At 68.0% G+C, this 114,687-nt stretch carries 92 protein-coding genes and 2 CRISPR repeat arrays (2 of these 94 cut by a window edge); of the genes, 51 read left to right on the top strand and 41 right to left on the bottom strand.

Annotated elements, in window-relative coordinates:
- A CRISPR array of direct repeats spans positions 1–1,036; the repeat unit is 32 nt; unit sequence GTCGCGCCCCGTGCGGGCGCGTGGATTGAAAC; it reaches 1,250 nt to the left of the window's first position.
- Between the two features lie 250 nt (positions 1,037–1,286).
- Positions 1,287–2,087, bottom strand: a complete 801-nt coding sequence (locus ACRSCF_RS21900) for an IclR family transcriptional regulator (RefSeq protein ID WP_034368607.1) — start codon at positions 2,085–2,087, stop codon at positions 1,287–1,289.
- Between the two features lie 271 nt (positions 2,088–2,358).
- Here ACRSCF_RS21900 and ACRSCF_RS21895 point away from each other — a divergent pair, with 271 nt between their 5' ends.
- From ACRSCF_RS21895 to ACRSCF_RS21850, 10 genes are all read left to right on the top strand, one after another.
- Positions 2,359–3,381 carry a sugar ABC transporter substrate-binding protein gene (locus tag ACRSCF_RS21895; protein ID WP_374008455.1) on the top strand — a complete coding sequence of 341 codons (1,023 nt, stop codon included), beginning with the start codon at positions 2,359–2,361 and terminating at the stop codon, positions 3,379–3,381.
- 17 nt (positions 3,382–3,398) lie between these two features.
- Positions 3,399–4,928, top strand: coding sequence for a sugar ABC transporter ATP-binding protein (locus ACRSCF_RS21890; RefSeq protein WP_034368612.1), 1,530 nt, complete (start codon positions 3,399–3,401; stop codon positions 4,926–4,928).
- A complete protein-coding gene (locus ACRSCF_RS21885) occupies positions 4,918–5,934 on the top strand; it encodes an ABC transporter permease (RefSeq protein ID WP_244386602.1) in 1,017 nt (338 codons plus the stop codon). Before ACRSCF_RS21890 ends, ACRSCF_RS21885 begins: the two co-directional genes overlap by 11 nt.
- Positions 5,935–5,988: 54 nt before the next feature.
- Entirely contained in the window at positions 5,989–6,738 is a 750-nt protein-coding gene (locus ACRSCF_RS21880) for an SDR family oxidoreductase (RefSeq protein ID WP_244386600.1), read from the top strand.
- A gap of 18 nt (positions 6,739–6,756) precedes the next feature.
- Positions 6,757–7,647 (top strand): fumarylacetoacetate hydrolase family protein, encoded by an 891-nt coding sequence (locus ACRSCF_RS21875; protein ID WP_034368614.1) that lies wholly within the window; start codon positions 6,757–6,759, stop codon positions 7,645–7,647.
- Between the two features lie 7 nt (positions 7,648–7,654).
- Positions 7,655–8,932, top strand: a complete 1,278-nt coding sequence (locus ACRSCF_RS21870) for an L-fuconate dehydratase (RefSeq protein ID WP_034368618.1) — start codon at positions 7,655–7,657, stop codon at positions 8,930–8,932.
- Between the two features lie 3 nt (positions 8,933–8,935).
- Positions 8,936–9,853, top strand: coding sequence for an amidohydrolase family protein (locus ACRSCF_RS21865; RefSeq protein WP_244386597.1), 918 nt, complete (start codon positions 8,936–8,938; stop codon positions 9,851–9,853).
- Positions 9,854–9,869: 16 nt separating this feature from the next.
- Positions 9,870–10,646, top strand: coding sequence for an SDR family oxidoreductase (locus ACRSCF_RS21860; RefSeq protein ID WP_244386595.1), 777 nt, complete (start codon positions 9,870–9,872; stop codon positions 10,644–10,646).
- Positions 10,647–10,662: 16 nt separating this feature from the next.
- Entirely contained in the window at positions 10,663–11,010 is a 348-nt protein-coding gene (locus ACRSCF_RS21855; protein WP_034368624.1) for an L-rhamnose mutarotase, read from the top strand.
- 323 nt (positions 11,011–11,333) lie between these two features.
- A complete protein-coding gene (locus ACRSCF_RS21850) occupies positions 11,334–12,389 on the top strand; it encodes a porin (RefSeq protein WP_244386593.1) in 1,056 nt (351 codons plus the stop codon).
- 39 nt (positions 12,390–12,428) lie between these two features.
- Here ACRSCF_RS21850 and ACRSCF_RS21845 read toward each other — a convergent pair whose 3' ends face one another.
- From ACRSCF_RS21845 to ACRSCF_RS21830, 4 genes are all read right to left on the bottom strand, one after another.
- Positions 12,429–13,802, bottom strand: coding sequence for an efflux transporter outer membrane subunit (locus ACRSCF_RS21845; protein WP_034368627.1), 1,374 nt, complete (start codon positions 13,800–13,802; stop codon positions 12,429–12,431).
- Position 13,803: 1 nt separating this feature from the next.
- Positions 13,804–15,750 (bottom strand): MacB family efflux pump subunit, encoded by a 1,947-nt coding sequence (locus ACRSCF_RS21840; RefSeq protein WP_034368628.1) that lies wholly within the window; start codon positions 15,748–15,750, stop codon positions 13,804–13,806.
- A gap of 2 nt (positions 15,751–15,752) precedes the next feature.
- Positions 15,753–16,937, bottom strand: coding sequence for an efflux RND transporter periplasmic adaptor subunit (locus tag ACRSCF_RS21835; RefSeq protein WP_016449657.1), 1,185 nt, complete (start codon positions 16,935–16,937; stop codon positions 15,753–15,755).
- 190 nt (positions 16,938–17,127) lie between these two features.
- Positions 17,128–18,339: an ABC transporter substrate-binding protein gene (locus tag ACRSCF_RS21830; RefSeq protein ID WP_016449656.1), complete on the bottom strand. Its 1,212-nt coding sequence runs from the start codon at positions 18,337–18,339 to the stop codon at positions 17,128–17,130.
- 322 nt (positions 18,340–18,661) lie between these two features.
- Between ACRSCF_RS21830 and ACRSCF_RS21825 the strand changes: the two genes are divergently transcribed.
- Positions 18,662–19,348, top strand: a complete 687-nt coding sequence (locus ACRSCF_RS21825; RefSeq protein WP_034368631.1) for a helix-turn-helix transcriptional regulator — start codon at positions 18,662–18,664, stop codon at positions 19,346–19,348.
- A complete protein-coding gene (locus ACRSCF_RS21820; RefSeq protein ID WP_244386591.1) occupies positions 19,329–19,865 on the top strand; it encodes a DUF6036 family nucleotidyltransferase in 537 nt (178 codons plus the stop codon). The genes ACRSCF_RS21825 and ACRSCF_RS21820 overlap by 20 nt, the downstream gene beginning before the upstream one ends.
- 43 nt (positions 19,866–19,908) lie before the next feature.
- Here ACRSCF_RS21820 and mog read toward each other — a convergent pair whose 3' ends face one another.
- Positions 19,909–20,514: a molybdopterin adenylyltransferase gene (mog, locus tag ACRSCF_RS21815; protein WP_016449653.1), complete on the bottom strand. Its 606-nt coding sequence runs from the start codon at positions 20,512–20,514 to the stop codon at positions 19,909–19,911.
- On the bottom strand, positions 20,507–21,184 hold the full coding sequence (gene yjgA, locus ACRSCF_RS21810) for a ribosome biogenesis factor YjgA (RefSeq protein ID WP_016449652.1): 678 nt from the start codon (positions 21,182–21,184) through the stop codon (positions 20,507–20,509). Before yjgA ends, mog begins: the two co-directional genes overlap by 8 nt.
- A 66-nt stretch (positions 21,185–21,250) precedes the next feature.
- Between yjgA and pmbA the strand changes: the two genes are divergently transcribed.
- Both pmbA and ACRSCF_RS21800 read left to right on the top strand, forming a co-directional pair.
- Positions 21,251–22,660 (top strand): metalloprotease PmbA, encoded by a 1,410-nt coding sequence (gene pmbA / locus ACRSCF_RS21805; RefSeq protein WP_016453829.1) that lies wholly within the window; start codon positions 21,251–21,253, stop codon positions 22,658–22,660.
- Between the two features lie 284 nt (positions 22,661–22,944).
- Positions 22,945–25,157: direct repeats of the CRISPR family, unit length 32 nt; unit sequence GTCGCGCCCCGTGCGGGCGCGTGGATTGAAAC.
- A gap of 219 nt (positions 25,158–25,376) precedes the next feature.
- On the top strand, positions 25,377–27,104 hold the full coding sequence (locus ACRSCF_RS21800) for a methyl-accepting chemotaxis protein (protein ID WP_244386589.1): 1,728 nt from the start codon (positions 25,377–25,379) through the stop codon (positions 27,102–27,104).
- Positions 27,105–27,159: 55 nt separating this feature from the next.
- On the opposite strand, the gene ACRSCF_RS21795 is transcribed toward ACRSCF_RS21800, so the two are convergent.
- Positions 27,160–30,513, bottom strand: coding sequence for a mechanosensitive ion channel domain-containing protein (locus ACRSCF_RS21795; protein ID WP_017407592.1), 3,354 nt, complete (start codon positions 30,511–30,513; stop codon positions 27,160–27,162).
- A 372-nt stretch (positions 30,514–30,885) separates the two neighbouring features.
- Here ACRSCF_RS21795 and ACRSCF_RS21790 point away from each other — a divergent pair, with 372 nt between their 5' ends.
- From ACRSCF_RS21790 to ACRSCF_RS21780, 3 genes are read left to right on the top strand one after another with little or no spacing between them, the layout of a single operon-like run.
- The gene (locus tag ACRSCF_RS21790; protein WP_016449756.1) at positions 30,886–32,808 is read left to right on the top strand and encodes a PrkA family serine protein kinase; all 1,923 of its coding nucleotides are present in this window, start codon (positions 30,886–30,888) and stop codon (positions 32,806–32,808) included.
- Positions 32,809–32,854: 46 nt separating this feature from the next.
- Positions 32,855–34,123 carry a YeaH/YhbH family protein gene (locus ACRSCF_RS21785; protein WP_016449755.1) on the top strand — a complete coding sequence of 423 codons (1,269 nt, stop codon included), beginning with the start codon at positions 32,855–32,857 and terminating at the stop codon, positions 34,121–34,123.
- Positions 34,120–35,748, top strand: coding sequence for a SpoVR family protein (locus ACRSCF_RS21780; protein ID WP_160855149.1), 1,629 nt, complete (start codon positions 34,120–34,122; stop codon positions 35,746–35,748). Before ACRSCF_RS21785 ends, ACRSCF_RS21780 begins: the two co-directional genes overlap by 4 nt.
- 25 nt (positions 35,749–35,773) lie before the next feature.
- On the opposite strand, the gene ACRSCF_RS21775 is transcribed toward ACRSCF_RS21780, so the two are convergent.
- Both ACRSCF_RS21775 and ACRSCF_RS21770 read right to left on the bottom strand, forming a co-directional pair.
- Positions 35,774–36,082 carry a hypothetical protein gene (locus ACRSCF_RS21775; RefSeq protein ID WP_016449753.1) on the bottom strand — a complete coding sequence of 103 codons (309 nt, stop codon included), beginning with the start codon at positions 36,080–36,082 and terminating at the stop codon, positions 35,774–35,776.
- A gap of 61 nt (positions 36,083–36,143) precedes the next feature.
- Positions 36,144–37,484, bottom strand: a complete 1,341-nt coding sequence (locus tag ACRSCF_RS21770) for an ammonium transporter (RefSeq protein WP_244386587.1) — start codon at positions 37,482–37,484, stop codon at positions 36,144–36,146.
- 229 nt (positions 37,485–37,713) lie between these two features.
- On the opposite strand from ACRSCF_RS21770, the gene blaOXA reads away from it, so the two are divergent.
- A complete protein-coding gene (gene blaOXA / locus ACRSCF_RS21765; RefSeq protein ID WP_244386585.1) occupies positions 37,714–38,514 on the top strand; it encodes a class D beta-lactamase in 801 nt (266 codons plus the stop codon).
- A gap of 38 nt (positions 38,515–38,552) precedes the next feature.
- Here the strand turns inward: blaOXA and ACRSCF_RS21760 are convergent, their stop codons facing one another.
- The 3 genes from ACRSCF_RS21760 to ACRSCF_RS21750 form a co-directional block, all read right to left on the bottom strand.
- Complete coding sequence (locus tag ACRSCF_RS21760; protein ID WP_034368063.1) at positions 38,553–39,293, bottom strand: SOS response-associated peptidase; 741 nt, start codon at positions 39,291–39,293, stop codon at positions 38,553–38,555.
- A 38-nt stretch (positions 39,294–39,331) separates the two neighbouring features.
- Complete coding sequence (locus ACRSCF_RS21755) at positions 39,332–40,135, bottom strand: PhzF family phenazine biosynthesis protein (protein WP_244386583.1); 804 nt, start codon at positions 40,133–40,135, stop codon at positions 39,332–39,334.
- A gap of 201 nt (positions 40,136–40,336) precedes the next feature.
- Complete coding sequence (locus ACRSCF_RS21750; RefSeq protein ID WP_244386581.1) at positions 40,337–42,001, bottom strand: hypothetical protein; 1,665 nt, start codon at positions 41,999–42,001, stop codon at positions 40,337–40,339.
- A gap of 176 nt (positions 42,002–42,177) precedes the next feature.
- Between ACRSCF_RS21750 and ACRSCF_RS21745 the strand changes: the two genes are divergently transcribed.
- The 8 genes from ACRSCF_RS21745 (at position 42,178) to ACRSCF_RS21710 (ending at position 49,212) form a co-directional block, all read left to right on the top strand.
- Complete coding sequence (locus ACRSCF_RS21745; RefSeq protein ID WP_034368061.1) at positions 42,178–43,146, top strand: helix-turn-helix transcriptional regulator; 969 nt, start codon at positions 42,178–42,180, stop codon at positions 43,144–43,146.
- Positions 43,147–43,227: 81 nt separating this feature from the next.
- Positions 43,228–43,827 carry a TetR/AcrR family transcriptional regulator gene (locus tag ACRSCF_RS21740; RefSeq protein ID WP_012204257.1) on the top strand — a complete coding sequence of 200 codons (600 nt, stop codon included), beginning with the start codon at positions 43,228–43,230 and terminating at the stop codon, positions 43,825–43,827.
- Between the two features lie 78 nt (positions 43,828–43,905).
- Positions 43,906–45,096: an NAD(P)/FAD-dependent oxidoreductase gene (locus ACRSCF_RS21735; protein WP_034368058.1), complete on the top strand. Its 1,191-nt coding sequence runs from the start codon at positions 43,906–43,908 to the stop codon at positions 45,094–45,096.
- Positions 45,097–45,147: 51 nt separating this feature from the next.
- A complete protein-coding gene (locus ACRSCF_RS21730) occupies positions 45,148–45,576 on the top strand; it encodes a DUF1641 domain-containing protein (RefSeq protein WP_034368055.1) in 429 nt (142 codons plus the stop codon).
- 184 nt (positions 45,577–45,760) lie between these two features.
- Positions 45,761–46,672 carry an EamA family transporter gene (locus tag ACRSCF_RS21725; protein ID WP_034368052.1) on the top strand — a complete coding sequence of 304 codons (912 nt, stop codon included), beginning with the start codon at positions 45,761–45,763 and terminating at the stop codon, positions 46,670–46,672.
- Positions 46,673–46,916: 244 nt separating this feature from the next.
- Entirely contained in the window at positions 46,917–47,243 is a 327-nt protein-coding gene (locus ACRSCF_RS21720; protein ID WP_012204261.1) for a DUF3649 domain-containing protein, read from the top strand.
- Entirely contained in the window at positions 47,240–48,883 is a 1,644-nt protein-coding gene (locus ACRSCF_RS21715) for a PepSY-associated TM helix domain-containing protein (RefSeq protein ID WP_034368050.1), read from the top strand. The genes ACRSCF_RS21720 and ACRSCF_RS21715 overlap by 4 nt, the downstream gene beginning before the upstream one ends.
- Positions 48,880–49,212 (top strand): DUF3325 domain-containing protein, encoded by a 333-nt coding sequence (locus tag ACRSCF_RS21710; protein WP_016453816.1) that lies wholly within the window; start codon positions 48,880–48,882, stop codon positions 49,210–49,212. The genes ACRSCF_RS21715 and ACRSCF_RS21710 overlap by 4 nt, the downstream gene beginning before the upstream one ends.
- 1 nt (position 49,213) lies before the next feature.
- Here the strand turns inward: ACRSCF_RS21710 and ACRSCF_RS21705 are convergent, their stop codons facing one another.
- The 4 genes from ACRSCF_RS21705 to ACRSCF_RS21690 form a co-directional block, all read right to left on the bottom strand.
- Complete coding sequence (locus ACRSCF_RS21705) at positions 49,214–50,020, bottom strand: aldolase/citrate lyase family protein (RefSeq protein ID WP_034368047.1); 807 nt, start codon at positions 50,018–50,020, stop codon at positions 49,214–49,216.
- A gap of 30 nt (positions 50,021–50,050) precedes the next feature.
- A complete protein-coding gene (locus tag ACRSCF_RS21700) occupies positions 50,051–51,520 on the bottom strand; it encodes an NAD-dependent succinate-semialdehyde dehydrogenase (protein WP_133073263.1) in 1,470 nt (489 codons plus the stop codon).
- A gap of 34 nt (positions 51,521–51,554) precedes the next feature.
- Complete coding sequence (locus tag ACRSCF_RS21695) at positions 51,555–53,084, bottom strand: UxaA family hydrolase (RefSeq protein ID WP_034368044.1); 1,530 nt, start codon at positions 53,082–53,084, stop codon at positions 51,555–51,557.
- Positions 53,085–53,280: 196 nt separating this feature from the next.
- Positions 53,281–54,276, bottom strand: coding sequence for a Bug family tripartite tricarboxylate transporter substrate binding protein (locus ACRSCF_RS21690; RefSeq protein ID WP_034368040.1), 996 nt, complete (start codon positions 54,274–54,276; stop codon positions 53,281–53,283).
- Positions 54,277–54,413: 137 nt separating this feature from the next.
- On the opposite strand from ACRSCF_RS21690, the gene ACRSCF_RS21685 reads away from it, so the two are divergent.
- Positions 54,414–55,352 carry a LysR substrate-binding domain-containing protein gene (locus tag ACRSCF_RS21685; RefSeq protein WP_034368037.1) on the top strand — a complete coding sequence of 313 codons (939 nt, stop codon included), beginning with the start codon at positions 54,414–54,416 and terminating at the stop codon, positions 55,350–55,352.
- A 129-nt stretch (positions 55,353–55,481) separates the two neighbouring features.
- Here ACRSCF_RS21685 and ACRSCF_RS21680 read toward each other — a convergent pair whose 3' ends face one another.
- From ACRSCF_RS21680 to gorA, 4 genes are all read right to left on the bottom strand, one after another.
- Positions 55,482–56,717: an NAD(P)/FAD-dependent oxidoreductase gene (locus ACRSCF_RS21680; protein WP_034368031.1), complete on the bottom strand. Its 1,236-nt coding sequence runs from the start codon at positions 56,715–56,717 to the stop codon at positions 55,482–55,484.
- A complete protein-coding gene (locus ACRSCF_RS21675; protein ID WP_016449735.1) occupies positions 56,714–57,766 on the bottom strand; it encodes a hypothetical protein in 1,053 nt (350 codons plus the stop codon). Before ACRSCF_RS21675 ends, ACRSCF_RS21680 begins: the two co-directional genes overlap by 4 nt.
- 114 nt (positions 57,767–57,880) lie before the next feature.
- Positions 57,881–58,135 carry a hypothetical protein gene (locus tag ACRSCF_RS21670; protein WP_034368029.1) on the bottom strand — a complete coding sequence of 85 codons (255 nt, stop codon included), beginning with the start codon at positions 58,133–58,135 and terminating at the stop codon, positions 57,881–57,883.
- A gap of 607 nt (positions 58,136–58,742) precedes the next feature.
- Positions 58,743–60,092, bottom strand: a complete 1,350-nt coding sequence (gorA, locus tag ACRSCF_RS21665; protein WP_016449732.1) for a glutathione-disulfide reductase — start codon at positions 60,090–60,092, stop codon at positions 58,743–58,745.
- A 388-nt stretch (positions 60,093–60,480) separates the two neighbouring features.
- Between gorA and ACRSCF_RS21660 the strand changes: the two genes are divergently transcribed.
- Entirely contained in the window at positions 60,481–62,526 is a 2,046-nt protein-coding gene (locus ACRSCF_RS21660; RefSeq protein WP_244386579.1) for an Ig-like domain-containing protein, read from the top strand.
- 38 nt (positions 62,527–62,564) lie between these two features.
- Here the strand turns inward: ACRSCF_RS21660 and ACRSCF_RS21655 are convergent, their stop codons facing one another.
- The gene (locus ACRSCF_RS21655) at positions 62,565–63,653 is read right to left on the bottom strand and encodes a tartrate dehydrogenase (RefSeq protein WP_017406912.1); all 1,089 of its coding nucleotides are present in this window, start codon (positions 63,651–63,653) and stop codon (positions 62,565–62,567) included.
- A 130-nt stretch (positions 63,654–63,783) separates the two neighbouring features.
- Between ACRSCF_RS21655 and ACRSCF_RS21650 the strand changes: the two genes are divergently transcribed.
- On the top strand, positions 63,784–64,698 hold the full coding sequence (locus ACRSCF_RS21650; protein WP_017406911.1) for a LysR substrate-binding domain-containing protein: 915 nt from the start codon (positions 63,784–63,786) through the stop codon (positions 64,696–64,698).
- A gap of 33 nt (positions 64,699–64,731) precedes the next feature.
- Here the strand turns inward: ACRSCF_RS21650 and ACRSCF_RS21645 are convergent, their stop codons facing one another.
- From ACRSCF_RS21645 to ACRSCF_RS21635, 3 genes are all read right to left on the bottom strand, one after another.
- On the bottom strand, positions 64,732–65,178 hold the full coding sequence (locus ACRSCF_RS21645; protein ID WP_016449728.1) for a GatB/YqeY domain-containing protein: 447 nt from the start codon (positions 65,176–65,178) through the stop codon (positions 64,732–64,734).
- 116 nt (positions 65,179–65,294) lie between these two features.
- Positions 65,295–65,507, bottom strand: coding sequence for a 30S ribosomal protein S21 (rpsU, locus tag ACRSCF_RS21640; protein WP_003052999.1), 213 nt, complete (start codon positions 65,505–65,507; stop codon positions 65,295–65,297).
- Between the two features lie 165 nt (positions 65,508–65,672).
- Positions 65,673–66,974, bottom strand: a complete 1,302-nt coding sequence (locus ACRSCF_RS21635) for an NAD(P)/FAD-dependent oxidoreductase (RefSeq protein WP_047475250.1) — start codon at positions 66,972–66,974, stop codon at positions 65,673–65,675.
- A 69-nt stretch (positions 66,975–67,043) separates the two neighbouring features.
- Here ACRSCF_RS21635 and ACRSCF_RS21630 point away from each other — a divergent pair, with 69 nt between their 5' ends.
- Entirely contained in the window at positions 67,044–67,547 is a 504-nt protein-coding gene (locus tag ACRSCF_RS21630; protein ID WP_017406259.1) for an acyl-CoA thioesterase, read from the top strand.
- Here ACRSCF_RS21630 and ACRSCF_RS21625 read toward each other — a convergent pair.
- The 5 genes from ACRSCF_RS21625 to ACRSCF_RS21605 all read right to left on the bottom strand — a co-directional run bounded on the left by ACRSCF_RS21625 (position 67,534) and on the right by ACRSCF_RS21605 (position 76,761).
- Entirely contained in the window at positions 67,534–70,506 is a 2,973-nt protein-coding gene (locus ACRSCF_RS21625; RefSeq protein ID WP_244386574.1) for an ATP-binding protein, read from the bottom strand. The genes ACRSCF_RS21630 and ACRSCF_RS21625 overlap by 14 nt on opposite strands.
- 252 nt (positions 70,507–70,758) lie before the next feature.
- Positions 70,759–71,571, bottom strand: coding sequence for a uroporphyrinogen-III C-methyltransferase (gene cobA / locus ACRSCF_RS21620; RefSeq protein WP_016453800.1), 813 nt, complete (start codon positions 71,569–71,571; stop codon positions 70,759–70,761).
- A 26-nt stretch (positions 71,572–71,597) separates the two neighbouring features.
- On the bottom strand, positions 71,598–72,512 hold the full coding sequence (gene ybiB, locus ACRSCF_RS21615) for a DNA-binding protein YbiB (protein ID WP_034367674.1): 915 nt from the start codon (positions 72,510–72,512) through the stop codon (positions 71,598–71,600).
- Between the two features lie 98 nt (positions 72,513–72,610).
- A complete protein-coding gene (locus ACRSCF_RS21610; protein ID WP_244386570.1) occupies positions 72,611–75,448 on the bottom strand; it encodes a nitrate reductase in 2,838 nt (945 codons plus the stop codon).
- Positions 75,449–75,498: 50 nt separating this feature from the next.
- On the bottom strand, positions 75,499–76,761 hold the full coding sequence (locus ACRSCF_RS21605; RefSeq protein WP_082254194.1) for an NAD(P)/FAD-dependent oxidoreductase: 1,263 nt from the start codon (positions 76,759–76,761) through the stop codon (positions 75,499–75,501).
- A 414-nt stretch (positions 76,762–77,175) separates the two neighbouring features.
- Here ACRSCF_RS21605 and ACRSCF_RS21600 point away from each other — a divergent pair, with 414 nt between their 5' ends.
- From ACRSCF_RS21600 to ACRSCF_RS21590, 3 genes are all read left to right on the top strand, one after another.
- Positions 77,176–78,864, top strand: a complete 1,689-nt coding sequence (locus tag ACRSCF_RS21600) for a methyl-accepting chemotaxis protein (protein ID WP_016449720.1) — start codon at positions 77,176–77,178, stop codon at positions 78,862–78,864.
- A gap of 122 nt (positions 78,865–78,986) precedes the next feature.
- Positions 78,987–79,637, top strand: coding sequence for a DUF937 domain-containing protein (locus ACRSCF_RS21595; protein WP_016449719.1), 651 nt, complete (start codon positions 78,987–78,989; stop codon positions 79,635–79,637).
- 122 nt (positions 79,638–79,759) lie between these two features.
- The gene (locus ACRSCF_RS21590) at positions 79,760–80,200 is read left to right on the top strand and encodes a CBS domain-containing protein (RefSeq protein ID WP_016449718.1); all 441 of its coding nucleotides are present in this window, start codon (positions 79,760–79,762) and stop codon (positions 80,198–80,200) included.
- A 60-nt stretch (positions 80,201–80,260) separates the two neighbouring features.
- Here ACRSCF_RS21590 and ACRSCF_RS21585 read toward each other — a convergent pair whose 3' ends face one another.
- The 4 genes from ACRSCF_RS21585 to ACRSCF_RS21570 form a co-directional block, all read right to left on the bottom strand.
- Entirely contained in the window at positions 80,261–81,067 is an 807-nt protein-coding gene (locus ACRSCF_RS21585) for an ABC transporter ATP-binding protein (RefSeq protein WP_017407363.1), read from the bottom strand.
- Positions 81,064–81,999, bottom strand: coding sequence for a nitrate ABC transporter permease (ntrB, locus tag ACRSCF_RS21580; protein ID WP_034367678.1), 936 nt, complete (start codon positions 81,997–81,999; stop codon positions 81,064–81,066). Before ntrB ends, ACRSCF_RS21585 begins: the two co-directional genes overlap by 4 nt.
- A 40-nt stretch (positions 82,000–82,039) precedes the next feature.
- Positions 82,040–83,320 (bottom strand): CmpA/NrtA family ABC transporter substrate-binding protein, encoded by a 1,281-nt coding sequence (locus tag ACRSCF_RS21575; protein WP_034367671.1) that lies wholly within the window; start codon positions 83,318–83,320, stop codon positions 82,040–82,042.
- A 317-nt stretch (positions 83,321–83,637) separates the two neighbouring features.
- Positions 83,638–84,903 (bottom strand): nitrate regulatory protein, encoded by a 1,266-nt coding sequence (locus ACRSCF_RS21570; protein ID WP_034367668.1) that lies wholly within the window; start codon positions 84,901–84,903, stop codon positions 83,638–83,640.
- 295 nt (positions 84,904–85,198) lie between these two features.
- On the opposite strand from ACRSCF_RS21570, the gene ACRSCF_RS21565 reads away from it, so the two are divergent.
- Both ACRSCF_RS21565 and tsaD read left to right on the top strand, forming a co-directional pair.
- Positions 85,199–86,893 (top strand): putative bifunctional diguanylate cyclase/phosphodiesterase, encoded by a 1,695-nt coding sequence (locus ACRSCF_RS21565; protein WP_034367665.1) that lies wholly within the window; start codon positions 85,199–85,201, stop codon positions 86,891–86,893.
- Positions 86,894–86,983: 90 nt separating this feature from the next.
- Positions 86,984–88,024, top strand: a complete 1,041-nt coding sequence (tsaD, locus tag ACRSCF_RS21560) for a tRNA (adenosine(37)-N6)-threonylcarbamoyltransferase complex transferase subunit TsaD (protein ID WP_016449712.1) — start codon at positions 86,984–86,986, stop codon at positions 88,022–88,024.
- 151 nt (positions 88,025–88,175) lie between these two features.
- Here tsaD and ACRSCF_RS21555 read toward each other — a convergent pair whose 3' ends face one another.
- Complete coding sequence (locus tag ACRSCF_RS21555; RefSeq protein ID WP_016449711.1) at positions 88,176–88,556, bottom strand: Hsp20/alpha crystallin family protein; 381 nt, start codon at positions 88,554–88,556, stop codon at positions 88,176–88,178.
- Between the two features lie 97 nt (positions 88,557–88,653).
- Here ACRSCF_RS21555 and ACRSCF_RS21550 point away from each other — a divergent pair, with 97 nt between their 5' ends.
- Complete coding sequence (locus tag ACRSCF_RS21550; protein ID WP_244386568.1) at positions 88,654–89,964, top strand: branched-chain amino acid ABC transporter substrate-binding protein; 1,311 nt, start codon at positions 88,654–88,656, stop codon at positions 89,962–89,964.
- Positions 89,965–89,991: 27 nt separating this feature from the next.
- On the opposite strand, the gene mltB is transcribed toward ACRSCF_RS21550, so the two are convergent.
- Genes mltB through ACRSCF_RS21530 form a run of 4 tightly spaced genes read right to left on the bottom strand, consistent with a single transcriptional unit; the run spans position 89,992 to position 95,292 of the window.
- The gene (mltB, locus tag ACRSCF_RS21545) at positions 89,992–91,188 is read right to left on the bottom strand and encodes a lytic murein transglycosylase B (protein ID WP_244386566.1); all 1,197 of its coding nucleotides are present in this window, start codon (positions 91,186–91,188) and stop codon (positions 89,992–89,994) included.
- Entirely contained in the window at positions 91,185–93,341 is a 2,157-nt protein-coding gene (locus ACRSCF_RS21540; protein WP_244386564.1) for a transglutaminaseTgpA domain-containing protein, read from the bottom strand. Before ACRSCF_RS21540 ends, mltB begins: the two co-directional genes overlap by 4 nt.
- On the bottom strand, positions 93,338–94,372 hold the full coding sequence (locus ACRSCF_RS21535; protein ID WP_016453787.1) for a DUF58 domain-containing protein: 1,035 nt from the start codon (positions 94,370–94,372) through the stop codon (positions 93,338–93,340). Before ACRSCF_RS21535 ends, ACRSCF_RS21540 begins: the two co-directional genes overlap by 4 nt.
- Complete coding sequence (locus ACRSCF_RS21530; protein WP_016449706.1) at positions 94,372–95,292, bottom strand: AAA family ATPase; 921 nt, start codon at positions 95,290–95,292, stop codon at positions 94,372–94,374. The genes ACRSCF_RS21535 and ACRSCF_RS21530 overlap by 1 nt, the downstream gene beginning before the upstream one ends.
- A gap of 90 nt (positions 95,293–95,382) precedes the next feature.
- Between ACRSCF_RS21530 and ACRSCF_RS21525 the strand changes: the two genes are divergently transcribed.
- From ACRSCF_RS21525 to cydX, 13 genes are all read left to right on the top strand, one after another.
- Positions 95,383–96,288: a histone deacetylase family protein gene (locus tag ACRSCF_RS21525; RefSeq protein ID WP_017406772.1), complete on the top strand. Its 906-nt coding sequence runs from the start codon at positions 95,383–95,385 to the stop codon at positions 96,286–96,288.
- 17 nt (positions 96,289–96,305) lie between these two features.
- Positions 96,306–97,115: an enoyl-CoA hydratase gene (locus ACRSCF_RS21520; RefSeq protein ID WP_034367662.1), complete on the top strand. Its 810-nt coding sequence runs from the start codon at positions 96,306–96,308 to the stop codon at positions 97,113–97,115.
- A 92-nt stretch (positions 97,116–97,207) separates the two neighbouring features.
- The gene (locus ACRSCF_RS21515) at positions 97,208–98,497 is read left to right on the top strand and encodes a mechanosensitive ion channel family protein (protein WP_034367659.1); all 1,290 of its coding nucleotides are present in this window, start codon (positions 97,208–97,210) and stop codon (positions 98,495–98,497) included.
- Between the two features lie 209 nt (positions 98,498–98,706).
- Positions 98,707–99,456, top strand: coding sequence for an electron transfer flavoprotein subunit beta/FixA family protein (locus ACRSCF_RS21510; RefSeq protein WP_046239651.1), 750 nt, complete (start codon positions 98,707–98,709; stop codon positions 99,454–99,456).
- Positions 99,457–99,470: 14 nt separating this feature from the next.
- A complete protein-coding gene (locus tag ACRSCF_RS21505; protein ID WP_070080554.1) occupies positions 99,471–100,403 on the top strand; it encodes an electron transfer flavoprotein subunit alpha/FixB family protein in 933 nt (310 codons plus the stop codon).
- Positions 100,404–100,558: 155 nt separating this feature from the next.
- Entirely contained in the window at positions 100,559–101,701 is a 1,143-nt protein-coding gene (locus ACRSCF_RS21500; RefSeq protein WP_016450177.1) for an ABC transporter substrate-binding protein, read from the top strand.
- 97 nt (positions 101,702–101,798) lie between these two features.
- Entirely contained in the window at positions 101,799–103,589 is a 1,791-nt protein-coding gene (locus ACRSCF_RS21495) for an acyl-CoA dehydrogenase (protein WP_244386562.1), read from the top strand.
- Positions 103,590–103,649: 60 nt separating this feature from the next.
- Positions 103,650–104,609: an NAD(P)H-dependent flavin oxidoreductase gene (locus ACRSCF_RS21490; protein ID WP_012204314.1), complete on the top strand. Its 960-nt coding sequence runs from the start codon at positions 103,650–103,652 to the stop codon at positions 104,607–104,609.
- Positions 104,610–104,901: 292 nt separating this feature from the next.
- Positions 104,902–106,542, top strand: coding sequence for a thiol reductant ABC exporter subunit CydD (cydD, locus tag ACRSCF_RS21485; RefSeq protein WP_016450179.1), 1,641 nt, complete (start codon positions 104,902–104,904; stop codon positions 106,540–106,542).
- Positions 106,539–108,224 (top strand): amino acid ABC transporter ATP-binding/permease protein, encoded by a 1,686-nt coding sequence (locus ACRSCF_RS21480; protein WP_126311715.1) that lies wholly within the window; start codon positions 106,539–106,541, stop codon positions 108,222–108,224. The genes cydD and ACRSCF_RS21480 overlap by 4 nt, the downstream gene beginning before the upstream one ends.
- 42 nt (positions 108,225–108,266) lie before the next feature.
- Positions 108,267–109,853 carry a cytochrome ubiquinol oxidase subunit I gene (locus ACRSCF_RS21475; protein ID WP_016450181.1) on the top strand — a complete coding sequence of 529 codons (1,587 nt, stop codon included), beginning with the start codon at positions 108,267–108,269 and terminating at the stop codon, positions 109,851–109,853.
- Between the two features lie 18 nt (positions 109,854–109,871).
- Entirely contained in the window at positions 109,872–111,023 is a 1,152-nt protein-coding gene (gene cydB / locus ACRSCF_RS21470; RefSeq protein WP_016450182.1) for a cytochrome d ubiquinol oxidase subunit II, read from the top strand.
- 49 nt (positions 111,024–111,072) lie between these two features.
- Entirely contained in the window at positions 111,073–111,198 is a 126-nt protein-coding gene (cydX, locus tag ACRSCF_RS21465; RefSeq protein ID WP_012204319.1) for a cytochrome bd-I oxidase subunit CydX, read from the top strand.
- 203 nt (positions 111,199–111,401) lie between these two features.
- Here the strand turns inward: cydX and ACRSCF_RS21460 are convergent, their stop codons facing one another.
- Entirely contained in the window at positions 111,402–111,998 is a 597-nt protein-coding gene (locus ACRSCF_RS21460) for a GbsR/MarR family transcriptional regulator (RefSeq protein ID WP_026062606.1), read from the bottom strand.
- Positions 111,999–112,166: 168 nt separating this feature from the next.
- Here ACRSCF_RS21460 and ACRSCF_RS21455 point away from each other — a divergent pair, with 168 nt between their 5' ends.
- Positions 112,167–113,324, top strand: a complete 1,158-nt coding sequence (locus ACRSCF_RS21455; RefSeq protein ID WP_034367587.1) for an acyltransferase family protein — start codon at positions 112,167–112,169, stop codon at positions 113,322–113,324.
- A gap of 73 nt (positions 113,325–113,397) precedes the next feature.
- On the opposite strand, the gene rnk is transcribed toward ACRSCF_RS21455, so the two are convergent.
- Positions 113,398–113,802, bottom strand: a complete 405-nt coding sequence (gene rnk, locus ACRSCF_RS21450) for a nucleoside diphosphate kinase regulator (protein ID WP_026062607.1) — start codon at positions 113,800–113,802, stop codon at positions 113,398–113,400.
- A 294-nt stretch (positions 113,803–114,096) separates the two neighbouring features.
- Between rnk and ACRSCF_RS21445 the strand changes: the two genes are divergently transcribed.
- Positions 114,097–114,687, top strand: partial view of a PA0069 family radical SAM protein gene (locus ACRSCF_RS21445; RefSeq protein WP_244386560.1) — the 5' portion only. 552 nt of this gene lie beyond the right edge of the window; only the first 591 of its 1,143 coding nucleotides appear in the window; it begins with the start codon at positions 114,097–114,099; its stop codon lies off the right edge, out of view.

Genomic DNA, 114,687 nt, shown 5'->3' with positions numbered 1-114,687 from the left:
AAGTGCTTTGTCGCGCCCCGTGCGGGCGCGTGGATTGAAACTCCTGTGGCTTGTTGACTACAGATTGCAGTCATGTCGCGCCCCGTGCGGGCGCGTGGATTGAAACCTGCCGATGGGCGGCGCCTACGCCATCGTTTCGGGTCGCGCCCCGTGCGGGCGCGTGGATTGAAACTCCACCATCGTCCAGACGCGCGCCAGCTCCTTCTCGTCGCGCCCCGTGCGGGCGCGTGGATTGAAACTGCGTGCTCAAGATGCGCGAGGCCCTGCAGCAGGTCGCGCCCCGTGCGGGCGCGTGGATTGAAACCAGTCTCCCCTGCGAAATCCTCTCGCTCCCGCAAGTCGCGCCCCGTGCGGGCGCGTGGATTGAAACGATGTGCGAGGGGGGCATGCCGGCTCCTGTGTAAGTCGCGCCCCGTGCGGGCGCGTGGATTGAAACGTGGACGGCGTGAGCTATCGCGGCGAAGTCCCCGGTCGCGCCCCGTGCGGGCGCGTGGATTGAAACAGCGCCAGCAAACCGATGAAGTGGCGTTGGTCCTCGTCGCGCCCCGTGCGGGCGCGTGGATTGAAACATGTCGGTGCTCACGCGAGTGATCGCAGGCATGAGGTCGCGCCCCGTGCGGGCGCGTGGATTGAAACGGGTCCGGCTTGTGCATGCGGCTCATCAGCGGGTGTCGCGCCCCGTGCGGGCGCGTGGATTGAAACTGGAGCCCCGATGCAATACCAACTGGAGCACGGCGTCGCGCCCCGTGCGGGCGCGTGGATTGAAACTGTGCTGGCGTTAGATTGCGTTCCTTGATGCCCAGTCGCGCCCCGTGCGGGCGCATGGATTGAAACTTTGCCGCGCCGCGCCGCGCTCGTCGCCATCGTCTTTCGTCGTGCCCCGTGCGGGCGCGTGGATTGAAACCGGCTCTATGAGCTGTCTTCGCGCATCCGCGTGGGTCGCGCCCCGTGCGGGCGCGTGGATTGAAACAGACGACGATGAATTCATGGGTGTCGCTGCCGTGGTCGCGCCCCGTGCGGGCGCGTGGATTGAAACGTGCGCCGCGCCGTGGCGGCGATCCGCAACTGGCGGCGCGCCCGTGCGGGCGCGTGGATTGAAACGATAAGGAGGCCTGTGCCTTCGGGCTGGAGCGCCTGGTCGCGCCCCGTACGGGCGCGTGGATTGAAACCGCGCCAGCCAGGGCATCACCAAGGCCCTGACGCTCGTCGCGCCCCTTGCGACCGCGTGGATTGAAACCCCTGCCACCACAGCAAGCACCACATGCATTTGGAAAAAATCGCCTGACTCATTCCTCGCCGCGCAGACCGCCATTGAGAGAGAGCCCAGCCACTGCCTGCAGCAGGTACCCGCGCGCCTCATCCAGCGAGGGACCCGCATGCCCATCGATCCGCCGGATATAGGGTGATGTGAGCACAGCCATGGCCTGACCATCGGGCCCGAGGATGGGGCAGGAGATGTCCACCACGCCATAGGACTGCAGGCTTTCGCTCTGCTTGTGACCCGTGCGGCGTATCTGTTCCAGCATGTCGTGCAGTTGTGCCTCGGGCAGATGTACCTCGCCTTCCAAAGGCGTGTGCTCGGCCAGCATCTGCGAGCGGCGTTCGGGTGTCTGGCAGGCCAGCAGCACATGGCCTGACCCGGTGTCCAGCAGCCCGACGCGTGCGCCCAGCCTGATTGACAGGCCCCAGTTCCCGGGGCCGGGGACCTGGGCCACGATCAGGACATTGCCACGGTCGTAGAGGCCCAGGTGGCAGGACTGCTCGGCCTGCCGCGCATAGGCATCCATGACGGGCAGCGCCTGAGTCACGAGGCGGTTGACGGGTGGGTGGCGGTGCGCCAGCGCGAACATCTTGAGGCTGAGCGCATGGCGGTCACCGCCGGCCGAGCGCATCACATATTGCCGGGCCACCAGCCGCTCGAGCATGCGGTAGATCTCACTGGGGCCCCGGCCCAGTTCCTTGACGATCTCGGCCCGCGTCAGGCCATCGGGGTGCTCGGCCAGCAGCTCCAGGATGTCCAACCCCTTGTCCAGTGCCGGCGCGCGGTAGCGCTCGCTGTCTTCTGCGTTGTCCAGTGCTTTGCTCATGCGTGCAGATCTTACGTTCGGGATAGGACAAGTCCTGTTTTTGCTGCCGACCTGCGCAAGCGGTGCGTGGGCTGGGTAAACCATAGCTGCCGAAGTGAGGTTTATTTATAAATAATTAATTCATGGATGAATGAATTGCCCCGGCGATGTGCCACGCGCCATCGGCAAAAAGGCGATCCAGCGGCACCGCCGGAGTCCCGGCACACATGAGGAGGCACTTTCCATGGCTGCACTGCACGGCGTTTTCCAGGTTCCGGCCGGATGTTCCGCAATGCTTTGCCGGCTCATGTCCGCTGTAGCCGCGCTGGCTTCAGTGGCGGCGCTGGCCGGCGCGGGGCCGGCGCTGGCGGCGGAACCTGGCCCGGCGCAGGGCAGGATCGGGGTCAACCTGCCACTGCTGACCTCGCCGTTCTGGCAGGCCTACAACGGCTACCTCCCGCAAATGGCCAAGGCCCTTGGGGTCGACATCCTGGCGCCGGTGAACTCCAACCAGGACCCGGCCCAGCAGATCACCGACGTGGCCAATCTGATCAACCTCGGCGCCAAGGGGTTGGTGGTGGCGCCATTGGATTCGGCGGCCATTGGTCGCGCGCTCGCCTTGGCCGAGCAGGGGAAGATTCCTGTGGTGGCGGTGGACGTGGCGCCTACCCGGGGCAAGGTGGCGATGGTGGTGCGTGCCGACAACCGCGCCTATGGCGCGCGGTCCTGCCAGTACCTGGGCGCTCAGGTGAAGGCGGGCAAGGTGGTGCAGATCATGGGGGACCTGGCATCGGTCAACGGCCGTGATCGGGCCGAGGCTTTTCGCAGCTGCATGAAGGATTTCCCGGCGCTGCAGGTGCTGGAGATTCCCGCGGCCTGGAAGTCCGATGCCGCCGCCGCCGCGCTCGACGGCCTGCTGTCCGCGCATCCGGACCTGAAGGGCATCTACATGCACGCAGGCGGCGTCTATCTGGCGCCCACGCTGCAGACGCTGCGGCGCAGGGGGCTGCTGCGTCCGGCCGGCGATCCGAGGCACATCGTGGTGATCAGCAACGACGGCATCGCGCAGGAGCTGGATGCCATCCGCAGGGGCGAGATCGACGCCACCATCTCGCAGCCCGCCGATCTTTACGCAAAGTACGGCCTGTACTACATCAAGGCAGCGCTGGCAGGGCAGTCGTTCAAGCCCGGGCCCACCCCGCATGGCAGCCGCATCGTGGAGGTGGCTCCGGGCATTCTGGAGGACCAGTTGCCCGCACCCGTGGTGACCCGCGAGAACGTGGACGACAAGTCGCTGTGGGCCAACCAGCCATGACGATACTCCCCGGATTCATGGCTGACAGACCGGGCACGCCGGTGATGGAGGCGCGTGGGCTCGGCTTGCGTTTCGGCTCCACGACGGCCTTGCACGATGTGAGCCTGGCGGTCATGCCGGGCGAGTCGCATGCACTGGCTGGCCGCAACGGCGCAGGCAAGTCCACCTTGGTCGCCTTGCTGACCGGCCTGCACCAGCCCGGCACGGGAAGCATCCTCTTCAACGGCCAGCCCGCGCCTGCGGTGGCCGACCGCATGGCCTGGCGCCAGCATGTGGCCTGTGTCTACCAGCATTCGACCATCATCGGCGAGCTGTCTGTCGCCGAGAACCTGTTCATCAACCGGCAGCCGCTGCGCCATGGCTGGATTTCCTGGCGCGTGCTGCGGCGCGAGGCAAGGGCCTTGCTGGATGCCTGGCAGATCGATGTGCACGAGGATGCGCTGGCCCGGGATCTGACGGTGGAAGCCCGCCAACTAGTGGAGATCGCACGGGCGCTGTCGCTGGGCGCGCGCTTCATCATCCTGGACGAACCCACGGCGCAGCTTGACCACGACGAGACGCGGCGGCTGCTCAGGCGCGTGCACGATCTGCAGCAAGGCGGCGTCACGTTTCTCTTCATCTCGCACCACTTGCAGGAGATCTATGAGATTTGCCAGACGGTCACCGTGCTGCGCGATGCGCGCCATGTGGTGACGGCGCCGGTGGCGCAGTTGCCCCGGCAGGCGCTGATCGAGGCCATGACCGGCGAGCGGGACAGCCTGGCCGGCGCGTCTTGCGCCGCCCACGCACCCCCGGCAGGCGGGGGCACGGGCGTTGCCCCCGTGGTGCTGGCGCTGCAGCAGGTGTGCGGCAAGGGTTTCGGGGCTGTCAGCCTGCAGGTGCGGCGTGGCGAGATCGTGGGGCTGACAGGCTCCACCAGCAGCGGGCGCACGGCCGTGGGTGAGGCGGTGGCGGGCCTGCGGCGCACCACGGCGGGCCGGATCCTGGTGTCGGGCCGCGTGCTGCCGCCCGGCGATGTAGGCGCCGCGCTGGCGCACGGCGTGGGTTGCGTGCCGCAGGACAGGCACCGCCAGGGCCTGGTGCCGGGGCAGTCCATCGCCGAGAACGCGACCATGACCATCATGGACAGGCTGGGCCGGTTCGGGTTCATCGCGCCATCGCGCAGGCAGGCCGCGGCGTTGTCGGCCATGCGTGCACTCGATGTGGCGGCCAGCGGGCCGCAGCAGGCCGTGTCCGGCCTGTCGGGCGGCAATCAGCAGAAGGTGGTGATGGCGCGCGCCCTGGCCAGCGAGCCCGATGTGCTGGTGCTCATCGATCCCACTGCGGGTGTGGATGTGAAGTCCCGGCAGGCATTGCTGGCCGTGGTGGAGGAGGAGCGACGGCAGGGCCGGGCCGTGCTGCTGGCGAGCAGCGAGCTGGACGACCTGCGCATCTGCGACCGCGTGCTGGTGATGTCCCATGGCCATGTGGTGGCCGAACTCGCCAGAGGCTGGGACGACGGTGAACTGATTGCCTCCATGGAAGGAGTGAGCCTGCATGCGCACTGAAACCTTCGTCTCGCCGAACACGGCTGTGCCCGTGCCGGCCGCCCGGCGGCTCGCCCTGCACCGGCTGCGCGACTATGCGCTGGTCCCTGCGCTGGCCCTGCTGTTCTTGCTGGGAGCCTTGACCAGCCCCAGCTTTCTGACACCGGCCAACCTGGTCAGCATCCTGGGGGCCTCGGCAGCCCTGGCGCTGGTGGTGTTGGCGGAGTCGCTGATCATCATCACGGGCAAGTTCGATCTGTCGGTGGAGTCCACGGTGGGCATTGCGCCGGCGGTGGGCGCCATGCTGGTGATTCCTGCAGCCTCGGGAGGCTTTGGCACGGAATGGCCGGTGGCGGCGGGGCTGCTGGCCATCGCGGCCGTAGGCGCATGCACGGGTTTTATCAATGGCCTGTTGGTCGTCAGGCTGCGGCTCAATGCCTTCATCGTCACGCTGGCGATGCTGATCGTGCTGCGCGGCCTGCTCGTGGGCGCGACCAGGGGCGGCACCCTGTTCGACATGCCGCAGCCTTTCTTCGCCCTGGCCACGGCCACGCTGCTGGGGCTGCCGCTGTCGGTCTGGCTGGCTGCGCTGGCGTTCGGCACGGCCGCTGTGATGCTGCGCCACCACCGGCTGGGCCGCGCGCTGTATGCGATTGGCGGCAACCCCCATGCGGCGCGCGCGGCGGGCATCAATGTGGACCGTATTACCTGGGGCGTCTTCGTGCTGGCCGGTGTGCTGGCCGCAATGGGCGGGCTGGTGGTCACGGGCTATGTGGGCGCGATCAATGCCAACCAGGGCAGCTCGATGATTTTCACGGTGTTCGCGGCGGCCGTCATCGGCGGCATTTCGCTCGACGGCGGCAAGGGCTCCATGTCGGGCGCGCTGTGCGGCGTGCTGCTGTTGGGCGTGGTGCAGAACCTGCTGACGCTGGCCCAGGTGCCATCGTTCTGGATACAGGCCATCTACGGCGCCATCATCCTCGGCGCCCTGATGCTGGCCCGGCTCGCAGGTGAGCAGCAGCAATAGGCGCGGTCCGCGAATCGCCCATGCAGAACCCTTTTCAAGGGAAGGAATGGCTCCATGAGACTCGCCGGAAAACACATTCTCGTCACCGCAGCCGGGCAGGGCATAGGGCGTGCCTGCGCGCTGATGTTTGCCCGCGAGGGGGCCAGCGTGCTGGCCACCGACATCGACATGCAGGCGCTGGCAGAACTGGAGGGACGGGACGGCCTGCGTACGCGGCGGCTGGATGTGACCGATGCGCAAGACATCCTGGCACTGGCCGGGCAGGAGAGGGCCTTTGACGCACTGCTCAACTGCGCGGGCTTCGTGCACCACGGCAGCATCCTGGACTGCAGTGACGAGGACTGGGCCTTTGCGTGGCAGCTCAACGTCACCTCCATGCACCGCATCATCCGCGCCCTGCTGCCCGCCATGCTGGCCCAGGGCGGCGGCTCGATCATCAACATGTCGTCCGCGGCCTCCAGCGTGAAGGGCGTGCCCCTTCGCCATGCCTATGGCGCCACCAAGGCTGCCGTGGTCGGGCTGACCAAGGCCGTGGCGGCCGATTTCGTCACGCAGGGCATACGCTGCAACGCCATCTGCCCTGGCACGGTGGAGTCCCCGTCGCTGCAGGCGCGCATCGCCGGCCAGGCCCGGCAGCAGGGCGTGCCGCTGGAGCTGGTGCGCGCGGCCTTCGTGGCGCGCCAGCCCATGGGGCGGGTGGGTCGGCCCGAGGAAATCGCCGCGCTGGCCACCTATCTCGCCAGCGATGAATCCCGCTTCGTCACCGGCACGCTGAGCGTGATCGACGGCGGCTGGTCCAACTGAACTGCACAGGAGCGCACCATGAAATTGCTGCGATACGGCCCCAGGGGCCATGAAAGACCGGGCCTGCTCGATGCGCAAGGGCGTGTGCGCGACCTCTCGGGCGTGGTGGACGACATTGCCGGCCCTGTGCTGCTGCCGTACAGCCTGGCGCAACTGGGCGCCCTGGACCCCTTGCAGCTGCCCCTGGTGGAAGGCGTGCCGCAGCACACGCTGCGTCTGGGCCCCTGCGTGGGGCGGGTGGGCAAGTTCGTGTGCATAGGCCTCAACTACTCGGACCATGCGGCCGAGACCGGCATGCAGGTGCCGCCCGAGCCCGTGGTGTTTGGCAAGTGGACCAGTGCCATCTGCGGCCCGGACGATGCCATCGAGATTCCGCCCGGCTCCGTGAAGACGGATTGGGAGGTGGAGCTTGGCGTGGTCATAGGCCAGGGCGGGCGCCATATCGACGAGGCCCGGGCCATGCGGCACGTGGCGGGCTATTGCGTGGTCAACGACATCTCCGAGCGCGAGTACCAGCTCGAGCGCGGCGGCACCTGGGACAAGGGCAAGGGCTGCGACGGCTTCGGCCCGCTGGGGCCCTGGCTGGTCACGGCCGACGAGGTGCCCGATCCGCAGGCGCTGCGCATGTGGCTGGATGTGGACGGCCGGCGCATGCAGGACGGCAGCACGGCCACCATGGTGTTCGGCGTGGCCTTTCTCGTCAGCTATCTGAGCCGCTTCATGAGCCTGCAACCGGGCGATGTGATCTCCACCGGCACGCCGCCGGGCGTGGGCATGGGCCAGAAGCCGCCCATGTACTTGCGTGCCGGGCAGGCCATGCGGCTGGGCATCGCCGGCCTGGGCGAGCAGCGCCAGACCATGGTGGCGGCTCGCGTGCAACCGAATCCCTCGACAACCGGCAAGGCCTGAGAAGACCATGACGCGAATCCTGTCCCTGCGCGTGCTCGATGTGCGCTTTCCGACCTCCAGTCACCTGGATGGGTCTGACGCCATGAACCCGGACCCGGACTACTCCGCCGCCTATGTGATCCTGGAGACGGATACGCCCGGCCTTGAGGGGCACGGGCTGACCTTCACCATCGGTCGCGGCAACGAGGTCTGCTGCGCCGCCATCGCGGCCATGCGGCACCTGGTGGAGGGCGTGGAGCTTGACTGGGTCCGCCAGGACATGGGACGCTTTTGGCGCCACATCACCTCCGACAGCCAGTTGCGCTGGATCGGCCCGGACAAGGGGGCAATGCATCTGGCCACCGGCGCCGTGGTCAATGCCGTGTGGGACCTGTGGGCCAAGGCCGAGGGCAAGCCGCTGTGGCGTCTTGTGGCCGATTTCACGCCCGAGGAGTTCGTCCGCGCGCTGGACTTCCGCTACATGACGGATGCCCTGACCGAAGCCCAGGCGCTGGAGCTGCTGCATCGCCAGTCGCCGCGCAAGGCCGAGTGCATCGGCGTGCTGGAGCGCGAGGGCTATCCCTGCTACACGACTTCGGCCGGCTGGCTGGGCTATGACGACGACAAGCTGCGCCGCCTGTGCCGCGAGGCGGTGGCCGGCGGCTTCAACCACGTCAAGCTCAAGGTGGGGCGCAGCCTGCAGGACGATATCCGGCGCGTGTCCATCGCGCGCGAGGTGCTGGGGCCGGACCGCCAGCTGATGATCGACGCCAACCAGGCCTGGGAGGTGGGGCAGGCCATCGGCTGGGTGCGGGAGTTGGCCTTTGCCAGGCCCTGGTTCATCGAGGAGCCGACCAGCCCTGACGATGTGGAGGGCCACCGCGCAGTGCGCGAAGCCGTTGCCCCGGTCCAGGTCGCCTCTGGAGAGATGTGCCAGAACCGCATTCTCTTCAAGCAGTTCATCCTGCGTGGCGCCATCGACGTGGTGCAGATCGACGCCTGCCGGCTGGGAGGGGTCAACGAGGTGCTGCTGGTACTCCTGCTGGCCGCAAAGTACGGTCTGCCCGTGTGTCCGCATGCCGGGGGCGTGGGCCTTTGCGAGTATGTGCAGCATCTGTCCATGATCGACTTCGTCTGCGTGTCCGGCACGCGTGAGGGGCGCGTGATCGAGTACGTGGACCATCTGCACGAGCACTTCGTGGATCCCTGCGTGGTGCGCAATGCGGCCTATATGCCTCCCGGTGCGCCCGGCTTTTCCATCACGATGAAGCCGGAATCTCTCCACAGATACCGCTTCCCGGCCTGAGCCATGGACGAAGCACCTACCCTTCAGCGCATAGACGCGCATCTGCACTTCTGGCATTACAGCGCCCGGGACTATCCCTGGATAGGCGAGGGCATGCAGGCGCTGGCGGTGGATTGCACGCCGGAGCAGGTATTGCCGCAGCTGAAAGCCTGCGGCCTGACCGGCGCCATTGCCGTGCAGGCCAGGGGCAGTGTCGATGAAACGCGATACCTGCTGGATCTGGCGCGGCGGCACGGCGGGATTTGCGGCGTCGTGGGATGGGATGATCTGGCCTGCGACGGCATTGGCGAGCGCCTGCAGTCCTGGCGTGCCGAGCCGGCGCTGTGCGGGTGGCGCCATCAGGTGCAGGATGAGCCTGATGCCTCGGCCTTTCTGTGCTCTGCGGCATTCGCACGCGGTCTGTCCGTGCTGCAGCGCCAGGGCTGGGCCTACGACGTGCTGGTGTTCGACCACCAGATGGATGCGGCCGCCGCCTTGTGTGCACGGCATGACGCGCACTGGATGGTGCTGGATCACCTGGGCAAGCCGCCACTGGCCGGGCTGGCCCGGGACCAGCACAAGGGCCAGGCCCAGGCCGCGTTCGGCCGCTGGCAGGCATCGCTGCAGCGCTTCGCCCCGCTGTCGCATGTCGCGTGCAAGCTCTCGGGCCTGGTGACCGAGGCCGACTGGCGATCCGGCCTGCGCGAGCCTGACCGGGCCTGCCTGCTCCAATGCCTGGACACGGCCTTGCAGGTGTTCGGTCCGCAGCGGCTGATGTTTGGCTCCGACTGGCCGGTCTGCCTGCTGGCCGCGCCATACGCCACGGTCTTTGAGCTGGTGGATGGCTGGGCGTCGTCGCGGCTGTCGGTGTCCGAGCGCGAGGCGCTGTGGGGCGGCACCGCCGCGCGCTGCTACGGCCTGCAGCCGCAAGGCATGACCTGACCACATGGGAGGCAGCATGGACCTGAACCTGAAAGACAAGACCTTCATCGTCACGGGCGGTGCCAGCGGCATCGGGGCGGCCATCTCGCTGCGGCTGGCCGGTGAAGGTGCGGTTCCGCTGATCTGCGGCAAGGACACCATGTCCGCGCGGTTCGAGGCGCAGCTCATGGAGCTGCAGCCCCGGGCCCGCCACTTCCGCTTCGACCTGGTCGATGAACAGGCATGCGGTGAGATGGTGGCCCGCGCTGCGGCGGACTGCGGCCACATCGACGGCCTGGTGAACAACGCGGGCATCAATGACGGCGTGGGCCTGGAGGCAGGGCGCGACGCCTTCGTGCGCTCGCTGCAGGCCAACCTGGTGCACTACTACGTCATGGCCCACCATTGCCTGCCACACCTCAAGGCCAGCCGTGGCTCCATCGTCAACATCTCGTCCAAGACCGCGCTGACCGGGCAGGGCCAGGCCAGCGGCTACTGCGCGGCCAAGGGGGCCCAGCTCTCGCTGACGCGCGAGTGGGCTGCCGCGCTGGCAGCCGATGGCGTGCGCGTCAATGCCGTGGTGCCCGCCGAGGTGATGACGCCGATGTACCTGCACTGGCTGGGCCGCTTCGACGACCCCGGGCGCCAGCTGGAACAGATCAGCGCCCGGATTCCGCTGGGCCGGCGCATGACGGCGGCCGAGGAGATTGCGGACACGGTCGTCTTTCTTCTGTCCGAGCGGGCATCGCACACCACGGGGCAATGGCTGTTCGTCGATGGCGGCTACACCCACCTGGACCGCGCGCTGACCTGACCACCATGGAGACACCATGCGCCAATGCCTTGCACTCGACCTCAGGGATGACCCGGCGCTGATCGCCCGCTATGAAGCCCTGCATCGCAGGATCTGGCCCGAGGTGGAAGCGCATCTGCGCGGCCATGGCGTGGTCGGCATGGAAATCCACCGCCTTGGCACGCGCATGGTGATGGTCATGGAAACCGATGACGCGGTGCATGACGCCCGGGCCATGGCCCTTGCCTCCGCCACCGATCCGAAGTTGTGCGAATGGGAAGACCTGATGTGGGCCTTTCAGGCCCCCACGCCGTGGACACCACCTGGAGACAAGTGGACGCCCATGGCCTGCATTTTTCGGCTGGAGGATTCTGCGCAGGAGTGAGCGACTGAGCATCCGTCGGCCATGCCCCATCCCCGAACGTCGCTCAACCCCCTTCCAGGGGAAAACACCGGGGCGCCCGCGCCGCAAATGCATAGGTCTGCGCATGAATCGCTCAGGCCTGGCGCCATCCCTGCGGAGAATTCATGAAAGCAGCCTGCAGGGCATCGCAACCACGGGGCTGCATGCACCCGCAATAGCAAGAAGCACAAGAACAAGAAGCACAAGAAAAGGGGCTGGCGACCGATTTCAAGCTGCTCCCCATGGCAGCCGTGCTGCGGCCATGGGGATTTTCGCCAATCGGCAATGTCAAGGAGGAGAGGGAAATGAATAAACGCATGATCCGCAGCGCTGGCTTGGCCGCGCTTGCATTGGGCACGGCCCTGGCGGCCCAGGCCCAGAGTTCGGTCACGCTCTACGGGCGTGTGGTCGCGGGGGTGGACTACCAGAACAATGTGTACGACCCGGCCACGGGCGGCTCCGGCAGCCTGTGGCGGGCCGTGGGCAACCAGTGGGGCACGAGCATGCTGGGTTTCAAGGGGGAGGAGGACCTGGGCGGAGGGCTGCATGCGCTGTTCACGCTGGAGTCGGGCTTCAGCATCGACGATGCCAGGTTCAACGGCGCAGGTTTCTTCAACCGCCGCACCTTCGTGGGCCTGCGCAGCGGCTGGGGCACGCTGAAGCTGGGCAAGGACCTGTCGATCTCGGATGCGCACTGGGCGCTGGACCCCACGGGCCAGCAGTTCATCGGCTCGGCCACGCTGGTGCGGGGGCGCAACTGGGGCGGGCATGACAACATGGTCTCGTACGAAACGCCCAGCTGGGGCGGCCTGCGCGTGCTGGCGCTGACCGGCCTGGGCGAGCAGCCGCAGGGCACATCGCGGCTGCGCAAGGATGCGCTGTCGGTGTCCTATACCGCGCCCACGTTCGAGTTGCGCGCCATCTACGATGTGGCCCGCGATGCCAATGGCCGTTTCAGCGATCTCTACACCACCTCCCGCAACCTGACGCTGGGCGGCACGGTGACGCTGTCCGCGCTCAAGCTGTTCGCGGGCTATGAGCAGCTGTCCGCGCCCGACAGCGCGGCTGGCGTGCCCAACAAGGCGCGGCAGTACTGGATGGGCGCGCGCTACAAGGTGTCAGGCCCGCTGACGCTGATCGGGGCGGGCTACCGCACCACGGTCAACAACGGCGGCGGCAGCGCCAACCTGTTCATGGCGGGCGCCGACTACGCGCTGTCCAGGCGCACGCTGCTGTACGCCAGCGTGGGCAATGTGCGCAATGGCGGCAATGCGAACTTCTCGGTGGAGACCACCAACAACAACCCGGCGCCGGGCGGCAGCCAGACCGGCCTGTACCTGGGCATGGCGCATTCGTTCTGATCGGGGCGGGGCACTTTGGCGGAGGTTGCCGGTCCTTGCTCAAGGGGCTTGCCATCCGCCGCCCAGCACCTTGTTGATCGTCACCTGGTTTTGCAGTTGCGCCAGGTGCAGGGCCGACAGGGCCAGCTGTGCGTTGCGGCTGCGCTCCTGCGCATCCAGCCAGGTGCGCAGGGGTACCTGGCCTGCGCGGTAGCGTGCCTCGTACAGGCGGGTGATTTCTGCCGATTCCTGCATGACGCGCTGCTGTGCCTGCTCCTGGCTGGCCAGCTCGGTGCGGGCGGACAGGGCTTTTTCCGTTTCCGCCAGCGCGGCGTACAGCGACTTGCGGAAGTTGACCACGGCCTCTTCATGCTGGTTGCGCGCAATGGCGGTGTTCAGCCGCATCTCGCCCACGTTCAGAAAAGGCAGGGTCATGCTGGCGCCCAGGGCCGCCACGGGGTTGGCCAGCAGGTCGAGCAGCGAGTTGCTGGAGCCCCCCAGGCTGCCGGTCAGCGACAGCGTGGGGTAGTAGCGCGCGGTGGCCGCATCGCTGCTGGCCAGGGAGGCGCGCAGCCGCAGTTCGGCGGCGCGCAGGTCGGGGCGGCGGCCCAGCAGTTCGGCGGGCAGTCCTGCGGCAATGGCAGGCAGCGCGCCCGTGGGCAGGGCCTGCGGCTCGCCACCGGGTGCCTCGGCGCCCAGGAGCAGCTCGTTGAGCGCCTGCCGCAGTTCGGCGCGGGCCTGCGTGTACTGGCTGAGCAGCGCCTGCTGCTCGGCCAGCGCCTGCCGGGCCTCGCGCCGTTCCAGGCTGGATACGGCGCCGCTGCGGTACTGCGCCTCCACCAGCTCGCCGGTGCGGCGTGTGTACTCCAGGCTTTGCCGCGCAAATTCCAGGCGCTCGTTGGCCAGGGCCAGTTGCCAGTACAGGCTGGCGGTGGTGGCCGCCAGGGACAGGGCCACGGCCTGCCTGTCCTGCTCGCTGGCCTGGGCCTCGAAGACGGCCGCATCGCGCTGGGCACCCAGGCGGTCGAACAGGTCCAGCTCCCAGCCCACGCTCAGCGTGGCGCTGGACGTCTCCAGCGTGCTGCGCGGGCTGCCGGACAGCGGCCGGCTGGCCCCGGTGCTGAGCGTGCCGCCGGGTTGCGGCAGCAGGGCGCGGCCCGCCAGCTGCGCCTGCAGCGCGGCGCGGCGCACGCGGATGCCTGCCGTTGCCAGGTCGGGGTTGCGCGCAAGGGCCATGTCGATCCATGCATCCAGGCGCGGATCGCCGAAGGCGCGCCACCATGCCTCGGGCGCAGGCGCGGCCGCCGAGGGCTGCGCATGCTCGAACTGTGCGGGCAGCGCCACCTGCGGCGCCTCGTAGGTTGTGCGCGTGATGGCGCCGCAGCCGGCCAGGGCCACTGCGCATGCCAGCACGCCGGTCTTCAGCATATGCATGTCAATCTCTCGATAGAGCCTGTACGGGGTCGAGGCGCGCAGCACTGCGCGCCGGCAGGAAGCCGAAACCGATCCCGATGAGGGAGGAGCAGGCCACGGCCAGCACGATGGAGGCGGCCGAGAACGACAGCTGGAAGCTGGAGCCCGACAGGCTCACTGCCAGGCCCAGGCTCAGCGCCAGAGAGACACCCAGGATGCCGCCCACGATGCAGACCAGCACGGCCTCGATCAGGAACTGCTGAAGGATGTCCGACTGGCGCGCGCCGATGGCCATGCGCACGCCGATCTCGCGCGTGCGCTCGGTCACCGACACCAGCATGATGTTCATCACGCCGATGCCGCCCACCAGCAGCGCGATCATGGCGATGGCCGAGACCAGCAGCGTCAGCGTGGTGCTGGTGCGCGTGATGGCCTGGCGGATCTGGTCGGAGTTCCAGATGAAGAAGTCCTTGGTGCCATGGCGCTCGGTCAGCAGGCTGGTGGCGGCCTTTTGCGCGATCTCGGCCGGCACCGCGTCCTTGATGCGCAGCGTGATGCTGTCCAGGTGGTACTTGCCGACCAGGCGCGTGGCGGCTGCGGTGTAGGGCACGAAGAAGGTGGGCGTGGAGCCGCCGAAGCTGTTTTGCGCAGGCCGGAGCACGCCGACGATTTCCACGGGCATCTGGCCCAGCAGCACGACCTCGCCCAGCGGGCTGGGGTTGGTGGGGAACAGGGCGGTGGCGGTCTTCTGGTCGATCACCGCCACCTGGGCGTGCAGGTCCACGTCGCGCTGGTCGAAGAAGCGGCCCGATGCCAGGCGCAGGCCGCGCACGCGAAAGTGCTCGAAGCCCACGCCCGTCACCTGGGCCGTGGCCGCGTTCTCGCGGTACAGCGCCGTGACGCCGACCGACACATTGGGCGTGGCGCTGTCCACGTAGGGCTGCTCGGCCAGGGCCTGGGCGTCGGCGGCGACCAGGGTCTCGATGGCGGCCGCGCGCGTGTCGCCGAAGTCCTTGCCGGGGAAGATGTCCAGCGTGTTCGTGCCCAGCTCGCTGATCTGGTTCATCACCTGCTGCTGCGCACCGCGCCCCAGCGCCACCACCGAGACCACGGCCGAGATGCCGATGATGATGCCCAGCATGGTCAGGAAGGTGCGCAGGCGGTGGGCGTTCATGGCGCGCAGGGCCATGCGCAGGGCCTCGCCAAAGCGGTCCGACAGTCCGCGCCAGGAGGCCCGGCGCGCGCCGGATGCCGGCTCCACGGGCGGCCTGGCTTCGTGCGGGGTGCTGCGCCGGTCGGCAATGATGGCGCCGTCGCTGATCTCGATCACGCGCGTGGCGTGGGCGGCGACGGCCATGTCGTGCGTGACCAGGATGATGGTGTGGCCGTCGGCATGCAGCTCCTGCAGGATGCGCATGACCTGCTCGCCGCTGGCCTTGTCCAGCGCGCCCGTGGGCTCGTCGGCCAGGATGACGGCGCCGCCGTTCATCAGCGCACGCGCAATGGACACGCGCTGCTGCTGCCCGCCCGACAGCTGGCTTGGCCGGTGCTGCATGCGGTCGGCCAGGCCCAGGCGTTCGAGCAGGGCGGCCGAGCGCGCATGCCGCTCGCCGGCCGGTGTGGCCGCGTAGACGGCGGGCAGCTCCACATTGCCCTGGGCCGTGAGGTCGGGCAGCAGGTGGTAGCGCTGGAAGATGAAGCCGAAGTGCTCGCGCCGCAGCGCGGCCAGCGCGTCGGGCCCCAGCTCGCCGGTCTCGCGGCCGGCGATGCGGTAGCTGCCCGAGGTCGGATGATCCAGGCAGCCGAGGATGTTCATCAGCGTGGACTTGCCCGAGCCCGAGGCACCGACGATGGCCACCATCTCGCCCGCTTCTATGCGCAGGTCTATGTCCTTGAGTACCGCCACCGTGGTGTCGCCCGCAGGAAACTCCCGGCGCAGGCCCTGCATCTGCAGCAATGCATGGTCCATGCTTACATTCCCATCGGGTCGCTGCCGGCCGGCTTGCCGCCGGGGCTGGCCTCGCCGATCACCACCTGCTCGCCGGGCTCCAGCCCCGACAGCACCTGGGCCTGGGCGTTGGTGCGCAGGCCCACGCGCACCTTGCGCTCGGTGACCTGGCCCTGGGCATCGCGCACGCGCACGCTGTAGTTGTCGTCGGCATCGCGGCTGCCCAGCGCGGCGGCCGGCATGAGCACGGCCTTGTCGGCCTGGGCCACGCGCACGGTGACCTGGGCGGTCATGGAGGGGCGCAGCTTGCCTTCCGGGTTGGGCACGTCGAACTGGGCGTTGTAGTAGATGGCCTTGGCGGCCTGGGCGCCGGTGGCGGTCGCTGCGCCAGCGGTGGCGTCCGTGGCGATGGAGGCGGGCGCAGGCTCTATGCGCTCGATCGTGGCGGTGTGGCGCTGGCGGCCGCTGCCCAGCGTGGTGAACCAGACCGTCTGGCCCAGCTGGATCTTGTCCACGTCGGCCTCGGCAATCTCGGCGCGCACGGTCATCACGTCGAGTTTGGCCAGCATGACGATGGTGGGCGTGGTCTGGAAGGAGTTCAGGGTCTGGCCCTGCTTGGTGACCACGGCCACGATCACGCCGTCCATGGGCGCGACGATGCGGGTGTAGCCCAGGTTGATGCGCTCGGTCTCCACCTGGGTGCGTGCCTGCTCGATCTGTGCCTGAAGGGCGCCGACATCGGCCAGCGCGGTGTCCAGCGCAGCCTTGGCGGCTTCATGGTCGGCGCGCGAGGTGGCGTCGGCCTGCAGCAGCTCCTGCTGGCGCTGGAAGGTCAGCCGGGCCTGCACCAGCGCCGCGCGCCGCGCGGCCAGCTGGGCCTGCAAGGCGGTGACGGATGCCTCGGCATTGCGCAGCTTGATGCGCTGCGGCTGGGCATCGACTTCGGCGATCAGCTCGCCGGCCTTGACCTTCTGGCCCAGCTCCACGTGCAGGCGCCGGACCTGGCCCGAGACCTGGGCGCCCACGGCCACCAGTTCCTTGGGGTGCAGCCGGCCCACGGCCAGCACGGTCTGCTCCAGGTCGCCGACGGTGACGGGTGCGGTTGCGAATTGGGTGGAGGGCTTGGCACTGGCCTTCCACCACACCAGGCCTGCGACCATGCATGCGCCTGCGACGGCGACCATGGCCCATTTGCGATTGAACTTCATTCTTCCCCTGCCGCGCGGTCGGCCGCAGGGGAGACAGTCCCTGCCCGGCGCCGCGCCAGATGCTCGAACTTACCAGTCTGGCGCGGTTCGATGTCCCGGCATTGACCAAGGCATGGAGATTCAGTGGAGAAAAGCGAGGAGAGGGAGCGGCCGGGCTGCCCCCTCGGCTCACCGCAAGTTCAGCGCAAGTTCAGCGCCAATATTGGCACTTGCTCTCGGCCTTGGTGGTCCAGACCTGCTCGGCCGGCAGCTTCTTGACCAGCTTGTAGTAGTCCCAGGTGCCCTTGGATTCGGCCGGGGATTTCACTTCCATCAGGTACATGTCGTGCACGTAGCGGCCGTCCTCGCGCAGGTAGCCGCTGCCGAAGAAGTCGTCCATCTTCATGCCGCGCCAGGTGGCCATGACCTTGTCGGCATCCAGCGTGCCGGCCTTTTCCACGGCCTTGAGCCAGTTCATGGTGGCCGAGTAGTCGGCCGCATGGATTTCGCTGGGGCGGCGCTGGGTCTTGGCCATGAAGGCGTCGGCGAACTTGCGCGAGGCATCGTTCATGTCCCAGTACCAACTGGTGGTGAACTGCATGCCCTGCGTGTTCTTCAGGCCCAGGCTGTGCACGTCGGTGAAGAACACCAGCAGGCCGGCCAGCTTCATGTCCTTGGTCACGCCGAACTCGCGCGCGGCCTTGATGGAGTTGATGGTGTCGCCACCCGCGTTGGCCAGGCCCAGGATCTGGGCCTTGGAGTTCTGCGCCTGCAGCATGAAGCTGGAGAAGTCGCTGGCGTTCAGCGGCGTCTTGACCGAGCCCAGCACCTTGCCGCCGCGCGCCTCGATGATCTTGGTGGTATCGGCCTCCAGCGCATGGCCGAAGGCATAGTCGGCGGTCACGAAGTACCAGCTCTTGCCTCCGGCCTCCACTACGGCCGCGCCCGTGCCCTTGGCCAGGGCCACGGTGTCGAAGGCGTAGTGCACGGTGTAGGGACTGCACTGCTCGTTGGTCAGCGCCGAGCTGCCTGCGCCGTTGTCGATGAAGACCCGCTTTTTCTCCTGCGCCACCTTGGCCATGGACAGGGCCGTGGCCGAGTTCGTGCCGCCAAACACCAGGCTGATGCCCTGCGTGTCTATCCACTCGCGCGCCTTGCTGGCGGCAATGTCGGCCTTGTTCTGGTGGTCGGCCGTCAGCAGCTCGATGGGTTTGCCCAGCAGCTTGCCGCCGTAGTCGTCAATGGCCATCTGTATCGCCACGGCGCCGTTCTTGCCCTCGACATCGGCATAGAGACTGGACATGTCGGTGATGAAGCCGATCCGAACCTTGTCCTGCTGCGCCAGGGCCGGCGTTGCCAGTGCGGCGGCGCACAGTGCCAGGGCCAGCGGTGTCATCAGCGATGTCTTGGGGCGTTGCTGCATGAAGTCTCCTTGCTTTGGATGGAAAAAGCCCGCTGCTGTTGCGCAGGGGCCGGGGTGATTCCATGCTGGCAGGGACAGGGGCCTGCCGCATTGGGGCAAGCACGGGCTTGGTGGCCCCGGTGCGACAGTACAGCCGCTCATCCTTGCAACGTGGCCGGCCCGTTGATTGATCGCCGTGCGCTGCGCATCCCGGCCGTGGCTTGTGCGCGCGTCAGGACCTGCTTCTCCGTTCCTTGACCTGGGAATGCGAAAGCACTGGACTTGAATTAATTTGTCTAGAAAAACAATCAAAAATTCAGGTTTTGCTTAGAATAATGGACAAATGAAAACGCCAGAAAAGTCCACCCTTCTTCAGCGCCAACTGCTTTTGCAGTTCGGTGACCGGCTCAAGCGTCTGCGCAAGGAGCAGGGGCTGGGCACGGTCGAGATGGCCTCGCGCGTAGGTATATCCCGCAGCACGCTCGCTGCAGTCGAGTCCGGCGATCCCGGGCCATCCATGGGCACGTACCTGCGAGTCATGTTGGAACTGGGCATAGGGGGAGAATTGGCATTGCTGGCGGGCGACGCCCTGCAGCCCGCGCCCGCAGGAACTGCCGCAGCCCGTTCGCGCCATGCCAGGCCCGTCGTACAGGTTCTGGTGCGTGCGCAGGATGCGCGCCATGAAGTGCAGGATCTGCAAAGCCTCGCATTGCATGAAGAAGCCGTGCGCCTTGTGCGATCTGACCCGGCATTGCTGCAGCAGGCACAGGACACGTTGGAGAGGTGGTTGAGCCAGGGGGATTCGCATTCCGCCAGCCTGTGGAGGCAGTGGCAGGATGTCTTGCAAAATGGCCGCTGGCGCACCATCCTGGTCCGCACGCGAAGGGCCCAGGAACTGCGCCAGGCCTCGCCCCTGACATCGGTGCTGCCCGAACAGGTGCGCCAGCAGGTACTGGCGCAGGTGGGGGATCTCAAGCGGGGCGTTGCATTGGGAGATACAGGGCGGGCCTATGAACCGAGAGGATCTTGAGCACATCATTCGTGCGAGCGGGGATGTGACGAATGAGTATGAATTCGTCATCGTGGGAAGTCAGGCAATCCTGGGCTCCATCCCGTATCCCGAGCCGGTTTTCAAGATGTCCGCAGAGGCGGACATCTATCCGCTCAACGCTCCGGATCTGGCGGACCGGATCGACGGATCCATTGGCGAAGGCTCTCGCTTCCACGAGTCCAATGGCTACTACGCGCAGGGCGTGGGCCCGGACACGGCAGTGCTTGCCTCAGGCTGGCAAAACCGGCTGCACCGTATCCAGAACGGCAATACCAACGATCGCGTCGGCTATTGCCTTGATGTGCTGGATCTCTTTCTCTCCAAGGCCCAGGCGGGGCGCGACAAGGACCGGGTGTTTTGCATGGCACTGATGGAGCATGGCCATATACAGGTCGATGCGGCACTGAAACTGGCAAGCAGCATGCCGTTGGGTGATGACGGCAAACGGCAATTGCGGGCCCGGATTCAGCGCTGGTTCAAGGGGCTGAAAAAATAAAAAGCAGCCCGCAGGCTGCTTGTCGATTGCCGTGTCCGCGCGATCAGGCCGCAGGTCGCGCGGTGCGCACTGCGCTCTTGGGGCGGAACGCCTTGCAGACGCTGTCGTCCGTTTCCAGATAGGGCCCGCCGATCAGGTCAACGCAATAGGGCACGGCCGCAAAGATGCCGTTGACCTTTTGCGTGCCATCGGGGTTCTTCAGGCCTTCCAGGGTTTCGGCAATGGCCTTGGGCTGGCCCGGCAGGTTGATGATCAGGCTCTTGCCACGGATCACCGCCACCTGGCGCGACAGGATCGCCGTGGGCACAAAGGCCAGGCTGATCTGGCGCATCTGCTCGCCAAAGCCCGGCATTTCCTTGTCGGCCACGGCCAGCGTGGCTTCGGGCGTGACATCGCGCGGGGCGGGGCCGGTGCCGCCCGTGGTCAGCACCAGGCAGCAGCCTGCATCGACCAGCTCGATCAGCGTGGCGCTGATGCCGGCCTGCTCGTCGGGGATCAGGCGCGGCTCGAACGTGATGGGGTTCCTGAGCGCGCGGGTGAGCCAGTCCTGCAGGGCCGGCAGGCCCTTGTCCTCATAGACGCCGCTGCTGGCACGGTCGCTGATCGAGACGATGCCGATGCGCACGGCGTCATGGACGGGCTCACTCATCGTCGGCTTCCTCGCCAGCGCCGTCACCGTCCTCGGCTGTCTCGCGGCCCGTGCCGCCCAACTGCTGGCGCACCAGCTGGAACAGATCGCGGTAGGCGCGGCCCTTGCGCTGGGCCAGGCCGGTGGATTCCTGCACATTGGCCTCATGGGCGCCCGGCATGTCCTTGCGGGCCTGGCGGATCAGGGCGCGCAGCTGCTGGGTGTCGGTGTCGGGGAAATGGTCCAGCCAGATGGACAGGGCCGATTCCTCGGCAATCAGGCGGTCGCGCCATTGCTCGGCGGCGTGCAGGGCCATCTTCTCGGCGGCCGAGCCGTTGTGCTGCTCGTCCAGTGCCGCGCGCACGGCGGCGATCTCGGTCTCGTCCAGCTTGCGCATGAGCTTGCCGACGTACTGCATCTGGCGGCGCTTGCCTTCGAAATTGGTGATGCGCTTGGCCTCGGCCAGGGCATCGGCCAGTTGGTCGGGCAATTGCAGGCGCTTGAACAGGTCGGAGCGCAGCGTCAGCAAATCCTTGCCGAGGTCCTGCAAGGCGTCGGACTCGCGCTTGAGATCCGTCTTGCTGGAGTCGGGGGTGCCTTTGAGTTCGGCCTTGAGCTGCAGGTCGAGTTCGCTGCCTTCGGCAACGAAGTGACCTTTGACGTAGTAGCCTTTTTTGGGTTTGCGTGACATGGGGTAGGGGACAAATACAGTGGCGGCGCGGAGGGCGCTGCAGTGGCGGCTATCATAGCCGCCGCTATGAAAAAACCCCGTCCCCGCGCGGCAAGCACCGCCAAACCGCAGGCTGATTCCGGCTTCAGCTACAGCCAACCGTTTTTTGAAGACCTGGTGGACCGTGCCCTGGTCCATGCCAAGAAGCTCGGCGCCACCGACGCCGGAGCCGAGGCTTCCGAGGGCTGCGGCCTGAGCGTGAGTGTGCGCAAGGGGGCGCTGGAGACCGTGGAGCGCAACCGCGACAAGTCGCTGGGCGTGACCGTCTACCTGGGCAACCGCCGTGGCAACGCCAGCACCTCCGACTTCTCGGATGCCGCCATCCAGCAGACCGTGCAGGCCGCCTACGACATCGCGCGCTTCACCGCCGAGGACCCCATGGCCGGCCTGCCCGATGCGGCCGACATCGCCCCGCCCGGCACCCACCGCGACCTGCAACTGTTCCACCCCTGGGAGCTGACCAGCGAGGCTGCGGCGCAGCTGGCGCTGCAGTGCGAAGAAGCTGCCCTGGGCACGCACAAGCGCATCACCAACAGCGAAGGCGCTGGCGTCTCGGCCCAGCAAAGCCATTTCTTCAGCGCCCATACCAATGGTTTCCGTGGCGGCTACGCCAGCTCGCGCCACAGCCTGTCGGTGGCGCCCATCGCATCGCTGCCCGGCCGCAATGGCGAGATGCAGCGCGATGCCTGGTACAGCTCCATGCGCAACGCGGCCGACCTGGCCTCGCCCGAAGCCGTGGGCCGCTACGCCGCCCAGCGCGCCCTGAGCCGCCTGGGCAGCCGCAAGATCCCGACCACCGAGTGCCCGGTGCTGTTCGAGTCCACGCTGGCCGCCGGCCTGCTGGGCAGCTTCGTGCAGGCCGTCAGCGGCGGCGCGCTGTACCGCCGCAGCACCTTCCTGCTCGACTCGCTGGGCAAGCCCGTCTTCCCCAAGCACATCGACATCACGGAAGATCCCTTCATCCTCGGCGGCAAGGGCAGCTCGCCCTTCGACGAGGAAGGCGTGCGCGTGCAGGCCCGCAAGGTGGTGGATGCCGGCCGCGTCGAGGGCTACTTCCTGTCCAGCTACTCGGCACGCAAGCTGGGCATGAAGACCACCGGCAATGCCGGCGGATCGCACAACCTGGTCATGACCTCGCGCCGCACCAAGGCCGGCGACGACCTGCCCGCCATGCTCAAGAAGCTGGGCACTGGCCTGTTCGTGATCGAACTCATGGGCCAGGGCGTGAACTACGTGACCGGCGACTACTCGCGCGGCGTCAGCGGCTTCTGGGTGGAAAACGGCGAAATCGCCTTCCCCGTGCATGAGATCACCATCGCCGGCAACCTCAAGGACATGCTCAAGGGCATCGAGGCCGTGGGCGCGGATGCCTACAACTACGGCGCCAAGACCGTGGGCTCTATCCTGATCAACCGCATGAAGGTGGCTGGTAGCTGATTGGCTTGCGGCTGCGCATGCTGAGGAAAAGCGGCCTGAAAGGCCGCTTTTTTGTGGGCACCCAGTCACCGCGTGCCCCGGACGCAGTTGGCCGCACCAGCTCGCGTCCCGCGAACCCCAAGTGACCTTTGTCCTCCCCTGAGGTTCGCATTTCTGCAAGCCGTTGTTTTTGTTGAGGCATCACTGCGTCTGTCGTGGTCCTTGCCGTTTTTCCGTGACAGAGCGCGCAGGTTCGCGATGGTGAAGCTTTTTTTGCAGTGGTACGGCTGGGTTATAAGCATGCCGTCGCGCCCCGTGCGGGCGCGTGGATTGAAACAAGGACTTCGTGGGCGGCCAGCTGTACATGGAGGTCGCGCCCCGTGCGGGCGCGTGGATTGAAACCCCATCCAGTTCGGAAAAACCGAAGTGGAGGTCAAGTCGCGCCCCGTGCGGGCGCGTGGATTGAAACTATTTCGCGGGCCTCGTCTCCGAGACCTACGACCCGGTCGCGCCCCGTGCGGGCGCGTGGATTGAAACCTTGACAGACTGCGAATGAAATCCCGCGCAGATGTCGCGCCCCGTGCGGGCGCGTGGATTGAAACTCAAATCCAAGCTGCAAATCACAGACGACGATGTCGCGCCCCGTGCGGGCGCGTGGATTGAAACGCGCAGCCGCCAGAGGCGGGCACAAGGGTGGCGTCAGGTCGCGCCCCGTGCGGGCGCGTGGATTGAAACCTTGTAATCGCCGTTGCCCTTGCCCTCCTTGTGGGTCGCGCCCCGTGCGGGCGCGTGGATTGAAACAAAAGCTCAGCCAGCAGGAGCAGCCGGGCCATCAAGTCGCGCCCCGTGCGGGCGCGTGGATTGAAACGTTCCTGAAGTCCATCAGCGTCCTGCCCGTCACGGTCGCGCCCCGTGCGGGCGCGTGGATTGAAACTTCAGCAGTGCGCGCGCCGAACAGCCAGCGGTAGGTCGCGCCCCGTGCGGGCGCGTGGATTGAAACTCGGCCCGATGGTCAACCCGGCTGTGCAGAACGTGTCGCGCCCCGTGCGGGCGCGTGGATTGAAACCTGGGCCTCGCCGCCCTGGTCGTGCTGCTCGCCGCCGTCGCGCCCCGTGCGGGCGCGTGGATTGAAACTGTGTGCCTGATCCTGACAAACCCAAAGAGCCCGGTCGCGCCCCGTGCGGGCGCGTGGATTGAAACAGTTGATGCGCTCTGCATGGGTGGTTGTGTAGTGTCGCGCCCCGTGCGGGCGCGTGGATTGAAACATGGCCCATCGCGCGATTGCTCGATGGGTTTTCGTCGCGCCCCGTGCGGGCGCGTGGATTGAAACGCCCGCCTTGAAATCACGGAAGCCGGCGTCCTTGGTCGCGCCCCGTGCGGGCGCGTGGATTGAAACGGCACGACCGTGACCGTGTAGCCCGCTTGCCTGAGTCGCGCCCCGTGCGGGCGCGTGGATTGAAACCGACCCGCGCGAGCTGCTGGCCAAGGGCCTGCCGTCGCGCCCCGTGCGGGCGCGTGGATTGAAACGCCCTTGCTGGGGTCGACGCCGTCATACCAGGTGGGTCGCGCCCCGTGCGGGCGCGTGGATTGAAACATCGTCGCTGCTCCTCGCGTTGCTTGTCCCTGCTGTCGCGCCCCGTGCGGGCGCGTGGATTGAAACCAAACCACCCCAGTGCCCGCTGCTGCAGCGCGCGTCGCGCCCCGTGCGGGCGCGTGGATTGAAACAGCACCTCGGTGCTGAGCGAGGCGGGGCTATCGGTCGCGCCCCGTGCGGGCGCGTGGATTGAAACAACGACCTGCACGCGCTGCGCGGCCTCGATGCCGTGTCGCGCCCCGTGCGGGCGCGTGGATTGAAACACCAACGTGCTCGGCCAGACCATGAAGGTTTCGCGTCGCGCCCCGTGCGGGCGCGTGGATTGAAACCCGACAGGCCAGCAATGCCCACCGAGGCCCTGGCGTCGCGCCCCGTGCGGGCGCGTGGATTGAAACCAGCCATCCCACTCCAGTGTCTTCGCGGCAATCTGGTCGCGCCCCGTGCGGGCGCGTGGATTGAAACCTCACTGCACTCACCGAATGTGGGAGGGCGCCATGTCGCGCCCCGTGCGGGAGCGTGGATTGAAACATCTGGACGCGCGCAATGATCATCGACTACCTCAGTCGCGCCCCGTGCGGGCGCGTGGATTGAAACGCCGCATCCGATGAGCAGGGTCGAGACCTCATCAGGTCGCGCCCCGTGCGGGCGCGTGGATTGAAACTTGAAGCCGCTGATATGGGTCTCGGGTATGCCCAGTCGCGCCCCGTGCGGGCGCGTGGATTGAAACAAACAGGCGCATCTGCTGCAGGTACGGACCAAGGTCGCGCCCCGTGCGGGCGCGTGGATTGAAACACATCGCTTAACGCCTCATCCATAGCGCAGCCTGCGTCGCGCCCCTTGCGGGCGCGTGGATTGAAACCTGGGCCAGATGATCGAAGTCCTGGAGGGCGAAGTCGCGCCCCGTGCTGGCGCGTGGATTGAAGCATGGCCATCAAGCGCGAAATGAGGGGTTCTGGCAATCGCTGGCAGCCCGATGCCTGCATGCCGGCAAGGCGCTGTCCTACTGGATGTGCAGGGTTTGGGAAGGCGACACGACTGATTCAAATTGTCAAATTTGTTCCTTAATGTGTTTCCTCCGTGCCAGCAGTCTGGCCGGTTTGCGTAGGTGGTTCGAGGGAGAGCGACGTGGGTTTTCTGAGGCGTATGAAGTTGGGAACCATGCTGGGCATGGGTTTCCTTGCGGTGATCGTGGTCTGCGTGTGCGTGGCCGGCTTCGGCTGGATGAAGCTGCACGATCAGGGGGAGCAGTTGCGTGTTTTGGCCGAGGACCGCATGGGCAATCTGGCCCGGCTGCAATCGCTCAAGGACAACGCCAATGTGTCGGCGCGGGTGGTGCGCAATCTGGCGCTGATCACCGATCCGGCGCAGATGGCCGAGGAGAGCCGCCGGCTGGATGAGGTGGTTGCCAGGAACGGCCTGGTCATGAAGGAGTTGGACCAGCGCCTGCAGACCGAGCAGGCGCGCCGGCTCTTTGCCGACATACGGCAGGCGCGCCAGCCTTTCGTGGAGACCATGCGCCAGGCCGGTGACCTGGGCCTGGCCAACCAGGGCGATGCCGCCAGGGATCTGATCATGGGGCGCCTGCGCTCCTTGCAGACGACCTATTTCGATGCGGTCGAGGCACTGGTCGATTACCAGAAGGCACAGACGCAGGCCACGGTGGACGGCTCCCTGCGCAGCGTGGCCGAAGACGGCGTGGCCATGCTGGTGCTGACGCTGCTGGCCGCCGCGCTGGGCTCTCTGGTGGCCTGGATGATCACCAGGACGGTCAAGCAGCAGCTGGGCGGAGAGCCCTCCTATGCCGCCGGGGTGGCGCGCCAGATCGCGCAGGGCGATTTGTCCGTGCGGGTGCAACTGGCGCCCGGAGACACCTCCAGCCTGCTGCACGCCATGGAGGACATGCGTGCCGGCCTGGCGCGCGTGGTCGCCGATGTGCGGCAAAGCAGCGAATCCATCGCGACCGGCGCCAGCCAGATCGCATCGGGCAATGCCGACCTGAGCCAGCGCACGGAGGAGCAGGCCAGCAATCTGGAGCAGACCGCCGCCTCCATGGAGGAGATGAACGCCACCGTCAAGCTCAATGCCGATACGGTGCGTACCGCCACCCAGCTGGCCGCATCGTCGAGCCAGGCCGCCACCGGCGGCGGCAAGATCGTGGACCGCGTTGTAGCCACCATGGAGCAGATCACCGCGAGTTCCCGGAAGATCGAGGACATCATCGGCGTGATCGACTCCATTGCCTTCCAGACCAACATCCTGGCGCTCAATGCCGCCGTGGAGGCGGCGCGGGCCGGCGAGCAGGGGCGTGGCTTTGCCGTGGTGGCATCCGAAGTGCGCAGCCTGGCCCAACGCAGCGCGGGGGCAGCCAAGGAGATCAAGGCCCTGATAGGTGAGAGCGTGTCCAAGGTGGACGAGGGCTCGGGCCTGGTGAGCGAGACGGGCTCCGCGATGAAGGACATCGTCCAGCAGGCGCAACGCGTTGCCGACCTGATCGGCGAAATAGGCGCGGCCACGGCCGAGCAGGCCGACGGTGTGGCGCAGGTGGGCGATGCCGTCGTTCAGCTCGACCAGGTCACGCAGCAGAATGCGGCCCTGGTCGAGGAATCGGCGGCGGCTGCCGCAAGCTTGAACGCGCAGGCTGCCAGGCTGGTCGATCTGGTCAGCCTGTTCAAGCTGGATGGGGTGTCCTCGTCCGTGTCCCTGCCCGCGTCCTCACCGACCCAGGCGCCAGCGCCAGCCGCCGCAGGCAGCCAGGGCGGCCAGCGGACGAAGGCGTCCCCAGCGGCACCCAGGGTTGCTAAAGCGCCTGCCAAGGTCACCCCGCTGCGCAATGCGGGCGAGCGTGTGGACGAGAACTGGGAAGTGTTCTGACCGCGAGCGCGGCAATGCCGCGCTGTGCGCGTGGAACCGGGGGGGCTTGTCGGCCTCATGCCGTCGGATGGGGTGGGGTCTGCCCAGATGCCTGCCCCGGTGCATGGGCCGGCATGTTGCGCACATGCAGGTCCAGCTGCGGGAAGGCCACGGCAATGCCAGCGTCCTTGAGCCGGTCGTTGACGCGGCGGTTGAGGTCGTGGCGCACGGGCAGGCGGTCTTCGACCTTGCCCACGTAGGCGCGCAGCTCGAAGCGCTGGCCGTTGCCTTCCAGCGCCATGAACCAGCAGTTGGGCTCGGGCTCGCGCAGCACCTGGGGGTGCTCCCTGGCAATGTCCAGCAGCATGTCGCGCACCTGCTCGGGGTCGTTGCCGTGGGCCACGGGCACGTCGATCACCAGGCGGGTCACGTCGTCGCTCAAGGTCCAGTTCGTCACCTGGCCGGTGATGAAGGTCTTGTTGGGGATGACGATTTCCTTGTTGTCGAAGTCCAGCACCGTGGTGGCCCGCGTGCGGATGCGCGTGACGGTGCCGGTGAGGGTGTCGATGGTGATGACATCGCCCACGCGGAAGGGCCGCTCCACCAGCAGTATCAGGCCCGAGACGAAGTTGGCGAAGATCTCCTGCAGGCCGAAGCCCAGGCCCACGGTGAGCGCCGCCACCATCCACTGCAGCTGGCCCCAGCGCAGGCCCAGCAGCGTGAAGGCGCTGACCGTGCCCGCGATGGTGATGGCGTAGCGCGCCAGCGTGGCCAGGGTGTAGCGCGCGGAGCTGCTGATGCGGTTGGAGGCCGACAACGTCACTTCCAGCAGGCCCGGCAGGTTGCGTGCAAAGCTGAAGGTGAGCAGCAGGATCATCACGCCCAGCAGCGCATCCATCAGGCTCACGGGGGCGGCATGCGCGATGCCGTCGGCGCCGGTGTTGGTGGTGTACCAGAGCACCACGCCTTCCGAGCGCAGCAGCGCAGGCAGCACGGGCAGCCAGGCGTAGACCAGGGTCAGCACGACCAGCACCTGCTGCAGCAGGCCCAGCAGCCGGTGCGCCTGGGCGCCCACGGTGACCAGGGCCATCTGGGTGGCTTCGTCGGTGGGGGCCTTGCCGGTGTCCACGCCCGAGCCGCTCTGGGCCAGCCTGGCGGCTTCGCGCAGCCGGTTCAGCGCCAGGCGCCGCTCGCCCAGCAGCAGCCAGCGCCGCAGCAGGTTGACCACGACCTCGACCGCGCCCAGGAACACGAAGCTGGCCATCAGGGCCTGGATGACTTCGGTGGCCGTGTAGACATAGCCGAGCACGATGCCCACGGCCAGCGCGCTGAGCATGAGCATCAGCACCACGCTGACGATCTGGCCCCAGTGGATGCCGGGCCGCTTTTGCTGCATGACACGGCGAAAGTACAGCCAGGCCATCCAGGCCAGGCCCAGCGACAGCATGAGGATGGAGATGCGCCCCCAGGTGCTGATGGCGTGGTTGTCATGGCTGTAGAAGGCCAAGCCGCCCAGCAGTTCGGCAGGCACGATCAGCCAGGCGGCGCGGCGCACCATCTGGCGCAGCATCTGCACGCGAGCAGCCGGCCAGCCGAAGTGGGCCAGTGCCAGCCCGCCCGGGCAGAACAGGGCGTTGAGCAAGGTGGCCACGAAGATGAAATCGCTGAGCTGGACCAGGGTGGCGCCCAGCGGCTCCAGCGCCGTGCCCACGGTTTCGGGGCCTTGCAGCAGGCTGCCCAGCGCCGCGGCCGCAAAGCTCCACGGCAAGGTGTAGAGCAGGCTCCAGCCCAGCGCCAGCAGGCTCAGCCCGAAGTGGTCGCGCATGAAGTCGCCCACGCGCACGGCGATGGACTGCAGCTGGCGCAGCGCGTAGCGGCGCAGGCCCAGCAGCAGGGCCACGATCAGGCCGACGGCGCCAAAGGCCCAGGGATCGTTCCAGATGCTGGCGGCCAGCGCCCGCGCGGTTTTCCAGGGCGAGCTGCTGCCTTCGATGTCCTGCTCCAGCGCCTGCCACTCGCTGAGCCAGGTACGGTCCATGGGGCGGTGGCTGGGGAACCACAGCAGCTCCTTGTCCAGCACCTGGCGCAACTCATTGCCGCTGCGCAGGGCCGCGCGCAGCGCGTCGTCGGTCTGCTCCAGCACGGCGATGCGGCGCAGCAACACCGGTTGCAGCTGATCGGTGAGCGCCACCTGCCGGGCCAGCAAAGCGGTCTGCTGGGCCGATACCGTGGCGTTGGCGGCCGGCTCCGGTGCCGCCACGCCGCCTGCATCCGCAGCGTCGGCCGGGGCCTGCGCCGCCGTGTCCGCGCCGGGGTTCTGGCGCCATTTGCTGGAGTTGAACAGTGTCAGGCGCAGCTCGGCCAGCTGGCGCTGCACGGCCCGGTGCCTGGCCTGCAGGGTGCTGCCGGAGGACAGCTCCACGCGCTGCTGCCACAGCCACTGGCCCACGGCCGCGCTGCCACCGCCCAGCCGCAGGCGTGCCTGGGTGTCGCGCAGCGTGGCGCTCAACTGGTCACGCACATATTCGTCATTGGCCAGGGTCTTGCGCTCCTGCGCCAGTTCATTGGAGTTCTTGAGGATCTGCGCGGCCAGCGCAGCATTGCGCTGGGCCAGGTCGCGTATGGCGGGATCGGCGGCGGAAGCGTGCTGGGCGGCCAGCTCCATCTCCTGCACCTGCTGCTCCAGTTGCTGGCGGCTGCGCTCGGCAATGCGCTGGGTCAGCCAGGCGGCGCGCGGCATACGCTCCAGCAGCTCGCGGCGCTGGGCCTGCAGCTGGGCGGCCAGCAGGCGCTGGCGGGCTTCGATGGTGGACTGCTCTTCCTGGCGCAGCGCCAGCTCCAGCAGGGCGCGGCGGTGCTCGGCGCTGCGGCGCGCCTGGCGGGCCTGGGTGAGATCGGGGGCCTCGCCGGGCTCGGCCGTCACGGGCTCGGCGTTTTCCTGGGCGCGCTGCTGCAGGATGGACAGATCGATGCGCCCCGGGCCGGGCTGCGAGACCAGGTTGGCCTGGTCGGCCGCGGATTTCTCGATGCCGGCCTTGAGGGCGGCAATGGCATCGCGCTCATCGGCCAGCAGGCGTTCCAGCACTTCCTGGCTGGCGTTGGCGGGAACGCGTTCCTTCCAGCGATCGAACAGGCTGCCCAGCTGCTCGTCGCTCAGCGGCGCGGGCAGGGGCGGCACGGGCGTGCGTGCCCTGGCGCGCATGCGGTCCAGTTCCTGGGCCAGCGCATCGGCTTCCTTTGTCGCCGATGCGGCGGCATCGAGCTGGGTCTGAATGGCGTTGCTTCGTTCCTTGTCGGACGCGGAGCCACCGCCCAGGGTGCCCTGCAAGGCACCCAAAGGGCCTGCTGCCGGTGCGGCCTTGGCCAGGCCCGGTGCCAGCAGGGCGAGCAGCAGGCCGAGCACCAGGCACATGGCCCACAGCAGGTGCATCGGCGTGACGGCAGCCAGTTTGCGCGATGGGCGACCGGCGGCAAGTAGGGGGTTGTCGGCAGGAGACATCGGTTCTGAATTCGGGCCTGTGCCGCTGTGTGAGTGCGGACTATCATTTGTCAAAAGTGGGAGCGTGAGGCGCTGTATTCGCGGGCCTTGCTGCAGGCCCGGCTGGCTCAAGCCCCTGTCCCGGCGCCGCAAAAAGCGGGGTAGTCCAGGAACCTGACATTGTGACCTCGCGCGCAATGCAGACATGTGGGACGTATGAGCTATTCAAAGCGGATGCAAGGTGCTACAACAGTTCCACACGGTAGCGAATGCCTTGCAACTTCGCGGCACTGTTCGCCCTCGGGTGCCGCCGGGAGAGGTCGTATGGATGTCATCAGCAACTCGGCTGCACGTTACGTTCGCCTTCGCGAAGAAGAGATGTCGCTGGACGAATTTCTCGCCCTGTGCCAGCGCGATCCCATGGCCTACGAGGGCGCCGCCCAGCGCATGCTGGCGGCCATAGGCGAACCCGAAATGGTGGACACGCGCAATGATCCGCGCCTGTCGCGGCTGTTTGCCAACAAGGTCATCCGGCGCTATCCGGCCTTCGCCGAGTTCTACGGCATGGAAGACTCCATCGAGCAGGTGGTGAGCTTCTTCCGCCATGCGGCCCAGGGCCTGGAAGAGCGCAAGCAGATCCTCTATCTGCTGGGCCCCGTGGGCGGTGGCAAGAGCTCCATCGCCGAGCGCCTCAAATACCTGATGCAGAAGGTGCCGTTCTACGCGCTCAAGGGCTCGCCCGTGAACGAGTCGCCGCTGGGCCTGTTCGACCCCGTGGAGGACGGGCCGCTGCTGGAGGAGCAGTTCGGCATTCCCCGGCGCTGCCTCAACCATGTGCTGTCGCCCTGGGCCGTCAAGCGCCTGGAGGAGTTGGGCGGCGACATCCGCCAGTTCCGCGTGGTCAAGCGCTATCCCAGCATCTCCAGGCAGGTGGGCATTGCCAAGACCGAGCCCGGCGACGAGAACAACCAGGACATCTCCAGCCTGGTGGGCAAGGTGGACATCCGCAAGCTGGAGAACTTTGCCCAGGACGATACCGATGCCTACAGCTACTCGGGCGGCCTGTGCCTGGCCAACCAGGGCCTGCTGGAGTTCGTGGAGATGTTCAAGGCGCCCATCAAGGTGCTGCACCCGCTGCTGACGGCCACGCAGGAGAGCAACTACAAGGGAACGGAGGGCTTTGGCGCCATTCCCTTCGACGGCATGGTGCTGGCCCACAGCAACGAGAGCGAGTGGAAGGCCTTCCGCAACAACCGCAACAACGAGGCCTTCCTGGACCGGGTCTACATCGTCAAGGTGCCTTACTGCCTGCGCGTGTCGGAGGAGGTGCGCATCTACGAGAAGCTGATCCGCGAGTCCTCGCTGGCCAGCGCCGTGTGCGCGCCCGGCACGCTCAAGATGATGGCCCAGTTCGCCGTGCTCACGCGGCTGAAGGAGCCCGAGAACTCCAGCATCTTCAGCAAGATGCAGGTCTATGACGGCGAGAGCCTCAAGGACACGGACCCGCGCGCCAAGAGCTTCCAGGAGTATCGCGACTATGCGGGCGTGGACGAGGGCATGTCGGGCATCTCCACGCGCTTCGCGTTCAAGATCCTGTCCAAGGTCTTCAACTACGACAGTACCGAGGTGGCGGCCAATCCGGTGCACCTGATGTATGTGCTGGAGCAGCAGATCGAGCGCGAGCAGTTCCCTGCCGAGCTGGAGACCAAGTACACCAGCTACATCAAGGAATACCTGTCGCCGCACTATGCCGAGTTCATCGGCAAGGAAATCCAGACGGCCTATCTGGAGAGCTACAGCGAGTACGGCCAGAACATCTTCGACCGCTACGTCACCTACGCCGACTACTGGATACAGGACAGCGAGTACCGCGACAACGATACCGGCGAGGCCTTCGACCGCAACGCGCTCAACGCCGAGATGGAGAAGGTCGAGAAGCCCGCGGGCATCGCCAATGCCAAGGACTTCCGCAACGAGATCGTCAACTTCGTGCTGCGCGCGCGGGCCAACAACCAGGGCAAGAACCCCAGCTGGACCAGCTACGAGAAGCTGCGCGTGGTGATCGAGAAGAAGATGTTCTCCAATACCGAGGAGCTGCTGCCCGTGATCAGCTTCAACGCCAAGGCCAGTGCCGAGGATGCCCGCAAGCACGAGGACTTTGTCACCCGCATGGAGGCCAAGGGCTATACGTCCAAGCAGGTGCGCCTGCTGTGCGAGTGGTATCTGCGCGTTCGCAAGAGCAACTGACGGGTGGGTGCGCCGCCCTTCGGCGCGCCCGGGCTGGGGGGAACAGATGGCATTGCAAATCATCGATCGCAGGCTGGCCGGCAAGAACAAGTCGGTGGGCAACCGCGAGCGCTTCGTGCGCCGCTACAAGGCGCAGATCGCCGAGGCGGTGCGCCGCGCGGTGGACAAGCGCGGCATCCGCCACATGGAGGAGTCCGAGAGCGTCTCCATCCCGCGCAAGGACATCCGCGAGCCCGTGTTCCACCACGGGCAGGGCGGCGTCCATGACACGGTGCACCCGGGCAACACCGAGCATGTGCGCGGCGACCGCATTGCCCGGCCGCAGGGCGGCGCAGGCGGCGGCGGCTCCCAGGCCAGCGACAGCGGCGAGGGCGAGGACGACTTCACCTTCACCCTGACCAAGGAAGAGTTCATGGAACTGTTCTTTGAAGACCTGGCCCTGCCGCGCCTGCTGCGCACCCACATCGGCAACACCATGCAGTACAAGACGCGCCGCGCCGGCTACAGCCACGACGGCACGCCGCACAACCTGGCCCTGCTGCGCACCATGCGCGGCGCCCTGGGCCGGCGCATTGCGCTGACCAAGGCGCCGCACCGCGAACTCAAGGCACTGGAAGAGCAGCTGCAAGCGCTGCTGGCGCAGGACGATGGCACCAGCGAGGCGGCGGCCGAGCTGCAGCAGCGCATCGATGCGCTGAAGCTGCGCATGGGCACGGTGGCCTTTCTCGACCCCATCGACCTGCGGTTTCGCAACCGCACGCGCGTGCCTGCGCCCATCAGCCAGGCCGTGATGTTCTGCGTGATGGATGTGTCCGGCTCCATGGACCAGGACCGCAAGGACCTGGCCAAGCGCTTCTTCATCCTGCTGTACCTGTTCCTGACGCGGCACTACGAGAAGATCGACATCGTCTTCATCCGCCACCACACGCAGGCGGCCGAGGTCAGCGAGGACGAGTTCTTCCACTCCCAGGAAAGCGGCGGCACGGTGGTCAGCAGTGCGCTGGTGCTGCTGGACCAGATCATCCGCGCGCGCTACCCGTCCGGGGACTGGAACATCTACGTGGCCCAGGCCAGCGATGGCGACAACTTCGGCGACGACGGCTCCAACTGCCGCAACCTGCTGGTCGACAAGATCCTGCCGCTGGTGCGCTACTTCGCCTATGTGCAGGTGGTGCAGGAAGAGCAGAGCCTGTGGCAGGAGTACAGCCAGGTGCTGCCGCTGTTCTCGCATTTCGCCATGCGCAAGGTGTCGGACGCCAGCGAGATCTACCCCGTGTTCCGCGACCTGTTCAAGAAAGAGGGGGTATCGGTATGAACCTCTCTCACTATCCCGTGCTGGCGCCCCGCCATGCCACGCCGCAGTGGAAATCCCATCTGGCCAGCGAACGGGCCCAGCGCATCGTGCCCTCCGCGCCGCTGCCGGCGGGGGAGCGGCCGGCCGAGCCTCTGCCCGATCCCAGCGACTGGACCTTCGAGCTCATCGAACGCTATCACGCAGCGATTGCGGCCGCCGCCGAACGCTACGGCCTGGACACCTATCCCAACCAGCTGGAAGTGATCTCGGCCGAGCAGATGATGGACGCCTACGCCAGCGTGGGCATGCCCGTGGGCTACCGCCACTGGAGCTATGGCAAGGAATACATGGCGACGGAGCGGCGCTACCGGCGCGGCCACATGGGCCTGGCCTACGAGATCGTCATCAACTCCAATCCCTGCATCAGCTATCTGATGGAGGAGAACACCACGGCCATGCAGGCCCTGGTGATCGCCCATGCGGCGTACGGCCACAACAGCTTCTTCAAGAACAACTACCTGTTCGGCATGTGGACGGATGCCGGCAGCATCATCGACTACCTGGTCTATGCGCGCGACTTCATCACCCAGTGCGAGGAGCGCCACGGCCTGACGACGGTGGAGCAATGGCTGGACTCCTGCCACGCCCTGTCCAACCTGGGCGTGGACCGCTACCGCCGCCCCTCCAAGAAAAGCCTGGCGCGCGAGCGGGCCGAGCGCGAGCAGCGCGAGGCCTATGCCCAGCAGCAGGTCAACGAGCTGTGGCGCACCCTGCCGGCCCGCCCGGGCAAGGACAGCGCGGCCCAGCACAGCGAGCGCTTTCCCAAGGAGCCCGAGGAAAACCTGCTGTACTTCATCGAGAAGAACGCCCCGCTGCTGGAGCCCTGGCAGCGCGAGATCGTGCGCATCGTGCGCAAGATCGCCCAGTACTTCTACCCGCAGCGCCAGACCCAGGTGATGAACGAGGGCTGGGCGACGTTCTGGCACTACACCCTGCTCAACACCCTGTACGACGAAGGCTGGCTGACCGACGGCGTGATGATCGAATGGCTGTCCTCCCACACCAATGTCATCTACCAGCCCCCGGCCGGTCACCGCGCCTACAGCGGCATCAATCCCTATGCGCTGGGCTTTGCCATGTACCGCGACATCCGCCGCATCTGCCAGGACCCCACCGAGGAAGACCGCTGCTGGTTCCCCGACCTGGCCGGCACGCCCTGGCTGCCGGCGCTGCACCATGCCATGCAGAACTTCAAGGACGAGAGCTTTGTCGGCCAGTACCTGAGCCCTCAGCTGATGCGCGACATGCGCCTGTTCGCCATCCATGACGACGCCAGCGAACGCGAGCTGCTGGTCAGCGCCATCCACGACGACGACGGCTACCGCACCCTGCGCCAGACGCTGTCGCAGCAATACGACCTGGGTGCGCGCGAGCCCAATATCCAGGTCTGGAACGTCAATCTGCGCGGCGACCGCTGCCTCACCCTGCGCCACACCCGCTACCAGGGCCGGCCGCTGTCCGACGATGCGCTGGAAGTGCTCAAGCACGCAGCGCGCCTGTGGGGCTTTGGCGTGCAGCTGGAAAGCGTCAACGGCGATGGCGACGCGCCCGTGCTGCTGCACTCGGTGCCCGCTCCACCGGCCTGATCCTCCTGCCTGAGCCAGCCAGGCCCTAGCGCAGCGTTCCCACGTACTTGCGGTTTTCCGCACGCTGGCGCATCAGCTCGCCTGCGCGCTGCATGAGCGGCGAGCGCTCGGCGGGGCCGGCCAGCGCGGCATTCCAGGCCGCTTCGAAGCGATGGGTCCATTCCACCAGCTCGGGCGTGCTGCGCGCCCCTTCCTGCTCCCGTGCGAAGCGGATGATTTCGGCGGCGTATTCGGCATTGGCCGCCAGCCATTCGGTATCGGTCACGCGGCCGCAGCTTCTGCGCAGCAGCACATGCAGGTGCGCGGCGATGGCCAGGAGTTCGCTTTCGGGCATGTAGTGGCACTCCTTCGGTTTGACGATCATCGGGCGCCGGGCCGCTTTGCGGCTCGGCCGTTCATCCACTCAGGCGTTCGCGGTGCAGCGCCAGGTCCAGGCCCTGCAGTTCGCTTTCCTCATCCACGCGCAGGCCGATCAGCATGTCCAGCAGCCACAGCAGCGCCGCCGTGGCCACCAGCGTGAACAAGGCCACGGCCAGCACGCTCACCGCCTGGGTGAGCACGCTGGCCTGCACGCCGCCGATCTGCGGGCTGGCAAACACGCCGGTCAGCAGCGATCCCACGATGCCGCCCACGCCATGCACGCCAAACACATCCAGCGAATCGTCCGCGCCCAGCAGCCGCTTGAGCCCCGTTGCGCCCCAATAGCAGGCGACACCGGCGATCAGGCCGATGCACAGCGCCGACAGCGGCGTCACGAAACCGGCTGCCGGCGTGATCGCCACCAGGCCGCCGACCAGCCCCGAGCACAGGCCCAGCAGCGTGGCCTTGCCGCGTACCACGTACTCGGCCAGCGACCAGGCCAGGGCGCCCGCGCTGGCGGCAATGTGGGTGACGGCCAGCGCCAGCGCCGCGCGGCTGTCCCCGGCCAGCGATGAGCCGGCGTTGAAGCCGAACCAGCCCATCCACAGCAGGGCCGCGCCCATCATGGTCAGGGCCAGGTTGTAGGGCTCGAAGGGCTCGTGCCCGTAGCCGCGGCGCGGCCGCAGGAACCAGGCGCAGACCAGCCCGGCCACGCCCGCGTTCACATGCACCACGGTGCCCCCGGCAAAGTCCAGCGCGCCCATGCGCGCCAGCCAGCCGCCCGGCTCCCACACCCAGTGCGCCACCGGTGCATAGACCAGCAGGCTCCACAAGCCCACGAAGATCAGCATGGCACCGAAGCGCATGCGCTCCACCCAGGCGCCCACCAGCAAGGCGGCGGTGATCACGGCAAAGGCCAGCTGGAACATCGCATAGGCTGCTTCGGGCACATGCGGCGCCAGGTGGCTCACGGCCACCAGGCCCTTGGCGGCGTTGAAATCCAGCCCCGCGAACCAGGCGCGCGAATCACCGCCTATCCACGCATTGCCGGGCGTGAAGGCCAGCGAATAGCCCAGTGCGAACCACAGAATGCTGACCAGGCAGGCAATCGCCACCACGCTGGCCATGGTGTTGAGCACGTTCTTGCGGCGCACCATGCCCGCATAGAACAGCGCAATGCCGGGCAGCGTCATCAGCAGCACCAGCACCGTGGCCGTCATCAGCCAGACCGTGTCCACGGCGCTGAGGGATTCCACCGCCACCAGCGACGGCCGCGTGATCGCCTGCTCGGCCGCCTGCGCCGTCTGCGCCACACCCAGGACCGCGACCCGTCCTCCCGCCACCAATGTTCTCAATGCCCGTGCGCACCTGTGCATGCAATGACTCCCTTGTTTGTTGTGGTCATGGGGCCGTCTGCCGTTGCCGCCATGGCTGCATTGGCCGGCCTGCAGCGGCCTTGCACAAGTCGTGCCAGCGCAGACGGGGCCCTTGGGGGCCGTGCGATGCAGCCGGAACACCAAAACGGGAAAACCGCGAGTCAAAACAGGGCAGCCGGGCGGGCGGTGCACCATCGGCGTGCGGTGGTGCAGCTCTTAAACTGCCGGCATGAATCGAAGAAATCTGATGTGCGCCGCGCTGCTCGCCTGTCTGTCACAGGCGGCGCTGGCGGCTGCCGAACTGCAGGACAGGCCCGAGTGGGCCCGCTTCTTTGCCGATGCCAAGGTCGATGGCAGCATCGTCGTGGTCGATGCCAGAGGCCCGGCCGAAGCCGTCTACGTCCACAACCGTGACCGGGCGGCGCGGCGCTACTCGCCCGCTTCCACCTTCAAGATCCCGCACAGCCTGTTCGCGCTGGACGCCGGGCTGGTGCGGGATGAATTCCAGCGCATTGCCTGGGATGGCGTGAAGCGCCAGTTGCCGGCCTGGAATGCCGATCAGGACCTGCGCTCGGCCATGCGCAACTCCACCGTCTGGGTGTACGAACGCTTTGCCGGGGAACTGGGCAGCGCGCGCGAGGCTGCCTACATGCGCAAGATCGACTACGGCAATGCGCTGGCCACGGGCGAGGCGCCTTTCTGGGTGGAGGGCGACCTGGCCATCTCGGCGCTGGAGCAGGTGGCCTTCCTGCAGCAGCTGTACCGCAATCGGCTGCCATTGCCGGTGGAACACCAGCGGCTGGTGAAGGACGTGATGATCAACGAGGCCGGCACCGACTGGATACTGCGCGCCAAAACCGGCTGGACGGGCCGTATCGGCTGGTGGGTGGGCTGGGTGGAATGGCCTGCCGGCCCCGTGTTCTTCGCCATGAACATGGACACGCCCCACCGGCTGGCCGACCTGCCCAAGCGCCAGGCCATCACGCGCGACATTCTGCGCTCCATCAACGCGTTGCCCAAGGCGCCGTAGCGCGCGGGACAAGGCCCATGCGTCAGCCCATCAGCCCATCAGCCCATCAGCCCTGGAGGCCGCTTGTCGGCCTTGCGCTCCACGGGGTTGGCGGTGAGCCAGTTGGAGGGGTACTGGCGCATGAACTCGCGCGCCTTTTCCACGCGCGCGTTGAGCCAGGCGTCGTAGGCGCCTTCGTTGAGAATCGCCGGCATGCGCTTTTCCGCGCCGGGCCGCTGGTAGCGGTGCAGCAGCGCATGGCTGTTGGCGTTGACCGTGAGCAGGGCGTAGCTCAGCAGCACCTCGCCATCCGGGCCCGTCCACTGCGCCCACACGCCGGCCACGCCCATGGGCTTGCCGTCGATGCGCGAGATGCGCGTGGGCAGGGCCTTGCCGTTGCGGTAGTCATCCTCGAAAAAGGCGGCCATGGGCACGATGCAGCGCTGGCCATTGAGCCAGGCATCGCGGAAGGCCTGGGCCGTGGAGACGGTCTCCGAACGCGCATTCACCAGCTTGAGCGCGCGCAGCCGTCCATCGGAGGCCGACTTCACCCAGTGCGGCACCAGGCCCCATTGGGCGGCAACCAGCTCGCGTGCGGGCGGTGCCGCAGGGGCGGGCGGTGTGTCGGAAGCGGAGGGTTCTTGCTGTCCGGTGGCGGCATCCGTGGCCACGGCGACGCTGCGGATGAAAAAGCCGGACTTGCGCGGTGTCATGTTGCGCTCGCTGGCGGCAGGCGCCTCCACGCCGAAGGCGTCGCGGTAGGCGTCGGCTTGCGACAGGGATTCGTAGTGGGTACTCATGCGCGGATGGTACCTGCGTGCCAGCGCAAAGTCGGGCGTCAGACGGTAATGGTCCCGGTCAGATAACGCGCGCAATGGCCGGCCACCTCGACGCTGGCATCGGTCACCTCGCAAAACAGCGTGCCCGTGCGGCGAGAGGCCTGGTGGCCGATCAGACGGTTCTTGCCCAGCCTGCCCGCCCAGTAAGGCGCAAGCGCCGCATGGATGGAGCCCGTGACCGGGTCTTCCTCGCCGCCATTGGCGGGCCAGAAATAGCGGCTGACGAAGTCATGGGAGGCGCCCGCATCCGCAGGCGCCGTCACCACCACGTCCAGCGGGCCCAGCGATTTGAGGCGCTCCAGGTCCGGCTTGACGGCTCGCACCTGGTCTTCGGTTGCGTAGACGGCCACGTAGGCCTGCTGGTTCACGAGATAGGCCGTGGGTGCGGGCGTCAGGCCTTCGCGCAGTGCGGCGGGCACCTCATCCAGCGGCTTGGCATCGCGGCGCGGGAAGGTCATGACGATGCGTCCGCCATCCTCCTGCGTGGCGGTGACCTTGCCCACGGCGGCGGCCCAGAACGTGATGCTGCGCAGCGCCGGGTCGGCCTCGAACAGCACGAAGGCGCTCGCCAGCGTGGCATGGCCGCAGAACGCGATCTCGGTCAGGGGGGAGAACCAGCGGATCTCGAAGGCGGCGCGCTCGGCACTCCAGACCAGGAACGAGGTCTCCGAGAGATTGTTCTCTGCGGCAATGGCCTGCAGCGTGGAATCGGCAAGCCATGCATCCAGGGGAATGACGGCGGCCTGATTGCCCTTGAATCGTTCCGATGTGAATGCGTCGATGACGTGGATGGGGAGTTGCATTTGCAAAAGGCCTTTGGGTCGGATTCGTGTGCAGCCCGTCATTGTTGTCTCTGTCTCCAATGGCTGCGCGCGGATTCTACGGTCCGGCAGGATGGAGCTGAGGCATGCATGCCCGGCATGCCGGCCCACGCGGCTGCGGGGCGCCGCGTGGGATGCCTCGCCCCATCCCTTGCTTGAAATGCCCGCTCCCGGCTGCAAGGCTCACTCAATGCCCAGAACCGTTTTCATGGCAGCCCAGGCCACGCCGTTCAGCCGGGTGGAATAGCTGAGCGCCTGGTCTTCGCTGGCAATGGCGGCAGGCAGGCGATAGCCGAATACGCTGCCGTCGAATTCCGTATAGCCCCGCGTCACGCCTTGCATGAAGGTCTTGCCAGGGAAGTCGGCAAAGCTCAGCAGGCGCACGCCCTGGGAGGTGGAGAGGGTGTACGCGCTTTGCGAATGCACGGTGCAGGCGCCCAGATCGCTGTAGGCCGGAGGGGTGGACTCACAGCTGTAGAACTGGGCGTTGGCCGCATCGATGAAGGCCACGCGCAACACATGGTTGGCATCGACCGGCCCCGCCGCCCCGACTGTCGAGGCGCGCACGGTGGCTGGAGTCGACAGGTTCACCGCGCTGGCCGGGCGGCCGGCAATCATGGCTTCCAGCGTGGCGAAGCCGAAGCGGTCCGTGGCCGTGTTGTTGATGAAGGCCGGCGACCGGTTCAACTGCACCGACAGTGCAGTGCGCATCTGTGCGCCCTGCGGGAAGACGGTCGAGCCCAGCGTGGCAGGGTCCATTTCGATGGAGCGGTCATGGCGGATGCCCTCGGCCTGCAGCGTTGTGTCTCCGGCACGCAATTGCGTGATGACTTCGGCCATGGGCTTGCCGCTGACGTCCTGCGAAGCGGTGGTAAAGCCCAGGTAGGCGGTGGACTGGTTGCACAGCAGTGTGCGCGAGGGAACCCCCTGTGTCGTCAGGCGCGCAACGGAACTGTCGCAGCGCGTCCATCCGGTGCTGGTGAGCGTGACGGACGGGAACAGCGCTTCCTGCGTACTGGGTGCACCGTTGGTTTTTCCGCTGCGTGTCTCGAACTGGTGGGCAAAGCCGTCTGCCTGGACGACGCCGTCGGACCTGCGTTCACGCACGGAGTAGTTCTGCGCGTTGCCATAGTTCAGGAACGCCAGTTGGTTCGATGCCACGGCCGCTGCGCCAGGTGCCGTCACCTGAATAGGCACGCCCAACTCAAGCGCGTAGGCGGTGACCTTGGCGGCTGTGCGCGCGGTATCCGCAAGCACGGCGGCACTGGAGGCCGCGTCGCTCTGGTAGTCGTAGATCCTGGCGGCGTCGATGCCGAGCTGGCGGGCCACTGCAGCCTCGGCCACTTCCCTGGCCGTGCCGGCCGCGATGGCCTTTTGCACCAGGCTGGTCAGTGGATTGATCTGCGCGGATTTGCCAGCCGGTGCAGACAGCACGAACGCCTTGGCTGTGGCGGTGCTGGTGGGGTCCGCAGCGTCCACGGATTCGGGTGTGATGCGAGCCAGCACGGGAGCCTGGTTGAAGGCAGCGGTGGCTGCCGCATCGCCGGGTTGATAGGTCAGGCTGAACTTGCCGTCACTGCCGGTGGCCGCTGCGCTGGGCTCGCCCGTGTCGCAGGCTGCATTGGCGTTCAGATCCACGCAGACTGCAGCGTTGCGCACGGCCTGGTCGATGGCGACGGTGCCTGACAGCGTGATGGCCGGCTGTGTCACGGTGCCGCCGCCGGTGCCCCCGCCGCTGTCGGTGCCGCCGCTGCCTCCTCCACAGGCATAGAGGCTTGCAACAAGGCCGCACAGCAGCAAAGGGCGCACGGCGGGAAAGGAAGTGGATGCACTAGGGTGGATTTGCATGGTGTCGGTACAGGAATGTGGGTGGCAAGCCAACTCTATGTGTGACACGCAACAAACAAAATGATGCAATTGCACTATCCTGAAGCGCTGCCGGGGTGGGGCAAGAGGGCACGGCTCGCGCAACACCCGCCCGTGCAGTCGATCTCAACGTATCGAAGAGAGGCAGGCAAGCCGCCATGGACGCTGCATACAACCACCTGCTGCTGAACCTCTACCGGCAATCGCACGAGCAGCCTGTCGAACATTTCCAGGACCAGGCGCTGGACCTGCTCAAACCCGTGCTGCCCTTCGACTCGGCCATGTGGGGCTCGGCCACCATGACGGCGGCCGGCATCGATATCCACACCATCCACCTTCACCGGCAGCCGCCCGAAATGCTGCAGGCCTATGAAGAGGTCAAGCACCTGGACACGGCGGCGCAGGCCGTCACCATGCATCCCAGCGAGACGCTGGCCTTCGAAGCGAGGACCTGGTTCAGTGGCCGGCATCAGGGGGCGCTGCGCGACTACGGCAGGCGCTTCGAGCAGTCGCACTTCTTCATCGGCGGGATGCTGAACCCGAGCACTCTTTACACGCGCTGGCTCACGCTGTTTCGCGCCCGCACGGATGCGCATTGCACCGAGGGCGAGCGCCAACTGCTGGCCGCGCTGCTGCCCCATGTGCAGCAGGCGCTGGAACTCAACCGCCTCACGCATCTGGGGCAGCTTCGGCAGGGCCTGGCCCGTGATCGGTTGGGCTCGGCACTGGCAGACCCGCGCGGCATCATCCACCACATGGACGTCGTCTTCGAGCACGCCTTGCGCGCCGAATGGCCGGGCTGGCAAGGTCCTCGCCTGCCTGCGGCCGTGCAGACTGCGGCACAGGGCGGCGCCCATCGTCTGGTGGCCCACACCCTGGTCATCACGCTGTTCACGCAGCACGGTCTGCTGTGGTTGCGAGCGCGCCCCCGGTGCGCAGCCGACGGGCTGTCCCCCCGCGAAGCCACGGTTGCCCGGCTTGTGGTCCGGGGCCTGACCCACAAGCAGATTGCAGTCCAACTCCAGCGTGCTCCTGCCACGGTGCGCAATCAGATCCGCTCCATCTACGAAAAGCTGGGCATCGCCAACGTGGCATCGCTTGCCGAGGCACTCCGGCTGATGGATTGAGGCCAAGGTCCAGGAAAACCCTGGTGTAGTTTGCACGTGCTTGTGAAAATAGAATGAAGATTCGTTCTACGATCATTTCCCATGCAAGACGAGGCCTGGACCTTCTTCCCGCATGCGGGTTCGCGCCATGTGCAGACGCTGCGCGTGGCGCTCAGGCTGTTCGTGGAGCGGGGCTTCTTCAATACCTCGATACAGGACCTGTGCGCCGAGGCCGGCGTGTCCATCGGTTTCTTCTACAACCACTTTGCCGACAAGGAAGGCATTGCGCGCGAGCTGTACCGGCATTTGCTGGCGCGCATGAATGTGCTGCTTGACGATATCGAGGAGCGGCACGCGGGCAGCGCCCAGCGCTGCCGCGAGGTGCTGCGCATGCTGTTCGGGCTGGCCGAGGCCGAGCCCGAGGCCATGGGCTTCGTGGTCAATGCGCGCCACCGCGAGTTTCTGCCCGACGAGCAGGCCATCTGCTCGGCCTCGGCCTTCGTGCGCATGCGCGGCTTCGTGTTCGCCGGCATGACCGATGGCGAGATCCGCCAGATGGAGCCCATGGTGGCGGCCAGCCTGATGTACGGCAGCGCGATCCGCATGATCTGCCTGCGGCTGGACGGCATCATCGACACGCCCATAGAGCCCCTGTTCGACGCGCTCTGGGACGGGGTGTGGCGATCGCTCAAGCCTGACTGAGCGGCGCATTTTCCGGCGCTGGCGCCGTGCGGCGCCAGCGGTTGTTCCACTGAGGCGAAAGCACAAGGAGTAGCAGGGATGGCGCATCACATCTTGATCATCGGAGGGGGCATTGGCGGCACCATGACCGCCAACCACCTGGTCAGCAAGCTGTATCCGGAGGTGGTCACGGGCAAGGTGCGCATCACCATGCTGTCGAATTCGCCCTGGCACTACTACAAGCCTGCCTTCATGTACGTGGCCTTCAATGCCTTCTTTCGCGACGAGCTGCGGCGCAGGCAGCGCGGCCTGCTGCGGCCCGAGATCGACTTCCAGGTGGAAGAAGTGGAACGCTTCGACTTCGCGCTGCAGGCCGTGCACTGCAGGAGCGGCAAGCGCTTCGGCTACGACCACCTGGTGATCTCCACGGGCTGCGTGCCCTCGCCCGAGCGCATCGAAGGCCTGGCCGAGGCCGGCGACCACTTCTACCAGCACGCGCCCGCGCGGCAGCTGGCCGACAAGCTGGCGCGCATAGAAAAGGGCCGCATCTTCGTCACCGTCACCTTTCCCAAGACGCCCAATGTGCCGCACCAGTGCGGCATCGCGCCCATAGAGACCACGCTGATGCTGGACGACCTGCTGCGCCGGCGCGGCGTGCGCGACAAGGTGGAGATCGTCTACACCTATCCCACGGTCTCGCAGCTGCTGCGCAACTGCCTGTTCCTGCAGAAGGACACCTGCGAGATCCTGCCCACGGTGTTCGAGCAGCGCGGCATTCGCCACCAGCGCGGATTCACGCTGGCGCGCGTGGACCCCGAGGCCAAGGTGGCCCACTCGGAGGAGGGCCAGGCCGAAGACTTCGACATCCTCATGGCCACGCCGCCGATACGCGCCGTGCAGGCCGTGCGCGACTGCGGCCTGTCGCAGGCGCAGGATGGCGAAGGCTGGCTGCCCACCGACCACGAGACCATGCAGGTGCTGGGCCAGAGCCATGTCTATGTGCTGGGCGATACGGTGGACCTGCCGGTGAGCAAGGCCGGCGGCGCCTGCCACAACCAGTCGCCCGTGGTGGTGAACAACATCGCCTCGCAGATCCGCTTCGGCCGCACCAGCGATGCCTACGACGGGCGCGTGGTAGCCATCGCCCAGATGGGCCTGGACGGCGGCATGCCGCTTTGGTACGACTACCAGGTCGACGTCAAGCCCACGCCGCCGACCAAGGTCGGCTCGATGATGCGCAAGGGCTTCAACCGCGGCATGTACTGGGCCGTGGCCCGCGGCCTGGTCTGAGGCCAGGGCCTTTGCATTGTCATTCCAAGCACGAAGACAAGGAGCACCGAGATGAACATCGCTTCCGACATTCCCGTGGCGCAGCCCGCCGCCGGCGGCCTGCTGCAGGACGACGCCGCGCTGCAGGGGCTGGCCGAATTGGTGGGCAAGCTGGAGCCGCTGCTGGCGGGCCGGCGCCTGAACCGCGTGGTCGATCTGCTGTCGGCCACGGCGGACCTGGTGGACATGGCAGACGACTACATGGTCGAGAAGGTCGCCAAGGCCTTCGAGGATGGCGTGGGCGGGGCCTGGGCCGCGGGCAATGCCGCGCGCATGGCGGCGGCCCAGGTGCAGGCCATGGAGGAAACGCCCACCCTGATCGGCCTGATGCGCATGGCACGCGAGCCCGATGTGCGGCGCGGCCTGGCCTTCATGCTGGCCATGGCCGGCGCGCTGGGGCGCCAGCATGCCCACGATCCCATCGACTACGCGGCGGACTGAAACGCAGGGCCGAGCCACGGCCGCCCGGCAGCGCACGGGCTGCGGTGGTACAAACGCCGGGGGCGGATGTGATCCGCCCCTTTTCTTTTTGCCCATTGCCTGCCATGCCTTCTTCCTGTTCCTTGCCGGTGCTGCCGGCCGCTGTCCCTGACCATTGCAGGCCCCGCTGCACCGAGGGCGGGGCATGACCGCGCAGCACCTGAGCCGTGGCGACTGGGCGCGTGCGCTGCTGGTCATCCTGATCTGGGGCACCAACTTCGTGGCCATGAAGTTCGGTTTGCTTAAGCTGTCGCCCATGCTGCTGAGCGCGCTGCGCTTCGTGGTGGCGTCGCTGCCCTTTTTGCTGTTCGTGCGCCCGCCCAAGTCGGTGGGCTGGCGCTATCTGGCCGCCTATGGGCTGGTGCAGGGCGTGGGCCAGTTCGGCATGCTGTTCCTGGGCCTGAAGCTGGGCATGCCGGCGGGCATGGCCTCGGTGGTGCTGCAGACGCAGGCCTTCGTCACGCTGCTGCTGGCCGCCTTCCTGCTGGGCGAGCCCGCGCGCCTGTGGCATTGGCTGGGTCTGGTGGTATCGCTGGGCGGGCTGGTTGCCATTGGCAGCGCCCATGGCGAGGGCGACAACGCCATGACGCTGGCCGGCTTTTTGCTGACCGTGGGCGCAGCCTGCATGTGGGCCGTGTCCAACATGATCACGCGCTATGCGGCGCGCAGCGGCCCCTACGAGCCTTTCCCCTTCATCGTCTGGAGCAGCATCTTCCCCATTGCGCCGCTGATGGCCCTGGCCGTCTGGACCGATGGCGCGGATACGGTCGTGCAGCAACTGGCGGGGATCGACCTGACCGCCGTGGCCTCCATCCTGTACCTGGCGCTGCTGGCCACGCTGCTGGGCTACGGCCTGTGGACGCGCCTGCTGCAGCGCTATGCGGCCGGCACGGTGGCGCCGCTGTCTCTGATGGTGCCCGTGGTGGGCCTGGTCTCGGCCATGCTGCTGCTGGGCGAGCGGCCTACCTTCATGCAGTGGATGGGCACGCTGGCCGTGCTGGCGGGCATGGTGATCAACCAGTTCGGCGGGCGCTGGCTGGCGGGGCGGGCGCGATAGGGGACCAGGCGCCAGGGAGATGGTCGGGGCCGGTGACAGGAGGCCGGCTTTGCATTTCTTTAAATGACTAGGGTAATAAAAATCATTATCATTCCCGCTCTTTGAAAGGCGGCGTGCTTCAGGCGCGCGGCCAACGCCCGGCGCCGCACAGACCTTGAACTGTTGTGGCGCCTTTGTCCGTCCGGGCCTGCGCTGCGGCCACGGCGTCCATGTCGGGCAACGATCCGCAAGAAAGGTCATCCCCATGCAAGCCTCGACCCCGGGAGGGTCCTCTCCATCCCTGCTGCGCTACCGCGTGGCCGTGGCCTCGCGCGCCTTGGCGGCGATCGGCGGCGGCTATCTGCTGTCGGCCGCCTGCGCCGCCACGGGCGCACGTGCCATGGTCTGGCTGGGCGTGGAACGGGCCGATGCGGCGCTGGGCTCGACGCTGCTGGCCTTCATCATCTACGCCGTGGCGGCCATGTGGGCCTTTGGCTGCGCCAGCGCCTGGCGCGCCTGGGCCGTGATCGGCCTGCCGGGCGCGGGCCTGGGACTTTTGGCCTGGATGCTGTCGAACGGAGCCGCCGCATGAGGGCAGACGGCAAACCCGAGGGACTGCGCCAGTCCATGTCCTGGTTGCACACCTGGAGCGGCCTGCTGCTGGGCTGGCTGCTCTACGCGGTGTTCTTCACGGGCACCCTGAGCTATTTCCGCGACGAGATCAACGACTGGATGCGGCCCGAGCTGCACGGCTCGGTGCAGGACGCCGATACCGCGCAGCGCGCACTGGAGGCCATGCAGCGCATCGCGCCGGAGGCCACGACCTGGACGCTGGGCCTGCCCGGCCCGCGCCAGGTGGCGGTGGCCGCATCCTGGCGCGAGCCCGGCGCCGCCACGGGCCGCGCAGGCACCAAGCGCGCCGAGATCGACGCCGCCACGGGCGAGAAGCTGGAGCCGCGCGAGACACGCGCCGGCAACTTCTTCTACCGCTTCCATTTCGAGCTGCACGCCATGCCGCGCATCTGGGGCCGCTGGATCGTGGGCTTCGCCACCATGCTGATGTTCGTGGCCATCATCACGGGCGTGATCACGCACAAGAAGATCTTCACGGACTTCTTCACCTTCCGCCCGCGCAAGGGCCAGCGCTCCTGGCTGGACGCGCACAACGCCACGGCCGTGCTGGCGCTGCCGTTTCACATCGTCATCACCTTCAGCGGACTGGTGCTGCTGATGTTCATGCTCATGCCCTGGGGCATACAGGCGGCCTACAACGGCGACACCAATGCCTACTTCGCCGATGTGCGGGGCGCGCGCGGTCAGGCGGCCAACCAGGGCCCGGGCGCGCGCGGTGACAAACAGGAGCGCCAGGCCGCCGCGCTGGCCGATATCGCGCCCATGCTGGCCGAGGGCGCGCGCCGCTGGCCCGAGCACGGCGTGGGCAGCATCACGGTCAACGCGCCCGGCACCTCGCGCGCGGTGGTCGAGCTGCGCGAAGGCGGCGGCATGAGCCTCATCAACCGCGGCCAGTCCGAGACCCTGCGCTTCGACGGCGTGACCGGCCAGTTGCAGGCCAGCGCCGAGGCGCCCGCCATCTCATGGGTGCGCGCCACCAGCAACGTGATCACCGGCGTGCACCTGGGCCGCTTTGCAGAGCCCGCCACGCGCTGGCTGCTGCTGCTCAGCGGCGTGGTCGGCACCTTCATGGCCGCGTCCGGCATGGTGCTGTGGGTGGTCAAGCGCATGCCCGAGCGCCGCAAGCTGGGCCGCACGCCCTTCGGCCACCGTCTGGTGGAGGTGCTCAACGTGGGCTCCATCGCGGGCCTGTCGGTGGCCGTGGCCGGCTTCTTCTGGCTCAACCGCCTGCTGCCCGTGCCCATGCAGGCGCGCAGTGATTGGGAGATCAACGGCTTCTTCCTGATCTGGCTGCTGTGCCTGCTGCATCCGCTGCGGGTCTCTCACCGCAATGCCTGGCTGCAGCAGATGGCGCTGGCCGCCGTGCTGTATGCGCTGCTGCCCCTGCTCAACCTGCTGACGGGCGGCGCATCGCTGGTGCAAACCATGGCCAACGGGCAGTGGAGCATCGCCAGCTTCGAGTTGCTGATGCTGGGCCTGGCCGCCATCCACGGCGTGGTGGCCTGGTGGCTGCTGCGCGGCAAGCCGGCAGCGGCTGCAGCCCCCCGCACGCAAGCCCGCGCCGCCAGCCATGCCTCCACGCTGGAGCGCGCGTCATGATGATTCTTGCCACCCTTTGCCTGGCCTTTGCAGGCTTTGCCGTCGTCGCCGCTTCCATGGACCGGCACCAGGACCAACTGGGCACCGAAGGCCTGGCGCCCGCGCGCCTGAAGGCCTGGCGGCTGGCCGGCTACGCGCTGTTGGCCCTATCGCTGGCGCCCTGCCTGCTGCGCTGGAATGCCTCGGTGGCCGTGGCCGCCTGGCTGGGCCTGCTGACCTTTGCCGCGCTGGCCCTGGGCCTGCTGCTGACCTATGCGCCGCAGTTCGCGCGGCGTGTGGCGGCCGCTGCAGCGGCGGCGGGGCTGCTGGCCTGGCTGGTGGCTGGCTGATTCAATAGGCGGCAGCTGCCTGCTTTGCAGGCGCGGCCACCGGCGAATCATCGAACTGCCCCCGCAGCCTGCGCGCCGCATTCGCAAACAGCAGCACATCCACGCCCACGGCCACGAAGCTGCAGCCCAGGTCCAGGTAGCGGCTGGCCAGGGCGGGGTCCGAGGTCAGGGTGCCGGCCGCCTTGCCGCTGGCGATGATGGTCTTCATCGCGCCCTCGATGGCGGCCTGCACTTCGGGGTGGCCCGGGTTGCCGCGGTGGCCCATGGAGGCGGCCAGGTCGGCGGGGCCGATGAAGACGCCGTGCACGCCGTCCACCGCGCAGATGACCGGCAGGTTCTGCAGCGCGGTCACGGTCTCGGCTTGCACCAGCAGGCAGACCTCGTCGTCGGCCACCTGCAGGTAGTCGCCGCGTGCGCTCCACTGCGATGCGCGGCCCACGGCGCTGCCCACGCCGCGCACGCCCAGCGGCGGGTAGCGCGTGGCGGACACCACGGCGCGCGCCTGTTCGGCCGTGTCCACCATGGGCACGAGCAAGGTGGTGGCGCCTATGTCCAGCATCTGCTTGATCAGGGCCGTGCTGCCTTCGACCACGCGCACCACGGCCTGGGCCGGGTGCGGGGCCACGGCCTGCAGCGCGGCCAGGGTGCTGCGCACGTCGTTGGGCGCGTGCTCGCCGTCGATCAGCAGCCAGTCATAGCCGCAGGTGGCGGCCGCCTCGGCCAGGTAGGGGTCGGCCATGGACAGCCACAGGCCGATGCGAGGCTGGCCTGCGGCCAGGGCGGTCTTGAAGGGGTTATGGGCTGGCATGGTGTCCGGTGATTTCGTGGAGGGAAAGATTCAGTCCAGCAGGCCCTGGCACACGTACTTGGTGTGCAGGTAGTCGTCCAGGCCGTGGGTGGAGCCCTCGCGGCCGTAGCCCGATTCCTTGACGCCGCCGAAGGGCGCTGCCTCGGCGGCCAGCGCGCCTTCGTTGATGCCGACGATGCCGGTCTCCAACGCATCGGCCATGCGCCAGATGCGGCGTGCGTCATTGCTGTAGAAGTAGGCGGCCAGGCCGAAGGGCGTGTCGTTGGCGGCGGCGATGACCTCGTCCTCGCTGTCGAAGACGGTGAGCGGCGCCACGGGGCCGAAGGTTTCCTCGCAGGCGCAGGCCATGGAGGCATCGGCGCCCGTGAGCACGGTGGGCGCGTAGTAGTTGGCGCCCAGGGCATCCAGGCGCCTGCCGCCCGTGAGCACCCTGGCGCCGCGCGCCACGGCGTCCTGCACATGGCGCTCGATCTTTTCCACGGCGCGCGCGTTGATCATGGGGCCGATCTGCGAGGCCGGGTCGCTGGCCGGGCCCACGTGCAGCGCGGCCACGCGCGCGGCCAGCTTCTGTGCGAACGTGTCGTGCACGCTGCGGTGCACGAAGACGCGGTTGGGGCACACGCAGGTCTGGCCGCCATTGCGGAACTTGGCGGCCATGAAGCCGTCGACGGCGGCATCGATGTCGGCATCCTCGAAGACGATGAAGGGCGCATTGCCGCCCAGCTCCAGCGAGAGCTTCTTGAGCGTGTCGGCGCTGCGCCGCGCCAGGTGCTTGCCCACGGGCGTGGAGCCCGTGAAGGTGATCTTGCGCACGCGCGCGTCGTCCAGCCAGACATCCACCACCTCGGGCGTCTTCTCGCGCGAGGCCGTGACGATGTTGAGCACGCCGGCCGGCACGCCCGCCTCCTGGGCCAGCAGCACCAGGGCCAGCGAGGTCAGCGGCGTGTCTTCCGCGGGCTTGCAGACCACGGTGCAGCCGGCGGCCAGCGCGGGCGCGATCTTGCGGGCGATCATGGCGGCCGGAAAGTTCCAGGGCGTGATGGCGGCCACCACGCCCACGGGCTCGCGCAGCGCAAACATGCGCCGGCCCGGCACGGGCGCGGGAATGATCTCGCCGTTCATGCGCGTGGCCTCTTCGGCAAACCATTCGATGTAGCTGGCCGCGTAGGCGACCTCGCCCTTGCCCTCGGCCAGGGGCTTGCCCTGCTCGCGGCTGATGAGGCGGCCGAGGTCGTCCTGGTGGGCCAGCACCAGGTCGTTCCAGCGCTTGATGATGGCGGCGCGCTGTTTGGCGGGCGTCTTGCGCCAGGCGGGAAAGGCGGCATGCGCGGCGTCCAGCGCGGCGCGGGCCTCGGCGGCGCCGGAGTCGGGCACCTCGGTGATCAGTGCGCCCGTGGCGGGGTCGGTCACGGCCAGGCGCGGGGCGGGCGCGGTCGTCCATTGGCCGGCGATGAAGTTGGCGCTGCGCAGCAGCTCGGGGCGGGTCAGGGTCAGTGGCATGGAATCGGTGGATGCAGGTGTTGTAAGGGGCGGCTCAGCTCACGATGCCCAGGTGCCAGGGCACGAACTCATGGTCGCCCAGGCCCAGGGCCTCGCTCTTGGTGGGCTCGCCGCTGGCGTGGCGCAGGATCTGCGCGAAGATGCGCTGCCCCATCTCGGGCACGCCGCATTCGCCGTCCACGATCAGGCCGCAGTTGATGTCCATGTCTTCCTCCAGGCGCCGGTACATGGGCGTGTTGCTGGCCAGCTTGATGGTGGGCGCGGGCTTGCTGCCGAACATGGAGCCGCGCCCCGTGGTGAAGCAGATCAGGTGCGCGCCGCTGGCAATCTGGCCCGTGGAGGCCACGGGGTCGTAGCCCGGCGAGTCCATGAACACAAAGCCCGGCTCGGTGATGGGCTCGGCATATTCGTAGACGGCGCGCAGCGGCGTGGTGCCACCCTTCATGGCCGAGCCCAGCGATTTCTCGAAGATGTTGGCCAGGCCGCCGGCCTGGTTGCCGTGGCCTACCACGCCGTTGAACTGTGCGTTCTGGCCGGCCGCGTAGCGCTCCCACCAGGCCAGGCGGTCCAGCAGCTTCTGCCCCACGGCAGGCGTGATGGCGCGGCGCGTGAGCATGAATTCCACGCCATGGATCTCGGGCGTTTCCGACAGGATGGCCGTGCCGCCGTGGCGCACCAGGATGTCCATGGCCGCGCCCAGGGCCGGGTTGGCCGAGATGCCCGAAAACCCGTCCGAGCCGCCGCACTCCAGCCCGATCTTCAGGTGGCTGGCGCTGACCGTGCTGCGCCGCGCGGCATCGGCTTCGGGCAGCATCTCTTCGATGGCGCGGATGCCTGCCTCTATGGTCACGCGCGTGCCGCCCACTTCCTGCATCACCAGGGTGCGCATGAGCCGGCCTTCGCACAGGCCCTGCGACTCCACGAGGGCATCGACCTGGTTACGCTCGCAGCCCAGGCCCACGATGAGCACGCCGGCCAGGTTCGGGTGGCGCGCATAGCCGGCCAGCGTGCGGCGCAGCACGTCGAAATGCTCGCTGGGCGAAGACATGCCGCAGCCGCTGGTCTGGGCGAAGGCCACCACGCCGTCCACGTTCGGGAAGGCCGCCATGCGCTCGGCCGTGAAATGCGCGGCAATGCGCTTGATCACCGTGGCCGAGCAGTTCACCGACGACAGGATGCCGATGAAGTTGCGCGTGCCCACGCCGCCGCCGGCGCGCACAAAGCCCTGGAAGCTGGCGCGCTGCGCCTTGGGCACATAGTCCACGGGCCGCACATCGGCGCCGAAGGCCGGGTCGCGGTAGTAGTCCACGATGCGCAGGTTGTGGCTGTGCACATAGTCGCCGGCCTCCAGCTCACGCGTGGCCACGCCGATCACGGTGTCGTACTTCTTCACCTGCTCGCCCTCTGCGATGCGGCGCGCGGCGATCTTGTGGCCCGCAGGCACCTGGGCGCGGGCGCGCACGCCCAGTTCGGGAATCTCCTGGCCCAGCGACAGAGCGGTCCTGGCGACCAGCACGTTGTCGTTGGGATGCAGGTGCAGCAGGGGGCTATCGGTGCGGGACATGCGGGGCTTTCATGGACGGATATTTGCGGGAGGGGCCAAGCCCCAGGTCAAACGAGAGCGTTCTTTCATCAGGTAGACGCATGTGAAAGCGGCATGCCCCAAGCCAGGGGCACCGAGCAAGGGCCTATGCCGGCCGCGCCGCCCCGCAGTGAGGGTGCCGTCCCCTGGGGGAAGGCGCGAAGCGCCTCAGGGGGGGTCAACTCCTCATCAATTCGCGCAGCTTGAGCTTGTCGATGAGCACGGTCTCCTTCTGGTAGACCGTGTTGACGTATTTCTCGTAGTCCGGGCCATCCAGGTACAGCAGCGGCGCATCCAGCTTCTCGGCCACGGACTTGAACTCGGGGCTGGCCACGGCGGCGCGGAAGGCCTCGCGCAGCCTGGCCGCCACGGCCGGCTCCAGGCCACGCGGCGCGCCGATGCCGTTGGGCGCATCGACCACCACGTCGTAGCCGCATTCGCGCAGCGTGGGCACGTCCTTGAAGCGCGCCGTGCGCTGCTCGCCCCAGGTGGCCAGCAGGCGCAGCTTGCCGGCTTCCACATGGGGGGCCCAGGAGCTGGAGTCGGCCAGCGCATCCACATGGCCGCCCAGCACACCCTGCAGTGCCTCGGCGCCGCCCTTGTAGGGCACATGGTTGAGCTGTATGCCGGCCACGCCCGCAAACTCCTCCATGCCCACATGCGTGGCACCGCCCACGCCTGCATGGGCATAGGTCACCTGGCCGGGCCTCGCCTTGGCGGCGGCCACGAAGTCCTTGAGCGTCTTGAACGGCGAATGGGCGGGCACGGCAATGCCGAAGGTCTGGCCCGAGGTGCGCGCGATGTAGGTGTAGTCCTTGCGCGGATCGGCCTGCAGGCTGCCCAGTTGCGAAAAGCGCGTGACCGAGATGGGAATCTGGCCGATGGTGTAGCCGTCCGCCTTGGCCGAGGCCAGCGCCTTGGCGCCGATCATTCCCGAGGCGCCCGCGCGGTTCTCCACCGCGATCGGCTGGCCCAGCAGCTTGCCGGCCACGGTGCACAGCGCGCGCATGGACTGGTCGGCCGTGCCGCCCGCAGGCCAGGGGCAGATGAAGGTGATGGGGCGTTCGGGCCAGCTCTGGGCGAAAAGAGGTCCGGTGGCGGCCAGTGCGCTGGCGCCGAGGGTGGCGAGCACGAATTCGCGCCGGCTTGCATGGCGTGTGCGTGGGGTGTTCATCGCTTGTCTCCTGTATTGGCTTTTTGCAGCCCTGTGATCCGGGCCTTGGGCTGACTGGCGCGATTGTTCAGCGCCTGATCATGACAATCCAATGAAAAGATAGACTGGCTTCATAACCTCAAAGCTATGAAGACCCCATGAGCAAGATAGACCGCGTGCTGCGCTCCAACCTCAAGCTGCGCCATCTGCAGCTGCTGGTGGCGCTGGACCAGTTCCGCCACCTGGGCCGCGCCGCCGAGTTCCTGGCCGTCACCCAGCCCGCCGTCTCCAAGACCCTGGCCGAGATAGAGCGCATGCTGGACATGACGCTGTTCGAGCGCTCCACGCGCGGCACCGAGCCCACGGCGGCCGGGGTCAGCATGGTGCGCTTTGCGCGCTCGGTGCTGGTGGGCTTCGAACGCACGCGCGATGAAATGGCGGCCGAGGCCAGCGGCACGCGCGGGCGCACCAGCGTGGGCGCCATGGTCGTGGCCACGCCCATGCTGCTGGCCCGGGCCGTCGAGCAGTTGAAGGCGCGATCGGCCCAGACCACGGTGCTGGTCGAGGAGGGCGATCTCACGCGGCTGCTGCCCAAGCTGCGCATGGGCGAGCTGGACCTGTTCGTGGGCCGGCTCGAACCCGGCTATGCCTCGCCCGACCTGGAGACCGAAGCCCTGTACGACGAGCCCATGGTCGCCGTCGTGCGCCCCGGCCATGCGTTGCTGGCGCAGCCTGCGAGCTGGCAGGCGCTGGCCGACATGCCCTGCGTCATGCCCCCGCCCTGGGCATCGCTGCGCGTGAAGCTGGAGCAGCAGTTCTTCGCCCACGGCCTGCATCCGCCGGCCGATCTGGTCGAGTCCGCCTCATTCCTGTCGCAGATCAGCTTCCTGCACCAGCGCGGCGCCGTGGCCTTCATGGCGCGCGGCGTGGCCGAGCATTTCGCGCAGCAGGGGCTGGTCGCCGTGCTGGACCTGCCCGTGCCCATCGACCTGCCCCCCGTGGGCCTGATCACCCTGCGCGGCCAGCCGATGACGGCGACGACGCGGTTGCTGGTGGAGTGTTTGCGGGCGGTGGGGCGCAGCCTGGCAACGCGCTGATCCTGCGGCTGCGGCTGCGGCTGCATTGGCGCTGCGTCACCGGCGCCGCCGCATTCGGCATGAGGCTCTGTCCCTCCGTGGCCTGCACCGCATGCTCGCTGCCGCCGTGCTCCATGAAGGCAATGGAGATCATGACGTGAGTGGGGCTTTGGAGGGGAGCGTTGGGAAACCGGGGTCGGCGCAGTGCGTGGCGGCGATGGCCTTGCGCGCAGCCATGAATTCGCCCGGCGAATTCACGCATTCGGCGGCGCACAGCTGGCCGCCGCGCAGGTGCAGGACGGCGAACCTGCCGCTGGCCGGGTTGCCGCGCAGCACGGTCTGGTCGCCCTGGCCGGGCAGGCCGGCGATCTGCAGCCTGGTGTCGTACTGATCGGACCAGAACCAGGGCGTTTCATGGGCGGGCAGTTCGCTGCCCGTGATGGCGCAGGCCGCGCGCCGGGCCTGTTCGAGCGCGCTGGGCACGCTTTCGAGCCGGTGCAGCCCGGGGTAGCCGGCCAGCGGGCGGCGCGTGGCATCGCCTATGGCGTAGATGCCGTTCATGGCGGTGCGGCCTTCGCCATCCACGGCAATGCCGTCGGCGCAGTCCAGGCCGAGGGATTGCGCCAGTTCCATGCAGGGCGCCGCGCCCACGCCGATGAGCACGGCATCGCACTCCAGTCGGGAGCCATCGGCCATCCACAGGGCCGTGATGCGGGTGGGGCTGTCTCCCTGGATGGCGGCGACCGCTGCATTGAAATGCACCTCCACGCCCTGGCCTGCATGCAGCTGCAGCAGATGCGCAGCCATCTGCGGCGAGGCGCTGCGCGTCAGCAGCCTGCCTTCGCGCTCGATGATCCGGACCTGCACGCCCAGCTTGCGGGCCGTGGAAGCGATTTCGAGGCCCGCATAGCCGCCGCCGATGATGGCCAGGCAGCGTGCGGTCTGCAGATGGCTCCGCAGCGCCTGCGCGTCTTCCATGGTGCGCAGGTAGGTGATGCCAGGCCGCTCATCCCCGGGCAGGACCAGCCAGCGCGGCGCGGAGCCTGTGGCAATGACCAGGTGTTCGTAGTGCAGCACCGATCCGTCGTTCAGCGCCACCTGCCGCGAGCCCGGCTCTATGGCCATGGCGCGCATGCCCGGGCGCAGGGCGATGGCCTGGTCCGCAGAGGCGCCGGCGGGCCGCGGCAACAGCTCGTCCGGGCCCATGGCCTGCTGCAGCCAGGCCCTGGACAGCGGCGGGCGCAGGTAGGGCGGCAGGTCCTCGCCGCCGACCACAGTGATCGGGCCCGGGTGGCCGTACTGGCGCAGCAGGGCGGCCAGGGTGCCACCGGCGTGTCCGGCGCCGATGATGACGGCATGGCCTTGGGGGTGTTGTGCGGGGTTCATGCTGCACCTTCGCAGGAGGCCCGGAGTACGGGGCGGGCGCAGATCTCGTCCCAGGCTTGCCGCATGAAGCGCGCGGCCGCCACGTTCTGCTCCAGCAGGTCATAGCCTGCGCCCAGGCCGTAGTCGGGGAGATTGATGAATTCGGTGGTGAGGTAGCGCAGCGGGCTGTGCGGCTGCGCATGGTGGCAGGCCAGCACCTTGCGGATGGCCTCTTTGGAGGGCTCCAGCAGGTAGGCATGCCAGGGCGAATGCCATTCGCCGGGTCCGGGCCGCAGCATGGGGTACTGGATGCCCCGGCCCGGGCTGCCGTCCTCGTCGCGGTGCCACAGGTTCAGGGGCTGGTTGGGGCCGGCCGCGCGCAGCTGGGCCCAGCGCACGATGCCCATGTCCAGCCATTGTTCGCACAGCGAGCCGGGCTCGAACGGGTCCAGCACCAGTTCGCCGCGCTCGAGCAGCCCGCGCACGCCAGACCGGTCCAGCTCGGCCGGGTTGCCGATCTTGAAGTTCACATGGCTGTAGTCCAGCGTGAAGTGAAAGGGCACGCCGCGTGCCTGCACGCGCCCGGCCACGCTGCGCACGCGCAGGAAGTCTTCGGTCCACGTGTTCACATGCAGCGCGAAGCTGGGCTCCACGCCCAGGCCCATGGCGTCGTCATAGACCCGCAGATAGTGTTCGGCGATTTCCACATCGGACAGCACATGGCCGTCGCGGTGGTGCTTGAAGGTCATGATGTTGTGGCAGCGCACGCCGATCTCGCGGCAGATGCGAAGGTTGCCGGCCAGCAGGACCTCGTCCTCGCCCAGGCGGTAGAACCAGCTGGCGGTGTGCACGGGCAGCTTGAATTCGGCGATAGCCGACTCGTAGTCGGCCAGCTGGTGGCGCAGCGGCAGGCGGTCGAAGCAGTCGAACACGCCGGTCTCGCTGACGAGGCGGAACTGCTCGCGTATGGGCAGCTCCTGCAGGCCGATGGGCTGGTGGCGCGAGGAGCGCTGCACGCCACGGCCGTTGCAGCCGATGGGCGGGAGGGTGGGGCGGGGGGCTTCGTGCATGACCTGCTCCTCAGCCGCCCGTGGGCGCGCCCAAGATCATGCGGTCCGCCGACAGAGGGTGGCCCGCGTTGCGCGACCCGGTCAACGGGGACCAGGTATCGAGTACATCGGTTGTCATGGATCTGTCTCCTTGTTGAGTGTGGTGTTGCGCCCCGGCCGCTGCTCAGCCCCATAGGCGCTGCGGGCCAAGAAGGCGTCATCGGCCAAGCGGCTCCCGGCGCCGCTGCCCGCACGGTGGAAGGCCTCCAGCGCGAACACTGCTTTCAGCCTGCTGCCCAGCGCCTGCGTTTGCCGCAGGGGCCAGAAGCTGGCCTGCATGCCGCCTGGCGCGGGCTCGCCATGCCCTGTCTTCGAATGCAGTCTGGGCATGGGATGTCTCCTGGGCTCCGATCGCGGCTCTCGACCCATGGCTGCTGGGTTGATGCGGGAAATTAAGGTGTATGCACTCGAATTAAGTCGGATTGCCTACAAAGAAACACCAAGGCTTTCCATGGAGCAATGCCTCTTTTTCCCCGCGTACAAGGATTGTGAATTTTTCGATTTGACTTGACTATCGGGAAAATACTTTATTTGTTTTTGACTATTGAATTGGGTGTTTGAGCGTAGGCGCTTGAAATCCCAACCGTGGACGGATGTTTCCACCGGGGCCAGCGTGGCGACGCAGGACCCTGGACGGTGGCAATGCACCGCAGGCAGCTGAAATGTCAGCGCACAGCCATGCAGGCAGCGGCGGCATGCAGGGGCAGGAGGTCCATGTCGGGGGAATGAAAAGGAGAAGGAGCGGAGCCGGCTGCGGATCGCGCGCAGCTTGTGGCTGCCACCAGCGTCCGCGAGGCTGGCGTCAGGAGCATGGCGCAGATCGGCCTGCTCCCGGCCATTCCCGATGCCTTCGCCAACCTGGGCGGCTTCGCGCTCGCCCGGCGCGTGCCCTGCCCAGGGCGGTGGTCAACCGCCGGAGGCAGGTGGTGCGCGCCGTTCAGCGCATGGTCACGAACTCTTCTGCCGCCGTGGGGTGGATGGCCACGGTGTCGTCGAAGTCGCGCTTGGTGGCGCCCATCTTGAGCGCCACGGCAAAGCCCTGCAGCATCTCGTCCATCCCCAGGCCGATGCCGTGTATGCCCACGATGCGTTCCTCGGGGCCCACGCAGACCAGCTTCATGCGCGCGGGCTGGCGGTGGCGCGTGACCGCCGTGTACATGGCGGTGAAGGCCGACTGGTAGATCTTGACCTGATCGTCGCCAAATCGCTCGCGCGCCTGCGGCTCGGTCAGGCCCACGGTGCCGATGGGCGGGTGGCTGAAGACCACGGTCGGCACGTTGTCGTAGTCCAGGTGCTCGCCGGTCTTGCCGTTGAACAGGCGCTCGGACAGGCGCCGGCCTGCGGCCACGGCCACGGGCGTGAGTTCGATGCGGCCCGTGATGTCGCCCACGGCGTGGATGCCGGGCACATTGGTGTCCTGGAACTTGTCCACCGCGATGTGGCCGCTGTCCTGCAGCGCCACGCCTGCGGCCTCCAGGTTCAGGCCCGAGGTGTCGGGCCTGCGGCCCACGGCCCAGACCACGCAGTCCACGGTGTGGCTGCTGCCGTCCTGCAGTTGCAGATCCAGGCTGCCGTCGGCATTGCGGACCACGGCCTTCGGGGTGGCCTGGCGGTGCACGGCGGGGCCTTCGGCCTCCATGATCTCCATCAGGGTCTGGCTCAGCAGCGGATCGAATCCGCGCAGTGCCGAGTTCTGGCGCAGGAACAGATGGGTCTGCGAGCCCAGCGCGTGCAGCACGCCGGCAATCTCCACGGCGATATAGCCGGCACCCACCACGGCCGTGCGCGCAGGCAGGGCCTTGAGGGCGAAGAAGCCGTCGGAGTCGATGCCCAGCTCGGCGCCAGGTATGTCGGGCCGTGCCGGGCGCGTGCCCGTGGCGATGAGGATGTGGTCGGCACTGAGCCGCTGGCCGCCCACCTCCACGGTGCGCGCATCCACGAAGCGGCCAAAGCCCTGGATCAGCTCGACCTTGTTGCGTGCCAGGCCGCTTTCATACGAGGCATGGATGCGGTCGATGTAGGCGCTGCGGCTGTCCAGCAGGCGCTGCCAGTCCAGGCCCTCGACGGTGGCATCCCAGCCGTAGTCGGGGCCGTAGCGGTGCATGGCCTCGCCGATCTGGGCCGCATGCCACATGACCTTCTTGGGCACGCAGCCCACGTTGACGCAGGTGCCGCCGATCTCGCCGGCTTCGATCAGCGCGCAGTGGCGCCCGTGCATGGCGGCGCGGTTGGCCGATGCAATGCCGCCGCTGCCGCCGCCGATGACGATGTAGTCGTAGTGCTTCATGGAGATTCCGTGCTGTGTCTGAGCGGCCCGAATGCCGCAGCCGGCCATCTTGCCCTGTTCGCCGGCCAGGGGCCTGCGGCGGGGGCAATGCCGCCATCTCCGCGCCCAGACGACGGCCCGGTTGGACGGCGTATCGCCGCTTTGCAGGGCCGGGGGCAGCAGGCGTTTGGTGGCAAATGAACGGACGGTGGCGCGGCAGCCCGCGTTGCGCAGGGGGCGGGACGCACTGTCAAGAAAAGCGCAACGCGCAGTCAAGGCGCGGGCAGGTGCGGCCGCTAGGCTCCTGCATTGCCGGTACCCCCGGCACGGACCAGAAGAACAGCAAGTTGAAACGGGAGTGCATGTGAGAGAACGAGGCAGTTGCCTTCAGGCGGAATTTTCCAGGGCCATGATGCCGTGGGTGGTGGTATTCGGAGCCGGCCTGCATTGCGTCGCGGCCGTGGCCGCGCCGGCGCAGGGGCTGGTCATGACGGGCTACCAGACGCAGTCCAACGCTTGGTATACGTCCATGGTGACCGAATACACGTTCAGCGTGGGCGGCGTGGTGCAGCAAGGCGGCTCGCCGCCCTCCACTGCGGATTGGGTCACCCCTTCCAACTACTGGGATGACGGCTGGGGTCTCAACAGTTGGAACGAGGACTACACATACAGCTACCAGGGCCAGGTCCTGCGGACGAGCGATCCCATGGGAATTCCCGCAGCGGCAGCCTGGGCCACGATCAGCTCCTTTCAGATCGAGGGGTCCTCCCTCCCGCGCCCCATCGACAGCACTGTTTTCCACTATTCGCTCGATGGCATCCAGACCCTGCTCGCCATGGACGCATCGTCCATCCCCGCCAATGCGGTCTGGGCGGGTCTGTCATCCCTGTCCGATGGGTGGCATGCAGCGCAAAACCCTGGGTTTGCCGGCTATGTGCTGGGCCGCCCGGTCTTCAGTCTGGCTCCCGTCGTCGACCCGCAGGCGGGCGGTGTGACGGCCAAGGCCCGCGTGGCGCTGGACCGGGACGGCACGGGCTACTGGCAGGTGCTTGCTGCGGCCGCCGCGGCGCCGGATGCCGCCACGCTGCAGGCCGGCGGCTCCCCGGTCGGCATGACGGCAGGCGTGGTCCACGATATCGATATCGGGGGGCTGGCGGTGAATACGGCCTACAGGCTGCACTTCATCGCCAGGGATGGCGCAGGCCGCGTGCAGCCGGATGTGGCCAGCGTGCCCTTCACCACGCTCAGGCTGGAGCAGAGCATCGACTTTGCGCAGCCGGCGGCGCAAACCTTCGGCACGACATTCACGCCCGTTGCAACGGCTACCTCCGGCCTGGCCGTGACGTTTTCCGCATCTGCGCCAGAGGTTTGCACCGTCGATGCCGCAGGGGTGTTCAGCTTCCATTCCGCAGGCACTTGCACGATGACGGCCCGGCAGGGCGGCGACGCGACCTATGCTCCCGCCCCCGAGGTGGCTTACCCGGTGACGGTGCAGCCTGCTGCGCAGAACATCGTCTGGAGCATGCCGGCGCCCCTGGTCGTGGATGCACGGGTGGCTCTGAGCGCCGCCGGCGGTGGCTCGTCCCAGGCCGTGCAGTTCAGCTCCCTGACGCCGGCGGCGTGCTCCGTCAGCGGTGCCGAGGTGTCCAGCAGGCTGGCGGGTACGGACAACTGCCTGCTGGCCGCCGATCAGCAGGGGGATGCCAACCATCTGCCTGCGGCCCGGCAAGTCCTGTCCCTGAGCATCGGCAAGGGCCCGCAGGCCATTGCCTTCACTTCCGTGGCGCCAGCGGCCGCCAAGGTGGGCGATACCTATGCCGTGGCAGCAACGGGCGGGGCTTCCGGCAAGGCGGTGGTGTTCTCCGTGGATGCGGCGACGGCTGCCCATTGCACCATCGCGGGCGGTTCTGTCTCCTTCATTGCGCCGGGACCCTGCCGCATCCTGGCAGACCAGGCCGGCGATGCGAACTACGAGGCGGCGGCAAGGCAGCAGCAAAGCGTGCAGATCGCCCAGGCCACAACCACCCTGGCGATCACCTCCACCCCCAACCCTTCCCGGCCCGGCGACGATGTGACCATCAGCGTGTCGGCCGTGACCGGGGCGCAGGACCGACGGGGGGCGCTGCGGGCGATGGCGGCGGCGCTCCCCTCGGGCAGCATCACGGTCTCGTACAACGGGGCGCAGCTGGGGTCGGCGCCCCTGGTTGGCGGCGCCGCCAGCATCACGGTCCGGCTGCCCGTGGCGGCCGGATCCCACGGCCTTGTGGTCGACTACAGCGGGGATGCAGTCTACGCCCCGATGAGCCAGGGCTTCACACAGGCCGTGGTGGCGGCGCCGGTGCCCACGCCTGTGCCGGCCCTGCACACCGTGGCGCTGGTCATGCTGAGCCTGCTGGCGGCCGGGATGGGGGCCGGCAGGCTGCGCAGGGGCCGCATGGGCCGCATGGGCCGGTAGGCCGGGCTGCCGGGCGGCATGAACCCCGGCGCGGCGCCTCAGGCGGCAGCGATGCGCCGGGCGATGGCCTGGCCCACCTCGGTGGTGCTGGCCGTGCCGCCCAGGTCGGGCGTGCGCGGGCCGCTCCTGATGACTTCCTCGATGGCCGAGACGATGGCGTCGTGCGCCGCGCGGCCTGCGCCCTGGCCGTGGGTCAGGAAGTCCAGCATCAGCGCCGCCGACCAGACCATGGCGATGGGGTTGGCGATGTTCTTGCCGTAGATGTCGGGCGCCGAGCCGTGCACGGGCTCGAACAGGCTGGGGAAGCTGCGGTCGGGATTGAGGTTGGCCGAGGGGGCCAGGCCGATGGTGCCCGTGGTGGCCGGGCCCAGGTCGCTGAGGATGTCGCCGAACAGGTTGGTGGCGGCGACCACGTCGAAGCGGCCCGGCTGCAGCACGAAGCGCGCGGTCAGGATGTCGATGTGCTGCTTGTCCAGCGTGACTTCCGGGTAGGCCTTGGCCACGTCCTCGGCGCGCTGGTCCCACCAGGGCATGCTGATGGCGATGCCGTTGCTCTTGGTGGCCAGGGTGACGTGCTTGCGCTCGCGGCTTTGGGCCAGGTCGAAGGCGTACTTGAGCAGGCGCTCGGCGCCCTTGCGCGAGTAGACCGATTCCTGGATCACGATCTCGCGGTCCGTGCCCTCGTACATGATGCCGCCCAGCGAGGTGTACTCGCCCTCGGTGTTCTCGCGCACCACGTAGTAGTCGATGTCGCCGGGCTTGCGGCCGGCCAGCGGGCAGGGCACGCCTTCGAACAGGCGAACGGGGCGCAGGTTGATGTACTGGTCGAACTCGCGGCGGAACTTGAGCAGCGAGCCCCACAGCGAGACATGGTCGGGCACGGTGGCGGGCCAGCCCACGGCGCCGAAGAAGATGGCATCCATGCCGGACAGCTGCGCCTTCCAGTCGTCGGGCATCATTTTTCCGTGGGCCAGGTAGTAGTCGCAGTGGGCCCAGTCGAAATGGTGGAATTCGAGCTTGATCGCAAAGCGGCTGGCGGCAGCTTCCAGGGCGCGCAGGCCTTCGGGCATGACTTCCTTGCCAATGCCGTCACCGGCGATGACGGCGATCTTGAATGTGTCTTGCATGGTGTCTGTCCTTGGATCGAATGGATGGATATGAAGCGGCGCCGCTGACAGCCAGGCCGCATGCATGGCATTGTTGGCTGCGCCAGGGCTAAATACAATCGGCCAACTGTGGTTCCATTATTTACAGATCGTGAATAAACAGCCGTCTCCCGAAGACCTGCGCGTCTTCACCGTGGTGGCCCGCAAATCCGGCTTTGCCGCTGCGGCCGAGGAATTGGGGGCCTCGCCCGCCTATGTGAGCAAGCGCATCCGCCTGCTGGAAGAAGAACTGGGCGTGAAGCTGCTGCACCGCACCACGCGCCGCGTGGCCGTGACCGAGGAGGGCGAGCGCGTCTTCCACTGGGCGCAGCGCATCCTCGACGACATGGACCAGCTGATGCAGGAGGTGGCCATCACGCGCAGCGAGCCGCGCGGCCTGCTGCGCGTGAGCAGCAGCTTCGGTTTCGGGCGGCATGTGATCGCGCCCGCGCTTTCCAGGCTGGTGGAGCGCCATCCGGGGCTGCAGGTGCGGCTGGACGTGTTCGACCGGCTGGTGGATGTGGCGGGCGAGGGCTTCGATCTGGATGTGCGCGTGGGCGACGAGATCGCGCCCCACCTGATTGCGCGGCGCCTGGCCGACAACCACCGCGTGCTGTGCGCCGCGCCTGCCTACCTGGCGCGCCGTGGCACGCCGCGCACGCCGGCCGAGCTGTCGGCCCATGACTGCCTGGCCATCAAGGAGCGCGACCAGGCCTTTGGCGTGTGGCGGCTGCGCGCGGGCGCGGCCGAGCAGGCGGTGAAGGTCACGGGGCCGCTGTCGGCCAACAACGGCGAGATGGTGGTGCAGTGGGCCGTGGACGGTCGCGGCATTGCGCTGCGCTCGCTATGGGATGTGGGCGCCCATCTGCAGGCCGGGCGCCTGGTGCAGGTGTTGCCCGAATGGCGGCAGGAGGCCAATGTCTGGGCTGTGTATCCGACGCGGCTGCAGCTGTCGGCCAAGGTGCGGGTGTGCGTGGAGTTCCTGCAGGAACACTTCAAGAAGGAGTGGATGGCAGCCGCTCCCTGAGCGGGGCGGCTGCTGCAGCGGACTGGCCGGGGATCAGCCTGCCAGGGCGGCCTTCACTGCGGCGGAGACCTGGCCCATGTCGGCCTTGCCTGCCAGTTGCGCCTTGACCGCGCCCATGACCTTGCCCATGTCGCCGGGGCCGGATGCTCCCAGTTCGGCCACGATGGCCTTGACGGCGGTGGCCACTTCCTCGGCCGACATGCGCTCGGGCAGGTAGGCGGTCAGCACGGCCATCTCGGCCTTTTCCTTGTCGGCCAGGTCCTGGCGGCCCGCGCCCTCGAAGGCGGCGATGCTGTCCTTGCGCTGCTTGATCAGCTTGTCCACGATGGCGATGACGGCGGCGTCGTCCAGCTCGATGCGCTCATCGACTTCCTTTTGCTTCATCGCTGCCTGCAGCAGGCGGATGGTGCCCAGGCGCTCGCTGTCCTTGGCGCGCATGGCGGTCTTCATGTCTTCGGTGATCTGGGCCTTGAGGCTCATGGCTTTTCTCCTGAGGTGATGGCGTCGGAAAACACGGAACAAAAAACAAAAAACCCGCGCCTGGCGTCCCGAGCGCGGGTTTTGCGGCTGACGAGAGCCGGCTGGTCAAGGGCTGATCAGTACAGCTTCTTGGGCAGCTGCATGCTGCGAACGCGCTTGTAGTGACGCTTGACGGCGGCAGCCTTCTTGCGCTTGCGTTCGGCAGTGGGCTTCTCGTAGAACTCGCGAGCGCGCAGGTCGGTCAGCAGGCCGAGCTTTTCGATGGTGCGCTTGAAGCGGCGCAGGGCAACTTCATAGGGCTCGTTTTCTTTTACGCGGATGGTGGTCATTAGCTAGATTTCCAGATATCTGTGCTGACAGCGGGTTCCCGGGAAGATCGGGCCTGAGAGCCATGTTCAGCGGTTGGTCCCCGTCCAAAGTTAACTAGTATTGGCCGACGGGGCGATTGCCAGCAAAGCGGGCGATTATACGCGAGACGAAAGCGGTCTGACAAATCAGGCAGAAGGCAAGGCCTGCGCACAGGCGTGCCCACTGGCCCAGGCCCATTGGAAGTTGTATCCGCCGAGCCAGCCGGTGATATCCACCACTTCGCCAATGCAGTACAGGCCCGGCTGGGTCTTGCATTCCATGGTCTGCTGCGAGAGCGCCCGCGTGTCCACGCCGCCCAGCGTCACTTCCGCCTTCTTGTAGCCTTCCGTGCCCGTGGGCACGATCTCCCAGCGTGACAGGCGCTCGGCCAGCTGGTTCAGGGCCTTGTCGGAGGCTTCGGCGATGGGGCGCTGCCAGGCAGCATCCTGCTGCACCCAGGCATCGGCCAGTCGCGAGGGCAGCCACTGCGCCAGTTCATTGGCGATGAGCTTGCGCGAGCGCGACTTGGCCCTGAGCAGCTCGCCCTGCAGGTCCACCTCGGGCGCGAGGTTGATGCTCAGGGGCGTGCCGGGCTTCCAGTAGCTCGAGATCTGCAGCACGGCCGGGCCCGACAGGCCCCGGTGCGTGAACAGCAGGTCTTCCATGAAGGCCATGCGTTCTTTCCTTTTGCCGCCGGGCCGCCCCAAGGCAGAAGCGGCCCCCTCGGGGGGCAGCGACCCGCGGAGCGGCGGAGCGTGGGGGTCACTGATCCTGGTGCTGATCTCCACGGGCAGGGCCAGGCCCGCGAGCTGGGCGTAGGGGGCCCAGGCGTCGCCATCGAAGGTCAGCGGCACCAGGCCCGGCGTGCGTTCGACCAGGGGCAGGCCGAATTGCTGGGCCAGGCGGTAGCCGAAGTCGGTGGCGCCGATCTTGGGGATGGACAGGCCGCCCGTGGCGATGACCAGGCTGGGCGCCTGCACGGCGCCCCGGCTGGTCTGCAGGCGGTATTGGCCGTCCGAGTGCGCCACGGAATCGACCTTGCAGGGCTGCCAGCGCTGCACGCCGCCGGCCTGGCATTCGGCCAGCAGCATGGCGATGATGTCTTCGGCCGAGCGGTCGGCAAACAGCTGGCCCTTGTGCTTTTCATGGTGGGCGATGCCGTGCCTGTCCATGAGCGCAATGAAGTCGGCCGGCGTGTAGCGCGACAGGGCCGAGCGGCAGAACTGCGGGTTGCCGCCCACGAAGTGCTTGTGGGGCGCGCGCACGTCCAGGTCGCGGTTGGTGAAGTTGCAGCGGCCACCGCCCGAGATGCGGATCTTCTCTGCCACCTTCTCCGCGTGGTCCAGGAGCAGCACCGACAGGCCACGCTGTCCGGCCTGGGCCGCGCAGAACAGACCGGCCGCGCCGGCGCCGATGACGATGGCGTCGAAAGAGAGGGAAGAGGTCACAAAAACGTCACTCGGGGGGCAAAAGGGCGCCCATTCTCGCGCAATGGCGCTTTTTCCTAGAATCCCGTGATGAATTTCCCATCGCACCAGCTGAGCATGACTGTGCTCATGTCGCCCGACATGGCGAACTTTTCGGGCAACGTCCATGGCGGCGCCGTTCTCAAGCAGCTCGACCAGGTGGCCTATGCCTGCGCCAGCCGCTACGCGGGCCGTTATGTGGTCACGCTGAGCGTGGACCAGGTGATGTTCCTGCAGCCCATCCACGTGGGCGAGCTGGTGACCTTCCTGGCCAGCGTCAACCACACGGGCAAGTCGTCGATGGAGATCGGCATCAAGGTGGTGGCCGAGGACATCCGCACCCAGGTGGTGCGCCATGTGAACAGCTGCTTTTTCACCATGGTGGCCGTGGACGAGAACAAGCAGCCGGCCGCCGTGCCGACGCTGGTGCCGTCCAACGACGAGGAAAGGCGCCGCTGGCAGGCTGCGCTGATCCGCAAGGACCTGCGCCGCGAGCTGGCCCAGCGCTTCGAGCAAAGCCGCGTGACGGCCAGCAGCACGGTCAGGCCGGGCTGAGCGTGGAGGGCGCGGCGGGCGGCGGATGCCAGGTGCCGGGCGTGCCGCCCTGCAGCTCGTTCCGCACCTGTTCGATGACGCGCCTGAGGTCTTCCATGGCAGCCGGCTTGGACAGCACCTCGTCGGCGCCGGCCTGCAGGTAGCGCAGCGCTTCGGAGGCTTCGGGGCTGGCGGTCAGTGCGATCACGCGGCAGCGGCGCAGCTGGTTTTCGGCCTCGCGCTGGCGCAGGCGCCGGATGAACTCGAAGCCGTCCATGAGCGGCATGCGTCCATCGGTGATGATGAGATCGAAGGACTCGACCAGGCAGCGTGCCCAGGCTTCCTGTCCATCGCCGGCCAGGCAGATGCCGTGGCCCAGCGCGGCCAGCTGGCTCTTGAGCAGCTCGCGGTTGAACAGATAGTCTTCCACGGCCAGGATTCTGAGGTCGGACCCGGACCCGGACCCGGACCCGGGCTGTGATGCGGGCAGGGGCTCGGCACTGGCCTGGGGCTTTCCTTGCAGCGCCACCGAGGCGGGCAGGACCAGGGGCAATATTCCCTCTGACGCGGGCGTGACGTCGGCCTGCATGCGATGGTCCGGCTCCACCAGTGGCAGGCTCAGCCTGACCGTGAAGCGCGAGCCTCGGCCCGGTGCGCTGTCCACCGTGATGGTTCCCCCCATGTGCTCCAGCAGGCGCCGCGTGATGCTCAGGCCCAGGCCGCTGCCAAAGGCCTTGTCCTGGTGGGCGCCTTCCACCTGCGAGAAGGGCTGGAACAGCCGGGCCTGGTCCTGCGGCGCAATGCCGATGCCCGTGTCCTCGACCTCCATCTGCAGCAGCAGGCGGTCATGCCGGCTGGCGCCATGCGCGCGCAGGGTGACGCTGCCGCGCTCGGTGAACTTGATGGCATTGCTGAGCAGGTTGAACAGCACCTGCTTGAGGTGAAGCGGGTCGGCCGTCACGCTGTGATCCACGCCGCTGCCCACTTCGGTGCGCAGCGACAGCCGCTTGCCGTGGGCCAGGCCTTGCAGCAGCGGGGCCATGTCTTCGATCAGCGGGCGCAGTGCCACGGGCTGGAGCGTGGAGTCGATATGGCCCGACTCGATGCGGTGCAGATCCAGCACATTGCCCAGCAACAGCAGCATGCCCTGGGCGGCCTTGTGGGCGGAGGCCAGCATATCGCGGTGGGGCAGGCCGAGCTTTTCCCGGTCCTGCGCCAGTTCCAGCAAGCCGATGACGGCGCTCAGCGGCGTGCGTATCTCGTGGCTGGTGGTGGACAGAAACAGGCTCTTGGCCTGGTTGGCGGCCTCGGCGCGCCGCTCGGCCCGGCGTGTCCTGCGCATCTGGCGGCTCAGGTAAAAGCCCCAGACCAGGGAGATGACCGTGACCAGGGCCAGCGCCCCGGCCAGCAGCAGGCGCTGGCGGTGCTCGCGCCAGAAGCTCGCGCCGTTGCCGTTATGGTGCGGCGCCCAGTGGTGGACGATTTCGGCCACCTCTTCGGGTGCGATGGACAGCTGGGCCTTTTCCAGGATGCCCAGCAGTTCAGGTTCGGCGGCGTGCACGGCCAGGCTGATGGGGCGGGTGTAGTCGTCCAGGATGCCGGTGAGCTGCAGCCGGCTGCCCAATTGCTGGGCGTTGGCATAGCGCGCCGCGTAGTCGTTGCCCACGAAGGCATCGCTGTCATTGGCCGCCACGCTGGCCAGGGCCTGGGTCAGGTCGGCATACAGCTGCAGCCGTATGCTCGGATGTTCCCTGCGCACCGTGCTTTCGAGAAAGAAGCCCGCCACCATGGCCACGCGCTTGCCCTCCAGTCGCTGGAGGTGGTGTATGGGCTTGTCGCGCGGGGTGCCTGCGTTGGCCTCGGGCCGGGCCATCACCACGACCGTGCTGCGCAGATAGGGCGGCAGCAGCCTGATATCGGGCGAGGCCGTGGGCGGCGAGGTGTACGCCGGGGTGAGCAGGGCCTTGCCGGAGCCCAGCATGGTTTCGAGTTCGGAATAGTTGCGCGCGGCGATGTACTCGAACTGCAGGCCGGCGCGGCGGCTGATCAGGTCCAGGTAGTCGGGGCCGATGCCTTGGGCCTGGCGGTCGGCATCGAGCTGTCCCAGCGGACCCAGCGAGCCGTTGAGGACCACGGGAATGCGCGGATGGGCATCCAGCCACTGCTTTTCCGAGGGCGTCAGCGCCACGCGGTCGCCGCCCAGCAGCGGGCGGCGGCTTCCACTCCAGCTGCGCAGGATGTCGTCGCCGTGCTGCACGGTGATGCTGGGCAGGGCCTGGTCCAGGTAGGCCTTCAGCTGTGCATCGCCATGCCTCACCAGCATGCCGAAGCCACGGCTTTCTATGGGCGCAAAGCCCTGCACGCGCAGGTTGAGCAGGTAGTTGGCCTGGATCAGGTAGTGCACCGTGACCGTGTCGCCGACGAAGCCGTCGATCTCGCCCAGGCTCAGCGCCTCCAGCGCGCGGCGGGGTGTTTCATAGGTCAGCAGCTCGCTGAGGGGGTAGGCGGCAGCCACCTGGGAGCGCAGCAGCTGGTCGGGCGTCATGGCCAGCCGCGCACCCCGGCGCCGGGCGTCGAAGGGAGCATTCGACGGGGAGACCAGCACGGGCTGGCTGGGCAGGTAGGGCACGCTCAGGGCCAGGTCGGCGCGTTCGGCTTCCAGCTCGGTGCCGCCGCAGGCCAGGTCGATCTCGCCGCGGCGCAGCGCATCGAGCACGGCCGCACGCGATCCATAGGACTTGAAGCGCACGGGCGTGGGAAAAAGCAGGCCCAGGTGGTCGGCCGTGATGCCCTGGAAGCGATCGCCATCGATCATGCCCAGCGGCGGATGGTCCGGCGTGGAAATGCCCAGCGTCAGCGGCCCGCGCGCCTGCAGCCATTGGTGGTGCGCAGGCGTGAGCCAGGGCTTGGCGCCTGCCGTGACGCGCGTGGCCAGCACCATGTCGGCGCCGCTGGCCAGGCCGGGCATGGGCATGGCCATGCCAAGTGCGCAGCCGGCCAGCAGTTGGGCCGCCAGGTGTCGGCATGCCGGCCACCATGCCTGCATCGCTGTGGAAGTGAGAGTACGGCTTGATGTTTTCATTGAATCCCCCGGTGGCGCTGCCGCCGTCCGGCGCAGCTGACGGCCTGCGAAAACGGTCTAGACGCTGTTTTCGGCAACCAACAGGAGATTTTTAATGAAAACTAATGATTTTATCTATCGATAGATTTTTTCTTTGTTGCAGCTCGGCACTCAGGCGGCAGCAACGGCAGGGTTGGGCTGCTCCTGGGGTTCGGCCATTGCCCGAATGCCATGGACCACATCTCCAACGACGATGACGCTGGGGCTGCCCAGGCCGGTGTCGGCAATGCATTGCACGAGCGTGTCCAGCGTGGCCAGTGCATGGCGCTGCTGCGGCAGGCTGGCGTGCTGGATCACGGCCACGGGCGTGGCGGCGGGCAGGCCGTGCAGCAGCTCGGCGCGGATGTGTTCCACGCTGCTCACGCCCATGTAGATCACCAGGGTGAGCCGGGCATCGCGCGCGGTGGCGGCCAGCTGGCGCCAGTCCGTGCCGCTGTCGCCGGGCTTGGCGTGGCCGGTGATGAAGACCACGCCGTGCGCCCGGTCGCGGTGCGTGAGCGGCGCGCCCAGGCTGGTGAGCCCGGCCAGGCCGGCCGTGATGCCGTTGACGACCTGGACCTCGATGCCGGCCTCGCGCAGATGCTCCACCTCTTCGCCGCCGCGCCCGAAGATGAAGGGGTCGCCGCCCTTGAGGCGCACCACCGTCTCGCCATCCTGCACGGCGGACAGCATGAGCTTTTCGATGAAGGCCTGGGGCGTGCTCTTGCAGCCGCCGCGCTTGCCCACGTAGACGATGCGCGCCGTGGGCGAGGCATGGGCCACGATGGCATCGCTGACCAGGTCATCGACCAGCAGCACGGTGGCCGCCTGTATGGCCTTGAGGGCCTTGATGGTCAGCAGCTCCGGGTCGCCGGGGCCGGCGCCGACCAGGGTGCAGCTGCCGCGCCGGGCGGTGTTTGCGGGGGTGTGGGACGGGGTCGTCATGGCGGGGCTCCGTTTTTCTGGGGTGTTCAGCGAATCTGATCGGCAAGGTGGACGATGTGTTCCACCTGGCGCGTGAGCGCCGGCGGCACGGGCAGGCGGCCCGCAAGCACGTCCTCGGTGTAGCGCGCCGTGGTGTCCACGTCGATCTCGGCGGGCAGGCCCGGGATTTCGGAGGCCGTGCCGCTTTGCTGCTCGGCCAGCAGCTGGTGGGCGCCTGCGACGAATCCGTCGTAGCGCGGCAGCCGGCGCGGGTCGGCCGCGACCTCGCCCTCCAGCCCGCGCGAGAGCAGCACATTCATGCCCAGCGTCCCGAAGGTGCCGTGCAGCATGGGCAGGTACTCGGGATGGGTGTAGGCCGTCACCAGCAAGGACGGGCCGTCGCAGGGCGCCAGCAGCTTGACCACGCTGTGGCCCGGATTGCGCAGGCCGATGACCTCGCGCACGGACAGCAGCCGGGCCAGCGCCGGATGCAGGTGTTCGGTATGCAGATGGGCCACCTGGCCGCCATCGAGTGCCTGGGGTGCCTGCAGCGGCGCAATGCCCAGCGCCTGCAGCACATCGCTGGCCAGGATGCGCCGCGCCTCGGTGCGCATGCCGTGCAGCAGCACGGGCAGGCCTTCGCGCGCCAGCAGCAGGGCCAGCAGGGGCGTGAGCACGGGCAAACGGCGCGCGCCGTTGTAGCTGGGCAGCACGATCACGGGGCGGCCATGGGCCGATGCGGGAAAGCGCGCGGCGCGCGCATGCACGGCATCCAGGAAGCCGCTCATCTCCTCGACCGTCTCGCCCTTGATGCGCATGGCGATGCAGAAGGCGCCGATCTCCAGATCGGTGACGCCCCCGTCCAGCACCTGGCCGAACAGGTCGGCGGCCTGCGCGCGCTCCAGCGCCTTGGCTCCGCGTGCGCCGCGGCCTATTTCCTTGATGTATTGGCTGATGCCCATGGCGTGGTGATCGTGGGTGGAATCCTGTGGGCGCATATTTTCCCGCAGGTTTCATTACTTTTCGCTATATATGCAAACCTGTCGTTCCATGGCCTCTTTCATGCCGCCTGCGGGCTGGGCGCAACGGGGATGTGGCGCACCAGGCGCTTGAGTTCAGGCAGGCAGGAGCCGCAGTTGGTGCCGCAGCGCAATTGGCCTTGCAAAGCGGCCAGGCGGGCATCGTCGCTGCCCTCGCAGCGCGCAAGCACGCCTTCGATGGCGGCCTCGTCCACGTCGAAGCACGCGCAGACCTGGCGCGTGCGCTGCGCCAGGGGCAGCGGTGCCGAGGCCGAGGACATGAGCAGCAGGCGCCCATAGTCCTGGGCCGGCAACTGGTCCTTCAGCAGGGTGCCCAGCCAGCTGCCGGCGCGCGTGTCTCCGGCCAGCAGCAAGGCTTCGACCGTGGTGGACAGGCTGGTGCGGTCCAGCCGCAGCGCACGGCTGTGCTGGCGGCGGCGGTCGCTGTAGCGCAGGGTGTCGGCGGCATCCAGGCCCAGCAGGGACTCGATCTGCGCGATGAGGGCGTCGTCGGGCGCCTCATGCGCGGCGGCGCGCAGCAGCACTCCGTGGCGGGCGTGGGCGGCGTCCTGCAGCGGCACGGCATTGCCGAAAGGCACGCAGCTGGCAAAGCCGAAGTGCGGCATGAGGGCGGACAGCTGCTCGCGCACGGCCAGCACGCGGTCCTCGGGCAGCCAGGCCATGGCCAGCAGGGTCCATGGCAGAGCGGCCTTTTGCAGCTTGACGGCCGTGTGCTTGAGTTCAGGCTGCTTGGATGCGGGGCAGAAGGCCGGCGTGGTCAGTGCGTTGAGGCCCCCCGTGGCCGTGCCGCCCAGGTACTCGCCGCCCCAGTGCATGGCCATGAAGAGCTGGGAGGGCGCGAGCGTGGCATCGGGCTGCACCGGCACCAGCAGGGCACCGCGGCGGCTGCTCACCTGCACCAGGTCGCCCGCGCGCAGGCCGCGCTCGGCCATGTCCTGCGGATGCATCTGCACACTGGGCTCGGCAGCCTGGCCGAACAGTCGTCCCAACTGGCCCGTGCGGCTCATGCCGTGCCACTGGTCGCGCAGCCGGCCCGTGGTCAGGCTGAAGGGGTAGCTCGCATCGGGCGACTCGGCCAGCGGCTGCCAGGGCAGCAGGGCAAAGCGGGCGCGTCCATCGGGCGTGGGAAAGCGGCCGTCTTCGTAGAGCCGTGCGCGGCCCAGGGCTGCGCCTTCGGGCAGCGGCCATTGCTGGGGGCCTTGCGCGTCCAGCAGATCCCAGGACAGGCCGGTGATGTCCAGGTCACGCCCGCGCGTGCTTTCGCGGTGCTCGTTCCAGATGGCTTCGGCGCCTGCGGCGGCGTCCTCGGTGTCGTAGGGGAAGAGGCTGGGCCGGCCCGGGCGCAGCCGCGTTTCCATGCGCCGCGCGCAGTCCACGGCGATGTGCCAGTCATGGCGCGCGGCGCCCGGTGCGGCCACGGCGGGGCGTACGCGCGAGATGCGCCTTTCGCTGTTGGTCACCGTGCCGATCTTCTCGCCCCAGGTGGTGGCGGGCAGCAGCAGGTCGGCGTAGGCGCAGGTGGCGGTGGTGGCGAAGGCCTCCTGCACGATGACGAATTCGGCCCGCTGCAGTGCGCGCCGCACCAGGGCCTGGTCGGGCATGCTTTGCGCGGGGTTGGTGCAGGCTATCCACAGCGCGCGGATCTCGCCCTCGGCGGCGGCCTCGAACATCTCCACGGCGGTCTTGCCAGGGCGGGGCGGCACGGCGTCCACGCCCCACAGGGCGGCCACTTCGGCGCGGTGGGCGGGGTTGGCCAGGTCGCGGTGGGCCGACAGCAGATTGGCCAGCCCGCCCACCTCGCGCCCGCCCATGGCATTGGGCTGGCCCGTGAGCGAGAACGGCCCTGCGCCTGCGCGCCCGATCTGGCCCGTGGCCAGGTGCAGGCCGATCAGCGCGGCGTTCTTGGCCGTGCCGTTGCTGCTCTGGTTCAGGCCCTGGCAGTACAGGCTGAGCGTTGCGCCACGGGCGGCGCCGTCCCGCGCATCTCCTCCCAGCGCGAACCACTGCGCGGCCTGGAAAAGGTCGTGGCGGGGCAGGCCGCAGACCTCGCTCACGCGCTCGGGCGTGGCCTCCCGCACCAGGGCCTGCAGGTCGGCAAAGCCGCTGGTGTGGCGCGCGATGTAGGCCCGGTCCAGCCAGCCTTCCAGCTCCATGATGTGCAGCATGCCGTGGAACAGCAGTGTGTCGCTGCCGGGGCGCAGCGGCAGGAAGAGGTCGGCCATGCCGGCCGTGTCGGTGCGGCGTGGGTCGGCCACGATGATCTTCATCTGCGGCCGCGCAGCACGCGCCTGCTCTATGCGCCGCGTGAGCACGGGATGGGCCCATGCCGCGTTGCTGCCCACGATGAACAGGCAGTCCGCATGGTCCACGTCCTCGTAGCAGGCCGGCGGCGCGTCGGCGCCCAGCGTGGCCTTGTAGCCCGCCACGGCGCTGCTCATGCACAGGCGCGAATTGGTGTCGATGTTGTTGGTGCCGATCAGGCCCTTGGCCAGCTTGTTGAAGACGTAGTAGTCCTCGGTCAGCAACTGGCCGCTCACATACAGGCCCACGGCGTCGGGGCCGTGCTCCTGCACGATGGAGGCCAGCCTGCCGGCTGCCAGGTCCAGCGCGGCATCCCAGCTGATGTCCCGGGGCGCCGCCCCGCGCGTGGTGCGCAGGGCGGGCTGCAGCAGCCGGGTCTGCCGCGCCAGGGCGGGCGAGGCCGTCAGATGCAGCGTGCTGCCCTTGGTGCACAGGCGGCCGTGGTTGGCCGGATGCGCCGGGTCGCCACGCACGCCCGTGATGCGGGCGCCATCGCTTTCGATGATGACGCCGCAGCCTGTGCCGCAGTAGGGGCAGGTGGATCGGGTTTCTTGCATGGTGGGCCTGGGGTGGATGAGGGAAGGGCAGGGCACGGGGGCGGGCGCCGTCACGGGCCGCTGGCCGGGTCGGCCTGGCTGGCCTGGCTGGCTTGACTTTCGCCGAACATGAGGCGGTCGCGCAGTTCCTGCACTGCCACGCCATCGCGCAACAGGCGGAAGTACCAGCCGCCGTCCTCGGTGTCGCCATACAGGCAGGCGCCGACCAGTCTGTCGCCGCGCAGCACCAGCTTGCGGTACACGCCCGCGCCGGGGTCGCTGAGCACGATTTCCTCCGTGCCGTCGTCGCCGCGGAAGTCGCCTGCGCTGAACAGATGAATGCCCGTGACCTTGAGCTTGGCCGAGGTCTGCGAGCCCGGATAGCGGCCGATGCCGATTTCGGCCAGGTGGTTGGCCAGCACCTTGCCCTGCTCGAACAGCGGCGCCACCAGCCCGTAGGCCACGCCCCGGTGCGCCGCGCATTCGCCCACGGCATAGATGCGCGGGTCGGTCACGGTCTGCAGCGTGTCGCTGACCACGATGCCGCGCTGCACGTGCAGGTGCATCTGCTCGGCCAGCGCGGTCTCGGGCCGGATGCCCACGGCCATGACCACGAGCGAGGCCGGCGCATCGCGCCCGTCCTGCAGGTGCACGCAGGCCACGCGGCCCTGGCCGTCGCCCGTCAGCGCGCGGGTCTGGGCCTGCATCAGAAAGCGCATGCCGCGCTCGGCCAGCGAGGCCTGCAGCAAGGCGGCGGCGGTCTCGTCGAGCTGGCGGTCCAGCAGGCGCTCGCCAGCATGCACCACGGTGACCTCCATGCCGCGCTTCATGAGGCCGTTGGCGGCCTCCAGGCCCAGCAGTCCGCCGCCGATGACCACGGCATGGCGGTGGCTGGCGGCCGCCGCGATCATGGCCTGGGTGTCGGCAATGTCGCGGTAGCCCAGCACGCCTTCCAGCTCGCGCCCGGGCACGGGCAGCATGAAGGGGCGCGATCCCGTGGCCAGGATCAGGCGGTCGTACCCGGCGCTCACCGGCTGTCCGGCCGTGTCCACGGCGTGCACCACGCGGCGCGCCCGGTCCACCGCATGCACGCGGCAGCCTGCATGCAAGGTGATGCCGTGCCGGGCATACCAGGACCAGTCGTTGAGGATGATTTCGTCCAGCTGCTGCTCGCCCGCCAGCACGGGCGACAGCATGATGCGGTTGTAGTTGGGGTGCGGCTCGGCGCCGAACACGGTGATCTCGTAGAGGTCGGGCGCGATCCTGAGCAGCTCTTCCAGCGTGCGCACGCCGGCCATGCCGTTGCCCACCATCACCAGCCTGGGTTTCTTCATTGCGCCCCCGCATCGGTTCGAAAAGCAAAAAGGCGTCATCCCCACTGCGCGGCTGCTGCCTGCGCGCGGGTTGACGCCTTTGTCCCTGGGGCAGCGGCACCTCGTTGCGCCTTGCCCCCATGGCCTGCAATGGCCACGCACGGGATGAAGCAAGCGGCATGCCAGGGCGCGCAGCCCTGCTCGGGCGCTGTCCTCGGGGCTGCAGCCCGGCGGCCGAGCCATGGTGGTGCGTCGCATGCCTCAAGGCGGTGCGCCCGCTATCGAGAGCGCGCAATCAGATGTCTGAATCGAATGGAGGTTTTGTGGCGATTTGTTTCAAATGCGACGAATCGGGGTACAACAAGCCACCGGGTCCTGCAGTAAGCCAGGGCCGCAATGACGTGAAGGATTTTTCTTCTTCAAGGGACCACGCCTATGAGAGTGAATCTGCCAGTCAGCACGCGTGAATACGCATTTCCCAAGGGCCAGACCCTGGTGTCCACCACGGACCTGAAGGGGCGCATCCTCTACTGCAACCCGATGTTCATCGAGGTCAGCGGCTACGAGCGCGAAGAACTGCTGGGCCAGCCCCACAACATGATCCGCCACCCCGACATGCCCGAGGAAGCCTTCCGCGACATGTGGGCCACCATCTCGGCCGGCCTGCCCTGGTCGGCGCCCGTGAAGAACCGGCGCAAGAACGGCGACTTCTACTGGGTCATGGCCAATGTCACGCCGCTGATGGAAGGCGACCGGCCCTCGGGCTACATGTCGGTGCGCACCGAGGCCACGCGCGAGCAGACGGATGCGGCCGAGCGCCTCTACGCCACCATGCGCGCCGAAAAGGACGCAGGGCGCAAGGTCCACGTGCTGCGCGCCGGCCATCTGGTGCGCAACAACCTGCGCGGACGCCTTGCCAGCGCGCTGAGCCTGGGCCTGGCAGGCAAGCTGGTGCTGATCTTCTTCCTGGTGGTGGCGGCAGCCTTTGGCGCGGCGATGGCGGGAGGGCACACGCTGGATGCATGGTCCGCGCTGGCCTGGCTGGCGGTCTGCATCTTCACGGGGCTGGCCGGGGCCTGGGCGTACCGGCTGACCGTGGCGCCGCTGGCGCAGATGGTGCTGCAGGCCAACCGCCTGGCGGCCGGCGACCTGACGCAGACCATACGCATCACGCGCAAGGACGTGGTGGGCGATCTGCAGAAGGCGCTGAGCCAGCTCAATGTGAACCTGCTGTCCATCGTGCGCGATGCGCGCGAGGAAAGCGACAAGATGCAGATCTCCACGCGGGAAATCGCGCAGGGCAACCAGGACCTGTCCGCGCGCACGGAAACCCAGGCCGGCAACCTGCAGCAGACGGCGGCCTCGATGGAGGAGATCACGGGCACGGTCAAGCACACGGCCGAGTCGGCGCGCCAGGCCACGGACCTGGCCACCCAGGCCAGCGAGGTGGCCGAGCGCAGCAGCGGCGCCGTCGACGGCGTGGCGGCCACCATGAAGCAGATCCAGGCCGCGTCGGGGCGCATCGGCGAGATCACGCAGCTCATCGACTCCATCGCCTTCCAGACCAACATCCTGGCGCTGAACGCCGCCGTGGAGGCCGCGCGCGCGGGCGACCAGGGCCGGGGCTTTGCGGTGGTGGCGGCCGAAGTGCGCAGTCTCTCGCAGCGCACGCAGGCAGCGGCCAAGGAGATCCGCGAACTCATAGACGACTCCGCCGCCAAGGTGCTGGATGGCAATCAGCGCACCGAGGTCGCGCAGAAAACCATGACCGAATCGCTGGACCTGGTGCGGCGCGTGAACCTGCTGATCGGCGAAATCCACAGCGCCTCCAACGAGCAGCTCAGCGGCATCTCGCAGGTCAACGCGGCCGTGGCGCATCTGGACAACATCACGCAGCAGAACGCGGCGCTGGTGGAGCAGAACGCGGCATCGGCCATGGCCTTGCAGGCCCAGGCGCAGACCGTGTCGGAGACCGTGCAGGTCTTCCGGCTGGACGCCACGGCCCGGGCACCGGCGGCCGTGGCCGACGCAGTGGCGCTGCGCCGGTCCATGAAGGCGCAGGCGCCGCTGCCGCCGCTGCGGCCGCCGCGCACCCAGCCGCAGCCGGCGCTGACCACGGGCTGAGCGCGATCCGGGCGCTGGAAAACATCGTTGACACTTGGGGCGCTGCGCCGTCATTCCCGCTGCGCCGGCCGGCGCTACCATGTGACTTTGTGTTGACCGGGCGACCGGATGAAGGAACGACCATGAACTCCAGCTCTTCCCTGGCCGCGGAACTGATGGCCCAACTGCAGGGCGCGCCCATGCAGCAGATGGCAGACCAGATCGGCGCCAGCCCCGCTCAGACCGAAAGTGCCGTGGGCGCGGCCCTTCCCGTGCTGCTGGGCTCGCTGGGCCGCAATGCGGCCGATCCGCAGGGCGCGGCCAATCTCTTCGGCGCGCTGCAGCGCGACCACGGCGCGGCCAGCGGTGGCGCCGGCGGGCTGGATCTGGGAGGCCTGCTGGGCTCGCTGCTGGGCGGCGGCGCAGGCGCAGGCGGCAATGCGGGCGGCGGGCTCGACGGCGCAGCCATCCTGGGCCATATCCTGGGCGGCAACCAGCAGCGCGCACAGGACGGACTGGGCCAGGCCACGGGCCTGGGCAGCGGCGGCGCGGCCCAGCTGCTGCAGCTGCTGGCCCCCATCGTCATGTCCTTTCTTGCACAGCGCGTGAGCGCAGGCGGCATGGATGCCGGCGGCCTGGGCCAGGTGCTGGGCCGCGAGCATGCGCAGGCGCAGCAGCAGGGCGGTCTGGGTGGTGGTTTGTTGGGCAGCCTGCTCGATCAGGATGGCGACGGCCAGGTAGGTCTCAGCGATCTGATGAAGATTGGTGGCAGCCTGCTGGGCGGCCGCCGCTGAAGGGCCGCATTCACTGAATCGGGCAGGGCCGGTGCGTGTGCATACACGCGCTGGCCCTGTTGCTTTTTGGGCGCAGTTCGGATGACACTAGAACCGAATTGGCGAACGACTGAAAGGCACCCATGACAGCAGTTGCAGACATTCTCAAGTCCAAGGCCACCAGCGCGGTGTACAGCATCGCGCCTACCGATTCCGTGCTCGACGCGCTGCGGCTCATGGCCGACAAGGGCATTGGCGCCCTGCTCGTGATGGAGGGCAGCGAGATCGCCGGCATCGTCACCGAGCGCGACTACGCGCGCAAGATCGCGCTGCTGGGGCGCACCTCCGGCGCCACCCTGGTGCGCGACGTGATGACGCGCGACGTGCTGTTCGTCGGCCCCACCCAGACCACGCAGGAGTGCATGGCGGTGATGACCGAGAACCGGCTGCGCCACCTGCCCGTGGTGGACGAAGGTGGCAAGCTGCTGGGCCTGATCTCCATCGGAGACCTGGTCAAGGACATCATCTCCGAGCAGAAGTTCATCATCGAGCAGCTGGAGCACTACATCTCGGGCCGGCACTGAGCCGGGGCTCGGCCTGCCCGCCATGGGCAGGGTCTCGAAGGCGGCAGGACCTGCGAAGGTTCAGGCCGCCTTTTCCACATGCCCCTGGCGTGTGTAGAGGAAATCGATCACGGCCTTGCGGCACTGGCGGTAGAGGTCGTCCTCGGCCAGCGCCACGCGGTTGCGCGGGCGGGCCAGGCCGACCTGCAGCACCTCGCCGATGGTGGCGGCCGGGCCGTTGGTCATCATCACGATCTTGTCGGACAGCAGCACGGCCTCGTCCACATCGTGCGTGACCATGACCACGGTGCTTTGCGTGCGCGCCACGATCTCCAGCAGCTCGTCCTGCAGCTTGGCGCGCGTGAGCGCATCGAGCGCGCCGAAGGGCTCGTCCATCAGCAGCACCTGCGGCTCCATCGACAGCGCGCGCGCAATGCCCACGCGCTGCTTCATGCCGCCCGATATCTCGCCGGGCCGCTTGTGCGCGGCATGGGCCAGGCCCACCAGTTCCAGCGCGGCCAGGGTGCGGGCCTTGAGCTGGGCGCGGCTTTCCGTGCGGCCATAGACGCGCTCCACGGCCAGGTGGATGTTGCCCTCGCAGGTCAGCCAGGGCAGCAGCGAGTGGTTCTGAAAGACCACGGCGCGCTCGGGTCCGGGGCCCTTGATCTCCTTGTTGGCGCACAGCAGCACGCCCGTGGTGGGCGTGGTCAGGCCCGCGATCAGGTTCAGCAGGGTGGACTTGCCGCAGCCCGAGTGGCCGATCAGCGAGACGAATTCGCCCCGCGCAATGGTCAGGTCGATATTGCGCAGTGCTGGAAACAGGCCCTTGGCGGTCTTGAAGCTCTGCTCCACGCCCTGGATCTCGATGAACTTGGACGATGCATTCATGCCTTCACCTCTTCGAACGTAAATGCCGTTGCCAGCTTGACCAGGGCCATCTCCAGCAGCAGGCCCACGATGCCGATCACGAAGATCGCGATGATGATGTTCTTGACGTTGAGGTTGTTCCACTCGTCCCAGACCCAGAAGCCGATGCCCACACCGCCGGTGAGCATCTCGGCCGCGACGATGACCAGCCAGGCCGTGCCCACGGCCAGGCGCACGCCGGTCAGCATGTAGGGCAGCACGGCGGGGAACAGGATGGTGGTGGCGATCTTCCACTCGCTGAGGTTGAGCACGCGCGCCACGTTCATGTAGTCCTGGGGCACGCGCTGCACGCCCACGGCGGTGTTGATGAGCATGGGCCAGATCGAGCAGATGAAGATGGTCCAGATGGCCGCCGGGTTGGCGCCCTTGAAGACCAGCAGGCCTATGGGCAGCCAGGCCAGCGGCGACACCGGGCGCAGCAGGCTGATCAGCGGGTTGAACATGCGCGACAGGAAGTTGAAGCGCCCGATCACGAAGCCGGCCGGAATGCCGACCAGGGCCGCCAGGCCGAAGCCCACGGCCACGCGCTGCAGCGAAGCGAGCACGTTCCAGCCCACGCCCTGGTCATTGGGGCCGTTGCGGTAGAACGGGTCGCTGAAAATCTCCACCGCCTGCTGCCAGGTCGCCAGGGGCCCCGGAATGCTCTGGCCGGAGCCCGCGGCCACCAGGGACCACACGCCCACGAGCAGGCCGAGGCCGCACAGCGGCGGCAGCACGGCCAGCCAGAAGGCGCGCGACAGCGCCGCCCAGTCGCGCGCAGGGGCGGGAGTCCTGGGCGTTGCCGGTGCAGCCTGCATGGCCGGGACCGGGGATGCAGCGGTGGGGGAAACCGGCGCAGGCGGGGCGGCGGCGGTGGAGGACTCTGCCGGGAAGTGGAAGACGGCGCTGACCATGGTGTGTTCCTCGGTGGGATGGGTCTTCAAAGGGGATCTCTCAGGCCTTGATGGCGAAGCTGTCCGCGTACTTGCGCGGGTCCTTGCCGTCCCAGACCGTGCCGTCCATCAGCTTGCTGCTGCGCATCTCGCCCTTGGGCAGCGGGGCCTTGGCGGCGGTGGCGGCCTGCTGGTAGATGTCCAGGCGGTTGATGGAGCGGGCCACGCCCAGGTAGTCGGGGTGCTCCTTGAGCAGGCCCCAGCGCTTGTGCTGGGTGAGGAACCACATGCCGTCGGACAGATAGGGATAGCCCACGCTGCCGTCGCCATAGAACTTCATGTGGTGGGGGTCGTCCCAGGTCTTGCCCATGCCGTCCTGGTAGCGGCCCAGGATGCGCTGGTTGATGGCGTCCACGCCGGTGTTCACATAGGCCTTGCCGGCAATGGTGTCGGCCATGCGGGTCTTGTTGGCCAGGCTCTCGTCGATCCAGCGGCCGGCCTCGATGATGGCGGCCGTCACGGCGCGTGCCGTATTGGGGTTCTGGCGGGCAAATTCGGCCGTGGTGCCCAGCACCTTCTCGGGATGGTCCTGCCAGATGGCCTGGGAGGTGGTGGCCGTGACGCCGATGCCGTCCATGATGGCGCGGTGGTTCCAGGGCTCGCCCACGCAGAAGCCGTCCATGTTGCCCACGCGCATGTTGGCCACCATCTGCGGCGGCGGCACGGTGATGACCTTGGCATCCTTGAGCGGGTGGATGCCGTTGGCCGCCAGCCAGTAGTACAGCCACATGGCATGCGTGCCCGTGGGAAAGGTCTGGGCAAAGGTGTATTCGCGCTTTTCGCTGGCCATCAGCTTGGCCAGGCCTGCACCGTTGACGGCGCCCTTGTCGGCCAGCTTCTTGGACAGCGTGATGGCCTGGCCGTTGTGGTTGAGCGTCATCAGCACGGCCATGTCCTTCCTGGCGCCGCCCACGCCCAGGTGCATGCCGTAGACCAGGCCGTACAGCACATGGGCAAAGTCCAGTTCGCCATTGGCCAGCTTGTCGCGCACGCTGGCCCAGCTCGCTTCCTTGGAGGGAATGATCCTGACGCCGTACTTCTGGTCGATCCCCAGCACCGAGGCCATGACCACGCTGGCGCAATCGGTCAGCGGAATGAAGCCGATGCGCACTTCCTTTTTCTCGGGCGCATCCGAGCCTGCCGCCCAGGCGCCGTGGTGGCCCAGCTGGGTGTAGAGCGCCGCGCCGCCTGCCAGCGTGCCGGCCTGGCGCAGAAAATCGCGCCGGGGCAGTGCCGGGCCGGAGGTGAGAGGGCCTGTGGTGGGCTGGGGCGTGGACGCCATGGCGGAACTCCTTCGATCGTCGGGAATGGAACACTTGCAAACCGGCATGTCCCAAGCAAAACGGCGTCCTCTCCGGCCGCGCTGCGCGGGGAGAGTGACGCCGTTGTCCTGGGGCCCTGAATCAAGACCGGGTTCCCGGCCGCCTTTGGCCGGGATTTGCCAGAGTCAATGCAGAAACCGTGCCAGGCGGCGTTCAAGGGGGACCATGCACTCCACCTGCCTTGCCGTCCGCGCCGGGCCACCTTCTGGTGCGCGACTTGCCGCAACACTGCACCAAGTCGGTGCTGCGCTGCAACATGGCGCGCAGCGGCACGGGTTCATGGGGCGGGCGGCAGCAGATCGGCCATGGAAAGCACGGCCTGCGCCACTTCGGCCAGGCGGCGGTTCTGGTTCATGGCGGTCTGGCGCAGCAGCTTGTGGGCCTCGCCTTCGCTGAGCTGGCGCCGTGTCATCAACAGGCCCTTGGCGCGCTCCAGCAGCTTGCGTTCCGTGAGCGTGGCGCGCACGGTCTCCAGCTCGGCCTGCATGGCCTGCAGCCGCTGGGACTGGTCCTGCACCAGGTCCATCACGGATCGGTCCAGCTGCGGGCCCAGACGCGCGGCCGGGGGCTGCAGCCCGCCCAGCGCCAGCGTGGCGGAGACGGGCGTGATCTCCATTGCCTGCGGCGCCTGCAGCAGCGTCTGCAGGGCGGCGCGCGCATCGACAATGCAGCGCTGGCACTGCTGCTGCAGCTCGGCCGTCAGGCGGGCCTCGACGGTGTGCAGCGCATCCATGCGCCGCGAGCAGCTGTCGAACCAGGGCTCGGCCATCTCTGGCGCCAGGGGAGTGCCCGGCGCGGCCGTGCAGCCCACGCGGCGCAGGCGTTCGATCACGGCCAGCGTGGCGTCGGCCGCGCTGCTTTCTTGCCACAGGGCCAGGGAATGGGGCGGCGCAAACTCCGCAAAGACCTGAAAGCAGCGCTCCTGCGAGGCGATCAGGTGCAGCCAGTGCTGCTGGCGCGGCGCATCGCTGACGCCCGCACCAAAGGCGGCCACGCCCGTGGCACGCTCCTGGCCCGCGAATTCCTTGCCCTGCATGAAGTTGAACAAGGCCACCAGCAGGCGCGAGATACCGGGCTCGGGTGCGCTGTCGGCCGCCTCGAACACCACGGCCAGCAGGCCTGCCACCAGCTCGATGTAGATGGCGGTGGCCGCCTCCGGCGACAGGTCGTGGCTGGCGACGCGCTCGCGCAGCGCAGGCAGGGCGTCCAAGCACTGCAGCACATGGGCGATGCGGCTGAACAGCCGCGCGCCATGGCCGGGGTGCCCCGTGGAGTCTGTTTGGCCGGGCTGCATGTCCAGCCCGTCGAAGCCGTCAAGCGCCGCCGCGGCAATCCGGTCGCACTCGGCCATCTGCGCCAGCCGTGCCTCGCCGCCATGCGCGCCCGCGCTGGCCAGAAAGACGTTGGACAGGCCGCGCTCCTTTTGCAGCGCATGGATGAGGCGGCTGAGCAGATCCACCAGTGCGCTGGTGCGCTGCAGTTGCTCCAGCTCGCCGATTTCGCACTGGCGCGCGGCCACAAGAAAGTTGAGAGCGGTTTTCATGGGGGACGGGTCCTGTCTGCCTGCATTGATGCAATTCCCATGCCGGGCCTGCCGTGGCGCAAAAGGAGAAGTAGAAGCAAGGCGCAGGGTTTGATAGAATTTTTCTAACGTTTTGGAATCGTCGATACAAATTTGGACGCGTGAATGTGTCGAGTATTTGCCGGGCGCCCTGCAGGAAAAAGCCCGGCTTTCCGGCACACACGACAACCATGGCATAGCCATCCACAAGATCGGGCTGCGCAATGCGGCAGCGAGGCTGAATCAGCATGAGCTTGCAATATCACGAGAAGATCGGATGTCCCCCGTGCGCTGGCGGTTCATGACCCAGGCGGTGTTGGGGCGGACTGTTGTGCGCCGGCGTGGCCCGTCCCTGGCTGCGCTGCTGCTGGGCCTGGCGCAGTGCCGGGCACTGGCGGGGGGCGAGCTCCTGGCCGCATCGGCGCCATCCGATGGCCAGGGAAGCTGGGCCGCGGGGTGGAGCGCTTTCGGCCTGTGGGGCGCCATTCCCGTTCTGATATTCCTGCTGGTTTCGCTGGTGGTCCATGTGCGCCTGCGCGAGAAGGCTCAGCGCCTGACGCAATCGCTGCAGCAGACCAATGAAAAGCTGCTGCGCGCCAATGTGAAGCTCAAGCGCATCGCCTTCAGGGACCCGCTGACCGGCACGGCCAACCGGGCGCTGCTCGAGTACCGGCTTGGCCGGGCGATTGCGCGCGCCGACAGCTCGGTGGAGCAGCCAGGGCCCGGCGGGCCGGTGCGCGTGGGCCTGCTGTACATCGATCTGGACGGATTCAAGCCCATCAACGACGTGGAGGGCCATGCCGCAGGTGACGCGCTGCTGTGCCAGGTGGCCGTGCGCCTGAACCGTATGACGCGCAAGTCGGACACGCTGGCGCGCGTGGGGGGCGATGAGTTCGTGCTGCTGCTGGGCTGCCTGGCATCGGAGGACGATGCCGTGGCCATGGCCGGCCGGGTGCAGAAGGTTTTGGGTCAGCCCTTCGATCTGCCGGGAAAGTCCATCTCCATCGGCAGCTCCGTCGGCGTGGCCATCTATCCCGATCATGGCCAGAAGGAAAAGCTCATGGCGGCGGCCGACCTCGCCATGTACACGGCCAAGCGCGCCGGCGGGAATTCCTGCGCTATCTTCAAGGAAAGCATGCGCAAGGATGTGGCCGTGCAGTTCGACCTGCAGCAAGCCCTGCGCCGCGCCGTCGCAAGCCAGCAGCTGGTGCTGTTCTACCAGCCCAAGATTGATGCCCGCACGGGCCGCATCCGCAGCGTGGAGGCGCTGGTTCGATGGAACCATCCCCGATTCGGCCTCATCAGCCCCCGCGTGTTCATTCCGCTGGCCGAGCGCTTCGGCCTGATCAGCGAGATCGGCGACTGGGTCATCGACGAGGCCTGCCGCCAGACTGCCCAGTGGACGCGCCAGCGGCGCTTCATGCGCGTCTCCATCAATATCTCGGGCTATCAGCTCTTTCAGACGCGGCTGGCGCAGTACATCGGCGAAGCGATCGAGCGGCACCGCATTCGGCCCGAGCAGTTGGTCTTCGAGATCACCGAGTCCGTGGCCATGGAGGACGACAAGACCACCATGGCCGTGATTGCCGAGTTGACGGGCATGGGCGTGCAGATTTCCATCGACGACTTCGGCACCGGCTACTCCAGCCTGGCCCTGCTGCGCCAGCTGGGCGCCGACGAGGTCAAGATCGACCGCAGCTTCGTGCGGGACGTGGCCATCAAGAGCGACGCGCGGGCCGTGGTCGATGCCATCGTGCGCCTGGCCCATGCGCTGGAGCTGCGCGTGGTGGCCGAAGGCGTGACCGACCAGCAGCAGCGCGAAGTGCTTCAGACGCTGGGCTGCGACGAGCTGCAGGGCTTTTACTTCGCTCGCCCCATGAACGCCCAGGCGCTGATCGCCAGCGAAATCTGGACCTCCGACGGCATCGAGCCCGTGCAGTTCTCGCGCTCGTCATACCTGGACAACCTGTAGCGGCCCGCCGGCCCCGCAACTGCCCGCCGGCCAGGGGCCATTGACGCGGGCGGCCGTGCGCCGCGCCCGCAGGTTCTACACTTCAGTCCCATGAGTTTGCTGATTCTGGGGATCGAATCCTCCTGCGATGAAACCGGCGTGGCCCTGGTCGAGGCCCCCGATGGCACGGGCGTGCCCAGGCTGCTGTCCCATGCGCTGCACAGCCAGATCGACATGCACCGCGCCTATGGCGGCGTGGTGCCGGAGCTGGCCAGCCGCGACCACATCCGCCGCGTGCTGCCGCTGACCGAAAGCGTGCTGGGCGAGTCCGGCCGCACGCTGGACCAGGTCGATGTGATCGCCTTCACGCGCGGCCCCGGCCTGGCCGGCGCGCTGCTGGTGGGCGCGGGCGTGGCCTGCGCCATGGCTGCGGCGCTGGACAAGCCCGTGCTGGGCGTGCACCACCTGGAAGGCCACCTGCTGTCGCCCTTCCTGAGCGCCGATCCCCCCGAATTCCCCTTCGTGGCCCTGCTGGTCTCGGGCGGCCACACGCAGCTGATGCGCGTGGACGGCGTGGGCAGCTACGCCATCCTGGGCGAGACCATCGACGACGCGGCCGGCGAGGCCTTCGACAAATCGGCCAAGCTCATGGGCCTGCCCTATCCGGGCGGCCCCGTGCTCTCGCGCCTGGCCGAGGGCGGGGACGCGCAGGCCTTCAAGCTGCCCCGGCCGCTGCTGCATTCGGGCGACCTGGACTTCTCGTTCGCCGGCCTGAAGACGGCCGTGCTGACCCAGGCGAAGAAGCTGGGCGATGACCTTGAGGCGCGCAAGGCCGACCTGGCCGCCAGCACGCAGGCGGCCATCGTCGAGGTGCTGGTCAAGAAGACGCTGGCGGCGCTGCAGCAGACCGGCATGAAGCGCGTGGTCGTGGCCGGCGGCGTGGGCGCCAACCGTCTGCTGCGCGCCCAGCTGGATGCGGCCTGTGCCAAGCGCAAGCTGCGCGTGCACTACCCCGAGCTGCACCTGTGCACCGACAACGGCGCCATGATCGCCATGGCCGCCGCCATGCGCCTGCAGGCAGGCCGCGAAATGGCGAACAGGCACTACGCGTTCGACGTCAAGCCGCGCTGGCCGCTCGATTCGCTGGCCTGATGGTCCTGGGCCGCGTGCCCGGCCTGCACGGCGGGCGCAAAAAAAGCCCGGCGCGGGCCGGGCTCTGGAAACGGGCTGTCACCTTGCCAAGAGGATGGAAGAAAGGATGGTTGACAGCCCGGGTGCACAAACGCGCTGGCCGTGACCGGACTTACTGGATGCTCAGCATGGTGGCCTTGCTCTGGGGTTCCAGGCGGGCCAGGGACAGCGTGAGCACGCCGTTTTCCAGCTTGGCGCTGCTGGCGGCCGTGTCGATTTCATGGTCCAGCTCCCAGGCACGCTGCACCTGGCGGGGCGCGCCCTCGACGCTGGACAGACGGACCACGGCGCCTTCGATGCTCAGCTGCAGCTGCTCGCGGGACAGGCCGGGCACATCCAGCTGCAAGGTCGTGGCCTTTTCATCGCGCTGAACCTGCACCGACGAGAGCGAAGGGGCCGCGTTGCCCAGGGTGCCTTGCAAGAAGCGCTGCAGGGCCAGATCGGCGGCTTGGGGAGCGAAGGCGTTGCGGCGGAGAACAGGCGTGAAGATCATGGTGGGTTGGCTCCTATAAACTGCGCGGCTTCATCGAAGTTGTCGCCGCATGGAGCCTAGTTAAGCGGTGTTGAACGCATTTCAAGAGGAAAAAGCCATGAATAAATTGCGCCGCAAGGTCTTGAAAAGCGGCGCCATGGCGCTATTTGCGGCGCCCGCGCTGCTGGCCCGGGCGTCAAGCGGGCACGACCGGCCCGTGTCGCCGCAGCGCGGCGAGCCGATACGGCTGGCGCTGATCGAAAGCCTGTCCGGCCCCTTTGCCAACACGGGCGAGGCCGTGTTCCGCAACCTGCTGTGGGCCGCCGAGCGCGTGAACGCGCGCGGCGGTGTGCTGCTGCCGGCCGCGCAGGGCGGCGCCCGGCCCCTGGCCATCGAACGCCATGACAGCAAGGGCCAGAACGAGGAGGCGCTGTCTGCGCTGCGCGCAGCCATCGACGGCGGCGCGCGCGTGGTCATGCAGGGCAATTCATCGGCCGTGGCCGCCGTGCTGGTCGACGCCATTGCCAAGCACAACGAGCGCGATCCGGCCCGGCGCGTGCTGTACCTGAACTACTCGGCCGTCGATCCCGCGCTCACCAACGAGCGCTGCAGCTTCTGGCACTTTCGCTTCGACGCCCATGCCGACATGCGCATGGCCGCGCTGATGCAGGTGCTGCGCGAGGACGGGTCCGTGCGCAGCGCCTACCTGATCGGGCAGGACTACAGCTTTGGCCAGGCCGTGCTGCGCGAGGCAAGGCGCCAGCTGGCCGCGCAGCGGCCCGATGTGGCCATCGTGGGCGACGAGCTGCATCCCGTGGGGCGCGTCAAGGACTTTGCGCCCTATGCGGCCAAGATCAAGGCCAGCGGCGCCCAGGCCGTGGTCACGGGCAACTGGGGCAACGATCTGATGCTGCTGGTCAAGGCCGCGCGGGAGGCGGGTTTTGACGGCCGCTTCTACACCTTCTACGGCAATGCGCTGGGCGCGCCCGCTGCCCTGGGCGAGGCCGGCGTGGGCAAGGTGCTTGCCGTGGCCGACTGGCTGCCCAACGTGCCGGGCCCCGACAGCCAGGCCTTCTACAAGGCATTCCGCGAGCGCTTTCCCAGGCCTGCCGATGACTATGTGCACATGCGCATGCAGCTGATGATGGAGGCCCTGGCCCAGTCCATGGCGCGCGCGGGCAGCACGGACACCGTTGCCGTGGCGCAGGCGCTGGAAAGCGCGGACGTGACCCTGGCCGGACGCAGGGGCCGCATGCGCGCGGCCGACCACCAGTTCCAGCAGGCGCTGGTGGTCGGCGTCATGGACAGGCAGGGGGCGCCAGGCGTGCCCTTCGATGTGGAAGGCTCGGGCTACGGCTTCCGCGTGGTGCGAGAGATCGAGGCCGCGCGTGCCGAGCAGCCCGCGATGTGCCGCATGCGCCGGCCCTGACCGCCTCGACGGTTTGGATGGCCTGGATCAGCGGCCCATGGCTGCCGCGACTTCCTGGCCCAGCTCTATCACGGACAGCGCGTAGTAGCTGGACCAGTTGTAGCGCGTGATGGCATAGAAGTTCTCCGTGCCCGCGATGTACAGCGGCTGGCCCTGCGCGCCGTTTTCCAGCTTGACCAGGGCCAGCGGCCCCGGGTGCGCGGCGCCGTCGCCTGGCACCTGCACGCCGCGTGCGGCCATCTCGTCGGCCGTGAACTGGGGAAGGATGTCGGGCGCCAGCAGGGCGGCCAGGTCGGCGCCTTGGGCCTGCATGATCACCGGGTAGTGGGTGGGCATGCCGCTTTTCCAGCCATGCGCGACAAAGTAGTTGGCCACCGAGCCGATGGCATCGGCCGCGCTGCCGAACAGGTCGATGCGGTCGTCGCCGTCAAAGTCCACGGCCCACTTCACCCAGCTGCTGGGCATGAACTGGCCCATGCCCATGGCGCCTGCGTAGCTGCCGCGCAGCGAGAACGGGTCCGTGCCCGCACGGTGGGTGAAGCGCAGGAACTGCTCCAGCTCGCCACGGAAGTACTCGGTGCGCGCCGCAGCGCGCGGGTGGGCGGCAGGGAAGTCGAAGCTCAGCGTGGCCAGGGCGTCCATCACGCGGAAGTTGCCCATCTGCTGGCCGTAGATGGTCTCCACGCCGATGATGCCGACGATGATTTCGGCCGGCACGCCGTACCGCTTTTCGGCACGCGCCAGCGCAGCGGCATTGGCCTGCCAAAAGCGTGTCCCGGCACGTATGCGCACGGGCTCGACAAAGCGGCTGCGGTAGACGCCCCAGTTCTTGGCCGTGCCCTGGACGGCCGGCGTCATCAGGCGCGGCACCTGGGGCAGAAAGCGGGCCTGGGCGACGGTCTCGCGCACCCAGTCCACCGGCAGGTCGTGGCGCATCGCAATGTCGGCGGCCATCTGCATGGCTTGAGGCCGTTCGCCGTAGGGCGTGCTGCCCTGCACGGTCCTTGCCACGGCGGCGCCGCCAGCGGCCGTAGCGGCGGCAGCAGCGGCCGTGCGCTTTTTCGTGGAAGGTTTGGCCGTGGACTTGGTCGTGGCTTTAGCCGAGGTTTTGGCCGTGGCTTGGGCGGCAGGGCTGGCTGCCGGCTTGCCGGCCAGCGCGCCGCAGGGCACGGCCGCGGCCGCGAGCAGCAGCAGGGCGCAGGGGATCAGTCGTTGCTTGGTCATGGTGTGCTTGTCGTGGGACCGGCAGCGGCGGCTTGTGGCCGTGGCTGCGGATTGCGTGGCCAGTCCAGCGCCCGCCATTGGCGTCGCAGGGCGGGCAGGCCGGGGGTGTCGGGTGCGGATGAGGATGGGGATGGGGATGGCCGTGCGTAGCGCTGGCGCTCCATGCCCAGGAGCCAGTCGTGAAGGGCCTGGGCCGCCTTGGCATCGTCCCGGCCCCAGCGGTCCATGACCTGGGCTGCCAGCGCACGTGGAGGCAGGCTGGCGTCGGCGTCCAGGCCGATGCGCCGCAGCCGGGCGCGGGTCCTGTCCATGAGGCGCAGCCATTCGTCGCGGCTGGTGCGCTGGGCGCGGGCCATCCAGGCCAGCCAGGCCAGCGCGGCCACGCCGGCCAGCGCGCCCAGCAGGCGCAGCATGTCCACCCACGAGGGCGATTGCACGCCCAGGTTCTTGAGCAGGTCCAGCTGGCGGCTTTGCGTGTAGTTCAGCACCCACTGGTTCCATCCGTTGTTGACGGCCTCCCACACGGCGCGCATCTGCTGCAGCATGCCCACGCCCACGAAGTTGCCCATGGCTCCGGCGATGGCGCCCTGCGGCGCGCGCAGGCGCTGGAACTCGCCCACGCGCGACGGGGCCACGGCGCCGGTGGGGTCGATGCGCACCCAGCCCTCATCCTCCAGCCACACCTCGGTCCAGGCATGGGCGTCGGCGTTGCGCACGGTCCAGTAGCCGTCGACCGGGTTGCGCTCGCCACCCTGGTAGCCGGTGACGATGCGGGCAGGCACGCCCATGCCGCGCATCAGCACGGCGAAGGCGGAGGCGATGTGCTCGCAGAATCCCTCTTTGCTGTCGAACCAGAAGTCATCGGCCGTGTGCACGCTGTCCACCACGCCGGGCGCCAGCGTGTAGGTGTAGCCGCCCTTGCGCAGGCGCGCCAGCGCGGCCTGCACCCAGGCGCGGGGCGCGGCATCGGCCAGTTGCGGGTCGGCGCGCATCTGCCGGGCCAGCTCCAGCGTGCGCGGGTTGCTGCCTTCGGGCAGCTGGGTGTAGCGGCGCAGGGCGCGCGTGGGCTTGAGCGGGCCGTAGCTGAACTGCACATGGCTTTGGGCGCTGATGCGCACCACGTCGGTGATGGGGCGCCAGGTCAGCCATTGCAGCTGGGGCGTCATGCGGGCGGTGCCCATGCCTGGGGGGAGCTCGGGAGTCCTGGCCGCGGCGTCCAGCAGGGGTAGCCAGGGGCGGCGGCTGGGCTCTATGGTCATCTGGTAGCTCACGCCCTCGCCGGAGACGCGCAACTGCGCGTCCTCCAGAACGGCCTCCGTGTCCATCTGCCATTCCTGTCCGTCAAAGCGAGACAGAACGGGTCCCCGGAAATACAGGGTGTTGGCAGGCGGAGGAGCACCATCGGGCGTATCGAAACGCAGGCGCAGGGCCACGTTTTCGTCCAGCACCAGCGAGGCCATGGAGCCCACGCGCATGTTCTCCGACAGGCCGCTGCGGCCGGCCAGGTCGTTGCCCGGCACGCCCCACAGCGGGGCCATGCGCGGAAAGAACAGGAACAGCGCCACCATCACCGGCGTGCCCCACAGCGCCAGCAGGGCCGCCGTGCGCAGCGCCTGGGTCAGCGGCGGCCGGCCGGCGGTCATGTGGGCATTGACCAGGGCCGTGAGCAGGCCCAGCAGGCCCAGCACCATGGCCAGGGCCAGCAGCAGGGACTGCGAGTAGAAGAAGTTGGCCAGCAGCGCGAAGAAGCCCAGGAAGAACACCACCATGGCGTCGCGCCGGGCGCGCAGCTCCAGTGTCTTGAGCGCCAGCAGCAGCACGATCAGCGTCACGCCCGCATCGCGCCCGACAAAGGTGCCGTGCGAGACCCAGGTGGCGCCCAGGGCCAGCAGCAGCAGTCCGCCCAGCAGCCAGCGGCCGGGCAGGGGCTGGCCGCGCCAGGCCAGCAGGGCGCGCCACAGCAGCAGGCCGGCCACGAAGACCATGGTCCACCAGGGCGTGTGGGCGGCCTGGGGCATCAGCACCCAGGCCACCACGGCCAGCAGGAACAGGGTGTCGCGCGCATCGCGGGGCAGGGCGGCCAGGCGCTGGCGCCAAGTGGCCGCAGGCTGCGCAATGGCTTGGAAGGAGGAGGGCATGGACGTGCGATTCATGGGCAGGCCGCCAGGGCTTCCAGGCAGAGCGTGGCATGGGCCGGGCCCTGGTCGGGGGCGATCTCGCGGCCGTCGGGCAGGCGCAGGCCCCAGGTCAGGTCCTGCTGGCGCGCGGCCAGCACCCAGGCGGTCAGGCGGCTGAGGCGGGCCTCGGGGTCGGCCAGGCCGGTGGCCTTGGCATCCAGCCACAGGCGGTGCTGCTGGGACAGCGGGCGGTCGCGGCTCACCAGCTGGTTGCTGCCCGTGGCAAAGGCCTGTGCAGCCTTTTTCCAGACCACCAGCTTGAGCGGATCGCCGCGACGGTAGGCCCGCACACCGTCGAACTCGTCGCCGTGCCGCGTGGCGGCCGCGCTGCGGCCGCCGGCATCGGCGCTGGCCGGTGGAAGGGGTGGCGGATTGTGCTCGGGCGCCGGGTAGATCCAGGCCTGCGTCTGTGCGCGCCACAGCGCCCAGACGCGGAAGGTGCCCAGCGGATAGCGGGTGGCCGCCGTGATCGTGGGCAGCGGCTGCCGTCCCCGGCGCAGCGGCGTGAAGGCCAACTGTGCCGTGGTGCTGCCCTGTGCCGGTACATCGATCCAGGTCCAGTCGTTGGCCGGGGCATCGCCCTGCACGGCCAGGCCTATGCCCCAGCGCGTGCTGCGGCGGCTGTTGTGCAGCACCACGTCGAAGCGGCAGGGCTGGCCGGCAAAGCTGCCGGCCGGCGGCACCAGGTGCATTGCCAGGCCGCGCAGGTTGCCGTGGCCGACCACCATGCCCGCAGCCGCGCTTCCGGCCAGCAAAAAGGTCAGCAGGTAGCCCAGGTTGAGCTGGTAGTTGATGGCCGCCACCAGCAGCACGCACAGCGTCAGCGCCAGGGCCCAGCCTGCGCGCGAGGGCATGATGTAGACATTGCGCTGGGTCAGCCTGAGGCTGTCGGTGCGCGGCAGGCGGGCATGCCACCACTGGCGCACGCGCCGCGCAGGAGACCAGCGCTGGCGCAGCGATGCCCCCGGCTGGGCGGCGCCGGGCGAGGACGCGGGAGCGGCCGGCATCAGCGCAGCGCCACGGCGTCCAGCATGGCGCGCACCTGCTCCACGGCACCCCGGCCGCTGGAGCCTATGGGCACCAGGCGGTGGGCGGCCGTCTGCGGCAGGATGGCCTGCACATCGTCGGGCGCCACGTAGTCGCGCCCCTCCATCAGGGCCACCGCCCTGGCCGCGCGCAGCAGCGCAATGCCCGCGCGAGGCGACAGGCCCTGCACGAACCACTGGCCCGAGCGCGTCGCCTCCAGCAGGTCCTGCACATAGTCGAGCAAGGCATCGCTGGCATGGACCTGCAGCACGGCGGCCTGCAACTGCTGCAGCTCGTCCGTGGCCAGCAGCGGGAGCAGTGCATCGGCCTGGGCGCGCCGGCCATTGCCGGACAGCAGGGAGCGCTCGGCCGCGCGGTCGGGATAGCCCAGGCTGATGCGCATCAGAAAGCGGTCCAGCTGGCTTTCGGGCAGCGGGAAGGTGCCCAGCTGTTCCTGCGGGTTCTGCGTGGCGATCACGAAGAAGGGCTCGGGCAGGCGGTGCGTGCGGCCTTCGGACGAGACCTGGCGCTCTTCCATGGCTTCGAGCAGGGCGCTCTGTGTCTTGGGGCTGGCGCGGTTGATCTCGTCGGCCAGCAGTACCTGGGCGAAAACGGGACCTGGATGGAAGACGAAGGACTCGCTGCTGCGCTCATAGATGGACACGCCGGTGAGGTCGCTGGGCATGAGGTCGGCCGTGAACTGCACGCGCGAGAACTGCAGCCCGAAGCTGTGCGCCAGCGCATGGGCCAGCGTGGTCTTGCCCACGCCGGGAACGTCTTCCAGCAGCAGGTGTCCCCCCGCCAGCAGGCAGGCCACGCTGTCGCGGACTTGAGCCGGCTTCCCTACAACCACCGTGTTAAGCTGATCCAGAAGCGCCTTGATCTTGTGTGTAGCTTGCATGGCGCGACGTTATCCTAAAAAAAACATCGCGGAGACATCACTGTGGGCAAGACGGGTTATTTCACCCATAGGGAGTGCTGGCGGCATGAGATGGGGCCGGGGCACCCAGAGTGCCCGGCCCGGCTGGACGCCATCGAGGACCGGCTGCTGGTGACCGGCGTGGCCGATGCGCTGGAGCGGCACGAGGCCCCCCAGGCCTCGCTGGCCGACATCGAACTGGCCCATGACCGCATGCATGTGGCCGCGCTGCAAGGCCTGACCCAGCGCCTCATCGAGGAGCAGCAGGCCGGCGGCCCCGAGTACTCCCAGATTGACACCGACACCTCCATCAACAGCCACACCTTCTCGGCCGCGCTGCATGCGGCCGGTGCCGCGCTGGCGGCCACCGATGCGGTGATGGCCGGCGAGCTGGAGAACGCCTTTTGCGCCGTGCGCCCTCCCGGCCACCATGCCACCCGCCACCAGGCCATGGGCTTTTGCTTCTTCAACAACGTGGCCGTGGGCGTGAAGTACGCGCTCAGCCGCCACCACCTCAAGCGCGTGGCCGTGATCGATTTCGACGTGCACCACGGCAATGGCACGGAGGACATCCTCTCCGGCGACGACCGCGTGCTCATGTGCGGCATCTTCCAGCACCCCTTCTATCCCTTCAGCGGCGACCAGCACCCGGCCGCCAACATGGTCAACGTGCCGGTGGCCGCCTATACCAAGGGCATGGACATCCGCGAGATCGTCGAGATGATGTGGATCCCGCGACTGGAGGCCTTCAAGCCCGAGCTGATCTTCATCAGCGCCGGCTTCGACGCCCACCGCGAGGACGACATGGGCCAGCTGGGCATGACCGAGCAGGACTTCACCTGGATCACCTCGCGCATCAAGGACATTGCGCGGCGCTTCTCCAAGGGGCGCATCGTCTCCTGCCTGGAAGGCGGCTACGTGATGGGGCCGCTTGCGCGCAGCGTGGAAGCGCACGTGCGCGTGCTGGCCGACCTCTGAATCCGATCTGGAGCACCATGAACGCGAGCACCCATCCTTCTGAAGCCAGCCCCCTGCTCGACGTGCAGCGCGACGCGCGCGGCGTCGTGCGGCTCACGCTCAACGATCCGCAGCGCTTCAATGCCCTGGGCGAGCAGATGCTCACGCAGCTGCAGCAGGCGCTGGACGATGTGGCGCGTGACGAGTCGGTGCGCGTGGTCGTGCTGGCTGCAGCCGGCAAGGCCTTTTGCGCCGGACACAATCTCAAGGACATGGCGGCCTATCCGCAGCTGGACTACTACCAGAAGCTGTTCGCCCAGTGCAGCCGCATGATGCTGTCCATCCACCGGCTGCCCGTGCCCGTGATTGCGCGCGTGCACGGCATTGCCACGGCGGCGGGCTGTCAGCTCGTGGCCCAGTGCGATCTGGCCGTTGCTGCGCAGGCGGCACGCTTTGCCACCAGTGGCATCCACTATGGCCTGTTCTGTGCCACGCCCAGCGTGCCCTTGGTGCGCAATGTGCCGGCCAAGCAGGCCATGGAGATGCTGCTCACGGGCGACTTCATCGACGCCCAGCAGGCGCTGGAGCAAGGCCTGGTCAACCGCGTGGTGGCCGAGGAGGCGCTGGACGATGCGGTGGAGCACTTCGTGCAGTCCATCGTCAGCAAGCCCCGCGCGGCCGTGGCCATGGGCAAGGCGCTGGTCTACCGCCAGCGCGAGATGGGCATCGAGGCCGCCTACCAGCTGGCCGGCCAGACCATGGCCGCCAACATGATGGATGCCGACGCCCAGGAGGGCGCCCAGGCCTTCGCCGCCAAGCGCGAACCGGCCTGGAAGACGGGCCGCTGACCGACCTGCATGTAGGCCCCGGTCCGGTTGGCCTGTCCTGGATCTGCGCGATGATGGCGGCCTGCGCCCTTGCGGCGGAACGGCCCTGATCCATGGACATCTTCGACAAGCTCATCAACGACTTCCAAAGCTCCAGCGCCTGGCTGGAGTTCTCCGTGCTCATCGGCTGCCTGCTGTTGGCCTACGGCGCCATGCGCGGCCTGCATGCGCGCTACGGCCATCTGAACGATGGAAAGCCCTCCGTATGGATTGGCCGCCATGCGCTCGATGGCGCACTGTTCCCGCTGCTGGCGCTGGTGCTGGTCTTCACCAGCCAGGAGATCCTGGCGCGGTTTTCCACGGTGTTCTGGTTGCGCGTGGCCGTGTCGCTGCTGGTATCCCTGTCGGTGATCCGCTTCGTGGCGCGGGTGCTCAGCCGGACCTTCCCCCACTCCACCGTGGTGCGCCTGATCGAGCGCATCTTCTCCTGGCTGGCCTGGGGCGCGGCCGTGCTGCACAGCATCGGCCTGCTGCCGCAGGTCATGGAGGAGCTGGAGGCCCTGCAGTTCAACATCGGCAAGACGCCGGTCAGCCTGCTCAACCTGATCGAGGGCACGCTGTCGGCGGGGCTGATGATGGTGGCCGTGCTCTGGCTGTCCACGCTGTTCGAGCAGAAGGTCATCAACCAGTGGGTCAGCGACCTGTCCATGCGCAAGGTGGCCATGAACATCACGCGCAGCGTGCTGATCCTGGTGGGCCTGCTGGTCTCGCTGTCCATGGTGGGCGTGGACCTGACGGCGCTGTCCGTCATGGGCGGCGCCATCGGCGTGGGCCTGGGTTTCGGCATGCAGAAGATCGCCTCCAACTACGTCAGCGGCTTTCTGGTGCTGATCGAGCGTGCGCTGCGCATCGGCGACAACGTGCGCGTGGACGGCTTCGAGGGCCGCATCACCGACATCCGCACGCGCTACACCATCATCCGCGCGCTCAACGGCCGCGAATCCATCGTGCCCAACGAGACGCTGATCACCCAGCGTGTGGAGAACCTCACCGGATTCGACGTCAAGTTCGGCCTGTCCACCAACATCGTCGTGGGCATGGACAGCGATGTGGAGCAGGTGCGCGGCATCCTGCTCGAAGCCGCAGCCGCGCAGCCGCGCGTGCTCAAGACGCCCGCGCCTTCGGTGGCTCTGGTCGACTTTGTGGAGCAGGGCCTGCAGTTCAGTCTCAGCTACTACATCAACGACCCGCAAAATGGCCAGGGAAATGTGCGCTCCGAGGTCAATCTCGCCGTGCTGCGCGGCCTGCGTGCCGCAGGCGTGAGCCTGCCGGTCCCCAGGCAGGTGGTACAGATCACCGAACGCGGGGGCGTGGCGGCCCAGGCAGCAGAGAAAAGCAGCTAGGATTATTCCTAGGTGCATACCCTGAGTTCAGGCTGTTCCCCTGCAGGAAATCTCAATGGTCGTGCTTAAAATGGCACGATCGTTCTTTTTTGTGAGCGCGCATGCGGCCCTCGGCCGTCAGGGAAACCTGCCTCAGCTGCTGCAGCGCCGCATACAATGATTTCGGTTTACGTAAACGTCAATCTATCAATCAATCAGGAGCCGCTGCAATGAAGGTTTTGGTCCCGGTCAAGCGCGTGGTGGACTACAACGTGAAGGTCCGCGTGAAGTCGGACGGCACGGGCGTGGACATCGCCAACGTCAAGATGAGCATGAACCCCTTTGACGAAATCGCCGTCGAAGAAGCCGTTCGCCTCAAGGAAAAGGGCGTGGTCACCGAAGTCATCGCCGTCTCCTGCGGCGTGGCCCAGTGCCAGGAAACCCTGCGCACGGCCATGGCCATCGGTGCCGACCGCGGCATCCTGGTGGAGACCACCGAGGAACTGCAGCCCCTGGCCGTCGCCAAGCTGCTCAAGGCCCTGGTGGACAAGGAGCAGCCCGGCCTGATCATCCTGGGCAAGCAGGCCATCGACGACGATGCCAACCAGACCGGCCAGATGCTGGCGGCCCTGGCCGACCTGCCGCAAGCCACCTTCGCCTCCAAGGTCGAAGTCGCTGGCGACAAGGTGAATGTCACGCGTGAAGTGGACGGCGGCCTGGAAACCCTGGCCCTGAGCCTGCCGGCCGTCATCACCACCGACCTGCGCCTGAACGAGCCGCGCTACGTCACGCTGCCCAACATCATGAAGGCCAAGAAAAAGCAGCTGGACACGGTCAAGCCTGAAGAGCTGGGCGTCGATGTCGCCCCGCGCCTGAAGACGCTCAAGGTGGCCGAGCCCGCCAAGCGCGGCGCTGGCGTGAAGGTGCCCGATGTGGCGACCCTGGTCAGCAAGCTCAAGAACGAAGCCAAGGTCATCTAAAGGAATTCGCAGACATGACATCCCTCGTTATTGCAGAACACGACAACGCTTCCATCAAGAGCGCCACGCTGAACACCGTCACTGCGGCCCTGGCCTGCGGCGGCGACGTGCATGTGCTGGTGGCGGGCGAGAATGCCGGCGCCGCCGCGCAGGCCGCGGCCCAGATCGCTGGCGTTGCCAAGGTCATCCACGCCGATGGCGCCAGCCTGAAGGACGGCCTGGCCGAGAACATCGCGGCGCAAGTGCTGGCGATTGCCTCGAACTACAGCCACATCCTGTTCCCCGCCACCGCCAGCGGCAAGAACGCCGCGCCGCGCGTGGCCGCCAAGCTGGACGTGGCCCAGATCAGCGACATCACCAAGGTGGACAGCGCCGACACCTTCGAGCGCCCCATCTACGCGGGCAACGCCATTGCCACGGTGCAAAGCAGCGACAAGATCAAGGTCATCACCGTGCGCGGCACGGGCTTTGACGCAGCGGCCACCACGGGCGGCAGCGCCCAGGTGGAGCAGCTGGCCGCCGCTGGCGACAGCGGCAAGAGCAGCTTCGTGGGCCGTGAAGTGACCAAGAGCGACCGCCCCGAGCTGACGGCCGCCAAGATCATCGTCTCCGGCGGCCGCGCGCTGGGCAGCAGCGAGAAGTTCCAGGAAGTCATCACGCCCCTGGCCGACAAGCTGGGCGCGGCCATCGGCGCTTCGCGCGCTGCGGTGGATGCGGGCTATGCGCCCAACGACCTGCAGGTCGGCCAGACCGGCAAGATCGTCGCTCCGCAGCTGTACATCGCCCTGGGCATCTCGGGCGCCATCCAGCACTTGGCCGGCATGAAGGACTCCAAGGTGATCGTGGCGATCAACAAGGACCCCGAGGCACCGATCTTCTCGGTGGCCGACTACGGCCTGGAGGCCGACCTGTTCCAGGCCGTGCCCGAGCTGGTGCAGGCGCTGTAAGCGACCAAAGCTGAAAAATGAGGGGCACAAGGCCCCTCTTTTTCCGTCACGGATGCCGGGATGGCCCGCTGGTCATGATTCGCGGCAACGACTACAACAACGGCTTTGGCCGCCAGCGGGTGCTGGCAATGGCATGAACCGAGAGGGAGATTGAAATGAAGATGATGCGCTTGCGCCTGGCCCGCACGGCCGTGGCCTTTGTCTGTGGCGCCATGGCGCTGGCCGCCGAGGCCAATGCCTGGGTGGTGGGGCAGGTGGCACCCATGTCGGGAGCCGGTGCGACGCAGGGCCGTGCCTATGCCCAGGGCATGCGCCTGTACTTCGACCAGATCAACAAGGCCGGCGGCGTGCAGGGCCAGCCCGTGCAACTGGTCACGGTGGACGATGTGGGCCATCCCGATGAAACCGTGGACAAGACTCGCAAGCTGCTGGACGAGTCCAAGCCCGTGGTGCTGGCCGGCTACTTCGGCAACCGCAACATGGCTTCGCTGCTGGACAGCAAGCTGCTCGACCAATCCCAGATCTCCCTGGTCGGTTACCAGAGCACGGACACGCGTGTGCTGAGCCATCCCCAGATCTTCAGCACCCGCGCCAACCTGCCCGAGGAAATGGCCAAGATCGCCTCGCACCTGGCCACCGTGGGCATCACGCGCCTGGCCCTGCTGCATGACGAACGCCCGGATGCCAAGGCCGTGGCTGAACTTGTGGACAAGGCGATTGCGCCTTCCAAGGCCAAGCTGGTGGTCAGCGCTTCGCTGAGCACGGGCAAGGGCGCCATGGACAAGGCCGTGTCCCAGTTGCAAAAGGCCCAGCCTTCGGCGCAGGCCGTGATGGTGGTGGCCTCCAGCCCCGTGACCTCGGCCTTCGTCGAGGCGTACCGCATGGCGGGCGGCACGGCCCAGATCTACGCGACATCGGAAGCCGATATCGAGCAACTGGCCAAGCGCCTGCCCGTGGAGTTCATGAGCGGCCTGTCCATTGCCCAGGTCGTGCCCAGTCCCTACAAGGTGACCATGCGGCTGAACAAGGAGTTCAGGGACGCGGCCACCGCTGCCGGCAAGTCGCTGACCGTGCCGGTCAGCTACGCCATGATGGAAGGCTATGTGAACGCCCGCGTCATCGTGGAGGCCATGCGCCGCACCCAGCCGCTGACGCGCGAGAAGCTGGCCGCTTCGCTGCGCGGCCTGGACGCCTTCGATCTGGGCGGCTACTGGGTTACCTATCGTCCGGGCTCGCAGGCGGGCTCGAAATTCGTGGATTTGTCCATCGTCAACGCATCGGGCCGCGTCACGCAATAACGCAGCAATGCAGTAGTGCCGTGGCGGCGCGCCCGCTGTCCCAGGTCGCCGCGCGCTGCGCGCCGGCGGTCCAGGCTCTGTTCAGGAAGGTTCAACAATGACTTACTCGGCTCCCCTCAAAGACATGCTGTTCGCCATGGAGCATCTGGCGCAGATCGACCAGGTGGCGCAGTTGCCCGGTTTCGAGGAGGCTGGCCTGGAGACGGCCCAGGCCGTGCTGGAGGAATGCGCCAAGCTGTGCGAAGGCGTGGTGGCGCCGCTGAACCTGCCGGGCGACGTGTCGCCTTCCAGCCTCAAGGACGGCGTGGTCACCACCACGGCGGGCTTCAAGCAGGCCTTTCGCCAGTACGCCGAAGGCGGCTGGCAGGGCCTGCAGCATCCGCAGGATTTTGGAGGCCAGGGCCTGCCCAAGACGATTGGCGCGGCCTGCGTGGAAATGCTCAACAGCGCCAACCTGAGCTTTGCGCTGTGCCCGCTGCTGACCGACGGCGCCATCGAGGCCCTGCTGACGGCGGGCAGCGATGAGCTCAAGGCCACCTATCTCGAGAAGCTGGTGACCGGCGAGTGGACCGGCACCATGAACCTGACCGAGCCCCAGGCCGGCTCCGACCTGGCCCTGGTGCGCACCAAGGCCGAGCCGCAGCCCGATGGCAGCTACAAGGTCTTCGGCACCAAGATCTTCATCACCTATGGCGAGCACGACATGGCCGAGAACATCGTCCATCTGGTGCTGGCCCGCGTGGCCGGGGCGCCCGAGGGCGTCAAGGGCATCAGCCTGTTCGTGGTGCCCAAGTTCCTGGTCAACAAGGATGGCTCGCTGGGCGCGCGCAACGATGTGCACTGCGTGAGCATCGAGCACAAGATGGGCATCAAGGCCTCGCCCACGGCCGTGCTGCAGTACGGCGACAACGGGGGCGCCATCGGTTACCTGGTGGGCGAGGAAAACCGCGGCCTCGAATACATGTTCATCATGATGAACGCGGCCCGCTACGCCGTGGGCGTGCAGGGCATTGCCGTGGCCGAGCGCTCCTACCAGCATGCCGTGGCCTATGCCCGCGAGCGCGTGCAAAGCCGCCCCGTGGACGGCAGCGTGAAGGCCAGCGCCACCATCATCCACCACCCCGATGTGCGCCGCATGCTCATGACCATGCGCGCCTACACCGAGGGCTGCCGCGCCATGGCGGCCACGGCCGCCGCGGCCTACGACGCAGCCCACCACCATGCCGATGCCCAGGTGCGCGAGGCCAATGCGGCCTTCTATGAATTCATGGTTCCCCTGGTCAAGGGCTACAGCACCGAGATGAGCCTGGAAGTCACCAGCCTGGGCGTTCAGGTGCACGGCGGCATGGGCTTCATCGAGGAGACGGGCGCCGCCCAGTACTACCGCGACGCCAAGATCCTGACCATCTACGAAGGCACGACCGCCATCCAGGCCAATGACCTGGTGGGCCGCAAGACGGCGCGCGATGGCGGCCAGACCGCGCTGGCCATTGCGGGCCAGATCGAGAAGACCGAGGCCGAGCTGGCCGCCAGCGGCACGCCCGAGGCACTGGCCGTGGCCCGCCAGCTGGCCGCCGCGCGGCAGGCCTTCGTGGAGGCGGTGCACTTCGTCTCGGGCCAGGCCAAGGCCGAGCCCAATGCCGTGTACGCCGGCAGCGTTCCCTACCTGATGCTGGCGGGCAACCTCGTCGCAGGCTGGCAGATGGGCCGCGCCCTGCTGGCGGCCGAGCAGCTGTTGCACAAGGGACAGGACGAGGCCTTCATGCGCGCGAAGATTGCGACGGCGCGCTTTTATGCCGAGCACATCCTCGTCAAGGCGGCGGGCCTGCGCGATGCCATCGTGCACGGCGCAGGCAGCGTGATGGCACTGCCCATGGACGCCTTCTGACCCGGCGCTCCCGCAAGGCACAACGCAGACAGAGATACCGAGAACCAACGGAGACAACGCATGTCCAAGCTTCCCCCGGCGCTGAAGAAACTGGCCCTGCCAGTGATCGGCTCGCCGCTGTTCATCATCAGCAACCCCAAGCTCGTGATCGCCCAGTGCCAGGCCGGCATCGTGGGTTCCATGCCCGCGCTCAACGCGCGCCCGGCCGAGCAGCTCGAAGACTGGCTGGCCGAGATCACCGAGACCCTGGCCGCCTGGGACAAGGCCCATCCGGACCGGCCCTCGGCGCCGTTCGCCATCAACCAGATCGTGCACAAGAGCAATGACCGGCTCGAGCACGACATGCAGATGTGCGCCAAGTACAAGGTGCCCATCGTCATCACCAGCCTGGGTGCGCGCGAGGACGTGAACCAGGCCGTGCACAGCTGGGGCGGCGTGGTGCTGCACGACATCATCAACAACAAGTTCGCGCACAAGGCCATCGAAAAGGGGGCCGACGGCCTGATCGCCGTGGCGGCGGGCGCGGGAGGCCATGCGGGTGTCAAGAGCCCGTTCGCGCTGATCCAGGAGATCCGCGAATGGTTCGACGGCCCCGTGGCGCTGTCGGGCTCCATCGCCTCGGGCGGTGCCATCCTCGCGGCCCAGGCCATGGGTGCGGACTTCGCCTATATCGGCTCGGCCTTCATCGCCACGCATGAGGCGCGTGCGCACGACGCCTACAAGCAGGCCATCGTGGACGGCACGTCCGACGACATCGTCTACAGCAACCTGTTCACGGGCGTGCACGGCAACTACCTGGCGCCGTCCATCCGTGCGGCAGGCCTGGACCCCGACAACCTGCCCGAATCGGACCCCAGCAAGATGAACTTCGGCGGCGACGCCAAGAAGGCCTGGAAGGACATCTGGGGCTGCGGCCAGGGCATTGGCGCCATTCGCGAAGTCACGGGTGCGGGCGAGCTGGTGGAGCGTCTCAAGCGTGAATACAACCAGGCGCGCGACCGCCTGCTGTCCACCCCGTAAGGTCGGCAGAGCCCAGGACGGGCTCTTCTCCTACTCTGCCAGACGGCGCCTTCGGGCGCCGTTTTCTTTGGGTATTACCCACGCTGTGCGGGTCCGGTCCTCGAAGTTGTTTGCGCAAAACCCCTTGCGCACGCTTGACTGCTTCACTCGGCTTCCCCCTACGAGCGACTTGCCTGGAGCAAGTTTGTTTAGAATTCTTTGCGTAATTTCAGTAAATACTGAAATTACAGAATAAATGAACAAACCTTGTACCCCGTCATTGCCTGAGTTCCACCAGCTGGCGCGTCGTCCGATGGCGGGTACGGGGCGCCTGGTGCTGGCCTCGCTGCTGTGGCTGCCCCAGGCGGCGCTGCTGGCGCTGGCTGTGCAGTCCATGGCCGATGGCGCGGCCATGGAGCCGCTGTGGCCACTGTGGCAGCTTGCGGCCGGCGTTGCGCTGCTGGGCGGGTTGCGCGCCTGGTGCGATGCCAGCGGCACGCGCCGTGCGAATCTGCAGGCGCGCAGCCTGGTGAGCGCGCTGCGCGCGCAGGTGCTGCGCACGCTGGCGGGCACCTCGCCGCTGGACCGCCAGCGCGCGGCCTCGGGCCAGGCGGCCAGCGCCATGGCCGAGCAGGCCGAGGCCATCGTGCCCTGGCTGTCGCGCTACCAGACCGCCATGTGGCGCGTGCGCACCGTGCCGCTGGTGATTGCGCTGGCCGTGGCCAGCCAGAGCTGGGTGGTGGCGCTGATCCTGGTGGTGGCCGCGCCGCTGATCCCGCTGTTCATGGCCATCGTCGGCTGGCGCGCCAAGGCGGCCAGCCAGGCGCAGATGGTGGAGCTGGGCGGCATGAACGCCTTCCTGCTTGACCGGCTGCGCGGCCTGTCCACCCTGCGCTCCCTGGGCGCGGTGGATGCCACGGCGCAGCGGCTGCGCGCCAATGCCGAATCCCTGCGCGAACGCAGCATGCGCGTGCTGCGCATCGCCTTTCTGTCCTCCGCGGTGCTGGAGCTGTTCTCGGCCCTGGGCGTGGCCATGGTGGCCGTCTACGTGGGCTTTCACCTGCTGGGCCATCTGCCCTTTGGCAGCTGGGGCCAGACACTGAGCCTGGGCCAGGCGCTGTTCGTGCTGCTGCTGGCGCCCAGCTTCTTCGATCCCCTGCGTGAGCTGTCTGCCGTCTGGCACGACCGCGCCAGCGGCGAGGCTGCGCTGCAGGCCCTGGGCGATCTGGGTCGCGATGCGCAGCCGCTGCCGGGCGCACTGGCTGCGCCCGGCAGGGCGGCCGGCCAGGCCTGCGCCCTGCACCTGGAGCAGGTGCGGCCCCAGGCGCCAGGCGGCGCGGTCACGCTGCCGGCGCTCACGCTGGACGTGCGGCCTGGCGAGCATGTGGCGCTGTGGAGCCCCAGCGGCAGCGGAAAGTCGCTGCTGCTGGCGCAGATTGCCGGCCTGCTGCCGGTGGCCGAGCCTGGGCGCATCCATATCGACGGCCAGCTGCTCGACGGCGAATCGGCCGGACGGCTGCGCGCGCGCATGGCCTGGATGGGGCAGAGCCCCCATGTGTTCGCCGGCTCGGTGGGCGAAAACCTCCGGCTGGGCCGCCCGGGATTCACCTTCGGCGAACTGCGCCAGGCCTTGCGGCTGGCCGGTCTGGGCAAGCTGGCCGAGGCCCGTGCCGGCGCCACGCTGGGCGAGGGCGGAGCCGGCCTGTCGGGCGGGGAGATCGTGCGCCTGGCCCTGGCGCGCCTGGCCCTGTCGCGCGATGCAGGCCTGCTGCTGGTCGATGAACCCACGGCCCACCTGGACCCGGCCACGGCCGCCCAGGTCACCGATGCCCTGCTGCAACTGGCGCGCGGGCGCACGCTGATCGTCGCCACCCACGATGCCGAGCTGGCCGCCGCCATGCACCGCGTGGTGGAGCTGGCGGGCCATGCCGCCCCGCAGGAGCTGGCCGCATGAAGCCCCGCTCCACCCTCCGGCCCGTGCTTGCCGCCCTGGCGCGCATGGCGCCCCGCCGCCTGTGGCTGGGCGGCGCGCTGCTGGCCCTGCTCACGGTGCTCATGGGCATGGCGCTGCTGGGCCTGTCGGGCTGGTTCATCACGGCCACGGCGCTGGCCGGGCTGGTGCCGGCCACGGCCATCGTCTTCGACGTCTTCATGCCCTCGGCCGGTATCCGCCTGCTGGCCCTGGGCCGCACGGGCACCCGCTATGCCGAACGGCTGGTCACCCATGACGCCACCCTGGCCGTGCTGGCCGCCCTGCGCGAGCGGCTGCTGCGCAGCTGGGCCACTCCCGCCGCCGCCCTGAGCCTGCGCCTGCGGCCCGCGCGCCTGCTGCAGCGGCTGACGGCCGACGTGGATGCGCTGGACAGCCTGTACCTGCGCCTGTTCGTCCCCTTGCTGGCCGCCACCGGTGCCACGCTGGTGGCCGCCCTGGCGCTGGGCCTGATGCGCTGGTGGCTGGGCCTGGCCTTGGCTGCGTGGCTGCTGGCCACGGGCCTGGGCAGCGCCCTGTGGCTGGCCCGCAGTGCGCGCCGGCCCGCCGTGCGCCGCGCGCTGGCGCTGGAGTCCCTGCGCGCCCGCACGGCCGACCTGGTGGCCGGGCAGGCGGAGCTGGCCATGGCCGGCACCCTGGCCGCGCATTGCGAACGCATTGCCGCCCTGGACGCCCGCGTGGCCGAGGCCGACGCCGCACTCCACGGCTTGGAGGCCCGAACCTCCTTCGTGCAGGGCCTGTGCGGCGCCCTGGCCCTGGCCGGTGTGCTGCTGGGCGTGGGCTGGCTGGCCGAGGCCGGCCTGCTGGGCGCCCCCGTGGCCGCGCTGGCCCTGTTGCTGGCGCTGACGGCCATGGAGCCCTTTGCCGCGTTGCGCCGTGGCGCGCTGGAGGCCGGCCGCAGCTGGCTGGCCGCGCGCCGGCTGGCGCCTGCCCTGCGCGACGGCGCTGCGCAAGGCGCCTGCGAACCGGCGGCGCCCAGACAGGGCTTGGCGGTTGAGCTGGAGCAGGTCGTGGCACCCCGTGCCGCCGTGCTGGCCCAGGACATCCGTATCGCCGAGGGCGAGCGTGTCGCCCTGCTGGGCGCCAGCGGCGCGGGCAAGACCACGCTGCTGTCCCTGATGGCCGGCGAGCTCCAGCCGCTGGCCGGCGCCGTGCGTGCCCGGCGCTGCACCTGGATGACGCAGCGCACCGAACTGTTCGAGGACAGCCTGCGCGACAACCTTTTGCTGGCCTGCCCCCAGGCCGCCGAGGACACGCTGTGGGCGGCGCTGGAAGTCGCCGGGCTGGCCGGCGATGTGCGGGCCATGGCGCAGGGTCTGGACACGCGGCTGGGCGAGGGCGGGCTGGGCCTGTCCGGCGGCCAGGCACGGCGCCTGGCGCTGGCGCGGCTGCTGCTGAGCCCCGCGCGCTGCTGGCTGCTGGACGAAGTGACCGAGGGCCTGGATGCACGCACGGCCGCCGACCTGCTGGTGCGGCTGGACAGTGCAGCCCGGGGCCGCACCCTGGTGCTGGCCACGCACAAGCTGCGGGAGGCGCAACTGGCCGACCGGCTGCTGTGGGTGGAGCAGGGCCGAGTGGTGTCCGAGGCGCTGCGCGGCACACCGCCGTTCGAGGCGGCCCTGGCGCGCCTGCGGCAGGACGGCTGATCAAGGATTTCACCAAGTACCCCCGAGAGAAAGGATCTCACCATGGACCTCGACATCGTCGATCTATCGCGGCTGCAGTTCGCGGTAACGGCGCTCTACCACTTCCTGTTCGTGCCGCTGACCATCGGCCTGGCCGTGATCATCGCCATCATGGAGACCGTCTTCGTGATGACGGGCCGCACCATCTGGCGCGACATGACGAAGTTCTGGGGCACGTTGTTCGGCATCAACTTCGCCATGGGCGTGGCCACGGGCATCGTGATGGAGTTCCAGTTCGGCATGAACTGGAGCTACTACAGCCACTACGTGGGCGACATCTTCGGCGCGCCGCTGGCCATCGAGGGGCTGATGGCCTTCTTCCTCGAAGCCACCTTCGTGGGCCTGTTCTTCTTCGGCTGGGACCGCCTGAGCAAGGTGGGGCACCTGGTGACCACCTGGTGCGTGGCCCTGGGCTCGAACTTCTCGGCGCTGTGGATCCTGATCGCCAACGGCTGGATGCAAAACCCCGTGGGCGCGGCGTTCAACCCGCAGACCATGCGCATGGAGGTCACCGACTTCTTCGCGGTGCTGACCAACCCCGTGGCCCAGGCCAAGTTCGTGCACACGGTCTCGGCAGGCTATGTGACGGCGGCCATCTTCGTGCTGGGCGTCTCGGCCTGGTATCTGCTCAAGGGCCGGCACATCCAGCTGGCGCGCCGCTCCATGACGGTGGCCACCTCGTTCGGCCTGGCCGCCGCGCTGTCGGTGGTGGTGCTGGGCGATGAAAGCGGCTACCTGTCGTCGGAGCACCAGAAGATGAAGCTGGCCGCCATCGAGGCCATGTGGGATACCGAGCCCGCACCGGCCGCCTTCACGGCCTTCGGTTTCCCCGACAAGGCCGCACGGGAGACGCACTACGCCGTTCACATTCCCTGGGTCATGGGCCTGATCGGCACGCGCTCGCTGACCACCGAGATCCCCGGCATCAACGACCTGGTCCAGCGCACCGAGCAGTACATCCGCAACGGCATCGAGGCCTATGGCGCGCTGGAGGCCATCCGCGCCGCCGGCCCCACGGGCCAGGTGCCGGCCGAGGCCAAGGCCGTCTTCGAGGACAAGGGCGGGCAACTGGGCTACGCGCTGCTGCTCAAGCGCTACGTGGACGACCCGCGCCAGGCCACGGACGCGCAGATCGCCCAGGCCGCCTGGGACACCGTGCCGGCCGTGGGGCCGCTGTTCTGGGCCTTCCGCATCATGGTGGGCCTGGGCATGTTCTTCATCGCGCTCACGGCGGCCTTCTTCTGGCTGTCGGTGCGGCGCAGGCTGGACGCCCATCCGTGGATGCTCAAGCTGGCCGTGATCGCCATTCCCCTGCCCTGGATCGCGGCCGAGTGCGGCTGGATCGTGGCCGAGGTGGGCCGCCAGCCCTGGATCATCGAAGGCGTGCTGCCCACGGCGCTGGCCGTCTCCAACCTGGGCGCGGGCACGCTGCTGCTGACGATTGCAGGCTTCATCGCCATCTACTCCGTGCTCTTCGTCATCGAGATGAAGCTCATGGTGAAGGCCATCCGCAAGGGACCGCAGGAGGAAAGCGCACCGCACCTGACCACCTACTTCCCTCTGATGCAAAAACTCGCCCGCGGGCAATGACCAAGGGAGATTGTCACCATGATTCTTCACGAACTGATCAGCTACGACGTCCTGCGCCTGCTGTGGTGGGGCCTGCTGGGCGTGCTGCTCATCGCCTTTGCCGTCACCGATGGCTTTGACCTGGGCGCTGCCGCGCTGCTGCCGCTGGCGGCCAGGACCGACGTGGAGCGCCGCGTCGTCATCAACTCTCTGGGCCCGGTCTGGGAAGGCAACCAGGTCTGGCTCATCCTGGGCGGCGGCGCCATCTTTGCGGCCTGGCCGCAGCTGTACGCGGTCTCGTTCTCGGGCTTTTACCTGGCCATGTTCGCGGCGCTGGTGGCGCTGATCCTGCGGCCCGTGGCCTTCAAGTTCCGCAGCAAGCGCGAGGAGCCGGCCTGGCGCGCGCGCTGGGATGCCGTGCTGTGCATGGCCGGCGTGGTGCCCGCGCTGATCTTCGGCGTGGCCCTGGGCAATGTGCTGCAGGGCGTGCCCTTCCGCCTGGCGCCCGACATGCGCATCTACTACGAGGGCACGTTCTTCGGCCTGCTCAACCCGTTTGCGCTGCTGGCCGGCCTGGTCTCGCTGTGCATGCTGCTCATGCATGGTGCGTCCTGGCTGGTGTTCAAGACCGAGGGCGATGTGGCCGCGCGCGCGCGCCGCCTCGGCATGGTGGCGGCCGTCGCCACCACGGTGCTGTTCGCGGCGGCCGGCGTGTGGCTGGCCGCGCTCAACGGCTACCGCATCACCAGCGAGGTCAACACCACCGGACCGTCCAACCCGCTGTTCAAGACGGCTGCGCTGCAGGCGGGCGCCTGGTTTGCCAACTACCAGGCCCGGCCCGTGCTCTGGGCCGTGCCGGCCATCGGCCTGCTGATGCCGCTGCTGGCGGCGCTGGGCCTGTGGCTGCGCCGCGAGTGGCTGGCCCTGCTGTCCAGCGGCCTGGGCATTGCCGGCATCATCGCCAGCGTGGGGGCGTCCATGTTCCCGTTCATCCTGCCCTCGTCGCTGAACCCGCAGCACAGCCTCACGGTCTGGGACTCTTCGTCCAGCCATGTGACGCTGTTCATCATGCTGGTGTGCGCGCTGATCTTCGTGCCCCTCATCGTGGCCTATACCAGCTGGGTCTACAGCGTGCTGCGCGGCAAGGTCGACCCGATGGCCATCATCGAGGGCCGCGGCCACTCGTACTGATCCACCGAATCAAGCAACGACATTCAACGTCAAGAAAGGACACAACACCATGTGGTACTTCGCCTGGTTGCTCGGCCTGCCGCTGGCGGCCGCCTTCGCGGTGCTCAACGCGATGTGGTACGAACTGATGGACGACGAGGCCACGCGCCGCGAACTCCTGGCCCGGGAGAAATAAAGCTCCCCCTGAGGCGCTTCGCGCCTTCCCCCTCTCTCTTCGGGAGGGGGACGACACCCTCGCTGCGGGGGCGGGCGGCCCTTGCTCGGTGTCCCTCGCTTTGGGCTACGCCAGTTTTTGCACGCGCTTACCGCCAATGAAGCATTGCTGTAAACACGATGAGCTCCCTCGGGAGCTCATTTTTGTACGCAGGCTTGCCAGGTTCAATCGTCGGTGTCATCCGCCTTGGCGCGGCCCTTGCCGCCCGTGATGCGGTCCTTCAGATCCAGCAGCCGCGTCACGGCCGTGCCCATGCCCATGAGCTGCATGGCGGTCTCGGGCGACAGGCGCTGCACGTCGTCGAACCAGTTCATGAGCCGGTCGATCAGCTCGTACATGTCGCGCATGCGCTGCTGGGCGTAGCGTTCCTCTTCGGTGGTGACTTCCTCCAGCATGGCGGCGCGCAGCATGGACTGGGTGGGCTCGATCTCGCGGCGGCGGCGTTCCTCGGCCAGGCGGCGGAAGATTTCCCAGACATCCTGCGGCGCCTCGAAATACTCGCGCCGGTCGCCGGGCTGGTGGCGCAATTGCACCAGGCGCCAGGCCTGCAATTCCTTGAGCCCCATGCTCACGTTGGAGCGCGAGAACTCCAGCGTCTCGGCGATCTGGTCGGCATTGAGCGGCTCGGGCGAAAGAAACAGCAGAGCGTAGATCTGGCCTACCGTGCGGTTGATGCCCCAGCGGCTGCCCATCTCGCCGAAGTGCGAGACGAACTGCCGGTTCAACGCCGGAAGAGGTTTGGGTTGCGTCATGGCATGCATTGTGCCCTCGCGTGCCGGCATGTCCTGTGCGGCTTGGAAAGCGGTGCGTCAGCTTTCTGCAAGACGCGGTCAAAAGGCGCACAATGGCGCCTTTGCGGGCTTGCGGCCAGGCGGCCCGGGCCCAGCGCCTCCCGCTTCCCGACCCGTTCGCAGATTGCATATTGCCCCATGTCCCACGCTAGCCGCAGTGCGCTGATCGACTGCACCAAGGGCCTGGCCTGTGCCGCCATCGTCTGGCACCACCTGGCCTTCTACGGCCCCATGTCCGATATCGCCCATCCGGCCGCGCCGGACCTCATCGACTGGCTCTATGAATATGCGCGCATGGCCGTGCAGATCTTCCTGGTGCTGGGCGGCTACCTGGCGGCAGCCAGCATGGCGCCGCAAGGCCACGGCCTGCACAGCGATCCGTGGTCGCGCATCGGGCGCCGCTTCGTGCGCCTGGTCGTGCCCTATGCCGTGGCCCTGGTCGTGGCCGTCGTCGTCTCGGCGGCAGTGCGGCCCTGGTTCGACCATGCCTCGGTGTCGGGCGAGCCCGATCTCTGGCAGCTGGTGGCGCATGCGCTGCTGCTGCAGAACATCGTGGGCGAGGAGTCGCTGTCCGCCGGCGTCTGGTACGTGTCCATCGACTTCCAGCTGTTTGCGCTGACGGCGCTGCTGCTGGCCGGCACGCGCTGGGGCGGCGCCTTGCTGCGCCGCCGCTTCGGTGGCCAGGCGCTGTCGCGCTGCTGGCCCTGGACGCTGAGCGTGGCGCAGGCGCTGGTGGTGATCGGCGTGGCGGCCTCGCTGCTGGGCTTCAATCTGGATGCGCAATGGGACGTGTGGGCGCCGTACTTCTTTGGCGCCTACGGCCTGGGCATGCTGGCCTACTGGGCCGCGCATGCGGACAAGTCCTCGACGGCCTGGAGCTGGTCCCTGCTGATCGTGGCCCTGGTCGTGGCGGCGCTGGCACTGGAGTGGCGCGACCGCATCGCGCTGGCCGGTGCCACGGCGCTGGCCCTGGTCGCGGCCATGCGCAGCCCCGCGTTTGCCCAGGCACAAGGCTGGGCGCCGCTGCGCCGGCTGGGCAAGATTTCGTACTCGGTGTTTCTCGTGCACTTCTCGGTCTGCCTGCTGGTCAACGCCGTGGAAAGCCATTTCTGGCCGCAGTCCATTCCCGCCGCCCTGCTGGGCATGTGCACGGCCTTTGTGCTGTCGATTGCGGCCGGTCATCTGCTGTACGAGCGCGTGGAGCGCCACGTTCCCAGCTGGCACATGGCGCTGCGCTGGCAGGCCGGCCTGGTGGGCACCGGCCTGATCGCGGCATTTGTGGCGGGCCTGCGCTGAGGTGCGGTGCGTCAGTCCACAAACAACAAAGGCAGCCGGTGGGCTGCCTTTTTCGCTTCACGCCGGTCGGCGTTCAACGGTGCAGCTCGCCTGCGCTTTCCGGCTGGAACTCGATGGCATCCACGCGCACGGTGACCTGGCCCGAGGGGCCGGGCATGCGGGACTGGTCGCCCACGCTCAGGCCCAGCAGGGCAATGCCCACGGGCGCGAACACCGACACCTTGTCGGCGCTGCCATCCATCTCCTTGGGATAGACCAAGGTCAGCGTATTGGTCTTGCCCGACTCCAGCAGCGTGAAGCGCACCGTGGAATTCATGGTCACCACGTTGGGCGGCATTTCCTTGGGCTCGAGCACGTCGGCACGGTCCAGCTCGGCCTCGAGCGCCTCGCGGCCGGGAAAGGCGGGTTGCTTGTCCAGCAGGGCCTCGATGCGTTCCAGGTCCAGGGACGAAAGAATGATGTGGGGCTTGCGCTCCATGGTGTTGGCTCCCTTGTGTGCTTGCGCCGTGGCTGCAGTGAAGGGCAGCGGCGCCCAAACGGACAAAAGCCCGGGCAACGCGGTTGTCCGGGCCAAGGCATCTTCAGAAAAGAGAAAAGCACCAAGTTGGTGCGATAAGGCCATTGTGCAGGCCCGTGCGCGTTCTGCCAAGCGAACCCGCACGGTGCGGTGCGGATTGGCGCGGGCACTTGCCAAGCCGGCAAAACCCACTTCGCAACCGCAGGCATGCGGGGAGTGCTTGTTGGTATGACTGTATTTTTATACAGTTGCTTCATGCTTCCCAGTCCTCCCACGCCTCATCACGACACGGCCCGGGTGCCCCTGCACGCCATCAAGGGCCGGGGCGCAGCCAGCCAAATGGCCCACCGCTTCGCCACCGACCCGCGCGAGGCCTTTGACGACGGCTGGGGCAGCCTTGAGGCGCCGGCCGAAGGCGAAGAGGCCGCTGCGCTGCGCACCGAACTGCGCTGGGAGCAGGCCCGCTCGGCGCTGAGCCGCCACCAGTCGCCCGACCTGCCGTTTCACATGGGGCTCAATCCCTACCGGGGCTGCGAGCATGGCTGCATCTATTGCTATGCCCGGCCCACGCACAGCTACCTGGGCTGGTCGCCGGGGCTGGACTTCGAGACCCGGCTCATCGCCAAGCAGAACCTGCCCGAGCTGTTGCGTGCCGAGCTGTCGCGCGCCAGCCATGTGGCCGCGCCCGTGATGCTGGGCTCGGTCACCGACTGCTACCAGCCCGTGGAGCGCGAACTGGGGCTGACGCGCCGCCTGATCGAAGTGCTGGCCGAGGCGCGTCACCCGTTTTCCATCGTCACCAAGGGCAGCGGGGTGGAGCGTGACCTGGACCTGCTGGCCCCGCTG

Source organism: Delftia sp. 11MD, from assembly GCF_050907895.1.
GTDB classification, from domain to species: Bacteria; Pseudomonadota; Gammaproteobacteria; order Burkholderiales; family Burkholderiaceae_C; genus Comamonas; species Comamonas tsuruhatensis.
The sequence above is the reverse complement of the archived record's forward strand: the minus strand, read 5'-3'. Positions and strand labels throughout refer to the sequence as shown.

Coding starts and splice junctions, on each gene's coding strand:
- ACRSCF_RS21900 (WP_034368607.1), bottom strand. CDS start 2,087: ATGAGCAAAGCACTGGACAACGCAGAAGACAGCGAGCGCTACCGCGCG.
- ACRSCF_RS21895 (WP_374008455.1), top strand. CDS start 2,359: ATGCTTTGCCGGCTCATGTCCGCTGTAGCCGCGCTGGCTTCAGTGGCG.
- ACRSCF_RS21890 (WP_034368612.1), top strand. CDS start 3,399: ATGGCTGACAGACCGGGCACGCCGGTGATGGAGGCGCGTGGGCTCGGC.
- ACRSCF_RS21885 (WP_244386602.1), top strand. CDS start 4,918: ATGCGCACTGAAACCTTCGTCTCGCCGAACACGGCTGTGCCCGTGCCG.
- ACRSCF_RS21880 (WP_244386600.1), top strand. CDS start 5,989: ATGAGACTCGCCGGAAAACACATTCTCGTCACCGCAGCCGGGCAGGGC.
- ACRSCF_RS21875 (WP_034368614.1), top strand. CDS start 6,757: ATGAAATTGCTGCGATACGGCCCCAGGGGCCATGAAAGACCGGGCCTG.
- ACRSCF_RS21870 (WP_034368618.1), top strand. CDS start 7,655: ATGACGCGAATCCTGTCCCTGCGCGTGCTCGATGTGCGCTTTCCGACC.
- ACRSCF_RS21865 (WP_244386597.1), top strand. CDS start 8,936: ATGGACGAAGCACCTACCCTTCAGCGCATAGACGCGCATCTGCACTTC.
- ACRSCF_RS21860 (WP_244386595.1), top strand. CDS start 9,870: ATGGACCTGAACCTGAAAGACAAGACCTTCATCGTCACGGGCGGTGCC.
- ACRSCF_RS21855 (WP_034368624.1), top strand. CDS start 10,663: ATGCGCCAATGCCTTGCACTCGACCTCAGGGATGACCCGGCGCTGATC.
- ACRSCF_RS21850 (WP_244386593.1), top strand. CDS start 11,334: ATGAATAAACGCATGATCCGCAGCGCTGGCTTGGCCGCGCTTGCATTG.
- ACRSCF_RS21845 (WP_034368627.1), bottom strand. CDS start 13,802: ATGCATATGCTGAAGACCGGCGTGCTGGCATGCGCAGTGGCCCTGGCC.
- ACRSCF_RS21840 (WP_034368628.1), bottom strand. CDS start 15,750: ATGGACCATGCATTGCTGCAGATGCAGGGCCTGCGCCGGGAGTTTCCT.
- ACRSCF_RS21835 (WP_016449657.1), bottom strand. CDS start 16,937: ATGAAGTTCAATCGCAAATGGGCCATGGTCGCCGTCGCAGGCGCATGC.
- ACRSCF_RS21830 (WP_016449656.1), bottom strand. CDS start 18,339: ATGCAGCAACGCCCCAAGACATCGCTGATGACACCGCTGGCCCTGGCA.
- ACRSCF_RS21825 (WP_034368631.1), top strand. CDS start 18,662: ATGAAAACGCCAGAAAAGTCCACCCTTCTTCAGCGCCAACTGCTTTTG.
- ACRSCF_RS21820 (WP_244386591.1), top strand. CDS start 19,329: ATGAACCGAGAGGATCTTGAGCACATCATTCGTGCGAGCGGGGATGTG.
- mog (WP_016449653.1), bottom strand. CDS start 20,514: ATGAGTGAGCCCGTCCATGACGCCGTGCGCATCGGCATCGTCTCGATC.
- yjgA (WP_016449652.1), bottom strand. CDS start 21,184: ATGTCACGCAAACCCAAAAAAGGCTACTACGTCAAAGGTCACTTCGTT.
- pmbA (WP_016453829.1), top strand. CDS start 21,251: ATGAAAAAACCCCGTCCCCGCGCGGCAAGCACCGCCAAACCGCAGGCT.
- ACRSCF_RS21800 (WP_244386589.1), top strand. CDS start 25,377: ATGAAGTTGGGAACCATGCTGGGCATGGGTTTCCTTGCGGTGATCGTG.
- ACRSCF_RS21795 (WP_017407592.1), bottom strand. CDS start 30,513: ATGCACCTGCTGTGGGCCATGTGCCTGGTGCTCGGCCTGCTGCTCGCC.
- ACRSCF_RS21790 (WP_016449756.1), top strand. CDS start 30,886: ATGGATGTCATCAGCAACTCGGCTGCACGTTACGTTCGCCTTCGCGAA.
- ACRSCF_RS21785 (WP_016449755.1), top strand. CDS start 32,855: ATGGCATTGCAAATCATCGATCGCAGGCTGGCCGGCAAGAACAAGTCG.
- ACRSCF_RS21780 (WP_160855149.1), top strand. CDS start 34,120: ATGAACCTCTCTCACTATCCCGTGCTGGCGCCCCGCCATGCCACGCCG.
- ACRSCF_RS21775 (WP_016449753.1), bottom strand. CDS start 36,082: ATGCCCGAAAGCGAACTCCTGGCCATCGCCGCGCACCTGCATGTGCTG.
- ACRSCF_RS21770 (WP_244386587.1), bottom strand. CDS start 37,484: ATGCACAGGTGCGCACGGGCATTGAGAACATTGGTGGCGGGAGGACGG.
- blaOXA (WP_244386585.1), top strand. CDS start 37,714: ATGAATCGAAGAAATCTGATGTGCGCCGCGCTGCTCGCCTGTCTGTCA.
- ACRSCF_RS21760 (WP_034368063.1), bottom strand. CDS start 39,293: ATGAGTACCCACTACGAATCCCTGTCGCAAGCCGACGCCTACCGCGAC.
- ACRSCF_RS21755 (WP_244386583.1), bottom strand. CDS start 40,135: ATGCAACTCCCCATCCACGTCATCGACGCATTCACATCGGAACGATTC.
- ACRSCF_RS21750 (WP_244386581.1), bottom strand. CDS start 42,001: ATGCAAATCCACCCTAGTGCATCCACTTCCTTTCCCGCCGTGCGCCCT.
- ACRSCF_RS21745 (WP_034368061.1), top strand. CDS start 42,178: ATGGACGCTGCATACAACCACCTGCTGCTGAACCTCTACCGGCAATCG.
- ACRSCF_RS21740 (WP_012204257.1), top strand. CDS start 43,228: ATGCAAGACGAGGCCTGGACCTTCTTCCCGCATGCGGGTTCGCGCCAT.
- ACRSCF_RS21735 (WP_034368058.1), top strand. CDS start 43,906: ATGGCGCATCACATCTTGATCATCGGAGGGGGCATTGGCGGCACCATG.
- ACRSCF_RS21730 (WP_034368055.1), top strand. CDS start 45,148: ATGAACATCGCTTCCGACATTCCCGTGGCGCAGCCCGCCGCCGGCGGC.
- ACRSCF_RS21725 (WP_034368052.1), top strand. CDS start 45,761: ATGACCGCGCAGCACCTGAGCCGTGGCGACTGGGCGCGTGCGCTGCTG.
- ACRSCF_RS21720 (WP_012204261.1), top strand. CDS start 46,917: ATGCAAGCCTCGACCCCGGGAGGGTCCTCTCCATCCCTGCTGCGCTAC.
- ACRSCF_RS21715 (WP_034368050.1), top strand. CDS start 47,240: ATGAGGGCAGACGGCAAACCCGAGGGACTGCGCCAGTCCATGTCCTGG.
- ACRSCF_RS21710 (WP_016453816.1), top strand. CDS start 48,880: ATGATGATTCTTGCCACCCTTTGCCTGGCCTTTGCAGGCTTTGCCGTC.
- ACRSCF_RS21705 (WP_034368047.1), bottom strand. CDS start 50,020: ATGCCAGCCCATAACCCCTTCAAGACCGCCCTGGCCGCAGGCCAGCCT.
- ACRSCF_RS21700 (WP_133073263.1), bottom strand. CDS start 51,520: ATGCCACTGACCCTGACCCGCCCCGAGCTGCTGCGCAGCGCCAACTTC.
- ACRSCF_RS21695 (WP_034368044.1), bottom strand. CDS start 53,084: ATGTCCCGCACCGATAGCCCCCTGCTGCACCTGCATCCCAACGACAAC.
- ACRSCF_RS21690 (WP_034368040.1), bottom strand. CDS start 54,276: ATGAACACCCCACGCACACGCCATGCAAGCCGGCGCGAATTCGTGCTC.
- ACRSCF_RS21685 (WP_034368037.1), top strand. CDS start 54,414: ATGAGCAAGATAGACCGCGTGCTGCGCTCCAACCTCAAGCTGCGCCAT.
- ACRSCF_RS21680 (WP_034368031.1), bottom strand. CDS start 56,717: ATGAACCCCGCACAACACCCCCAAGGCCATGCCGTCATCATCGGCGCC.
- ACRSCF_RS21675 (WP_016449735.1), bottom strand. CDS start 57,766: ATGCACGAAGCCCCCCGCCCCACCCTCCCGCCCATCGGCTGCAACGGC.
- ACRSCF_RS21670 (WP_034368029.1), bottom strand. CDS start 58,135: ATGCCCAGACTGCATTCGAAGACAGGGCATGGCGAGCCCGCGCCAGGC.
- gorA (WP_016449732.1), bottom strand. CDS start 60,092: ATGAAGCACTACGACTACATCGTCATCGGCGGCGGCAGCGGCGGCATT.
- ACRSCF_RS21660 (WP_244386579.1), top strand. CDS start 60,481: ATGATGCCGTGGGTGGTGGTATTCGGAGCCGGCCTGCATTGCGTCGCG.
- ACRSCF_RS21655 (WP_017406912.1), bottom strand. CDS start 63,653: ATGCAAGACACATTCAAGATCGCCGTCATCGCCGGTGACGGCATTGGC.
- ACRSCF_RS21645 (WP_016449728.1), bottom strand. CDS start 65,178: ATGAGCCTCAAGGCCCAGATCACCGAAGACATGAAGACCGCCATGCGC.
- rpsU (WP_003052999.1), bottom strand. CDS start 65,507: ATGACCACCATCCGCGTAAAAGAAAACGAGCCCTATGAAGTTGCCCTG.
- ACRSCF_RS21630 (WP_017406259.1), top strand. CDS start 67,044: ATGAATTTCCCATCGCACCAGCTGAGCATGACTGTGCTCATGTCGCCC.
- ACRSCF_RS21625 (WP_244386574.1), bottom strand. CDS start 70,506: ATGGCCATGCCCATGCCCGGCCTGGCCAGCGGCGCCGACATGGTGCTG.
- cobA (WP_016453800.1), bottom strand. CDS start 71,571: ATGACGACCCCGTCCCACACCCCCGCAAACACCGCCCGGCGCGGCAGC.
- ybiB (WP_034367674.1), bottom strand. CDS start 72,512: ATGGGCATCAGCCAATACATCAAGGAAATAGGCCGCGGCGCACGCGGA.
- ACRSCF_RS21610 (WP_244386570.1), bottom strand. CDS start 75,448: ATGCAAGAAACCCGATCCACCTGCCCCTACTGCGGCACAGGCTGCGGC.
- ACRSCF_RS21605 (WP_082254194.1), bottom strand. CDS start 76,761: ATGAAGAAACCCAGGCTGGTGATGGTGGGCAACGGCATGGCCGGCGTG.
- ACRSCF_RS21600 (WP_016449720.1), top strand. CDS start 77,176: ATGAGAGTGAATCTGCCAGTCAGCACGCGTGAATACGCATTTCCCAAG.
- ACRSCF_RS21595 (WP_016449719.1), top strand. CDS start 78,987: ATGAACTCCAGCTCTTCCCTGGCCGCGGAACTGATGGCCCAACTGCAG.
- ACRSCF_RS21590 (WP_016449718.1), top strand. CDS start 79,760: ATGACAGCAGTTGCAGACATTCTCAAGTCCAAGGCCACCAGCGCGGTG.
- ACRSCF_RS21585 (WP_017407363.1), bottom strand. CDS start 81,067: ATGAATGCATCGTCCAAGTTCATCGAGATCCAGGGCGTGGAGCAGAGC.
- ntrB (WP_034367678.1), bottom strand. CDS start 81,999: ATGGTCAGCGCCGTCTTCCACTTCCCGGCAGAGTCCTCCACCGCCGCC.
- ACRSCF_RS21575 (WP_034367671.1), bottom strand. CDS start 83,320: ATGGCGTCCACGCCCCAGCCCACCACAGGCCCTCTCACCTCCGGCCCG.
- ACRSCF_RS21570 (WP_034367668.1), bottom strand. CDS start 84,903: ATGAAAACCGCTCTCAACTTTCTTGTGGCCGCGCGCCAGTGCGAAATC.
- ACRSCF_RS21565 (WP_034367665.1), top strand. CDS start 85,199: ATGTCCCCCGTGCGCTGGCGGTTCATGACCCAGGCGGTGTTGGGGCGG.
- tsaD (WP_016449712.1), top strand. CDS start 86,984: ATGAGTTTGCTGATTCTGGGGATCGAATCCTCCTGCGATGAAACCGGC.
- ACRSCF_RS21555 (WP_016449711.1), bottom strand. CDS start 88,556: ATGATCTTCACGCCTGTTCTCCGCCGCAACGCCTTCGCTCCCCAAGCC.
- ACRSCF_RS21550 (WP_244386568.1), top strand. CDS start 88,654: ATGAATAAATTGCGCCGCAAGGTCTTGAAAAGCGGCGCCATGGCGCTA.
- mltB (WP_244386566.1), bottom strand. CDS start 91,188: ATGACCAAGCAACGACTGATCCCCTGCGCCCTGCTGCTGCTCGCGGCC.
- ACRSCF_RS21540 (WP_244386564.1), bottom strand. CDS start 93,341: ATGAATCGCACGTCCATGCCCTCCTCCTTCCAAGCCATTGCGCAGCCT.
- ACRSCF_RS21535 (WP_016453787.1), bottom strand. CDS start 94,372: ATGCCGGCCGCTCCCGCGTCCTCGCCCGGCGCCGCCCAGCCGGGGGCA.
- ACRSCF_RS21530 (WP_016449706.1), bottom strand. CDS start 95,292: ATGCAAGCTACACACAAGATCAAGGCGCTTCTGGATCAGCTTAACACG.
- ACRSCF_RS21525 (WP_017406772.1), top strand. CDS start 95,383: ATGGGGCCGGGGCACCCAGAGTGCCCGGCCCGGCTGGACGCCATCGAG.
- ACRSCF_RS21520 (WP_034367662.1), top strand. CDS start 96,306: ATGAACGCGAGCACCCATCCTTCTGAAGCCAGCCCCCTGCTCGACGTG.
- ACRSCF_RS21515 (WP_034367659.1), top strand. CDS start 97,208: ATGGACATCTTCGACAAGCTCATCAACGACTTCCAAAGCTCCAGCGCC.
- ACRSCF_RS21510 (WP_046239651.1), top strand. CDS start 98,707: ATGAAGGTTTTGGTCCCGGTCAAGCGCGTGGTGGACTACAACGTGAAG.
- ACRSCF_RS21505 (WP_070080554.1), top strand. CDS start 99,471: ATGACATCCCTCGTTATTGCAGAACACGACAACGCTTCCATCAAGAGC.
- ACRSCF_RS21500 (WP_016450177.1), top strand. CDS start 100,559: ATGAAGATGATGCGCTTGCGCCTGGCCCGCACGGCCGTGGCCTTTGTC.
- ACRSCF_RS21495 (WP_244386562.1), top strand. CDS start 101,799: ATGACTTACTCGGCTCCCCTCAAAGACATGCTGTTCGCCATGGAGCAT.
- ACRSCF_RS21490 (WP_012204314.1), top strand. CDS start 103,650: ATGTCCAAGCTTCCCCCGGCGCTGAAGAAACTGGCCCTGCCAGTGATC.
- cydD (WP_016450179.1), top strand. CDS start 104,902: ATGGCGGGTACGGGGCGCCTGGTGCTGGCCTCGCTGCTGTGGCTGCCC.
- ACRSCF_RS21480 (WP_126311715.1), top strand. CDS start 106,539: ATGAAGCCCCGCTCCACCCTCCGGCCCGTGCTTGCCGCCCTGGCGCGC.
- ACRSCF_RS21475 (WP_016450181.1), top strand. CDS start 108,267: ATGGACCTCGACATCGTCGATCTATCGCGGCTGCAGTTCGCGGTAACG.
- cydB (WP_016450182.1), top strand. CDS start 109,872: ATGATTCTTCACGAACTGATCAGCTACGACGTCCTGCGCCTGCTGTGG.
- cydX (WP_012204319.1), top strand. CDS start 111,073: ATGTGGTACTTCGCCTGGTTGCTCGGCCTGCCGCTGGCGGCCGCCTTC.
- ACRSCF_RS21460 (WP_026062606.1), bottom strand. CDS start 111,998: ATGCATGCCATGACGCAACCCAAACCTCTTCCGGCGTTGAACCGGCAG.
- ACRSCF_RS21455 (WP_034367587.1), top strand. CDS start 112,167: ATGTCCCACGCTAGCCGCAGTGCGCTGATCGACTGCACCAAGGGCCTG.
- rnk (WP_026062607.1), bottom strand. CDS start 113,802: ATGGAGCGCAAGCCCCACATCATTCTTTCGTCCCTGGACCTGGAACGC.